This window comes from Micromonospora sp. ANENR4 (assembly GCF_015354395.1).
GTDB lineage: Bacteria > Actinomycetota > Actinomycetes > Mycobacteriales > Micromonosporaceae > Micromonospora > Micromonospora aurantiaca.
The window spans coordinates 1-113,011 of the sequence record NZ_JADKYQ010000006.1 but is presented as its reverse complement, the minus strand read 5'-3'; the positions used below and the strand labels follow the sequence as shown (position 1 = coordinate 113,011).

Here is a 113,011-nt window from a genome sequence, read left to right as displayed (position 1 = left end):
GGTCGCGGCGCTGCGCGAGCAGTCGGCCACCGTCGACACCGACCCGCACGGCGCGCTGCTGGTGACCGGCGTGGACGCGCCGACCGTGGGCCGGGTCGCGCTGGCCGCCAAGGTGGAGCTGCACGAGCTGACCACCGAGCGCCCCGACCTCGAAGGGGTCTTCCTGGAGCTGACGGCCGGAAAGGCGGAGATCCGATGACGCTGGTCCGATCCGAACTGCTCAAGATCCGTACCACCAGCACCTGGTGGATCTTCGGGCTGATCAGCCTGGCGCTGTGGGCGCTCACGCTGTTCTTCAACTGGTTGCAGACCGAGGCGCTGGCCGGCGGGGACTTCGGCGAGGTACCGGCCGAGCAGTCCGACCAGTTGCAGGCCATCTCGGCCGCCGACAACCTGGCGGCCAACCTCTACACCAACGGCCAGTTCTTCGGCCTGCTCATCGTGCTGCTGCTCGGCATCGTGGTGGTGACCAGCGAGTTCTTCCACCAGACGGTGACCACCACGTTCCTCACCGCACCGCACCGCACCGCGGTGATGCTGGCCAAGCTGGCCGCGGCCGGCGTGCTGGCGCTGCTGTTCTGGCTCGTCACCACTGTGCTGAACCTGATCATCTCGCCGCTGATCCTCAACTCGGTGGACGTCGGCTCGCAGCTCGGCAGCGGGGCGATCTGGCGGGCGATCGCGCTCAACGGCCTGGCCTACCTGCTCTGGTCGGTGCTCGGCGTCGGGCTCGGCGTGCTGATCCGCAGCCAGATCGGCGCCACCGTGACCGGCATCCTGTTCTACCTGGGTGGCGCGATCGGTGCGGCGATCGTGCTGAGCCTGCTCGCCTCGCGGTACGGCGACTGGATCAACAAGCTCCAGCTGCTGGTCCCGTCGCTGGCCTCCGGGCTCATGGTGGGCGGCGACACCGACATCCCGGGCAACCCGCCGCAGTGGGCGGGCGCGCTGGTGCTGATCGGGTACGCGGTGGTGGCCGGCGCGATCGGCGTGGCCACGATCCGCAAGCGCGACATCTCCTGACCTCGCGGTCAGGCCGGGCCCCGGCCGGTGACACCCGTCACCGGCCGGGGCCTTCGCCGTCTAGCAGGAGTCGGCGGATCACGCAGCGTTTGCCGAACTTCTGGCATCTTCTGTGAAACGGACCACCAGCCGGAGGCGAGAATGCCTGGGCGCAGCGCACGGCGTAGCCTTGGCATCGGTTTACCCAGTGTCGGCAACCGGGGGTCACCGGGGGCCACCGTGACATTCACAACCGCGTGAAAGAGGCGATTAGCGGCCGTGTCGACCCAGCAGACTTCGCAGGAGAACCCACTGGCGGGTTTCGGCCCGAACGAGTGGATCGTCGAGGAGATGTACCAGCGTTACCTCGCCGACCCCTCGAGCGTCGATTCGGCCTGGCACGACTTCTTCGCCGACTACCGGCCGGCCCCGGGCGCCGCCACGCCGCGCCCGGACGGGCAGGCCAAGCCGGCCGCGAAGCCGGAGCCGGCCGAGCAGCAGGAAGCAGTGGCCACGGTCAAGGAGCAGCCCGCCAAGGCGGAGCCGAAGGCCGCCCCCAAGGCCGCGGCCGCCCCGGCCAAGCCCGCCGCCAAGCCGGCGGCGAAGGCGCCTGAGCCGGCCAAGAAGTCCGCCCCGGCCAAGCCGGCCGCCAAGGCGCCGACCGCGAGCGCCGCGGGCACCACGCCGCTGCGCGGCGTCGCCGCCAAGATCGTGCAGAACATGGACGCGTCGCTGTCGGTCCCGACCGCCACGAGCGTGCGCGCCGTCCCGGCCAAGCTGCTCGTCGACAACCGCATCGTGATCAACAACCACCTGACCCGCGGTCGCGGTGGCAAGGTCAGCTTCACCCACCTGATCGGTTACGCGCTGGTCCGCGCGGTCGTCGAGCACCCGGAGATGAACAACTCCTTCGCCGAGGTCGACGGCAAGCCGGCGATGGTCCGCCCGGAGCACGTCAACCTGGGCATCGCGATCGACCTGGTCAAGCCGGACGGCTCGCGGAACCTGGTGGTGCCGTCCATCAAGGGCTGCGAGCAGATGGACTTCCGGCAGTTCTGGCAGGCGTACGAGGACGTGGTCCGGCGCGCCCGCCGCAACGAGCTGACCATGGAGGACTACTCCGGCACCACGATCTCGCTCACCAACCCGGGCGGCATCGGCACTGTGCACTCGATCCCGCGCCTGATGCAGGGGCAGAGCGCCATCATCGGCGTCGGCGCGATGGAATACCCGGCCCCCTACCAGGGCATGAGCGAGGCCACCCTGGCCGAGAACGCGGTCAGCAAGGTCATCACGCTGACCAGCACGTACGACCACCGGATCATCCAGGGCGCGCAGTCCGGCGAGTTCCTGAAGGTCATGCACGAGCTACTGCTCGGCGAGCGCGGCTTCTACGACGACATCTTCACCTCGCTGCGGATCCCGTACGAGCCGGTGCGCTGGATGCGCGACGTGGCAGTCGACAGCGAAGGTCAGATCAACAAGACCGCGCGGGTGCACGAGCTGATCCACGCGTACCGGGTCCGCGGCCACCTGATGGCCGACACCGACCCGCTGGAGTTCAAGATCCGCAAGCACCCGGACCTGGACGTCCTCCAGCACGGGCTCACGCTGTGGGACCTCGACCGCGTCTTCCCGGTCAACGGCTTCGCCGGCCAGCAGCGGATGAAGCTGCGCTCGATCCTCGGCGTGCTGCGCGACTCGTACTGCCGCCGCGTCGGCATCGAGTACATGCACATCCAGGACCCGGAGGAGCGCCGCTGGATCCAGGAGCGGGTCGAGCGCAAGTACGAGAAGCCCAGCTCCGACGAGCAGAAGCACGTGCTGAACCGGCTCAACGCCGCCGAGGCGTTCGAGACGTTCCTGCAGACCAAGTACGTCGGCCAGAAGCGCTTCTCGCTGGAGGGTGGCGAGTCGCTGATCCCGCTGCTCGGTGAGGTGCTGGAGTGCTCCGCCGAGGCCGGGCTGGACGAGGTCGTCATCGGCATGGCCCACCGCGGCCGGCTCAACGTGCTGGCGAACATCGTCGGCAAGCCGTACGAGAAGATCTTCTCCGAGTTCGAGGGGCACCTCGACCCGCGGTCCACGCAGGGCTCGGGCGACGTGAAGTACCACCTCGGCCAGAACGGCAAGTTCACCACCCCGGACGGCGAGCACGCGGTCAAGGTGTCGGTGGTGGCGAACCCGTCGCACCTGGAGGCCGTGGACCCGGTGCTGGAGGGCATCGTCCGGGCCAAGCAGGACCGGATCGACCTCAAGCTGGAGGGCTACACGGTGCTGCCGCTGGCGGTGCACGGTGACGCCGCCTTCGCCGGCCAGGGCGTGGTCGCCGAGACGCTCAACCTCTCCCAGCTGCGCGGCTACCGCACCGGCGGCACCGTGCACGTGGTCGTCAACAACCAGGTCGGCTTCACCACCGCACCGGAGTACAGCCGGTCCAGCCTCTACAGCACCGACGTGGCCCGGATGATCCAGGCGCCGATCTTCCACGTGAACGGCGACGACCCGGAGGCAGTGGTCCGGGTGGCCCGGCTCGCGTTCGAGTACCGGCAGGCGTTCAACAAGGACGTCGTGATCGACATGGTCTGCTACCGCCGGCGCGGGCACAACGAGGGTGACGACCCGTCGATGTCCAACCCGGAGATGTACAAGATCATCGACTCGAAGCGGTCCGTCCGGAAGCTCTACACCGAGGAGCTGATCGGGCGCGGCGACATCACCGTGGAGGACGCGGAGGAGCTTCTGCGTGACTACCAGGGGCAGCTGGAGCGGGTCTTCAAGGCCACCCGGGACGCCGCGACCACGCCGCGTCAGCTCAGCCGCCCGGCGCGGGAGGAGGAGCCGGAGCCGCAGGTCGACACCGCCACCGACGCCTCGGTGGTCAAGGCGATCGGCGAGGCGCACGTCAACCTGCCGGAGGGCTTCACCCCGCACAAGCGGATCCAGCAGCTGCTGGAGCGGCGCCGCAAGATGTCCGTCGAGGGCGGCATCGACTGGGGCTTCGCCGAGATCATCGCGTTCGGCACGCTGCTGCACGACGGCGTCACCGTCCGGCTCGCCGGGCAGGACTCGCGCCGCGGCACGTTCGTCCAGCGGCACGCCTCGGTGGTCGACGCCAAGACCGGCGAGGACTACCTGCCGCTGATGTCGCTCACCGCCGACGGCGAGCGGTCGCGCTTCTTCGTCCACGACTCGCTGCTCTCCGAGTACGCGGCCATGGGCTTCGAGTACGGCTACTCGGTGGAGAACATCAACGCGCTGGTGGCCTGGGAGGCCCAGTTCGGTGACTTCGTCAACGGCGCCCAGTCGGTGATCGACGAGTTCATCTCGTCCGGCGAGGTGAAGTGGGGCCAGCGCTCGGCGGTGACGCTGCTGCTGCCGCACGGCCACGAGGGCCAGGGCCCGGACCACACGTCCGGCCGCCCGGAGCGGTTCCTGCAGCTCTGCGCCGAGGACAACATGCGGGTGGCCATCCCGACCACCCCGGCGAACTACTTCCACCTGCTGCGCCGCCAGGCCCTGTCGCCCAAGCGCAAGCCGCTGGTGGTGTTCACGCCGAAGTCGCTGCTGCGGCACAAGCTGTGCGTGTCGCCGGTGGAGGACTTCACCACCGGGACGTTCCAGCCGGTGCTGGCCGACACCGCGGCTCCGGCGCCGGAGCAGGTGAAGCGGGTGCTGCTCTGCTCGGGCAAGGTCTACTACGACCTGTTCCAGGCCCGGCAGGAGCGGGGCGTGACCGACACCGCGATCATCCGGATGGAGCAGCTCTACCCGCTGCCCGTCGAGGAGGTCCGGGCCGCGCTCGCGCAGTACCCGAACGCCGAGGACTTCGCCTGGGTCCAGGAGGAGCCGGCCAACCAGGGCGCCTGGTCGTTCGTCGCGCTCAACCTGCTGGAGCACCTGCCCGAGGTCCGGCTGCGCCGCATCTCCCGGCCGGCCGCCGCCGCGCCGGCGGTGGGCTCGGCGAAGATGCACGAGGTCGAGCAGAACGCGCTGATCGAGGCGGCTCTCCCCCGCCCGTGACACCACCGGCAGCGGCCCGTCCCGACCCGGGGCGGGCCGCTGCCGTACGACGACGAGAGGAAAACCGTGTACTTCACCGACCGTGGCATCGAGGAACTGGTCGAGCGCCGGGGTGACGAGCAGGTCAGCCTGGAGTGGCTGGGCGAGCGGCTGCGCGACTTCGTCGACCTGAACCCGGAGTTCGAGACCCCGATCGAGCGGTTCGCCACCTGGCTGGCCCGTCTCGACGACCCGGACGAGGACTGACGGGCGTCAGCCGGTCGCGCCCCGCCCGGCGACCCGGAGGTCTCCGGTGCGCCGCAGCTTCTGCCAGCCCAGCCGGCCGCCGGTCAGCGCGGTGCCGACCGCCTGGAGCAGCACCAGGTACATCACCTGCCGGTAGACGAACTGCTGCAACGGCAGCACCCAGAGCACGCCGAGCTTCTCCCGGTCCAGCCGGAAGGCCAGTACCGCGGTGAGGAACTGGAGCGCGAGCATCGCCAGCCAGGCCACCACCGTGTCGCTGCGGTCCAGGAAGATCAGCCCGTAGATCGCGAGCAGGTCGATCACCGGGGCGGCCAGCGGCAGCAGCACGCCGAACAGCATCAGGAACGACAGGGACCGGCGGCCGAACCGGCCCGACGGGCCGCTCTCGATCACCGAGCGCCGGTGCTTCCACATCGCCTGCATGGTGCCGTAGCTCCACCGGTACCGCTGCTTCCACAACTGGCCGATGGTGGCCGGCGCCTCGGTCCAGGCGCGGGCGCTCTCCTCGTACACGATGTGCCAGCCGGCGCGGCCGATGGCGATGGTGACGTCGGTGTCCTCGGCCAGCGTGTCGTCGGTCAGGCCGCCCACCTGCTCCAGCGCCTGGCGCCGGAACGCGCCGATCGCGCCGGGGACGGTGGGCATGCAGCGCAGCGTCTCGTAGAGGCGGCGGTCGAGGTTGAAGCCGATGACGTACTCGATGTGCTGCCACTTGGCGATCAGGCCGCGCCGGTTGCCGACCTTGACGTTGCCGGCGACCACGCCGACGCGGGGGTCGGCGAACGGCTGGACCAGCCGGCGGACCGAGTCCGGCTCGAAGATCGTGTCGCCGTCGACCATGACGATCAGGTCGTGCCGGGCCAGCGCGACGCCGGTGTTGAGCGCGCTCGGCTTGCCGCCGTTGGGCTTGCGGACGACCCGGACGTTCGGCAGGCGCAGCGCCGCGACGATGTCGGCGGTGCCGTCGGTCGAGCCGTCGTCGACCACCACCACCTCGATGCCGCCGGGGTGGTCACCCAGGGCGAGCGAGCGGACCGCCGCGGCGATGCCCTCCCGCTCGTTGTAAGCGGGCACGATCACCGAGACCGGTCCGGTGACCGGCGGACCCCACGACCAGTCGCGGCGACGGCGGCGGCGGGCGTGCCGTGGGGCCAGGACGAACAGCAGCAGGGTCCGGCCGATCGTGAGCACCCCGACGAGCACGAAGAAGGCGCCGAGCACCCCGAACATGCCGTCGGCGACGCGGACCGCGCCGACCAGGACGTGGCCCCGCAACCGCTCGTCGAGCGTGGCCTGCGTGTGCCCGCCCACCGGGCCCGAGACGCCCGCAGCCGCGAACGTCTGGTTGAGTCCCTCGCTCACAGTGGTGAAGCGGTATCCGCGCTCGAGCAACGCCGGGATGTAGCGGTCCAGCGCGGCCACGGTGCCGGACCGGTCGCCGCCCGCGTCGTGCCAGAGCGCGATCGTGCCGGCCGTCCCGTCCGGCGTGGCGCTGGCGACCATCTCGTCGACCGGGGGCAGCTCCCAGTCCCGGCTGTCGACGTCGTTGACGACGGTGAGGTAGCCCAGCTCGCCGGCCTGCCGCAGCATCGGCCAGTCCCGGTCCGTGTAGGCGTCGGCGCGGGACGAGTACGGGAAGCGCAGCAGCGACGTCCGGACACCTGTGGTGCTGGCGATGGCGAGCTGCGTCTGTGCGTACTCCAGTTCGCGCCGCCACTCCGGCAGCGCGGCGAGGTCGGGATGGGTGAACGTGTGCACGCCCAGCTCGTGCCCCTCGGCCACCAGCCGGCGGGTCACCTCCGGGTTTCTGACGACCTGCGAGCCGATCACGAAGAAGGTGCCCTTCACCTGGTACTTGTCCAGGACGCGCAGCACCTCCGGCGTCCACCGCGGGTCGGGCCCGTCGTCGAAGGTGAGCGCGACGGTGCGCGGCGGCAGGTGGTGCGACTGGGTGCGGCCCTCCGCGCCGACGTTGACGATCGGGCCACCCCCGATCACCGAGCTGGGCACCTCCCGCTGGCTGCCGGGCGTCACCCGGTTGTCGGGTACGAACGCGGCGTTCGTGTACGCCTCGACGACCAGCAGGCCGCCCAGGACGACCACGACCATGATGACCAGGGCCCAGCTCGGCCGGGGCAGGAGACGCCGGCCCCGGAACCGGCGCCGGCCGGCGATGCGGCGGGCGTCCAGGACGACGGTGGGCTGATCACCTGTCGAGGGGCGGCCGGGCCCCTCGTCACTCATCGGTGGGCGCGGCGGGCGCGACAGGCTCGGCGGGCGGGTCGACGACGGACGGCGGGTCGACAGCGGGCGGCGGTGGCACCTCGGCGGTGGGAGCGGTGGGCGGCGCGGTGAGGGTCGGCGCCTGGGTGGCCGGCGGCGCGGTGGGGGCGGGCCGGGTCGGCCGTTGGTACCGAGGGCTCGGCGGGACCGTGGCGTCAGGGGTGACGGAGGTGGCCGGCACCCGCACCGGAGCGGTTCGGACGTCGGTGGGCGCGTCCGGCGTGGGCCCGGTCACCGCGGGCGCGGGCGACGCCGGCGCGTCCGGCGACGGCAGCCGCTGCTCGCTGGTCGGCTCGACGAACGGGATGACGCTGTCCGGGGTGATCGGCCCACCGGCGAAGCTGGCTCCGACCATGACCGTGTAGATCACGCCGGCCGCGCCGGCGCAGTAGGCGAGACGGCGAAGCCGCCGACGTCGCCGCCCGCTCGGATCGACGAAGACGGGGGGCGATTCCGGTACGACGGGAATCAGTGCGGTCGGGCCATCCACGCGGCCAAGTGTAGATGCGAAAAATCCCCACCTTCTCCACCGGGCAGCCGGTGTGACCAGGCAGAACAGGTAACACTGACCTCGATCTTGTAGGTTGGTGCCGTGGCGCGCAGCGTATACCTGACCGGCGTTGGTTCGGGCGGGGGAAAATCAACTGTGGCACTCGGGCTGGCCGAGCTGTTGTCCCGGCAGGTGGAACGGATAGGCGCGTTCCGGCCGCTCGTCGCCGGTGACGGCACCGACCCGATCCTCGCCCTGCTCACCGAGCGGTACCGGATGGATCTGCCGGTCGACGAGCTGTACGGCGCGACGTACGCCGAGGCGAGCGCGCTCGTCGCGGACGGCCGCCGGGAGGAGCTGATCTCCCGGATCGTCACCCGCTACCGGGAGGTCGAGCGCCGCTGCCCGGCGATAGTGGTGGTCGGCAGCGACTTCGCCTACGGCGACGGCACCGGCCCCCGTGAGCTGGCCTTCAACGCCCGGCTGGCGACCGAGTTCGGCAGCGTCGTGGTACCCGTGGTGGACGGGTTCGGGCAGGAGCCCGACGCGATCGCGGCGGCGCTGCGCGGCGCGTACCACGATCTGGTCGACCTCGGCGCGACGGTGATCGCGGCGCTGGCCAACCGCGTGCCGGAGCCGATGACGCTGCCCGAGCTGCCGGTGCCCGCGTACGCGATCCCAGAGGTGCCGACCGTGTCGGCGCCGACGGTGGCCGAGGTGGCGGCGGCGCTGCGCGGCACGGTGCTCACCGGCGACGAGACCGCGCTCGACCGCGACGTGCTCGACTACGTGGTGGGCGCGGCGCACGTGCCGACGCTGCTGGACCACCTCACCGACGGGGCGCTGGTGATCACCCCGGGCGACCGCGCGGACCTGCTGGTGGCGGCCGGCGCCGCGCACGTCGCCGGGCAGGTGTCGCTGGCCGGGCTGGTGCTCACCCTCGGCGAACAGCCCGACCCGCGCGCCATGCGCCTGGTCGAGCGGATGAACACCGGGCTGCCCGTGCTGTCGGTGCCCAGCGACAGCTACGACACGGTCTCCGCGTCCAGCCGCATCGAGGGCCGCCCCAGCACCGCCAACCCGCGCAAGGTCGAGGCCGCGCTCGGCGCGTTCGAACGCTGCGTGGACACCGACGACCTGGCCCGTCGGCTGCGGGTCAGCCGGTCCGCACGGGTCACCCCGCTGATGTTCGAGAACGACCTGATCGACAGGGCCCGCGCCCGGCGCCGCCGGCTGGTGCTGCCCGAGGGCGCGGACGAGCGGATCCTGCGCGCGACCGAGGTGCTGCTGCGCCGGGGCGTCGCGGAAATCACCCTGCTCGGCCGCCCGGACGAGATCGCCCGGCGGACCCGGGAACTGGGCGTCGACCTCGGGGACGCCCAGGTCGTCGACCCGGTGACCAGCCCGTGGCGGGACGAGTTCGCCGATGCGTACGCGCAGTTGCGCGCCCACCGCGGCGTCACCGTGGAGCTGGCGCACGACATCGTGGCGCAGCCCAACTACTTCGGCACGATGATGGTGCAGACCGGTCACGCCGACGGCATGGTCTCCGGCGCCACCCACACCACAGCCGCCACCATCCGCCCGGCCTTCGAGATCATCCGGACCGTGCCGGGCGTCTCCGTCGCCTCCAGCGTCTTCTTCATGCTGCTCGCCGACCGGGTGCTGGTGTACGGGGACTGCGCCGTCAACCCCGACCCGGACGCCGACCAGCTCGCCGACATCGCCATCTCGTCGGCCGACACGGCGGCCCGGTTCGGCATCGAGCCGCGGGTGGCGATGCTGTCGTACTCCACCGGCAGCTCCGGCGCGGGCGCCGACGTGGAGAAGGTCGCGGCGGCCACCAAGCTGGTCCGGGAACGCCGGCCCGACCTGCTCGTCGAGGGCCCGATCCAGTACGACGCGGCGATCGACCCGCAGGTGGCGGCCACCAAGCTGCCGGACAGCCCGGTCGCGGGGCGGGCCACGGTGTTCATCTTCCCGGACCTGAACACCGGCAACAACACGTACAAGGCGGTGCAGCGGTCCGCCGGGGCGGTGGCGGTCGGGCCGGTCATGCAGGGCCTGCGGCGGCCGGTAAACGACCTGTCCCGCGGCGCCACCGTGCCCGACATCGTCAACACGGTGGCGATCACCGCCATCCAGGCCGCCGCGGAGGCGTCGGAATGAGCCGCATCCTGGTCCTCAACAGCGGATCCTCGTCGGTCAAGTACCGGCTGTACGACGGCGACGACGTCCTGGACAAGGGCACCGTCGAGCGGATCGGCGAACCCGGCGGCGGGCCGGCCGACCACGAGAGCGCGGTCCGGGAGATCATCGGCCGGCTCGACCTGACCGGGCTGTCCGGCGTCGGCCACCGGGTGGTGCACGGCGGGCGGAAGTTCAGCGCGCCGGTACGCATCGACGACGCGGTCGTCACCGCGATCGAGGACCTGGTGCCGCTGGCGCCGCTGCACAACCCGGCCAACCTGGCCGGCATCCGGGTCGCGCTGGAGGCGCTGCCGGACACCCCACAGGTGGCGGTCTTCGACACCGCGTTCCACCACACGCTGCCCGAGGCCGCCGCCACGTACGCGATCGACAAGGCCACCGCCGAGCGGTACGGCGTCCGCCGGTACGGCTTCCACGGCACCTCGCACGCGTACGTCTCGCGTCGTGTCGCCGACCTGCTCGACCGCCCGTACGACGAGCTGAACACGATCACCCTGCACCTGGGCAACGGGGCGAGCGCGTGCGCCGTCCAGGGTGGGCGCAGCGTGGCCACCTCGATGGGCATGTCCCCGCTGGAAGGCCTGGTGATGGGCACCCGCAGCGGCGACCTCGACCCGACAGTCATCTTCCACCTGCGCCGCGAGGGCGGCATGGTGGTGGACGACATCGACGACCTGCTCAACCACCGCAGCGGCCTGCTCGGGCTGACCGGCGCCAACGACATGCGGGAGGTGCTGGCCCGCCGCGACGCCGGTGACCCGGACGCGACGCTGGCGTTCGACGTCTACTGCCGCCGGATCACCGGTTACGTGGGGGCGTACTACGCGCTGCTCGGCCGGGTCGACGCGATCGCGTTCACCGCCGGGGTCGGCGAGCACGCCGCTCCGGTGCGGGCGGCGTCGCTGGCCGGGTTGGAGCGGCTGGGCGTCACGGTCGACCCGGCGCGCAACGACGGCCACGGCGACCGGGTCGTCTCCCCGGACGGCGCGGAGGTCGCGGTGCTCGTGGTCGGCACCGACGAGGAGCGGGAGATCGCCCGCGAGACCCGTGAGGTGCTGGGCGTCTGACCGCGTGCGTCCCGGCCTCTTCGCGCGGACCGGGCCGGCCGGGAGCAACCCCGGTCAGCCCAGGGCGATCCAGGCGATCAGGGCGACCACCACGACGGCGGCGGCGACTGCCGCACCGGCGATCAGCGGCAGGCGCGACGGCGCCGACGCCGACGCGGCCGGCTCGGGAGAATCGACGAATGCGCGGAACTGCGCGGTGTTGCCACTCGGGTCGGTGTAGTTCTCAGCCATGCGGCTGACCCTAGCGAAGCCCACCGGACCGGTCCGCCCCGCCGGGCCGCCACCTGCGGATCCGGTCGGCGGGATCGGGCAAACCCGGCCACCCGGTGGAGGCGGTAGCCGCCCGGGTGGCGGCGCCGACCGGCCCGGACGGCGGGCGCGGACCGACCGCTCGGCTGCCTACCGTGCAGGTGTGAGGGGGCAGCGGCTGGTCGCCGCGCTGATGACGGCGCTGCTGGCCGGTTGCGGCCCGGCCGTGGCCACGTCCGACCCGGTCCCGGCAGGCGTCGGGCCTGCGCCGGAACGCTCGTACGCGGTGGGGATGCGGCAGTTCACGCTCGACCCGGACGGCAGGCGCCAACTGCCGGTCACCGTCTGGTACCCGGCCACCCCGTCTTCGCCCGGGCCGCCCACGTCTGCTTCCGCCACTGCCTCCGGCTCCCCCCGGGCCGTACCGGCGAGTCCCGGTCCGGCGCGCGGACCGCGCGTCCGGCCGGGAGCGCCGTTCGCCGCCGGACGGTTCCCGGTGGTCCTCTACAGCCACGGGCTGCGCAGCCTGCCCGCGTTGCACGCGGCGCTGACCAGCCGCTGGGCCGCCGCCGGGTTCGTGGTGGTCGCGCCCACCTACCCGCGGACGAACCAGCGCGCCCGCGCGTTCACCCGGGAGGACGTCCGCAACCAGCCCGCCGACGCCTGGCGGCTGATCCGTCACCTGGTCCGGCTGGGCGCCCGCCCCGGCGATCCGCTCGGGGCGCACCTGGCGGTGGACCGGTTCGCCGCCGCCGGGCACTCGGCAGGCGGGCACACCACGCTCGGCATGTTCGCCTCCGGGCAGTCGTCCCCGCTGCGGGCCGGAATCGTGATCGCCGGTGGCCGCATGGTCGCCGGCCTCTCCCGGCCGCTCGCACCGATGCTGTTCGTGCACGGGAGCGCCGACCGGATCGTGCCGGAGTCGATCGGCCGGGCCGCGTACGCCCGCTGTCTCGGGCCGGCCGCCTTCCTGAGCCTCACCGGTCAGGGCCACGGCGAGTACCTGACACCGGGGCGGCCCGGCTTCCCCCAGGTGCTCGACACCACCACCGACTTCCTGCGCTGGACGCTCTACGCCGACCGCGCCGCCCTGCACCGCCTCCCCACCGACGCCACAGCGCCGGCCACCACCACCTTCACCACCCGAGCCCTCCCCACCTGACGCCCCGCACTCCCGCCTCCCGCCCTGTCGTCCCGTCGATCATGAAGTTGACGGCGTTCGCTGTCCGGTTTGTCGCCGCCAACTTCATGATCGACGCTTCCCCCCGGGGCGGAGTGGGGTGGGTAGGGTGCCGGGGTGGACAGGCTGGAGGGGCGGCAGCTGGGGGCGATCCGGGAAGTGATCGACGTCGCCGGCGGGTGCGGGGTGAACGTGTGGCTGCGCGGGGGGTGGGCGATGGACTTCCACCTCGGCGAGGTGACCCGGCCGCACGTCGACGTCGACTGGTACTGCCGGCGGCGCGACGCCGACACGCTGGCCGACCGGCTCGGCGCGCTCGGCTGGCGCCCCGATCCCCGGATGCCCGCCGCGACGCAGCTCGACCTGCTGCGCGACGACGTCGAGCTGAGCTTCGCGTACCTCGACCTGGACGCGGACGGCCGGGTGGTCGTCGGCGCCGGACCGTGGGCGGGCACGCGCCTGCCGGACGGCATGCTGGCCGGGCCGCCCGGCCGAATCGGCACGCTCACGGCGCCGATCATCAGCGTCGCGGCGCAGATCGAGTTCAAGGAGATGTTCCCGGTCTGGATGCCGGAGCGCCCCCGCCGGGCCAAGGACGCCGCCGACCTGGCCCGACTCCGGGCGTCAGCGGGTGGTCACCCGGCGCGCTGACCGGGCCTGGCCGCCTCGATCGCGAGGCACAATCGAGTTCATGCGCCGTCGTCCCGTCGCCCTGCTCACCGCCGCCGTCCTCGGCGCCGCCCTCGCCGGCTGCTCGCAGCAGCCCACCGCCCCGGCCGGGCGGCCCGCCCCCGACATCCCACCGACCAGTGCCACACCGGCGCCGCGCGTACCCGCCGGCAAGGCTCCCACGGAGAGCTTCGCTGTCGGCGTACGCCAGGTGAAGCTGAACCGCGACGGCGACCGGCCGTTGCCGGTGACGCTCTGGTACCCGGCGGCCGGCGCGGCCGGTGGCGCGGTCGAGCGGTCCGCCCCGGCGGCGGACGGGCGGTTCCCGGTGGTGCTGTTCAGCCACGGGCTCACTGCCCGGCCGGAGGACTACCAGGCGCTGCTGACCCGCTGGGCGGCGGCCGGTTTCGTGGTCGCCGCGCCGCGTTTCCCGCACACCTCCCGGGGCACCGACGGCAACCCGCTGGACGTGCTCAACCAGCCGGCCGACGTGTCGTACGTGCTGACCCGGGTGCTCGCGCTGGGCGAGAAGGCCGGCGATCCGCTGCGCGGCCGGCTGGACCCGGAGCGGGTGGCCGCGACCGGGCACAGCGCCGGTGGCGTGACCACGATCGGGCTGTTCACCGCGGGCCGGGACGAGCGGCTGGACGCGGGCATCGTCTTCGCCGGCACCGCGCTCGGTGTGGGCACCGCGTTCGCCGGCGCCGCCGCGCCGCAGCTGTTCGTGCACGGCGAGGCCGACGAGGTGGTGTCGTACGCCGCGGGCAAGGCCGTCTTCGACGCGGTGCCGTGGCCGAAGGCGATGCTCAGCCTGCCCAAGGGCGACCACGGCCGGGCGCTGCTCGGCGACGGCAAGGCGCTGGGCGTGGTCGCCGACACCACAGTCGAGTTCCTCCGCTGGACGCTCTACGGCGACCCGGCGGCGAAGAAGCGCCTCCCGGCCGACGCCGCCCGGGGCGGCCTGGCCACCCTGGACGACCGGCTCTGAGACGTCAGGCGGTGTGGTCGACGACCACCTTGCCGAAGACGTCACCGGAGTGCAGCCGGGCGAACGCCTCGGAGATCTCGCTGAACGGCACCACCCGGTCGACCACCGGGCGCACCTCGTGCTCGGCGCAGAACGCGAGCAGCTCGGTCAGCTCGTCCGGGGTGCCCATCGAGGTGCCGAGGATCTCCAGCTGCATGGCGAAGACCCGCCGCAGGTTGACCTTGGGCTCGTGCCCGGCGGTGGCGCCGGAGACCACGATCCGGGCCAGCGGGGCGGCCGACTTCAGCGAGTGGTCGAAGGTGGCCGCGCCGACCGTCTCGATCACCACGTCGACCCGTTCCGGCAGCCGCGCGCCGGGTTCCAGCGCGGTCGCGCCCAGCTCGGCGATCCGCTCCCGCTTGCCGGCGTCGCGGCTGGTCGCGTACACCCGCTTGCCGAGCGCGACGCCGAGCGCGACGGCCGCGGTGGCCACGCCACCGCCGGCGCCCTGGACCAGCACCGACTCGCCGTCGGCGACCCGGCCCTTGGTGGTCAGCATCCGCCACGCGGTGAGCCAGGCCGTGGGCAGGCACGCCGCGTCGGTCGCCGACAGGCCGTCGGGCAGCGGCAGCAGGTTCATCCGGGGTACGGCGACACGCTCGGCGAACGTGCCCTGGTAGTGCTCGGAGAGGATGGAAACCCCGCGCGGGTCCCCGGGGGTGGGCACGACCGGGTAGATGACCACCTCGTTGCCGTCCGGGTCGGTGCCGACCGCGTCGCAGCCGAGGATCATCGGGAGCCGGCCGGCGGTCAGCCCCACGCCGCGCAGCGACCACAGGTCGTGGTGGTTGAGCGAGCTGGCCCGGACCTGCACGGTGACCCAGTCGTCCTGCGGGTGGGTCGGCTCGGGACGGTCGCCGACGGCGAGCGCGGCGAGCGGGTTGTCGGCGTCGAAGGCCGAGGCATAGGCAGCACGCATGATCGGCACGGTAACAAGCTGAGCAGCAGTTAAGAAGGGGCCCTTCCTCTACCGGAGGCGTCAGGAAGGGCCCCTTCCCTACATCTCAGCGGCGGGCGACGCCGTCGCGGCGGGCGGCCTCGGCGACCGCCTCGGCCACGGCCGGTGCGACGCGCGGGTCCAGCGGCGAGGGCACGATCGCGTCGGCGGTCAGCGACTCGGCCACCACCCCGGCGATGGCGTCGGCGGCGGCCACCTTCATCGAGTCGGTGATCCGGGTGGCCCCGGCGTCCAGCGCGCCCCGGAACACACCCGGGAACGCGAGCACGTTGTTGATCTGGTTCGGGTAGTCGCTGCGCCCGGTGGCGACCACCGCGACGTGCCGGGCGGCCACCTCGGGGTGCACCTCCGGGGTGGGGTTGGCGAGCGCGAACACGATGCCGCCGGGGGCCATGCCGGCCACCGCCGCCTCCGGGATCTGGCCGCCCGAGACGCCCACGAGCACGTCCGCGTCGCGCAGCGCCTCGGTGATGTCGCCCTGCCGGCCCTCGGCGTTGGTGATCTCGGCCAGCTCGGCCTTGGTGCCCGTCAGCTCGCGGTGCCGGCCGATGATGCCGCGCGAGTCGCACACCACCACCCGGTCCGGGTCGACGCCGCCGGCGATCAGCATCTTGGTGACCGCCACCCCGGCCGCGCCCGCGCCGCTGACCGCCACCCGCAGGTCGCCGAGCTTGCGGTTGAGCAGCGTCGCGGCGTTGCGCAGCGCGGCGAGCACCACGATCGCGGTGCCGTGCTGGTCGTCGTGGAAGACCGGGATGTCCAGCGCCTCGTCGAGCCGGCGCTCCACCTCGAAGCAGCGCGGGGCGCTGATGTCCTCCAGGTTGATCCCGCCGAACGAGGGCGCGAGCGCCTTGACCGTCGCGACGATCTCGTCCACGTCCTGGGTGTCCAGGCAGACCGGCACCGCGTCCACGCCGGCGAACTGCTTGAACAGCACCGCCTTGCCCTCCATCACGGGCAGCGCGGCGCGCGGGCCGATGTTGCCCAGACCGAGTACGGCGGAACCGTCGGTGACCACGGCGACGGTGTGCGACACCCAGGTGTAGGTGTCGGCGAGCGCGGGGTCGGCGGCGATCGCCTCACACACCCGGGCGACACCCGGGGTGTACGCGAGGGAGAGGTCCTCGCGGCTGGTCAGCGGCACGGTGGAGGCGACTGCCATCTTGCCGCCGACGTGCAGGCGGAAGACGGGATCGGCGGGGTCCGGGGTGGACGAAGACATGGTGACTCCAGGATCTGTCGAGCAGACGGACCGGCCGGCGTGGTCAGCGGTGGTCAGCGACCGGCGGCGCGGCGGTGCGGGGGTCACCCGGGCACTTTTCGAGCATAGTCACGCTTCGGCACCCAGTATGTGAGCGGGGTCATATCCGCTCCGGTCGTTACCTGCTCCTGACCCGTCCCGGACGCGGCCACCAGCGGGCCACCACCCGGCCCCGGACGTCGGCCACCCCGTACGCGCGGGAGTCGTCGGTGACGAACTCGTTGTCGCCGCGCAACCACCATCCGCCGTCGCGCGGTTCCACCGCCCGCTTGACGACGAGCAGATCGGGACGGCTGCGGAACACCGCGACGACCACGTCGCCGGGGCGTACCGGCCGGCCTTTCGTGCGGACCAGCACCGCGTCGCCGTGACGCAGCGTCGGGGCCATGGACGGGCCGGTCACCAGCACCGGCACCAGCGGGCCGCGCAGGGCCGGAGGTTCACCGGTGGGCGCCATGTCACCTCCCAGCCCCCGAGGGCGTCTCCAGGAGTAATGTCGTCTTGGATCATCGCAAACAACCCATGGAGGACCCTGATGCGCCTTCCCCGCATCCTCACGCCCCGGGTGACGGCCAGCGCTCACTGCGACCTGCCCTGCGGCGTATACGACCCGGCCCAGGCCCGGATCGAGGCCGAGTCGGTCAAAATGATCTGCGAGAAGTACCAGGCCAACACCGACCCGGAGTTCCGCACCCGCGCCATCCTGATCAAGGAGCAGCGGGCCGAGCTGGTCAAGCACCACCTGTGGGTGCTCTGGACCGACTACTTCAAGGCGCCGCACTTCGAGAAGTACCCGCACCTGCACCAGCTGTTCAACGAGGCCACCAAGCTGGCCGGCGCGGCCGGCGCCAAGGGCGGCACCGACCCGGCCAAGGCCGACGAGCTGCTGGCGAAGATCGACGAGATCTCGAAGATCTTCTGGGAGACCAAGCAGGCGTGACGTCGCCCGACGGCACTCCGACGATCCGGCCGGTACGTCCCGAGGACGTACCGGCCGTCGTCGCCATGGTGCACGAACTCGCCGAGTACGAGCGCGCGCCCGAGCAGTGCCACCTCACCACGGCACAGCTCGACGCGGCCCTGTTCGGCCCGTCCCCGGCGCTGTACGGCCACGTCGCCGTCGACGCGTCGGACCAGCCGGTCGGCTTCGCGCTCTGGTTCCTCAACTTCTCCACCTGGGCCGGCGTGCACGGCATCTACCTGGAGGACCTCTACGTCCGCCCGGCCGCCCGGGGCACCGGCGCGGGCCGGATGCTGCTCGCCACGCTCGCCGCGATCTGCGTCGAGCGCGGATACCAGCGCCTGGAGTGGTGGATGATCCACTGGAACCCGGCGGCCCGCTTCTACGCCGCGATCGGCGCCACGCCGATGGACGAGTGGACGCCGTACCGCCTGGCCGGGCCGGCGTTGCACGAGCTCGCCACGCACGCGAAGGCCGCGCCCACGCGCCCCGCCCGCTGACCGGGTAGAGTCCCGCACCGGGGGGAGGAGCCGTGACTCAACTGACCGGGCACCCGACGACCGATGACGACGTCGTCCACCTCACCGTGCCCGCCGACGGTGGTTACCTCGGCGTGCTCCGCACCGCCACGGCCGGCCTCGCGGCCCGGCTCCAGTTCGCCCTCGACGAGATCGAGGATCTGCGCATCGCCGTCGACGAGGCGTGCGCCATGCTGCTCGCCATCGCCACCCGCGACGCCGAGCTGGAGTGCCGGTTCGCGGTCACCGACGACGCCCTCACCGTCGAGGTGACGGTGCCCACGGTCCGGGGCGCCACGCTGCCGTCCGAGTCGTCGTTCGCCTGGAAGGTGCTGACCGCGCTGACCACCGGGGCGAACGCCCACGCGTCCGGCGGCCGGGCCACCATCTCGCTGCTGACCCGCCGCGCCGGCGGCTTCTGACCAACCAGCGGCCGGCGACACTCAGGCCGGGCGGCGCCCAGGCCCGGCGGGCTCTCAGCCGGCCGGCTCGCCGAAACCCAGCGCGCGGTTGGTCGGCCCGCTCACCAGCAGCCCGACCATGCCGATCCCGAGCGCGATCAGCGGCACTCCGAGCCAGCCCATGCCGCCCTCGATCATGAACCAGCCGACCGGCAGCAGCATGAGCTGAAGCACGATGGCCGGCGCGCGGGCACCGGCCCGGCGGCGGGACAGCGCGCCGCCGAGCGCCCAGAGCGCCACCGCGCCGCCGACGGCGAAGACGGTCACCAGCAGTGCCGAGGTCAGATCCGTCGTGTCGGCGGTGAGGTCGGACCAGATGAGCCACACCGCGATCAGCCCCAGCGCCACCGCCTGGGCACGTAGCAGGAGCACCGCGGCGCGCAGCGTGCCGGGGAGCGGGTCGGAGTCGATCGTCACGGGCGCCACGATACCGGTGGGTAGTCGCGGTACAGTGCCGCCCATGCGGGCCGTCCTGGTGGTCAATCCGAAGGCCACCACCACCAGCGAGCGCAGCCGGGACGTGCTGGTCCGGGCGTTGCGCAGTGAAGTCGACCTGTCGGTGCGCTACACCCGCCGACGGGGCCACGCCACGGACCTGGCCCGGGAGGCCGCCCAGGAGGGCGTGGACCTGGTCGTCACGCTCGGCGGTGACGGCACCGTCAACGAGGTGGTGAACGGCCTGATGGCGGCGGAGCCGCCGACGTTCCGTACCGGACAGACCTCGGCCGAGCGGCTGCCCGCGCTGGCCACCGTGCCGGGCGGTTCGACGAACGTGTTCGCCCGCGCGCTCGGGTTGCCCCGGGAGTGGCCGGACGGCACCAGCATGATCCTGGAGGGGCTGCGACTGGGCCGGTCCCGCACGATCGGGCTGGGCCGTGCGGACGACCGCTACTTCACGTTCTGCGCCGGCTTCGGGCTGGACGCGGCGGTGATCCGCCGGGTCGAGCAGGCCCGCAAGAAGGGGCGCGTCTCCACCCCGGCGCTCTACTTCCGTTCCACAGCGAGTCAGTACTTCGTCGGCTCGGACCGCCGCCACCCGTCGATCACGCTGGAGCGCCCGGGTGAGGCGCCCGAGGCGGAGCTGGCGACCGCGATCATCCAGAACACCGCGCCGTGGACGTACCTGGGCGATCGCGAGATCAACCCCAACCCGGAGGCGTCGTTCGATCTCGGGCTCGACGTGCTCGCGTTGCGGCGGCTGCGGGTCGCCAGCACCGCCCGTACGGCGGCGCAGTTCTTCTCGAAGCGACCGGATCCGCACGGCAAGCAGGTGCTGCGGCTGCACGACGTGGCCGAGTTCACGCTGGTCTCGGAGCGCCCGTTGCCGTTCCAGCTGGACGGGGACTACCTCGGCGAGCGGGAGAAAGTCCGATTCACATCCGTACCGGCCGCACTGAGAGTAATCTGCTAGGTCTCGGGTATCCCAGTCGGTTGACGCGGACCCCCCGCCGCGCGGGCGCGGTGGCCGCCACGCCGAGGAAGGGTGCCGGAAATGTCAGCAACGTCACGCAGACCGTACTACATTGATTATCGACTGTGGCACGCCGGGTAACCAGGGCTCTGGCAAACCCGGACAAATGGGTGGTGAGCCCGCTCACTGTTCGGAGTTTTTCCGAGCGTCACCCTTGACATCGCTGTAGTTCGTGAAAGTATTCACAAGCGAACTCGTGTTGCCGGGACATTGCCTGGATATGCTCGTTCGGTTGAGCTGTTCCAGCAGGTCCGGGCACCCCACAGCCTGCTCACGCTGCGCCGAATTGATGGATGCTGACCGTCACCATTCGGCAATGCGGACGCAAATAGAAATAGCAACGAAGCGTTATCTGGCCACCCACTAAGAATGAGGAGTGTTGCCGCCATGGACTGGCGCCACGATTCGGTCTGCCGCGACGAGGACCCGGAGCTGTTCTTCCCGATCGGGACGTCCGGCCCGGCCCTCCTTCAGGTGGAGCAGGCGAAGGCCGTCTGCCGGCGCTGCCCCGTGACCGACCAGTGCCTGCAGTGGGCGCTGGAGTCCGGTCAGGACGCCGGCGTCTGGGGTGGGATGAGCGAAGAGGAGCGTCGCGCGGTGAAGCGCCGCGGCGGCCTCCGGGTGCTGCGCGCTCACTCCGCCTGACCCGTACACGCTGATCGCCCCGGCCGGGATTCCGGCCGGGGCGTTCTGCTGTCCCGGACCGGGTCAGCCCGCCACCGCCGCCACCCGCCGCCGGACCAGGTCGGCCAACTCCGGCAGGTCGGTCAGGGGATCCGCCACGGCGACCGCGCCCGCCGACCGGGCCGACGCGCGTACCCCGTCGTGGAACCGGCCCGGGGCCAGGAAGTAGGCGGCCACCGCGACCCGGCGGGCACCCGCCGCGCGCAGTCGCGTCACCGCGCCGCCGACCTCCGGGGGCGCCGCCGAGGCGTACGAGACGCGGCAGGGCACTCCGAGGCCGGCGCCGAACGCCGCGGCGACCCGGCCCACCGAGGCCCGCGCCGCCGGATCCCGGGTACCGGCCGCCGCCAGCACCACCGCGTCCAGCCCGTCCGGCCCGTCACCGGTCGCCTCCGCCAGACGGCGGCGCAGCCCGTCCAGCAGCCCGCCGTCCACCCCGCCGCCGGTCGGCCCCAGCACGTCGGTCACCCGTACCTCGATGTCCGCGCCCGCCGCCGCGACCGCCGCCGGGATGTCCACCTTCCGGTGGTACGCGGCGGTCAGCAGTAGCGGAACCAGGACCGCCCGGGAATGACCGGCGTCGGCCAGCCCGCGCAGTACCTCGGCCGGCCCGGGATCGGTGTGGTCGAGCCAGCTCGGCAGCACCGGACGCCCGGGGCAGGTGTCCGCCACGGCCCGGGCCAGCGCCCGGGTCGCCTCCGCCGCACGCGGGTCACGGCTGCCGTGGGCCACCAGCACCACCGGTGGCCCGGCGCTCAGGTGTGCAGGCCGCACTCGGTCTTCTCGAACATCGCCCAGCGGCCGGACCGGGGGTCCTCCCCCGCCTTCGTCCGCCGGGTGCACGGCCAGCAGCCGATCGAGCCGTAGCCGCGGGCGAACAACTCGTTGACCGGGATGTCGTACCGGGCCACATAGGCGTCCACCTCCCGCTGCGTCCACGCCGCGATCGGGTTCACCTTGACCTTGCCGCGCCGCGCGTCGAAGCCCACCACCGGCGTGTTCGCCCGGGTCGGCGACTCGTCCCGGCGCAGCCCGGCGGCCCAGGCGTCGTACCCGGACAGCGCCCGCTCCAGCGGCTCCACCTTGCGCAGCTGGCAGCAGTCGTCCGGGGACCTGTTGAACAGGCGCGGACCGTACTGGCCGTCCTGCTGCCCCACGGTCATCCGTGGCCGGATCGACCGCACCCGCACCGGCATCCGCCGGGCCACCTCGTCGCGGACCCTCAGCGTCTCCGGGAAGTGCAGCCCGGTGTCCAGGAACACCACGTCGACGCCGGGCGCGACCCGGGAGACCAGGTGCGCCAGCACGCCGTCGGCCATCGAGCTGGTCACGCAGAACCGCTCGCCGAACGTCTCCACCGCCCACCGGGCGATCTCGATCGCCGGCGCGTCGGCCAGCTCCCGGCCGGCCTCCTCGGCCAGCGCCCGTAGCTCCTCCGGGTCGCGGCGGGCCGGCTCGGCCGCGCCGATCAGCCCGAGGCCGGCGGCGGAGACCAGGCCGCTCACCGGGTCACCGCCCGGCCCAGCAGGCCGGTGAACTTCACCGCGAAGACCCGCGCGCAGGCGTGGCACTCCCAGGCGCCGTGCCCGGCCTCGTGCGGCCGCAGGTCCTCCTCCCCGCAGTACGGGCAGTAGAGAGGCGCAGATCTGGCGTCGCTCATCGGAGCTCCTCCTCGTCGGCTCTGATCACCCAGTTGGCGAACGTCTCACCCTCGGTCCGGCCGGCCAGGTAGCGGCGGGCGAGCCGTTCCACGTACTCCGGAAGTTCCTCGGCGGTGGTCTTCAGACCGCGCAGCTTGCGGCCGAAGCCGGCGGTCTGCCCCTGCGCCATGCCCAGGCCGCCGCCGAGGTGCACCTGGAAGCCCTCGACCTGCCGGCCGTCCGGACCCACCACGAGCTGGCCCTTGAGCCCGATGTCGGCGACCTGGGTGCGGGCGCAGGCGTTCGGGCACCCGTTGAGGTGGATGGAGATGTCCGCGTCGAAGTCGCGCAGCTGCTCCTCCAGGCGCGCGACCAGTTCCTCGCCGCGCCGCTTGGTCTCGACGATCGCGAGCTTGCAGAACTCGATGCCGGTGCAGGCCATCGTGCCGCGCCGCCAGGCCGACGGCCGGGCCTCCAGGCCGATCCCGCGCAGCGCCGTGACCAGCTCCTCGGTCCGCTGCGGCGGCACGTCCAGCACGAGCAGCTTCTGGTACGGGGTGAGCCGCACCCGGCCGCTGCCGTGCGCCTCGACCACGTCGGCGAGCTGGGCCAGCTGGGTGCCGGAGACCCGGCCCACCACCGGGGCCGCACCCACGTAGTTCGCGCCGTCACTCTGCCGGTGCACACCGATGTGGTCGACCGGCTTCGCCGGCAGCTCCGCGGCCGGACCGTCGAGCAGCGTGCGGCCCAGGTACTCCTTCTCCAGCACCTCCCGGAAGCGCTCCACGCCCCAGTCGGCGACCAGGAACTTCAGCCTCGCCCGGTTGCGCAGCCGGCGGTAGCCGTAGTCGCGGAAGATGCCGACCACACCGGCCCACACGTCCGGCACCTCGTTCAGTGGCACCCAGACGCCGAGCCGCTTGGCCAGCATCGGGTTGGTGGACAGCCCGCCACCCACCCAGACGTCGAAGCCGGGCCCGTGCTCCGGGTGCTCCACGCCGAGGAACGAGATGTCGTTCGCCTCGTACGGCGTGTCGACCAGCCACGAGATCGAGGTCTTGAACTTGCGGGGCAGGTTGGAGTACGCCTTGTCGCCGACGTACCGGCGGACGATCTCGTCGATCGCCGGCGTCGGGTCGAGCACCTCGTCGCGGGCCACCCCGGCGACCGGGCTGCCGAGCACGATCCGGGGGCAGTCGCCGCACGCCTCCGTGGTCTGCAGGCCGACCGCCTCCAGCCGGCGCCAGATCTCCGGCATGTCCTCGACCCGGATCCAGTGGTACTGGATGTTCTGCCGGTCGGTGATGTCGGCGGTGTCCCGGGCGAACTCCCGGGAGATGTCCGCGATCACGCGGAGCTGGGCCAGGTTGAGCTGGCCGCCGTCCACCCGGACCCGGAGCATGAAGAACTCGTCCTCCAGCTCGTGCGGCTCCAGCACTGCGGTACGCCCGCCGTCGATGCCGGCCTTGCGCTGGGTGTAGAGGCCCCACCAGCGGAACCGGCCACGCAGGTCCTGCGGGTCGATCGAGGCGAAACCGCGGTGGGCATAGATGTTCTCGATCCGGTCCCGCACGTTCAGCGGGTCGTCGTCCTTCTTGATCCGCTCGTTGGGGTTGAGCGGCTCACGGTGTCCGAGCGCCCACTGCCCCTCGCCGCGTGGCCGGCGGGGCGCACGGGCGGCAGGCGCCGGGGTGTCGGGACGGGTCGGGGTGCTGCTGACCGCCATCGCGGCGTCCTCCATGGTCTGCTGCGGTGCCTGGAGCGCGGACGCGGCGGCCGGCCCTGAAGAGGGCCGTGGACGGCGATGTCGATGACGGCCGGCGCGAGTACGCGCCCGAGACGGAAAGGTCGGGCGTCGTCAGTGGGCCGGACAGATCGCGCTGCGCACGCGGCCGTAATCGACGTGGCGACGAGCCACGAAGCGGCGGACGACAGCGGCGGTCATGTGCCTCATGCTGCCACACCACGCCCCGCACGACCACAGCTCCGCACTGTGATCCCACATCACGGGCCCACCACCCCCACATCGACCCCTGCCCCTGCCCCTGCCTCGCCCTCCCGCCCCGCCCACCACACTGTTGATCATGAAGTTGGCGGGGACAAAAGGGACGGTGAGTGCCGCCAACTTCATGATCGACGGGGCAGGGGTGCGCCCGGGGCGAGGGCGGGGTGGGCCGGGTGGGTGGGAATCGGTGGAGCGGGCGGGCGGGAAGGGCTGAGCGTGTGAGGCTGCGGGGGTGAGGAGGTTCGCGCCCGCGTCCGTCCACGGCCGGCCGGGTCCGGTGGTGTGGGTGGTGCCCGGACTGCTCACGCTCGTGGTGACGCTGGCGGGCATCGGGCACGCCCAGCCGTGGCGGGACGAGCTGGCCACCTGGAGCGCCGCCTCCCGCCCGCTCCCCGACCTGGCCCGGATGACCCGCACGATCGACGCCGCCACCGGCCCTTACTACCTCCTCATGCACGGCTGGACGGCGCTGGCCGGTACGTCGCCGACGGCGCTGCGACTGCCCTCCGCGCTCGCGATGGCAGTGGCTGCCGCGCTCACCGCCCGCCTCGGCGCGATGCTCGTCGGCCGTCGCGCCGGGCTGCTGGCCGGACTGCTGTTCGCGGTCCTGCCGGTCACCTCGCGGTACGGCCAGGAGGCCCGCCCGTACGCCCTCGCGACGCTGCTCGCCGTGCTGGCCACGCTGCTGCTGGTCGAGGCGTTGCGCCGGCCGGGGCGGTGGCGCTGGGCGGGGTACGCCGCAGCGGTCGCCGCACTCGGCCTGCTTCACCTGATCGCGCTCACCCTGCTCGCGGCGCACGCCGTGGTGGTGCTGCTGACCGCCGCACATGGCCCCGCAGCGGTCGTCGATCCGCCCGGCCAGTCCCGAGCCGAGATGCCCGACGCGAGCCGGCCACGCGGCAGACACCCACGGCGTTCCACCCGGCCACGAGATCGAGCGCCGGTGGAACGCCACGGGTGTCACGATGCCCCGCAGACACCCACGGCGTTCCACCCAGCCACGAGATCGAATGCCGGTGGAACGCCACGGGTGTCACCGCATCCCGGGAGCAGGGAGCACGGCACGGACGCGCCGGAAGCGGAACCGCAAGACGTGACCGGCGAGGCTCGGGAGGCGTCGGCGCCCGGCCGACGGGTGCTGGTCGGGTGGCTGCTGGCGCTGGTGCCGGTCGTCGTGCTCGTCACCCCGCTGGCGCTGGTCGCCCGGGGGCAGCGCGGTCGACAGCTCGACTGGGTGGACCCGGCGCGGCTGCCCGACCTGGCGGCACTACCGGGCGCGCTGGCGCAGAGCGGCGTCGTCGGCGGGTTCGTGCTCGCGCTCGCGGCGCTCGGTGCGGCCCGGCTGGGTCGCCGGGCGCTGCTGCCGGTCGCCGCCGTAATGCTGCCGGTGCTGCTGGTCTTCGCCGCCGGAACGACGGTGCCGCTGTGGGTGACCCGCTACCTCGTCTTCACCGTGCCGTTCGCCTGCGTACTTGCCGGCGCCGCGCTGGCTGCCGCGCGGGTCACTCCCGCACCGGCCCGAGCGCCGGGAACAGCAACGTCCGCCGGACCAGAGCGCACGGCGACACCCGCCGCAGCAGGCCGCACTGCCGCGCCCGCGGAAGCAGAGCAAGAACCGACGTCGCCGCGCGGACGGGTCGCGGCGGGAATCGCGGTGGTGGTCCTGGCCGGGCTGCTCGGGCTGCCCGATCAGGCGGCCCTGCGCCGTACCCACGAGTGGCCGCGCAGCGCACCGGTCGACTATGCGGGCGCGGCCGGGATCATCGGCACCGAGCAGCAGCCCGGCGACGCGATCGTCTACTCGCCCCGGGACGGGTGGCTGTTCCCGGATCTCGGCATGGCGTACCACCTGGGGCCGAGGCTGCCGCGCGACGTGCTCGTGGTCCGCGACCAGCGTGAGGACGCGAGCCTCTGGGCCGTGGAGTGCGACGACCCGGCGCGGTGCCTGGCCGGGGTGGACCGGGTGTGGCTGGTGGTCACCGGCCGCCGCGCCGACCCACTGGCGGCGGTGCCGGGATCGAAGGGCGACGCGCTGCGCGCGGGCTACACGGTGCGGCGGGTGTGGCCGCGCCCGGGGATCACGGTGGCCCTGCTCGTCCGGTGAGGCGGTCGGTGGTGCCGCGGGCAAGCGGTACGACGATGGCCGCCTCGGTGCCACCGTCGGCGCCGTTGCGCAGCTCGATGGTGCCGCGCAGCTCGCCGGTGACCAACGCCCGGACGATCTGGAGGCCCAGGTTGCCACCGCGTTCGGCATCGAACTGCTCGGGCAGTCCCCGGCCGTTGTCGGTGACTGTGACGTGCAACTGCTTGCGGGCCCGGTGCGCGGTCACCACCACCTCGGGCCGGGACGCGGAAACCGCCCCCTCCACCGGAGAAGGGGCAGCGGTCTCCTCGTCGGCCGGCGGGAAGCCGTGTTCCACGGCGTTGAGCAGCAGTTCGTTGAGCACCATCACCAGCGAGGTGGCGATCTCGGCGGGCAGGATGCCGAACGTGCCGCGGCGGCGCATGCCCACGCTCACCTCGGTGGCGGCGACCTCGGTGGCGGCGCTGGCGACCCGGTCCACGATGCCGTCGAACTCGACCGCCTCGTCGCTGGACAGGGAGAGCGTCTCGTGGACGAGCGCGATCGAGGCGACCCGGCGTACCGATTCTTCGAGCGCCACCCGCGCCTCGGGCATGGCGACCCGCCGGGCCTGGAGGCGCAGCAGCGCGGCGACGGTCTGGAGGTTGTTCTTCACCCGGTGGTGGATCTCCCGGATGGTGGCGTCCTTGGTGATCAGGGCGCGGTCGCGGCGGCGTACCTCGGTGATGTCGCGGACCAGCACCAGCGCGCCGATCGGCACTCCGGCGGGCATCAGCGGCAGCGCCCGGGTGAGCATGGTGGCGCCGCGGGCGTCGATCTCCCGGCGTGGCGGCGCCTCGCCGCGCAGCGCGGCGAGCACGGCGTTGCCCGCGTCGGTGCCTTCGAGGGGGTCGCCGGCGAGCCGCCGGTGCAGCTTGGCCAGATCCTCGCCGACGAGGTGGGAGGCGTAGCCGAGGCGGCGGTACGCGGACTGCGCGTTCGGGCTGGCGTAGGTGACCTTGCCGTTGGCGTCGAGCCGCACCAGGCCGTCGCCGACCCGGGGTGCCGACGTGGTCTCGCCGGGGTGCCGGGGCGGCGGGAACGTGCCGTCGGCGATCATCTGGGCGAGGTCGTCGGCGGTGGTCAGGTAGTTCAGTTCGAGCTGGCTCGGGGTGCGCGCGGTGGACAGGTTGGTGTCCCGGCCCACCACGGCGATCACCTCGCCGGCTTCACCGTCGCCGGTGCGCAGCCGGACCGGGATCGCCTCGTGGCGGGCCGGGACGTCGCCGTACCAGACCGGGTCGCCCTCGCGCCAGATCCGTCCCTGCCGGTGGGCCACCTCCAGGTGGGCCACCTCGGCCCCGCCTACGATGCGCCCGACCTGGTCGTCCAGGTAGGCGGTCGGTGCGGTGGTGGGACGGACCTGGGCCACGCAGAGGAACGTGCCGTCACCGTCCACCGGCACCCAGAGCAGCAGGTCGGCGAAGGACAGGTCGGACAGCAGCTGCCAGTCGCCGGCGATCCGGTGCAGGTGGTCGATGTCGGCCGGGCGGAGCGCGGTGTGCTCCTCGGCGAGGTCACGGAGGGTGGACACGCCACACAGCGTGCCACGCCGGACCTCACATCGTCGCCGTGACCTTCTTCAAGCCGCGCGGCGCGTCCGGGTCCTCACCCCGGGCCAGGGCCAGGGCCAGCGCGAGCCGTTGCAGCGGCAGGATGTCGAGCAGCGGCGCGTACCGCTCGTCGACCTCGGGCACCGCCATCCGGGTCTCGCCGACCTCGGCGGAGCCGACCACGACCACGTCGGCGCGACGTTCGCCGAGGCGGGGCAGCACCTCACGCATCGACGTGCCGCCGGGACCGGAGCCGACCACGGCGAGCACCGGGACGTCCGGGTCGGTCATGGCGAGCGGGCCGTGCAGCAGGTCGGCGCCGGAGAAGGCGAGCGCCGGGAGGTACGAGGTCTCCATCAGCTTCAGCGCCGCCTCCCGGGCGGTCGGGTACGCGTACCCCCGGCCGGTGGTGACGAGCTGGGCGGCGAACCGGTAGCGCGGGGCGAGCCGGGCCGGGGTGTCGTCGGCGAGCGTCTGCGCGGCCAGCTCGGGCAGGCGGCTCAGGGCGGCGTGCTCCTCGGCGGGCAGCACGCCGTCGCCGGCGCGTACGCCCTCGATGAGCATGAGCAGCGCGAGCAGCTCGGCGGTGTAGGTCTTGGTGGCGGCGACCGCGCGTTCGTGGCCGGCGGCGATGTCCACGCTCAGCTCGGCGGTCTCCACCAGCGGCGAGCCGGGGTTGTTGGTGACCGCGAGGGTGAGCGCGCCGGAGGCACGGGCCACCCGCAGCACCTCGGCCAGGTCGGGCGAGCCGCCGCTCTGGCTGACGCCGACGACGAGCGCGTCGGAGAGGTCGGGCCGGGCGCCGAAGACGGTGATCGCGCTCGGGGAGGCCAGCCCGGCGGGCAGGCCGAGGCGGATCTCGGTCAGGTAGGCCGCGTAGAGCGCGGCGTGGTCGGAGGTGCCCCGGGCGGTGAAGACGACGTGCCGGGGGCGCCGTTGCGCGACGACGGCCGCCACCTCGGCGATGGCCGCCGCGTGCTCGGTGGAGAGCAGACGCTCGTAACCGGCCGGCTGCTCGTCGATGTCGGCGGCCATTCCGGCCCCTGCTCGCGTCACTCCAGAACCTCCTTCTGCGCGTTTCCCGCGCGTTCGATGCTCAGTCTTGCACGTTTGAGCAGCCTCAATCAACGCAACGAGCAGGAGTGCGCAGTGGATCACTAATTGACGGAAGATCCCCTAGGCTTGCCCGGCTGACGACCGACCCGACCGGCGAGAGGACGACGTGCCCGAGGACGACGCCGCGCTCTCCGCGGAGGAGGAACTCGCACTGGCCCGGCTGGCGCTGGGCGAGGGGGACCTGCGGCACGCCGCCGACCACGTGGCCGCCGCGCTGGTCCGCTCCCCCACGCTGCCCGAGGCGCACGAGACGCTCGCCCGGCTGAACGCGGCCAGCGGCGGCGACCTGGACCTCTTCCCGCTCGGTCAGCAGGCGTTCGTCGGCGCCGTGGTGGCCCGCGCGCACCTGCTCGCCGCCGCCGGCCGCCCCGCCGAAGGGCTCGACCTGCTGGCCGCCGCCACCGGTTACGCGCCCACCGCGCCCTGGGCCGCCGTGCCCTGGGTGACCGCCGCCGACCTGCCGGAACGCCTCGACCCCGAGCGCACCGCCCGGATCCTCATGCAGGTCTGCGCGGCGGCGCCGGACCCGGCGCCGCGCCGGCTGCGCGAGCCGCTCGCGCCGTACCTCACGCTGGCCCGCAACGCGATCACCGTCCATCCGGCCCATCCGCTGCTGCTGGGCGCGGCGTCCGCGCTGGCCCGGCGCCTCGGCGAGGTCACCCTCGCCGTCACCTGGGCCACCCGGGGGGTACGCGCACAGCCCACCAAACTCGGCGAGGTGTGGCTCGGGTACGCGTACCGCAGCGCCGGCCGGACCGCCGAGGCGCTCGCCGCACTGGAGCGCGCTGTCGCGCTCGACCCCGACGACCTCGCCGTCTACGCGGACATCGCCGGCACGCTGGCCGACAACGGCCGCCTCGACGCGGCACTGGGCTGGATCGACCGGGCACTGGCGAAGGACCCCACGTTCGACTGCGCGGTGCACACCGCGCACCGGCTGCGCTACCTGCGCGACGGCGACGTGGACCACCTGGTGGCGCTCGCCGACTTCGTCCGCGACCACCCGGACGACACGCACGAGCACGGTGACCTCGCCGAGTGCTGCCGGGGGCGCCCCTGGCTCGGGCAGGTGACCCCGGCGGGTGACGACACCCCGCCCCCCGACGGTCCCGCTCCCTCGGCGGCGGCGGTACGGCGGCTCCAGCAGCTCGCGCACCCGGCGTGGGCGCATCCGCCGGCCGCGTACGACGCCGCGGTCGGGCTGGCCACACTGGACCTCGCCGACCTGCTCGCTCTGGTGGCACACCCGCCGGAGGCGCCGCCCACAGCGCTGGGCCGGGTGCTCGGCGGGCAGGATCCGGCACTGTGGACACGCTGCGCGCAGGTCTGGGCCTGCCTCGGCCTGCTGCACCACCGCACCGACGAGCCGTGGGAGCTGTCGACCCGGCGTCGGGTGCTGGGGGAACTGGCCGCCGGCGATCCCGGACCGGCCGCCGAGGCGGCACTGTTCGCCCTGGTCACCGCCGCCTGGGTGCACCCGGACACGCGCGCCGACGTGGCCGCGCTGGTGGCCGGGCGGATCGTCGAGGTGGCCGCCGGGCCGATCCGGCGTACCCCGGTGGCGGTGTCGCTGGCGTACCTGGCGCGGGCCACCCCGGCCCTCGACCCGGCGGCACGCGCCACCGCCGGGCGGCTGATCGCCGACGCCGAGGGAGGTCCGCTGCGGCGTCTCTGGCGACGCCTCACCGCCCTGTTCCGCAGAGGCTGAGCGCCGGGGCCCATTTCCTGCCCGATCCCCGGCCCCCACCACCCAGCCGAGCGCCGCCACTTCGCCGAAGTGGCGCGATCAACTCACCCCCGCCCCAGCCACTTCCCCGACCTGGCGGCAGCGATCGGCAAGCACGACCCACCCCGCCCCGCGCACCGGTTCCCGGGGTCGGGCCTTGGTGCACCAGGCACCCGTAGGCCGCCACCTCGCCGAAGTGGCGCCATCAACTCGCCTTCGACCCAGCCACCTCCCCGAACTGGCGGCCGCCCCGCGCCGACCACGGGCCCAGGGCCAGCGCGCACCGGCCCCCAGGACCGGGGTGCCCCGCCAGCTCGGGGAAGTGGCGCGATCTACTCGCCCCGGACCCCGCCACCTCCCCGAACTGGCGGGCAGCGGGGCGGAAGCACCGGGCACCGGGGCACCGGGGCGCCTCACTGGAGTGGGTACGCGGCGGCCCCGCGTCCCCCTGGGGTGGGGTGGCGGGGCCGCGACGGTGGGTCAGGCGACGGGGGCCTTGCCGAGCGCGGCCTCGGCCTCGTCCTCCGGGGTGGTGCCGGCCGGCGGTACGTCGTTCGTCGCGCGCAGCGGCACCTCCTTGATGAACCAGGCGAGCACCGGTACGGCCACCGTGAAGACGACGGCCCAGAAGAAGACGTGCGAGATGGCGTCGGAGAGGCCGCCGAGCACCGCCTCCCGCATCGGGCCGGTGAGCTTCTTGAGCGCCTCCAGGTCCATCGCGCCGCCCTCGCCGCCGGAGCCCGCGAACGCGGCACCGGCGGCCGAGTCGGCCAGGCGGTTGGCGAAGATCGCGCCGAAGAGGGAGACGCCGAACGAGCCGCCGATGGACCGGAAGAAGGTGGCCGCGCCGCTGGCCGCGCCGAGGTCCTTCTGTTCCACGCTGTTCTGCGCGATCAGCATCGAGGTCTGCATGAGGAAGCCCATGCCGACGCCGAGCACGACCATGTAGAGGGAGGACTGCGCCTTGCCGGTGTCCACGTCCAGCAGGCTGAGCAGCCCCATCCCGGCGACCATCACCACGCCGCCGACGATCGGGAAGGCGCGGTAGCGGCCGGTCTTGGTGATGGTCCGGCCGACCACGAGCGACACCACGAGCATGCCGAACATCAGCGGGAGCAGCAGCAGGCCGCTGTTCGTGGCCGACGCCCCCTGCACGGTCTGCTGGTAGAGCGGCAGGAAGTTCATCGCGCCGAACATGGCGAAGCCGAGCAGGAACCCGATCACCGAGATCAGCGCGAAGTTGCGGTTGGCGAACAGACTCAGCGGCAGGATCGGCTCCGGCACGCGCCGCTCCACCACCGCGAACGCGGCGAGGGCGAGCGCCGCCAGCACGGCGAGGCCGAGGATCTGCGGCGAGATCCAGTCGTACTCGTTGCCGCCCCACGTGGTCACCAGCACGATCGCGGTGATGCCGACGGACAGCAGCGCCGCGCCCAACCAGTCGATCTTGTGCTCGGTGCGGTACTTCGGCAGGTGCATGGTGGTGGCGAGGACCAGCAGCGCTGCGCCGCCCAGCGGCAGGTTGACGTAGAACGCCCAGCGCCAGGAGAGGTTGTCGGTGATGAAACCGCCGACCAGCGGGCCGGCGACCATCGCGATGGCCATGATGCCGGCGATCATGCCCTGGTAGCGGCCCCGCTCGCGGGGCGGGACCAGGTCACCGATGATCGCCATGACGCCGACCATCAGGCCGCCCGCGCCGAGGCCCTGGACGGCCCGGAACGCGATCAGCTCGGTCATGCCGGTGTCGGCGCCGCCGAAGACGCCGGAGCCGGACATGCCGCAGAGCGCGGAGCCGACCAGGAACACCACCACAGCGGTGAGGAAGACCGTCTTGCGGCCGTAGAGGTCGCCGAGCTTTCCCCAGATCGGGGTCGAGACGGTGGTGCCCAGCACGTACGCGGTGACCACCCAGGTGAAGTGGTCGGCGCCGCCGAACTCGAAGACGATCCGCGGCAACGCGGTGCTGACGATCATGTTGTCGAGCATCGCGAGCATCATCGCGATCATCAGACCGAACAGGACGACCCGGACATTGGGTCTCGTGGTCACCTGGGCTGGTTGACTCATCGGTAGGCTCCCCCGCAGATCGGATGATCGACTTACTTGCCGCCCGGCTAGTTTGCTTACTAGCCGGACGGTAAGCTGGTGGCGGGCGCACGTCAAGCGGATCGGAAGGATGTCGGCCGGTGAGGGAGACCACAGGTGGCACGCGGGAGCGGATCCAGGCCGTCGCCTTGGAACTCTTCACCGAACAGGGCTACGAGAAGACGTCGCTGCGGGAGATCGCCGAGCGGCTCGGCGTGACCAAGGCGGCGCTCTACTACCACTTCAAGAGCAAGGACGAGATCGTCACCAGCCTGGTCGACGACCGGCTGCGCCGGATGGACGAGCTGATCGCCTGGGCCGCCGACCAGCCGCCCACCCTGGCGACCCGGCGCGCCCTGATCGGCCGGTACGCCGACAGCATGTTCGCCGGCGACCTGCCCCAGGTGATGCGCTTCTTCGAGCAGAACCAGACGGTGCTCAAGAGCCTGGTCGCCGGCCAGCAGATGCGGGACCGGATGATGCGGCTGGCGCACGAGCTGTGCCGGGGCGACGACTCACCCGCCGCCCAGCTCCGCGCCGCGCTCACGCTGTTCGCGGTGCACAGCAGCTGGTTCGCGGTACGCGCGCCGGGCATCACCGACGACGAGCGCAAGCGGATCGCGCTCCAGGTGGCCGACGAGCTGCTCGCCAAGATCGGCGAGACCGGCGAGACCGGCCAGGGCTGAGCCGGTTCAGCCCGCCGCGGTCAGGTCCAGACGCAGGCCGCGCAGGTCGATGCCGGGCAGCGGCGTCCAGTCCTTCTCCGGGTACCTGACGAAGCCGAGCCGCTCGTAGAGGCGGTGTGCGCTCACCGCCATCCCGGCGCGGACACAGATCACCACGGCGGTGCAGCCCAGCTCCGTGGCGCGCGCCACGCACGCCGCCGCGAGCGCGGCGCCCGCGCCCCGGCCCTGCGCCGCCGGATCCACAGCGAGCATCCGGAACTCGGCCTCGCCCGGGCCGGCCAGTTCGGCGTACGGGGTGCCGGGCAGCACGAACGTCACCGCGCCGAGCACCTGGCCGGTGGCGTCGTCGACGGCCACCAGCACCTCGCCGGTCTCGGCGCGGCCGGCCACGTCGGCGAGCACCGGCGCGTACCCGCTCTCGTCCTTGAGCTGGCCGTCCGCCTCGTACGCGGCGACGGTCAGCCGCGCCACGACGGGGAAGTCCGCCGGCTCGGCCCGGCGCACCCGCAGGCCGGTCAACCGATCTCCGCGATCAGGTCGCCGTCCTGCACCACGTCACCCTCGTTGACGGCGAGCTTCTGCACCACGCCGTCGGACTCGGCGACCACCGGGATCTCCATCTTCATCGACTCCAGGATGACGAGGGTGTCGCCCTCGGACACCGTGTCGCCGGCCGCCACGACGACCTTCCAGACGTTCGCCACCATCTCGGCGCGGATCTCCTCGGCCATCTCGCGGCCCTCCCTCTCCCCGACAGCTCCCCGACAATCCTGCGAACGGTATCCAATCATGACGCCGGTCACGCCGGGCCGCGCACCACCGGGCCGCGATCCGCCCCGCCGCGCCCCGGCGGGCGGTGACGGCACTAGCATCGTGCGGGTCGGCCACCGGCGAGCCCGGAGGGCCACACCGCGACCTCCGCCGCGCTCCGCCGCGGACGGAACCGTGACCAGCACAAGGAGGCAGAGCATGGCGAAGAAGGCCCGCAAGAAGAAGGCCCGTAAGAAGAGCAGCGCCAACCACGGCAAGCGCCCCAACTCCTGATCATCCGATCAGGCGGCGCAGTCGCCGGACAGCGCGACGGCCCGGGTCCGTGATCGGACCCGGGCCGTCTCGCGTCGTCCGTCAGTCGGCCAGTTCGCGGGACTCGGTGGTCTCGAAGACCACCAGCTCGGTCAGCCGCAGGCGCAGCCGCTCCCGCAGCTTCTCCGGCGCCGCCTCGTTGCCGCAGCACCGGGCGACGAGCGCCTTGACCTCCTGCTCGATGCCGTACTCGCGCAGGCACGGCCCGCACTCGTCCAGGTGGTGCCGGATCAGCACCCGGCGCTCCTCGGCGCACTCCAGGTCGAGGTAGAGGTAGACCTCGGCGAGGACCTCGTGGCAGTCCGTCTCGTGCGGTTGTCCACAGCTCACGGTCACACCTCCCGGCCGGCGGCGGCGGTCGAACCCTTCTTCGACGAGGCGGCGCTGAAACCCCGCTCCGCCGCGTACTGCTCAAGCAGCTTCCGCAGATTACGTCGGCCACGGTGCAGACGGGACATCACGGTGCCGATCGGCGTGCCCATGATGTCGGCGACCTCCTTGTAGGAGAAGCCCTCGACGTCGGTCAGGTAGACGGCCAGGCGGAACTCCTCCGGCAACTGCTGGAGGGCCTCCTTGACGTCGCTGTCCGGCAGCCGGTCGAGCGCCTCCGTCTCGGCCGAGCGCAGGCCGCTGGACGTGTGCGACTCCGCTTCGGCGAGCTGCCAGTCGGTGATCTCCTCGGTCGGCGCCTGGATGGGCTGGCGCTGCCGCTTGCGGTAGGTGTTGATGTAGGTGTTGGTCAGGATCCGGTAGAGCCAGGCCTTCAGGTTCGTGCCCTGCTCGAACTGGTGGAAGGCGGCGTACGCCTTCAGGTACGTCTCCTGAACCAGGTCCTCCGCGTCCGCCGGGTTGCGGGTCATCCGCAGCCCGGCAGCGTAGAGCTGATCGACGAAGGGCATCGCGTCCCGCTCGAAGCGGGCCCTGCGCTCGTCCGTCTTCTCGGTGGTCAACCGCACATCCCCTCGCGTCGGATGCTTTCCCGCCGAGGATACGCGTACCCACTTACCGGCAGATTCACTTCCGGACTGTGTGCCGGTGCTCACGACCGACGCCGCCGCGGGCCACTCCGGCGCGTCGAGCAGCCGCCGGAGCTGGCGCTCGTCCCGTTCGTCCCGTTCCCGGCTCCGTGTCTCGATCGGCACCGGTCACCCCCCTCGCGATGGCTCTGTCGTCGTCCAAGGGAAGTAACGCGAGTTGTGGGGCGTGGCATTCCTCCGGTCCCACCCGATCCTGGTCCCGGCCTCGGCCGCGACCGACGCTGGGACCAGGAAGGGCCTGGGAGGGTGGCCCCGGCGCGCCCGAACCGGGCGGCCGGCACCAACCGGTGCAACGACCCGCCGTGGCGGACGGTCACGGCGCGCGCCGCCCGGTCAGGACGACCACCCGTGTACGCGCAGCCAGTCCCGCACCACGGCGGCCGTACCGGCCGGATCGCGGCGCAGGTCGTGGCGCTCCCCCGGCCGGACCACCACCTCGATCCCGGGGCCGGGCTCGGGCACGCCGAACGGGTCCCGGTCGCCGTTGACGACGAGCGTGGGCAGCCCGGTGAGCAGTTCCCCGGCCCGGGAGCGCTCCGGCCGGCCCGGCGGGTGCAGCGGGAACGCCAGCGCCACCACGCCGGCCGCCCCGACGGCGGCGGCGGTACGGCAGGCCACCCGGGCGCCGCTGGACCGGCCGCCGACCACCCAGTGGCGCACCAGCGGGGCACGGCGGCGCAGGTCGGCCAGCACCGCCGTCCACGCCTCGTCGAGGTGCCCGGCGGGGGCGGGCGCGCGTCGCCCGGCGACCCGGTACGGCTGGGTCACAAGGGCCACCCCGGCCCCGGCGGCGAGCACCGCGTCCCGCACCGCGGTCAGGTCGGGCGCGTCCACGTCGCCGCCGGCGCCGTGCCCGAGCACCAGCACAGTGGTGGCGTCGGCGGGTGTGTCGAAGCGGAGCCGGGCGGATCCGCGTGGGGTGTCGATCTCGTCGTCGTGCCGCACCGGCCCATTCTGCGCGGACCGGCGCGCCCGCCGGTGGTCCGGCGCGGAAACGCCGACGTCGCCCGCGGCCTGCCGGAGCGGGCCACGGGCGACGTCGGGATCAGCTCAGCGGAACCAGCGTGAGCAGGCGGTCGCGCACCGGCGGACCGGCGTCGTCGAGTGCGTCCGGATCCGGCTGCACCTCGCTGCGCCAGGCCACCAGCATGGCGCGCCGCTCACGCGGCGTGGTGCCGCCCCAGACGCCGTGGCAGTCGCCCACCTCGAGCGCCCAGGCCAGGCAGGAGCCCTGGACGTCGCAGGTGCGGCAGAGCGCCACCGCCGCGTCGGCCGGTTCGTTCGGTGCCGGAAAGAACGTCTCCGGATCGACGTTCTGACAGGTGCCCCTGGTGCGCCACGCGTCGTCCTGGCGTCGTTCGCTCAGCGCCCGCAGCAGTCGCGGATCGCGCCGTGCGGCGGCTACCTCGTGCGGACGCGGCATACGTGCCCGTGTCAATACACCCACCTCCCCCGTGGGAACCGGCGTAGATCTCTCCACAAGATCGATGGGTGTCATCCGCCCCGTGCGAACAGACGCCCATCACCGGCGCTGTGTTCTATCGCATTCGAATACGTAAGGACAAGGGTCTTCAATGAAACTGACTGAACGTCCGGGCGACTTTTCCGGCCCAACCCCGGCAAACGGGGCGCGCAAATGTGGCGGAGCGTGATCAGAACAGTGTCGGTCCGGCGGCCGTCCCGACGCCCGCCGGAGCCACCGCGGCGACCAGCTCCGGACCGTCGTTGCGGACGTCGCCGACGGCCCGGGACACGGGCCGGATCTCCAGCCCGGCGAGCAGGCCGGCGTCCGGCGGCGCGAGCAGTTCCGCCGGCTCCTCGGCCGGGCCGAGCCACTCCGCCCAGCGCTCCGGCGACAGCAGCAGCGGCATCCGGTCGTGCACCTCGGCCAGCTCGCCGACCGCAGCGGTGGTGAGCACGCTGAACGTGAGCCGGGCCGCACCGGCCGACTCCCAGACCGACCAGATGCCGGCGAAGGCCAGGATCGAGCCGTCCCGCGGGGTCATGAAGTAGGGCTGGCGCCCGCCGTCGGCGAGGCGGACCCACTCGTACCACCCGTCGGCGGGGACCAGGCAGCGACGGCGGGCGAAGGACGGCGCGTACGCCCGGCTGGTGGCGACCGTCTCGGCCCGCGCGTTGATCATGCGGGCGGCCCCGGCGGCGCTGCGCGACCACTGCGGGAGCAGGCCCCAGCGGCCGAGGGAGAGCAGCCGGTGCCCCTCCGGGGCGAGCCGGACCAGCGGCACCGGGTCGGTCGGCGCGACGTTGTAGTCCGGCGTCACCCCGCCGGTCTCGTCGGCCGACTCGAACAGCGCGCTCAGGTCGGCGGCGCTCCGGGTCGTGGCGTACCTCCCGCACATGGCGCCCACGCTAGCCGCATCCGGACGTTCCGGCTGTCCCGCCCAACGGGAGCAGCGGCGCCGGACGGTTCCACCAGGCCGTGAGCTTGGCAGAATGTAACGGTGAGCAATCCGACCGCGACGCGTCCGCCGCAGCAGTGGACCGCGCCGACCGCGAGCGACCCGGTCGCCGCGACGCTGCGCCTGCCCGGCTCCAAGTCGATGACCGCCCGGGCCCTGGTGCTCGCCGCGCTCGCCGGCGGGCCGTCGACACTCGCCCGGCCGCTGCGCGCCCGGGACACCGAACTGATGGCCGGTGGCCTGCGCGCACTCGGCGCCCACATGTCGATCTCGGACGACGACCGCTGGCTGGTCCGCCCCTACCCGCTGGCCGGCCCGGCGCACGTCGACGTCGGCCTGGCCGGCACCGTGATGCGCTTCCTGCCCCCGGTGGCCGGGCTGGCCGCCGGGCGGGTCACGTTCGACGGCGACCCGCACGCCCGGACCCGGCCGCTCGGGCCGCTGATCGGCGCGCTGCGCACGCTCGGCGTCCGCATCGACGCGCCACCGGCCGGCAGCCTGCCGCTCGTCGTCCTCGGTGCGGGCCGGGTTACCGGCGGCGACGTGGTGATCGACGCCTCCGCGTCCAGCCAGCTCGTCTCCGGGCTGCTGCTCGCCGCGCCCCGCTTCGACAGGGGCGTCGTGGTCCGGCACGAGGGGCCGCCGGTGCCGTCCGCGCCGCACGTGCGGATGACGGTGCAGATGCTGCGCGCGGCCGGCGCCGCCGTGGACGACACCACGCCCGACGTGTGGACGGTCGAGCCGGGCCCGCTGTCCGGGCGCGGCTGGGAGATCGAGCCGGACCTGTCCGGCGCGGCGCCGTTCTTCGCCGCCGCCCTGGTCACCGGCGGCGAGGTGACGCTGCAGGGCTGGCCGCGCAGCAGCCTCCAGCCGGTCGAGCGGCTCCGGGAGCTGCTGCACCGGATGGGCGGCGAGGTGAGCCTCGGCACCGACGGCCTGACCGTGCGGGGCACCGGCACGGTGCGCGGGATCGACGCCGACCTCTCCGACGTCGGCGAGCTGACCCCGGTGCTGGCCGCGCTCACGCTGCTCGCCGACGGTCCGTCCCGGCTCACCGGCATCGGCCACATCCGGGGCCACGAGACCGACCGGGTCACCGCGCTCGCGAAGGAGTTCACCGCGCTCGGCGCGGACATCACCGAGACCCGCGACGGGCTGGACATCCGGCCCCGACCGCTGCGCGGCGGGACGTTCCGCACGTACGCCGACCACCGGATGGCGCACGCGGCGGCGGTGGCCGGGCTGGCCGTCCCCGGCATCGAGGTCGACGACGTGGCGTGCACCTCCAAGACCATGCCGGAGTTCCCGGCACTATGGTCGGGGATGGTGACCGGCAAGAACTGACAGCGGGGGGACGTCCTGGCGACGAAGCGGCGCGAGTACGACGAGGACGACGTCCGGGTCCGGCCGGGCCGGTCGTCGCGCCCGCGAACGCGCACCCGGCCCCGGCACGCCGACGCCGTCGACGGGTTCGTCATCGCCGTCGACCGGGGCCGCTACACCTGCGTGCTCCCCGGAGCCGGGCCGGACGCGCCGCTCGTGACCGCCATGCGCGCCCGTGAGCTGGGACGCAAGTCGGTTGTGGTGGGCGACCGGGTGGGTCTGGTCGGGGACACCTCCGGTGCGCCGGGCGCGCTGGCCCGGATCGTGCGCATCGCCGAGCGGACCTCGGTGCTGCGGCGTACCGCCGACGACGACGAGACCACCGCCGAGGGGCGGCTGGAACGGGTGGTGGTCGCCAACGCCGACCAGCTGGTGATCGTCAGCGCGCTCGCCGACCCGCCGCCGCGTACCGGGTTCATCGACCGCTGCCTGGTGGCCGCGTACGACGCCGACATCGAGCCGCTGCTCTGCCTCACCAAGGCCGACCTGGCCGGTCCGGAGGCGGTGCTCGGCTACTACACCGAGCTGGAACTGCCGTACGTGCTGATCCGCCCGGACTCCGACCTGGCCGCGCTGCGGGCGCTGCTCGCCGGCCGGGTCTCGGTGATGGTGGGTCACTCCGGCGTGGGCAAGTCGACGCTCGTCAACCGCCTCGTCCCGGACGCCGAGCGGGCGGTGGGCACGGTCAGTGCGATCGGCCGGGGCCGGCACACCTCGACCAGCGCGGTGGCGTTGCGGCTGCCCGCCGAGCCCGGCGCCGACGGCGACACCGGCTGGATCGTCGACACCCCGGGGGTACGCAGCTTCGGGCTGGCCCACGTGTCCGCCGAGAGCCTGCTGCACGGCTTCCCGGATCTGGTCGAGGCGACGGTGGACTGCCCGGCCAACTGCCCGCACACCGCCGACGAGGCGGACTGCGCGCTCGACGCCTGGGTGGCCGCCGGGAAGGCGGACGCGCGCCGGCTCGCCTCGTACCGCCGGTTGCTGGCCTCCCGCAGCGGCGAGGGCGACCCGCGCGAGCCGGAGCGCAACCCCGGCGATCCGCTCGCCGGGTCCTGACCGGGCCGGCGGCGACCCGCCGTCGCCGGCCGGGCCGCCGCCACTAGCGTGTCCGTCATGACCGGGTACGCCGACGACCTCGCCCTCGCCCACCTGCTCGCCGACGCCGCGGACGCCGTCTCCTCGGCCCGGTTCCGCGCGCTCGACCTGCGCGTCGAGTCCAAGCCGGACCTGACCCCGGTCTCCGACGCGGACACCGCCGTGGAGCGGGAGATCCGCGCGCTGCTGGCCGCCCACCGTCCCGGTGACGGCCTGCTCGGTGAGGAGTACGGCGAGCAGCCGCCGGCCGGTCCCGACGGGCGGCGCTGGGTGATCGACCCGATCGACGGCACGAAGAACTTCGTCCGGGGCGTACCGGTCTGGGCCACGCTGATCGCGCTGCTGGAGCACGACCGGCCGGTGCTCGGCCTGGTCTCCGCCCCGGCGCTGGGCCGCCGCTGGTGGGGCGCGCTCGGTGCGGGCGCGTTCGCCGGCACCGGCCCGGCGGACGGCACGCCGATCCGGGTCTCCGGCGTGACGGCGCTCGGTGACGCGAGCTTCTGCTACTCGTCGCTGACCGGGTGGGAGCAGGCCGGGCGGCTGGACGCGGTGCTCCAGCTCATGCGCGACACCTGGCGCAGCCGCGCGTACGGCGACTTCTACGGCTACATGCTGCTGGCCGAGGGTGCACTGGACGTGATGGTGGAGCCGGAGCTGTCGCTGTGGGACATCGCCGCGCTGGTCCCGATCGTCACCGAGGCGGGCGGAGTCGTCACGGATCTGGCCGGGCGGCCCGCGCCGGCCGGCGCCGACTCCGCCGACATCAGCGCCGTGGCCAGCAACGGCGCGCTGCACGACGACATCCTGGCCCGGCTCGGCCGTCCAGCCGAGCGCTGACCCCGGGGGAGCCTCTATCCTCGCCAGGTGGTTTCCTCCGGTTGGTGCTTCCTGGCGGCGATGATCATCGCGTACGGCTTCGCCAACCTCCTCCAGTCGGTCGCGGCCGCGCGGACCACCGTGCACCACACGTTCGACCCCGGGCTGCTGCTGCGCCTGGCCGGGCACCGGACGTACCTGATCGGCCTGACCTGCCAGGTCGTCGGCTTCGTGCTGGCCTTCCTGGCCCGCCGTGACCTGCCGTTGTTCCTGGTCCAGGCCAGCGTGGCGGCCGGGCTCGGGGTGACCGCCGTCCTCGGCGTGCTGGTGCTCAAGTGGCGGCTGCCGGCGGCCGAGGTGGTGCTGCTGGTGCTGCTGTTCGCCGGCATCACCGCGCTCGTGCTCTCCGCCCAGCCGGCGCCGTCACGGCAGCTCGGCACCGCCGGGCTGGTCGGCCTGGCGGTGGCGGTGCTGGCGATCGCCGCCTCCGGCTTCTTCGCCGCCCGGCTGCACGGCGCGCTCGGGTCGGTGGTGCTCGGCTCGCTGGCCGGGATGGCGTTCTCCGCCGCGGCGGTCGCGGCCCGCCCGCTCGCCTCGGCCGGATCGGTGGAGGCATTCGTCCGCGACCCGCTGCTCTACCTGCTGATCGTCCACTCGCTGATCGGCCAGCTGCTGCTCGGGCTGGCCATGCAGCGCGGTTCGACCACGGCGGCGGTCGCGGCGATGGACGCCGCCGGCGCGGTACCCGCCGCGATCGTCGGTCTGCTGCTGCTCAACGACAAGATCTGGCCCGGCCGGGAGTGGCTGGCCGGACTCGGCTTCCTGGTGACGCTCGCGGCGGTGGTCGGCCTGACCCGGTATGCCGAACCGCAGCACCACCACGCCGGCGCCCGCCAGAAGGCGATGGTGGGCGCCGCGATGGTGCCGGTTCAGGCGGCCTCGACCGGCCCGCGTTCGGAGACGACCACCTCGACCGGCGGCGTCGCCTCGACCGGCGTCGGCTCGATCGGCGTGGCCGGGCGGCGCCGTCCGATCACCCGCTCGTAGAGGCGCTCCAGCGCGGCGGCGGTCCGTTCCCAGGTGTAGCTGCACCGGACCCGGTCCACCGCGGCGTGCCCGTACGCGAACCGTCCGGCGTTGTCGGACAGCAGTCGGCGCAGCGTGACCCCGAGCGTGCGGACGTCACCCGGCGGCACCAGCTTGCCGGTCACCTCGTCCACCACCGCGTCGGCGATGCCGCCCATGGCGTAGCCGACCACCGGCACGCCGCAGGCCATCGCCTCCAGCGACACCCGCCCGGCCGACGCGTAGTGCGGGGTGCAGGCCACCACGTCGGCGGAGCGGTACCAGGTGGCCATCTGGTCGTGCGGCACCGCGCCGACCAGCTTCACCTGCTCCGCCACGCCCGCCCGCTCGGCCAGCTCGCGCAGCCGGCGCGCCTCGGCGTGCCCGTCCAGCCGCTCGGGCGGCGGGCCGCCGGCGATCACCAGTTCCGCGTCACCGACCAGCCGCATCGCCCGGATCAGGTCGTCCTGGCCGTGTCCGGGCGCGAGCCCGCCGACGGAGAGGATCCGGGCCCGCTGGTCGCGGGGCGCCGCCTCGCCGTCCGGGTGGAACTGGCCGGTGTCCACGCCGGTCGGCACCATCGCCACCGACGTACGTTGCAGGCCCATCCGGGTCAGCTCGTCGACCTCGTCGTTGCACTGGGCCACCGCCACGTCCACGGCCCGGGTCAGCGCCCGCTCCAGCGGGATGCGCTCCCCCGGCCCGGTGTACTCGCGGCCGAGATGCCGCAGCTGCTCCACGCCGAGCGAGTGGAACGTCTGCACCACCGGGATGTCCGTGGCACGGACCGCGTGCGCGGCGGCCAGCCCGCCGACCCAGTAGTGCCCGTGCACCACGTCGGGGGTCCAGTCCCCGGCCCACTGCCCGGCCAGCCAGCGGCCGTACTCGGCGACGAACGGGACCAGCTCGGCGGTGGAGAGCATGTCGGGCGGCCCGACCGGGACACGTTCCACCCGGTAGCCGTCGAGTTCGGTCAGGGCGGGCTGGGCGGACGCGGCACGGCGCTCGTAGACGCGGACGTCATGGCCCCGGGCGGCGAGCTCCGCCGCCACGCGCGCAATGTGCTCCTGCGTCCCGACGGTGGGACCGTCGGTGGACGAGCCGGCGTGCGCGCATACAAGGCCGACGCGCATGGTGCACCTCCATGCGTTTCTCGCGAGCGGGGTCTCCGGTCAGAGCGTCCCATTAACCCAGGTCCGGTGCGCCCAAACCTGACAGATCGGGGTCACCCGGCCAGTGCGTCCCGTGGGCGGGACAGCCGACCGATGCCGATCACCGGCGAAAACGGTCGGCATGACCGCCCCGGCCCGGGGTACCGACGGGGAATGCCGCTGACCCGCAGCCTCTCCGACGCCACAGTCGTCATCACCGGCGCCTCCAGCGGGATCGGCGCGGCCACCGCGTACGCGCTGGCCCGCCGGGGCGCCGACGTGGTGCTGGCCGCCCGGACCGAGTCCGCGCTGCGCCGGGTCGAGTCGTTCTGCCGGGAACTGGGCGGACGGGCCCTGGTGGTGCCCACCGACGTGACCGACCCGGAGGCGGTGGAGCGGCTGGCGACGCGGGCGGTGGCCGAGTTCGGCCGGATCGACGCCTGGATCAACAATGCGGCGGTGGGCACCGTGGGGCTGTTCGACGAGATCCCGGTGGCCGAGTTCCGCCGGGTGGTGGACGTGAACCTGCTCGGCACCGTGTACGGGACGCGGGCCGCGCTGCCCTGGCTCGACGCGGCCGGCGGCGGGGTGCTCGTCAACAACGCCTCGGTGCTGGCCGAGGTGGCGATGCCGTACCAGTCGGCGTACAACGCGACGAAGCACGCGATCCGAGGACTCGCCGACACCGTGCGGCAGGAGCTGCGGGTGACCGGCCGGGGGAACATCTCGATCTGCACCGTGCTGCCCGCCACCATCGACACGCCGTTCTTCCGGCACGCCGCCAACCACTCCGGCCGGGAGCTGACCCCGCCGCCGCCGGTGTACCCGCCGGAGATGGTCGCCGAGACGATCGTCAAGTTGCTGCGCCGGCCTCGGCGCGAGGCGTACGCGGGCGGCGCGGCCCGGCTGATCGGGCTCCAGTGGCGGCTCGCCCCGGCGCTGGCCGAACGCGTGCTGGGCTGGTACACCGCGCGCACCCAGTTCGGCCCCGGCGTACGCGCCGACTCGACCGGCGCGGTCTTCACGCCGGACGCGGCGGCGGAGCGGACCGACGGGTGGTCCGGCCGGCGCGGTCAGGTGCTCCGGCTGAGCGCGGCCGTCGGGCTGGCCGCCGGCACCGCTGTCGGCACGGTGGCGGCGCTCAGCCGCCGGTCGCGGGCCGGCCGGCCGTGAGTCCCGCCGACCGGACCGGTGCGCGGGCTCGGACCGAGGTGCACAATGGGGCGATCATGCCGACGGATGCACGTTGCCTGGTGGAGACCGACGACTCCTCGCCGACGGTCCGGCTGACCGGGGTGCTCGACCGGTCCGAGGTGGAGGCCGTCCGGGACGCGCTGCTCGCCCGGCTGTGGCGGCAGCCCGGGGTGCTGCTCGTGGACCTGTCCGGGGTGCGGATCCCCGATCCGATGGCACGCACCGCCCTGGACGAGATCTGCCGGGCGGTGGACGACTGGCCCGCCGCGCGGCTGCTGCTCGACCCGGACGGGCCGCCACCGGACGCCGCGCCCGAGCCGCTCGACGCCGAGCTGCCCCCGGTGGTCGAGGCCGCCCGGGAGGCGCGCGTGCTGGTGGCCGGCGGCTGCGCCAGGTGGGGACTGCCGGAGCTGACCGAGCCGGCCTGCATCGCGGTCACCGAGATGGTCAACAACGTGGTGGCGCACGCGGTCACGCCGATGACGCTCCGGCTGGCCCCGCGCGGCGGCGCGCTGCACGTCGCGGTCCGGGACCACTCGACCGGGCGGCCCGCGTACGGCGGTCCGGCGCCGGTTGACTCGGTGGGCGGGCGGGGGCTGCTGCTCATCGACACGGTGGCCCGGCGCTGGGGCAGCACGGCACTGCCCGACGGCAAGGTGGTGTGGTGTGTGCTGTACGCCGAGGACGAGGCGGCGTACCGCAACTGAGGTGCTTTTCGCACCGTTTCTCCTGATCCACCCGGCCGGTCGCGGTTAGGGCGGGGAGCGCAGTGGGTAGTTCCCGGGCATGCGCGACGACGAGTACCCCACCCCCGTGTCCGATCCCGAGGCGGCGGGCCTGCCCGACACCGCCGACGACGACTCCACCGCGAACGACGATGTGCTGACCGGACGCGAGGCGGACGGCCCCGAGCCGGCCCAGCTCCCCGGTGACCGCACGCCGGTCGCCGTGGACCAGTTCGGCACCACGGCGGAGGAGCAGCTCGACGGCGAGTCGCTGGACTACAAGCTCCAGCGCGAGCAGTACGAGCGCCCCGCCGACGACCCGCTCGCCGGCCCGGTCGACCCGGACATCGCCGCCGAGGCGGACAGCGAGGAGGCCGCCGCGCAGGCCCAGCTCGACGCCGACGTGATCGACCCGGGCCCGGTCTCGGACCCGCACTCCCCGGTCTCCGTGTATGACCACGGCCAGCTCGGCACCGTCGCCGACCACCAGGTGGGCCGGTTGGTCGAGCCGGACGAGGGCGCACACACCGACCAGGAGACCGACAACGTCGCCTACGACGCCGGCGCGGCCGGTGGCGGGGCCAGCGCGGAGGAGCTGGCGGTGCACGAGACCCGGCCGCCGGAGGCGCACTGACAGCTCAGTCGTCCAGGCCCCGCTCGATGGCGTACCGGGTCAGCTCGACCCGGTTGTGCAACTGGAGCTTGCCCAGGGTGTTCTGCACGTGGTTCTGCACGGTCCGGTGGGACAGGCCCAGCCGGTCGGCGATCTGCTTGTAGGACAGCCCCTTGGCGACCAGACGCAGCACCTCGGTCTCCCGTTCGGTGAGTCGGGGTGCCTCGTCGTGCGGGGCGGCCGGCGCCGCGGCCAGCCGCCGGTACTCCCCCAGCACCAGCCCGGCCAGGCCGGGCGTGAACACCGGCTCACCGGCCGCCGTGCGGCGCACCGCGTCCAGGAACTCCGCCGGCGCGGCCGACTTGATCAGGTAGCCGGTGGCGCCGGCCTTGACCGCGTCCAGCACGCCCTGCGGCTCGCCGCTGGCCGACAGCATGAGCACCCGCACGTCGGGCAGCGCGGCGCGCAGGCCCCGGATCACCTCGACGCCGGAGATGTCCGGCAGCTGGAGGTCGAGCACGACCAGGTCGGGACGGGCCGCCGCGGCCACCCGTACCGCCTGCCGGCCCTCGCCGCTGGTCGCCACCACCTGGTGGCCCGCCTCGGTGAGGTCCCGGGCCACGCCCTCGCGCCACATCGGGTGGTCGTCGACCACCATCACCCGGATGCTCACCCGCGGCTCCTCGGCACGACCAGCTCGATCTCGGTGCCCGCGCCGGGCGCCGACACGATCCGCACCTCACCGCCCAGGTCGGCCACCCGGCCCCGGATGGACTGCGCCACCCCGAGCCGCCCCTGCGCGGCGGCCTCCGCCAGCCGGCCCTCCGGGATGCCCGGCCCCTCGTCGCGTACCGAGACGGTCACCGTCTCCTCCTCGTCCTCGATCAGCACCCAGGCCCGCCCGCCGGCGTGCCGGGCCACGTTGTCCAGCGCCGCGCCGACCGCGGCGCCCAGCTCACCGGCGGCCCGCGCCGGCAGCGGCACCGGTGTGGCGGGCGCGGACACCACGACGGTGGCCGAGGCGTACCTGTCGATCAGGTCGCGCAGGTCCTGCTCGTCCCCGCCCGGGTCCGGCGGCGCGCCCGCCCGGCCGATCAACGCCCGCAGCGCCGCCTCCTGCTCGCCGGCCAGCCGGGCCAGCTCGGCCGCCTCGCCGTCCAGGTCCGCGCCGCGCCGCCGGACCAGCGCGAGCACCTGGAGCACCGAGTCGTGGATGTCGCGGGCCAGCCGTTCCCGCTCGCGGGTGGCCGCCTCCAGCTCCACCGCCCGCTGCAACCGCTCCTCCGCCTGCACCGCCAGCCGCGCCACGTGCCCGACCACCACGCCGGCGAGCAGCATGAGGATCGCGCCGGTCAGCGCGGACGGGCTGATCCGGTCCCGGGTGGCGAGGTCGGCGCCGCCGAGGACGATCGCCGCCACCGCGCCACGTCGCCGCCCGCCGGAGACCGCCCAGGCCAGCACCGGCCCGGCCAGCCAGGCGGCGGTCAGCATCGGCACCCCGGCGGCGAGCGCCGCTCGGCCCACCACCCAGGGCGTGACCAGGATGATCGCCAGCACCACGCCGAGGTCGGCCAGGAGCAGCGGCCAGCGCCGCCCGGCCGGACGGCCGTAGCCGGCCGCCGTCACGCCGCTCCACGCGAGCATCGCCAGCAGGACACCGCCCGCGGCGACCGGGTGCGCGTAGCTGCCCGCGTCGCGCAGCACGACCAGTCCGACGTACGCGAGCGCGGCGAAGCGGAACACCGCTATCGATCGCCAGAAGGGGCCCTCGAGGCCGGAGGACGACGGCATGTGCGCCACCCTGTCACAGCCGGTCCGGGGCACCCCGGGCGGTGCGGGCCGAGAAACCCTGACGTACGGTGGAAATGCCGCGAAAGTCGTCGAGAACCATCGTCGGGACGGGGTCATGACAGACGCAGAACTCCCCGCACCGCGTACGGTTGTGCCCATCGAACCTTCCCTGCTTCTCGCCACCGCCTTCGACCAGGCGCAGGTGACCGGGCTGCGGCACTCGGTCACCTCCTGCGCGCACGGTTCCGGCCTGTCCGGCCAACGGCTGGACGACTTCGTGCTGGCGGTCAACGAGCTGATCACCAATGCGGTCCGCCACGGCGGCGGGCAGGGCTGGCTACGGCTCTGGGAGCGGAACGGCGAACTGGTCTGCGAGGTCGCCGACCACGGGCCCGGGATCAGCGAACGGCGGCTGCGCGACCGCGAGCGGCCCGCGCCGGACACCGCCGGCGGCTGGGGCCTCTGGCTGGCCCGGGAGCTGAGCGACACGATGGAGGTGGAGAGCGGCGAGGCCGGCACGGTCGTCCGGATCACCGCCGCGCTCGCCACCCGCCAGCCCGTCACCGGCCCGCCGGACGGCTGACCCCGCCGCCGGCGTCAGGCGAACAGGGCGCTCACCGACTCCCCGTTGTGGATCCGCCGCATCGCCTCGGCCAGCGCCGGCGCCACCGACAGCACCTCCAGCTTCGGCACCCGCTTCTGGGCCGGGATCGGCACCGTGTTGGTGCAGACGATCTCCAGGACGCCCTCCTGCGCGCTCAGCCGCTCCAGCGCCCCGCTGGAGAACAGGCCGTGCGTACAGGCCAGCCGGATCGAGCGGACCCGCCGCTCGCGCAGGTGCGAGATCAGCTCGATCACCGTGCTGCCCTTGGCGATCTCGTCGTCCAGCACGATCACGTCCCGGTCCGCCACGTCACCGATGATCGTGCTGATCTGCACCCGGTCGTCGCTGAAACGCTGCTTCGCGCCGGCCGCCACCGGAGTGCCGAGCATCCGGGCGAACGCGGCGGCCTCCTTGGCGTTGCCCAGGTCCGGCGAGACCACCACCGCGTTGCTCAGGTCGTACCCCTTGAAGTGGGCGGCCAGCTCGCGCAGCGCGTGCAGGTGGTCCACCGGGACGCTGAAGAAGCCGTGCACCTGCGGCGAGTGCAGCGTCATGGCCAGCACCCGGTCCGCGCCCGCGGAGGTGAGCAGGTCGGCGACGAGCCGGCCACCGATGGAGATGCGCGGCGCGTCCTTCTTGTCCGACCGGGCGTACGCGTAGTGCGGCAGCACCACGGTGATCCGCGCGGCCGACGCACCCCGGGCCGCGTCGATCATGAGCAGCAGTTCGACCAGGTGCTCCTGCACCGGCGGCACCAGCGGCTGGATGAGGAAGACGTCGCGCTCCCGGCAGTTCGCCTGCAACTGCACCTCAAGGCAGTCGTTGGCGAACCGGGACACCCGCACCGGGTGCAGCGGGACGTGGAGGTGGGCGCAGATCTCGGCGGCGAGGTCGGGATGGGCCGACCCGCTGAACACGGCAATGTCACGCACGTCTGATGATCGTACGGGCCGCCGGAGGGAGACGGTGGACGCTCGCGGCGGGTACGGTGCTGCCGTGACCGCAGAGTTCGTCGCCGCGATCGACCAGGGCACCACGTCCTCGCGCTGCATCGTCTTCGACCGGGCCGGTGAGATCGTCGCCGTGGCCCAGCGCGAGCACCGGCAGATCTTCCCCCGGCCCGGCTGGGTGGAGCACGACGCCGAGGAGATCTGGACGAACGTCGAGCACGTGGTGCGCGAGGCGCTGGCGAGCGCCGACATCGGCACCGAGTCGCTGGCCGCGGTGGGCATCACCAACCAGCGCGAGACCACGGTGGTGTGGGACCGGGAGACCGGCCGCCCGGTGGCGAACGCGATCGTCTGGCAGGACACCCGCACCGGCCCGCTGCTGCGCGAGCTGACCGAGACGTACGACGAGGAGCGGCTGCGGGCCCGCACCGGCCTGACCCCGGCCACCTACTTCGCCGGGCCGAAGCTGCGCTGGCTGCTCGACCACGTCGACGGGCTGCGCGAGCGGGCCGAGCGCGGCGAGGTGCTGTTCGGCACCATGGACAGCTGGCTGATCTGGAAGCTGACCGGCCGGCACGTCACCGACGTGACGAACGCCAGCCGCACCATGCTGATGGACCTGGCGACGCTCGACTGGGCCCCGGAGCTGCTCGACGCGCTGCGCGTCCCGGCCGCCGTGCTGCCGGAGATCCGCAGCTCGGCCGAGGTGTACGGCACCGCCCGGGGGGTGCTGGCCGGGGTGCCGGTGGCGAGTGCGCTCGGCGACCAGCAGGCGGCGTTGTTCGGGCAGACCTGCTTCCAGCCCGGCGAGGCCAAGTGCACGTACGGCACCGGCAGCTTCCTGCTGCTGAACACCGGTGCCAGCCCGGTGCCGTCGCGGCACGGCCTGCTCACCACTGTGGCGTACCGGATCGAGGGCCAGCCCGCCGTGTACGCGCTGGAGGGCGCCATCGCGGTCACCGGCTCGCTGGTGCAGTGGCTGCGCGACAACCTCGGCCTGATCTCCTCCGCCCCGGAGGTCGAGGAGCTGGCCCGCACCGTCGACGACAACGGCGGCTGCTACGTGGTGCCGGCCTTCTCCGGCCTGTTCGCCCCGCACTGGCGCAGCGACGCCCGGGGCGTGATCGCCGGGCTGACCGGCTACATCACCAAGGGCCACCTGGCCCGCGCGGTGCTGGAGGCGTCCGCGTTCCAGACCCGCGAGGTGGTGGACGCGATGAACGCCGACTCCGACGTGGCGCTGCGCCGGCTGCGGGTCGACGGCGGGATGACCGGCAACGAGCTGCTGATGCAGTTCCTCGCCGACGTGCTGGACGTGCCGGTCGTCCGGTCCCGGATCACCGAGACCACGTGCCTCGGCGCCGCGTACGCCGCCGGCCTCGCGGTCGGGTTCTGGCCCGACCTGGCCACGCTGCGGGAGAAGTGGCGCTCGGACGCGCAGTGGGAGTCGACGATGGACCCGGCGCACCGGGAGCACGAGCTGCGCCAGTGGCACAAGGCGGTCCGGCGCACACTCGACTGGGTCGACTGAGCGTCAGGCCCAGGTGTTGCCGGTGAGCTTCTCGTACACCTCGACGTAGCGGGCCCGGGTCGCCTCGATCACCTCGGCCGGGACCTCCGGCGCGGGCGGCTGCTTGTCCCAGCCGCTCGACGTGGCCCAGTCCCGCACGTACTGCTTGTCGTAGGAGAACTGGGCGCGGCCCGGCTGGTACGACTCGGCCGGCCAGAACCGGGACGAGTCCGAGGTGAGCACCTCGTCGCCGAGCACGAGCGTGCCGTCCGCCGCCCAGCCCAGCTCCAGCTTCGTGTCGGCGATCAGGATGCCCCGCTCGGCGGCGATCTCCGCGCCGCGCCGGTAGACGTCGATGGTGATCTGCCGCAGCCGCTCCGCGACCTCCGGCCCGACCTTGTCCACCACCTGCTCGTACGTGATCGGCTCGTCGTGCTCGCCCTTGGGCGCCTTGGTCGACGGCGTGAAGATCGGCTCGGGCAGGATCGACGCCTCGACCAGGCCGCGGGGCAGCGGCACCCCGGATACCGAGCCGGTGCGCTGGTATTCGGCGAAGCCGCCACCGGTCAGGTAGCCCCGGGCCACGCACTCGACCGGCACCATCTCCAGCCGCCGGCAGCGGATCGCCCGGCCGGCGAACTCCGCCGGTACGTCCGTCGCGGAGATCACATGGTTCGGCACCAGGTCGGACAGCTGCTCGAACCACCACAGCGACAGCGCGGTGAGCAGGCGGCCCTTGTCCGGGATCGGGGTCGGCAGCACCACGTCGTAGATGGAGACGCGGTCGGAGGCGACCAGAATCAGGTCCTCGCCGTCGGCGTAGACGTCCCGGACCTTGCCCGAGTGCAGAAGTTCCACGGCGCTAGTACACCATGACCGGCGCGGACCGCCCGGCGCGCCCACCGCCGTCCCGCCCGGCGTTGACACCCGGCCGGGGGCCGGTGAAATGATCCGTCCACCCCACCTTCGGAGAGAGACGCGTGCGCGCTGTGCAGTCCGTACCCCGTCCCGGGATCGACCGGCGACGGTTCCTGGGCGCGCTCACCGGGCTGCCGCTCGCCGCCGGCGGGCTGCCGCTGCTCACCGGGTGCAGCCCGGAGGAGGTGGCCGCCGACGAGGGCCCGATCGAGCTGTCCGTGTTCTGGTGGGGCGGCGCCCGCCGGGCCGCGGCCACCGAACAGGCGCTGCGGCTGTACTCGCAGCAGAACCCGCGGGTCAGCTTCCGGGTCACCTGGCAAGGGCTCAGCGGCTACTACGACCGGCTCGCCACGCAGGCCACCGGCGGGAACGCGCCGGACCTGTTCCAGATCGACGACACCCTGCTCGCCGAGTACGCGGGCCGGGACATCCTGCTCGACCTGACCCGGTACGTCGCCGACGAGCGGCTCGACCTGCGCGAGGTGCCGGAGCAACTGGCCCGCTACGGCCGGGTGGACGAGCGCACGGTGGGCGTGCCGGCCGCGCAGACGAGCGCGGCGCTGGTGTTCAACCGCCGGCTGCTGCGCCGGCTGGGCCAGCCCGAGCCGCGTACCGGGATGTCCTGGAAGGAGTACGCGAACTGGGCCGCCCGCTTCACCCGCGCCTCCGGCAACCGGGTGGCCGGCACCATGGACGCCTCCGGCGACTACCGGGCGTTCTGGCTCTGGCTACGCGGCCAGGGCAGCGAGCTGTACCAGGGGCGGCAGCTCGGCTTCAGCTCCGCCGAACTGCTCGCCTGGTTCGAGTTCTGGGAGGTGGCACGCTTCGACCGGGCCACACCGAGCGCCGCCCTGGTCGAGCAGGCCGACAGCGGCGAGCTGGCCCGCCAGCTCGTGGTCACCGGGCACACGGCGGCCTCCTTCGCCTGGTCGCACCAGCTGCCCGAGTTGCAGAGCCTGACCGACGACGAGCTGGGCGCGGTGGCCTTCCCGGGTACGCCGGCCGCCCAGTGGCCCCGGGCGTCGATGTACTGGGCCGGTTTCCGGGGCACCCGCCACCCGGAAACCGTGGTGGACGTGCTCGACTTCCTGACCACGAACGTGGCGGCCGGCCGGCTCCTCGGCGTCGAGCGCGGCCTGAACGCCAGCAAGCAGGTGCGCTCGTTCGTCGCCGCGGAGGTGACCGGCCGGGCCGAGAAGCGCATGGCCGCGCTCGGCGCCGAGCTGGACGACCTGGCCGGCCCGTCGCCCGCGCCGCCGCCCAAGGGGCACGCCGCGGTACGCACGCTGCTGATCGAGGCGGCCGAGAGCATCCGCGGCAAGCGGGCCGGAGCCCGTACCGCCACCTCCCGATTCATGGCCCAGGCGAACGCCGCCCTCGCCGGCTGACCCACCCCTCCCCCCACCCCGCCCGGCGTGGGCGGGGTGGGCCGGGGATCAGCGCGGGGGGCGGTTGCGGCGGTTGCGCGTCAGCAGCACCACCAGCAGCACGATGCCGCCGACCACCACGAGGCAGCAGAGCAGGCCGAGGAAGCCGAAGCCGCCCCGGGAACGCCGGCGCGCCGCCTCCACCACGATCTCGCCGGTGCCCGACGACGCCCAGGCCGCGACCGGCACGAAGACCGACAGCACGACCGTACCGAGGACCGCGCCCAGGCGGCCCCACCACTTGTTCCATGCAGACATGACCCCATCCTCGCCGAAGCCCGCAACCGGGGCACGGCGGACAGTGCGGATGTCGCCGGACACGGCGAAAGGCCCCGGAGAGAACTCCGGGGCCTTTCGTGACGAGTAGCGGGGACAGGATTTGAACCTGCGACCTCTGGGTTATGAGCCCAGCGAGCTACCGAGCTGCTCCACCCCGCGTCGGCTCGTAAAGCTTATCGCACTCCGTTCCTGGAGATCAGCCGGGGCCCCGGAATCCCCTCCTCGGGCGCCGCACGACGATCCGACGTCTCGCCGGGCGAGGTCGAGCCCGAGACTCTCTGGCCGAAAACGATATGCCTGAGAGTCATAACTATGACTCTCAGGCATACGCGTCTCGGGACTTCTCTTCCGCCGGGCCGGTCGCGGAACGTGACCAAGGCGTGCGAACCCGCACATGGGTGCGCAGGGCACCGGCGAGAACGGCGAAGGCCCCGGAGAGAACTCCGGGGCCTTCGTCACGAGTAGCGGGGACAGGATTTGAACCTGCGACCTCTGGGTTATGAGCCCAGCGAGCTACCGAGCTGCTCCACCCCGCGTCGGCTCGACAACCGTAGCGCACCGACCCGGGGAGGCGCAAAACGGGTACTCAGTCAGGGCGAAGAACGCCCGGTCCGGGATCGTGGTCGGGGTCGCGGCCGGGAGTCCGTCTGACGACACGAGCCCGTGGTCCGGATGACCGTTGCGGTCCCGGACCACGGGCTCGTGGTGTCAGTTCGGCGTCAGCCGCCCGGTGACGGCGCGGGTGACGTCGGCGCCGGTGGCGAGACGCTGCCCGACGGCGCCGGGTTGCCCGAGCCGTTCGCCGCGGCCTGGGCCTGCTGGAACGCGCTCATCGCCTCGTCCAGCGCCTTCAGCGCACGCCCGTACCGCTCGAAGTCGCCGGACGCCTGCGCGGCCTTGACCTCGCCGATCGCGGTCTGCACCCGGGCGGCCGCCTGGGCCAGCTCCCCGCTCATCGGCGGCGTGTTGTTGTCACCCCCGGTCGGCGACGGCGTCGGCGTCGGCGTGGGGTTGTCGTCGGTGCTGGGTGGCGGGTTGGTGTTCGGCGCCCGCTTGCCCTGCTCGACGAGCTGCTTGATGCCGTCGCCGAGGTTGTTGGCGAGCACCACGTACGAGCCGCCGTCACCGTAGGAGAGCAGCACCTTCTGCAACAGCGGGTACGCGTCCTGGCTGCTGCTCTTCACGTACACCGGTTCGACGTAGAGCATGCCGTCGGCGAACGGCAGCGACAGCAGGTTGCCGTACTGCACCTGCGCCTGGTTGGAGGAGAGCAGGTTCAGCTGCTGCCGGATGTCGCCGTTGTTCGTCATCTGCTGGTGCACCTGCGTCGGACCGGAGATCCGGGTCTGGTCCGGCAGCTCCAGCACCTCCAGCTTCGGCTGCCCGTCGACGTACGACCCGGAGACCAGCGCCGCGAGGTTCTGCCGGCCGTTCGGGGTCACCGCCGAGGTCAGCTGGAAGCGTGGCCCGTCCTGCCCGGGGAACTGGGTGAACAGGTAGTACGGCGGCTGCTTCTGCCCGCTGTCCGGCGCGTCCGGCACATTCGGCACCTGCCAGAAGTCCTGGCCGGAATAGAAGTCGCCGGGGTCGGTGACGTGGAACTTGGTCAGCAGGTTGCGCTGCACCTTGAACAGGTCGGCCGGGTAGCGGAAGTGCTCGGCCAGCTCGGCCGGAATGTCGCCCTTGGGCAGCACCAGGTCCCCGCCGAACGCCTTGTTCCACGCCTTGAGCACCGGGTCGGTGTCGTCGTACGAGTAGAGCTTGACCGTGCCGTCGTACGCGTCGACAGTCGCCTTCACCGAGTTGCGGATGTAGTTGACGTTCTCCCGGGCGAGCTGGAACGTGCCCCGGCCGGTCAGCTCGTCGGTCGTCTCGGCCTGGAGGTTGACCCGCTCGGCGTACGGGTAGGTCGCCGCCGTGGTGTAGCCGTCGATGATCCACAGCACGCGCCCGTTCACCACCGCCGGGTACGGGTCGCCGTCGAGCGTGAGGAACGGCGCGACCTTCTCCACCCGGTCGCGCGGGTTGCGCACGTACAGCAGCTTCGAGTTCTCGTTGACCGCCTCGGAGAGCAGGAAGTTCGACTCCTGCTCCTTGATCGCGTAGAGCAGCCGGCGCGGGAACGAGCCGATCTTGACGCCACCCTCGCCGGTGTAGGTGTAGTACTGCTCACCGCCGGTGGAGGTGGGCCGGTCGAACTCGACGTTGCGGTCGCCGTTCTGCCCGACGATCGCGTAGTCGCTCGCCTCCATCCGCTCGCCGTAGTAGATCCGCGGCTGCTGGGCCGGGATCTCCTCGGTCGGCGAGGAGCACGCCTCCTGCGCCTTCTCGCCGAGGTAGCCGGAGACGAAGTACGGCTGGCCGCCGCAGACCACCTGGTTCGCCGGGGCGGCGACCAGGCCGTATCCGTGGGTGTAGACGGTGTGCCGGTTGATCCAGTTGCTCTGCTGGTCGGTCAGCTCGCCGTAGTTGATCTCACGGACGCCGACCACGTAGTCGGAGGTCTTGTCCTTGACCGAGTACCTGTCGATGTCCAGCTTCGAACCGAAGTCGTAGAAGCCGCGGACCTGCTGCAGCTGCGTGTACGTCTCGGAGACGAGCTGCGGGTCGAGCAGCCGGATGTTCGACACCACCGAGGTGTCGGTGGCGAGGCTGGCGGGTGGAACGAGGTTGCTGGCCGCGTACGGTGTGGTCTTCGTGCCGTCGAGACCGAACGCGGACCGGGTGGCCTTGATGCTGCGTTCGATGTACGGCGCCTCCTTGTCCCGGGCGCTCGGCTTCACCTCGAACGTCTGCACGGCCCACGGGTAGATGCCGCCGATCGCCACCGCGGAGACGCCCAGCAGCGCCAGCGAGATGCCCGGCCAGACCAGGTTCCGCATCACCGCGTTGGAGAACACGATGATCGCCAGCGCCACCACGATCGAGATCCAGGCGAGGATCTCCTTCGCCGGGAGCAGCGCGTTCACGTCGGCGTAGCCGGCGCCGTAGAGCTTGGCGCCCTCGTTGTACTCCAGCAGCATGGCCCGCCGGTCCAGCACGTAGGCGACGGCCTTGAGCAGCACGAACACGGCGACCAGCGAGCTGAGGTGGGCGCGGGCGGCGTTCGTCATCCGGTCGCCGACGCCCTGGAGGCGCACGCCGCCGAAGATGTAGTGCACGGCGAGCGCGCCGAGCAGCGACAGCACCACCGCGGTGAAGCCGACGCCGAGCACGTAGCGCCAGAACGGCAGCTGGAAGACGTAGAAGCCGACGTCGACGCCGAACTCCGGGTCCTTCACGCCGAAGTCGCCGCCGTTGCGGAACAGCAGCCACTGGCCCCAGCGGCTCTGCGCGGAGAGGCCGGCGAACAGCCCGACGACGGCGGCGGCCAGCGCGATCCAGGTGCCGAGCCGAGGGCTCAGCAGCATCCGGTAGCGCTCCAGGGTGGCCTGCTCGGCCGAGTTCGGGCGCATCTTGGGCCGCAGCCGGTGGGCCAGCCAGAGATTGCCGCCGACGAGCAGCGCCATGCCGGCGCCGACCACCAGGAACAGCAGCAGGCGGGTGGCGAGCACGCCGGTGAAGACCTGGGTGTAGCGGACCTCGTCGAACCACAGCCAGTCGGTCCAGGCGTTCACGCCCCACCCGAGGAGGGTGAACAAGATGAACACCCCGATCAGGACACCGATGGTGACGCGTCCGCGCCGGCTCATCCTCGGTAAGGGACTGCTACGCATGACCACTGTTGGCTCCGCACGCTCGATGTGATCGGCTCCGACCAGGCACCAAGAGTACGGGGTGTTCCTGAGCACGTCGGGTCAAGGTCACGTCACGATCCGCGCCGTGACCGCCGCCCGGCCCGCGTCAGCAGCGCGTCGGCTGTCCCCCGGCCCGCAGCGTCTCGAGTGCCGTCAATGCCTCACTCAGCGTGGCGACCTTCAGCAGCGGCAGGCCCGGCTGCGGGTTGCGGACCGCCTCGGCGCAGTTGTCGGCGGGCACCAGGAACGCCTTCGCGCCCGCGTCCTTGGCGCCGACCAGCTTCTGCGCGATACCGCCGATCGGGCCGACGCGACCCTCGTCGTCGATGGTGCCGGTACCGGCGATGATCTTCCCGCCGGTGAGGTCGGCCGGCTCCAGCTTGTCGATGATGCCGAGCGAGAACATCAGCCCGGCGCTCGGCCCGCCGATGTCACCGAGGTCGATCTTCAGGGTGAACGGGTGCGGCTGCTGCTGGTCGATCTCCACGCCGATGCGCGGCCGGCCGTCCTGCTCACGGCTGGTCACCGTGGCCGTACCCGGGGTGCCGCCACGGGTGTAGCCGATCGTCAGCGCGGTGCCCGCCGGCTTCGCCCGGATCAGCTCGGTGAGCTTCGCCGCGCTCGTCACCGGCACCCCGTCGACCGAGGTGACCACGTCGTCGGGGCGCAGCACGTCGACCGACGGGCCGCCCGGCGTGACCGCCTTGACCAGCACCTTGATCGGGTAGCCCAGCTCGCGCAGCGCCGCCGTCTCGGCGCTGGTCTGCGAGTTCTGGAAGTCCTCCGCGTTTCGCTTCTCGACCTCCTCCTGCGACTCCCCCGGCGGGTAGACCAGTTCCCGCGGCACCACCGCCTCGTCCGAGGAGAACCATCCGGCAAGCGCCGACCGCAGCCGCACCGTCGGCTGCACACCGACTGTGGTGAGCCGGAGCTGACCGGCGGAGGTGGACGTCGCGCGGCCGGTCACCTGGATGACCTCCTTGCCGTCCTCGCTGCCCAGCGTGTTCACGGTCGGACCCGGGCCGAGCACCACGTACGGCAGCGGCACACTCAGCACGCCGATGCTGAGCAGGGCGGTGAGCAGGGCACCGAGGAGGACGGTCACGCCGCGACGTCTCATGGGCCAGAGCGTACCGATCCGTCCCCTGCCATCCGGCGCGGTGACCGGCGGACTTCGCCCTCAGCGCAACGCCGAGTGGCACGACCTGCGGCGGGGCCCGCGTACCGTAGACGTCGTGCCTGATATTCCGTTCGGCTTCGCGCTCCCGGGTGGTCAACCACCGGACCCCAACGATCCCGCGGCGATGCAGCAGTTCATGTCGCAGTTGCAGCACCTGCTCTCGGCGCCGGGCAGCGGGCCGGTCAACTGGGACCTGGCCCGGCAGGTAGCCGCCAGCCAGCTCGCCGCCGCCGGCGACCCGGCGGTGTCGCCGTTCGAACGCAACGCGGTCGAGGAGGCGCTGCGCATCGCCGACCTGTGGCTGGAGCCGGCGACCTCGTGGCCCTCCGGCATCCGCACCTCGGTCGCCTGGAACCGCAACGAGTGGATCTTCAAGACGCTCGACGTGTGGCGCAAGCTCTGCGACCCGGTGGCCAGCCGGATGGTCGGCGCGATGGGCGACCTGGTGCCGCCGGAGGCCCGCGCCCAGCTCGGCCCGATGCAGTCGATGGTCGCCACGCTCGGCGGCGCCCTCTTCGGCGGCCAGCTCGGCCAGGCGCTCGGCTCGCTCGCCGCCGAGGTGCTCTCCGCCGGTGACATCGGCCTGCCGCTCGGCCCCGCCGGCACCGCCGCGCTCGTTCCCGCCAACATCAAGGTGTACGGCGAGGGCCTGGAGCTGCCCGAGGACGAGGTACGCCTCTACGTGGCCCTGCGCGAGGCCGCCCACCAGCGGTTGTTCCAGCACGTGCCGTGGCTGCGCGGGCACGTGCTGACCGCGGTGGAGAACTACGCCGCGGGCATCCGGGTCAACCGGGAGGCGATCGAGGAGGCGATGGGCCGGGTCGACCCGACCGACCCGGAGTCGATGCAGGCGATCGCGCTGGAGGGCATCTTCACGCCCGAGGACACGCCCGCCCAGAAGGCGTCGCTGGCCCGGCTGGAGACCGTACTCGCCCTGGTCGAGGGCTGGGTCTGCCACGTCGTCGACAGCGCCGCCGGTGACCGCCTCCCCAACGTCGTACGCCTCGGCGAGGCGTTCCGCCGCCGCCGCGCCGCGGGTGGCCCGGCCGAGCAGACGTTCGCCGCGCTCGTCGGCCTCGAACTGCGGCCCCGCCGCCTGCGTGAGGCGACGGTGCTGTGGGCGGCGCTGACCGAGCACCGCGGCATCGCCGGCCGGGACGCGGTCTGGGGTCACCCGGACCTGCTGCCCTCCGACGACGACTTCGCCGCCCCGGAGGCGTTCGCCACGACGAGCACCGATCTCGACGACGAGCTGGCGAACTTCGACTTCTCCGCCCCCGGTGCCCCGGAGGAGAAGTCCCCCGGCGAGGACGACGACAAGCGCTGACGCGTACGCCGGACGGGCCCGCACGGTTCCCCGTGCGGGCCCGTCCGCCTCCCCACCCCGCCCGCCCCGCTCCGTCGATCTTGGACTTGTGGCGCCCAGGATGTCCTGAATGAGGCTTCTGCCAGGTGCCACAACTCCAAGATCGGCGAAGTCGGCGGGGCAGCGGGGGCGGTGGGGGCGATGGGTCAGACGGGGCGGCCGGACAGCAGGGCACGGGTGGCCTCCCAGCCCTCGACGGCCGAATCGAGGGCGGCCAGGTCGGCCGGGCCGCGCATCCGGTGCCATCCGGCGGTGACCGCCACGTCCCCGGGGCTCGGCGCCGCCCGCCGCACCTCGGCCGGCGCGGTCGTGTCCAGGTCCAGCGCCGGCAGCCACGCCGGTACGGGCAGTCGCGCCGCCACCCCCAGCAGCCCGGTTCCGCTCCCCTCGACCGGAGCCAGCGCCACCGGCCGGGTGGTGAGCGGGCGCAGCAGCTTGCCGAGCGTCAGCCCCGGCACGTCCGGCGCGTCCGCCGCCACCACCGCCACCTGGTCGTAGCCGCCCGCCCCGTCATCGCGGGCCGCCCGGTCGCCGATGATCGCCGCGAACACCGCGTTCGGGGTGGGCTCGGGCACCTCGTACACACCGGTGCCGGGCCAGACCACCGCGTCGGCCAGCCATCGGTCGCGGGCGGTGACCGCGACGGCGGTCTCGACCTCGTTCAGCGTCGCGAGCAGGTCGACCACGTCCTCGGCGAGCGCAGTACGCCATCGCGCCGGATCGACTCCGGGCGGCGTCCACGTCACCGGGCCGAGCAGCGCCACCACCACACGTCGCGACATTCGCCGACCTTAACCCCACCCCACGGGCGATCATGAAGTTGGCGGTGACGAAGCGGACGAAACGCCGGGCCAACTTCATGATCGACCGCGATGGCGGCGGTGGTCAGGGGATGGCGGCGGTGGCTGCCACGCCCTCCAGGTAGCCGCGGGCGCGCTCCGACCTCGGGTAGCGGGCGACCAGCGCCCAGAACTGGGCGTTGTGGCTGGGCACGATGAGATGCGCCAGCTCGTGCAGCAGCACGTAGTCGATCACCCAGTCGGGCATGTCCTGAACCCGGTGCGAGATCCGGATGGTGCGGTCGGCGGGCGTGCAGGAGCCCCAGCGGCCGTTCTGGTTGGTCACCCAGCGGACGCTCGCAGGCGCGGCGGCCGACCCGTGTTCGGTCAGGTAGAGGTCGATCAGGCGAGCGGCGCGGGCGAGCAGTTCGGCGTCCGAGCGGGCCAGCCGGCCCTCGCGGGCGGCGAGCCGGGCGAGCATCCGGTCGACCCACTCGCTCTCCTCGGCCCGGGAGAACTGGTCGGGGATCAGCACGACGACGCGCTCACCGTCCCGGTACGCGGACACCGTGCGCCGCCGACGCTGGCTGCGCCGCACCTCGACGACGGGCTTCCGCGTCACGGCCATTACCGGTCCGCGCAGCCTCGGTTGACTGTCACGATGGAAAGCTAATGCGTACTGACCAGGGCTCCGCAAGAGTCAACACGACGACACGCGCCCGGAAAGTGGCGGTTGATTGTCAGGAGTCCGGAAAAAATTCTTTGCGACGGTAGCTGACCATCACCTGACCGGCCCTGTTCACGTTAAGTGATCTACGACGAGTGACAGTCGGCGGGGCCACGCGAAGCGGATCTGGGTGCATTCATCCGGCGTGTCCGCGCGAAACTGACTTATCCGACGTTACTCGGCATGCACACTCTCGACGTCGACTTGCTCACAGAGTCGGCGCACAGCTGACATGGAACTGCCCGTACCTGGGTAGGGTCCGCCAACCACGGTCAGGTGACTGACCGCGGAGAACCCCCGGCGCCGGTGCCACGCGTGGGCCGCCGCAGGGAGACCGCCGGGACACCTCCGGCGGACGAGACGAGGAGGCTACCGTGGCCGACCAGGCCCAGACCTACAACGGTTACTGCGTGAAGTGCAAGGAGAAGCGGGACTTCGAGGGGCACGTGGAGGTCTCGAAGACCGGCATGAACATGGCCAAGGGCAAGTGCCCGGTGTGCGGCACAACAGTGAACCGCATCCTGGGCAAGGCCAAGGTCTGACCCGTACGACACACACCGGGAGGGCGGCCGTCGGCCGTCCTCCCCGGTCGTGTCGCCGACAGAGTTACCGGCTAGTTGTGGAAAACCGGCGAGAACCTGTGGACAACGCTGGCCACGGCTCGCCGCACCTGTGGACAACGAGCGACGGAGCGCGCGGAGACGGTCACGATCAGTGGCGTGACCGACCCGACACCGCTCGTCCGTCCCGTCCTGCTCCCCGGCCTGACCCGACTCTGGCGCGACCGGCACACGCTCCAGCTCGGCGAGCCGCCCGGCCGCGCAGTGCTGCTGGAGATGTCCTCGCCGGGCACGGCCCGCCTGCTCGACCTGCTCGACGGCACCCGCAGCGAACGCGCCGTGCTGGCCGAGGCGCGCGCCGCCCGGGTCCCGCCCGACGAGGCACGCGCCCTGTTCGACACGCTCCGGGACGCCGGGCTGGTGGTACCGGCGCAAGCACTGCTCCCCCGTGATCTCGCCGGAACGACACGGGCCCGCCTGACCGCCGAGGCCACCGCGCTGGCGCTCGCGTCGCCCGACCTGCCCGGCACACCGGCCCGGCTACTGCGCCGCCGCCGCGACGCCCGGGTGCTGGTCACCGGCACCGGACGACTCGGCGCCGTGGTCACCGTCGCGCTGGCGCAGGCCGGCGTCGGGCACGTCGTACCCGACCTGGCCGGCCCGGTCGGCGCCGGTGACCTGGTCGGGACCGGCCTGACCGCCGCGGAGCTGGGCCGGCCGCTGGCCCTCGCGCTACGCGCGGCGCTGGAGCGGTGCGCGCCCGGAACGGTCACCGTCCCGTCGCGGGCGACCCGGCCGGACCTGGTGGTGCAGCTCGGCGTCGACCGTCCGGCCGAGCTGCTCGCCACCGGGTACGCCCGCCGGAATCAGCCCCACCTGCTGGTCGACCTGCGTGGCGGCGTACCGGTGATCGGCCCGCTGGTCTGCCCGCCCGTCGGTCCCTGCCTGCGCTGCCTGGACCTGCACCGAGGCGACCGGGATCCGGACTGGCCCGCGCTCGCCGCCCAGCTCGCCGCCGACCGGGGAGAGCGGGCCTGCACCGCCGCCACCGGGCTCGCCGGGGCGGCCTTCGCGACGGCCGAGGTGCTGGCCCAGCTCGACGGCGCCCGGCCGGAGACGCTCGGCGGCGCGGTGGAGATCCGCGGGCCGGGCCGGGTCCGCTACCGACGGTGGCCGCCGCACCCCTCCTGCGGCTGCTGCCGGCGTCGCCCGATCCGGTCGGCCCCGGCCGCTACCCGCCGCACGGCAGCAGCGGAGGCCCCGCGTCGGTAACAATGGCCGGGTGACCGACATCCCGCGCCGGGCCGTGTCCCGCACCGCCAAACTCGCCGCTCTGCCGCTCGGGTTCGCCGGTCGAACCGTCCTCGGCATGGGCAAGCGGGTGACCGGCCTCGCGTCCGACGTCATCTCCGCCGAGATCCAGCAGCGCACCGCCGAGCAGTTGTTCAGCGTGCTCGGGCAGCTCAAGGGCGGGGCGATGAAGTTCGGCCAGGCCCTGTCGGTGTTCGAGGCGGCGTTGCCCGAGGAGGTCGCCGCGCCCTACCGGCAGGCGCTCACCAAGCTCCAGGAGGCCGCGCCACCGCTGCCGGCGGCGACAGTGCACAAGGTGCTCGCCGAGCAGCTCGGCCCGGACTGGCGCGACCGGTTCATCGAGTTCGACGACACCCCGGCCGCCGCGGCCAGCATCGGCCAGGTGCACCGGGCGGTCTGGCGCGACCCGGGGTACGAAGCGGGGGGCGGCCCCCGGCACCGCGACGTGGCCGTGAAGATCCAGTACCCGGGCGCCGGTGACGCGCTGCTCGCCGACCTCAAGCAGCTCTCCCGGCTCGGCGGCATGTTCCGGGCCATCCAGCCGGGGCTGGACGTGAAGCCGCTGCTGGCCGAGCTGCGTGAGCGCATCACCGAGGAACTGGACTACGAGCTGGAGGCGGAGTCGCAGCGGGCTTTCGCCGCCGCGTACGCCGACGACCCGGACATCTTCATCCCGGAGGTGCTCGACGCCGCGCCGCGGGTGCTGATCACCGAGTGGGTGGAGGGCATCCCGCTGTCCCAGATCATCCGGGAGGGCACCGAGGAGCAGCGGAACGAGGCCGGTCGGCTGATGGCCGAGCTGCACCTGTCCGCGCCGGAGCGGGCCGGGCTGCTGCACGCCGACCCGCACCCGGGCAACTTCCGGCTGCTCCCGGACGGCCGGCTCGGTGTGATCGACTTCGGGGCGGTGGCCCGGATGCCGCAGGGCACGCCCGAACCGATCGGCCGGATCGCGGCGCTGGCGCTGCGCGAGGACGCCGACGCGGTGGTGGAGGGGCTGCGCGCCGAGGGCTTCGTCAGCCGTACCGAGTCGATCGACGCCCCGGCGGTGCTCGACTTCCTGCGTCCGATGCTGGAGCCGATCGCCGCCGACGAGTTCCGTTTCACCCGGGCGTGGCTGCGCGCCGAGGCGACCCGGCTGGCCAGCCCGCGCTCCCCCGCCTACCAGCTCAGCCGGCAGCTCAACCTGCCGCCGTCGTACCTGATGATCCACCGGGTCACGCTGGGCTCGATCGGGGTGCTCTGCCAGTTGGAGGCGAAGGCGTCCTACCGGTCGATCCTGGAACGCTGGCTGCCGGGCTTCGCGCCGGTGGCCTGAGCGCAAGCCGGCGCCGGAAGACCACGAAGGGGCGGTGACCTGGTCGGTCACCGCCCCTTCCTCACGATCGTTCTACAGAACGCCCAGGTCGCGGGCCGACTGGCTGCGACCCCGCATGGCGACGGTACGGGCGGAACGGGTTGCCTCAGTGCTCGTGGTGGTGCGACCGGCCTGAGGCCGGCGCATTCGAGCCCTGGACAACGCTTCGTGGAGTAGTTGCATCTCGAATCCGTTCGGCAGGTTCAGCATCAGGGTTTCTCTTTCAGGTCGGCCGGTGGAGGGACACCGGCATCGGTCGGTTTCGGAACGTAGGTGTGTCAGGCTGCCAGCCGGACGGAGTTCCGCGACTCGGACAGCCCGCTGGCCGCCAGTCGCGCCTCCGCCTCGACCCGAAGCTGCGCGTCACGGGCGAGGTCCTCCTTGCGCGGACGGCCACGGGGCCGCTTGCGCGGGACGACCGCGCCACGCTCGAAGATCTCGCCGCCCCAGACGCCCCAGGGCTCGGCTCGCTCCACCGCACCGGCCAGGCACTCGACGCGCAGCGGGCAGTCCCCGCAGAGCGACTTGGCCAGCTCGAGCTCGGCGGGCGAGTCGGAGAACCACAGGTCGGGGTCGAACTTCCGGCAGGGCAGGTTCGCCTCCACGTCGACGCTCACGTCGAGGGGGGCCAACGCCAGACTCATCCTCCGGTCACCTCTCTCTCACTTCGATCTCGTGGATCGCATTCCGACGTACTTCGGCGGGACAAAAAAACTGAGGCCGCGGATCCCGGTATGCGGGTTCCGCGGCCTCGAGGTGAGCCGGTGGTCTGATGGATCAGACCGGTCTACCTCGAGGTGGAACGCCGCGGACATCCGTGCGCTTCTTGGCGCCATCGATGCCCTTGCCCGCGAAGCCACTGGTCCCCTCGACTCCGGCGATCGGCGCAACGGTCAGGTTCAGCTCGGCCTGAACCTGGACCTGGTGCACCTGCGGAGCCGACGGTCGAGCGGCGAGGGCCACCCGGACAGCCGACAGCGGAGCGACGGCAGACGGCATCGCCGCGAGACGCTCATAGTTGAAGATCTTCACTGGTGCCACCTCCCTACTCTCCTCGTGCCGACCGTGGACTCATCCCTCTTGAGCAGCCAGAACGGCGCCGCTCGCGAGGTGTGTCATGAGGCTATTCCTCGCCCTCGGGGGAGGGCAAACGATTTACGGCTAGTTTTCAGAAGTTTTCTGTGGGCAGACGTCGTCCACCGTTGCACCGGCCACCAGGGCGAGCACCGTATCCCCGTAAAGCCCGACTTTTCGGGGCCCGATCCCGGCGATCGCCACCAGTTCCTCGGTGCGGCCGGGCTTCCGCTCGGCCAGCGCGGTGAGCGTGGCGTCGGTGAAGACCACGTACGCCGGCACCTTCTGCGCTCCCGCGACCCGCTGCCGCCACTCGCGCAGCCGTTCGTACAGCTCCTCGTCGATGTCGGACGGACAGGTCGGGCAGCGGCCCAGTTTGCGGTCCGCGCCGGCGAGCAGCGTGGCGCCGCAGATCCGGCAGGAGACCACCTGCGGCCGGCGCCGCTCGGCCCGCCGCGCCGGGCCGGCGCCGCCGGCCCGCTCACCGCCGCCGGACCGGTCGAGCTGCGGCAGGAACCGCGAGGGCCGCCGGGCCCGGCCACCCGGCGAGCGGGCCGTGGCGTACGACAGCCAGAGCCACTCCCGGGCCCGGGTGATCCCGACGTAGAGCAGCCGCCGTTCCTCCTCGACCTGCTCCATCGTCTTCGCGTACGTGGTGGGCAGCGTGCCCTCGGCCAGCCCGACCAGGAACACCGCGTCCCACTCCAGCCCCTTCGCCGAGTGCAGCGACGCGAGCGTCACCCCCTCGACTGTGGGCACGTGCTGCTGGGCGGCCCGCCGGGCGAGTTCCTCGGTGAACCCGGTCAGGTCCGGCTCCTCCTCGGCCTGCGCCGCGTACTCCTCGGCGAGTTGGACCAGCGCGGCGAGCGCCTCCCACCGCTCGCGGGCGGCGCCGCCGGGCGGGGGCGCGTCGGGCGCCCAGCCGACGGCGGTGAGCGCCTCGACCACGGCGGCCCGCAGCGCGGTCCCGGCGTCGGCCGACCGGGTGGCGGCGCGCAACGCGATCATCGCCTGCCGCACCTCGGGCCGTTCGAAGAACCGCTCCGCGCCCTGGAGCACGTACGGCACCCCGGCCTCGGAGAGCGCCTTCTCGTACGCCTCGGACTGCGCGTTGGTGCGGAACAGCACCGCGATCTCCCGGGCCGGGGTGCCACCCGCGACGAGCGTCCGGCAGCGGGCGGCGACCGCGTTCGCCTCGGCCGGCTCGTCGGTGAAGATCCGCAGGTCCGGTTCCGGGCCGGGCCGGCGCTGGCCGTGCAGCTCCAGCCGCAGCCGCGCCTCGGTGCCCCGGGCCTGCGAGATCACCGCGTTTGCCAGACCGACGACCTGCGGGGTGGAGCGGTAGTCGCGGACCAGCCGGACCACTGTCGCGCCGCGGTGCAGCCGGGGGAAGTCGACCAGGTACGACGAGGTGGCACCGGTGAACGAGTAGATCGTCTGGCTGGCGTCGCCGACCACTGTGAGGTCGTCCCGGCCGCCCAGCCACGCCTCCAGCAGCCGCTGCTGGAGCGGGTTGACGTCCTGGTACTCGTCGACCACGAAGTGCCGGTACTGGTTGCGCACCTGCTCGGCCACGTCCGGGTGCTCCTCGATGCCCCAGACCGCGGCGCGCAGCATGTCCTCGAAGTCGATCACCCCGTTGCCGCGCTTGAGCCGCTCGTACGCGTCGAACACGTCCGCCACCCGGGCCGGCTCGTACGGCGTCTCGCGCAGCGCCTTGGCCGCGGCGACCACGTATTCCCCGGGCTCGACAAGCGACGACTTGGCCCACTCGATCTCGGCGGACAGGTCCCGCGCGGCGGCCCGGTCGGCGCGCAGGCCGACCTTGGCGGCGGCCAGCGTGACCACCCGCACCTTGCTGTCCAGCAGCTCCGGCATGGCCCGCCCGGCCAGCAGCCGGGGCGCGAAGTAGCGGACCTGCCGCAGCGCCGCCGCGTGGAACGTGCGCGCCTGCACCCCCTGCACCCCGAGCACGCCGAGCCGGCTGCGCATCTCGGCGGCGGCGCGGGCGGTGAACGTGACCGCCAGCACATGCCGGCCGGCGATGTCGCCGGTCAGCGCCCGGTACGCGATCCGCGAGGTCACCGCCCGGGTCTTGCCGGTGCCGGCGCCGGCCAGGATGCAGACCGGTCCGGCCGGGGCGGTCACCGCGGACCGCTGCTCCGGATCCAGCCCGGCCAGCACCTGTTCCGCCGCTGAGTGAACGCCCACAGCAGGGAATCATCCCAGCATCGTGTGACGTTGCAGCGGTTAGCCTGGCCTGATCGGACCGGGCGCGAGTCACCCCTTGGAGGATCAGACCATGCTGACGATGTATTCCACCCCGTGGTGCGGCTACTGCCACCGGCTGAAGTCGCAGCTCGACCGGGAGGGCATCGCGTACGAGGTGGTCGACATCGAGCAGGACCCGACGGCTGCGGACTTCGTGATGAGCGTCAACGGCGGCAACCAGACCGTCCCGACGCTGCGCTTCGCCGACGGCAGCGCCCTGACCAACCCCTCGATCACCCAGGTCAAGCAGCACCTCGCGGCGCTGCCCGGCTGATCTCCCGCGACACCACGAGCGGCCGTACCCGATCCGGGTGCGGCCGTTCGCCGTCGGTCAGGAGCCTCCGCGGCTGAGCACCCCGTCATCGGCCGGCCGGCGTGGTGACGGGATCCGTACCGGCACGGCGACCGGCGCGGTCAGTCCGCGGCCCCGCCACAGGTAGAGGCCGGCCGCCGTGGTGACGGCACCGACGAGAGCGAACAGCAGCCGGTAGTCGAACACGCCGACGAGCAGCGCGCCGGTGCCGATGGAAAGCGCCTGCGGCCCGCTGACCAGGGCCTCGGACGCGGCAGTGACCCGGCCGAGCAGCCGCGGTGGCGTCCGCCGCTGGATCAGCGTGTTCAACCCCACCATGGTCAGCGGCAGCGACAGGCCGGCCAGCAGCAGCGCCACCACCCCGAGCCACAACCGGGGGTACGCCAGCGCCAGCGCTGCTGGTCCGAAGAACGTCACGCCCGCCGCGAGCGCGCCGACCTCGCCGAACCGGCGGACCACGGCGGCCGAGAACAGGCCGCCGACCAGCCCGCCGACGCCCTGCACCATGACCAGCACGCCGACGAACGCGGCGTCGCGGTGCAGGCCCAGATCGACGTACGCGAAGATCAGCGACTCGGTGAAGCCCATCACCAGCGAGCCGAGCCCGTACCCGAGCAGCGCCCGGCGCAGCGCCGGCTCGCCGGTCAGGTGGCGCAGTCCCGCGCCCAGTTCGGACGGCCCGCGCCGATCCGGCCGTGCCGGCGTGCTCTCCTCCACGCGCAGCCGCGCGACCACCGCCGCCGCGGTGACGAAGCCGGTCATGGCGAGCAGGACCAGCAGCCAGCCGCCCACGGCGGCGTACACACCCGCCCCGGCCAGCGGCCCGATCAGCCGCAGGCCCTGCCGGACGGTCTGGAGCAGCCCGTTCGCGTCGGCGAGCAGGTCGGCCGGAACCAGGTGCCGGATCAGTCCGTTGAGCACGGCGGTGAGCGTGATGTACGACAGCCCGTAGAGCGCGGCGACCACGTAGATCACCCAGACGTCGGACCGGTCCCGGACCGTGAGCAGCGGGCCGAGCAGCACTGCCGCGACCAGGTTGGCGGCGATGAAGAACTGCCGCCTGCGGTAGCGGTCGACCACCCAGCCGACCAGCGGGGCGAGCGCCATCGGCGCGATGACCGCGAAGATGGTCGCCCCGGCCATGCTGTCCGAGCCGGTCAGGTCCTTGACCCAGACGGCCAGGGCGAGCAGCAGGACCGACTCCGCCGCCATGCTCGCGACGAGCGCGGCGAACAGGAGACGGAAGTCGGGGCGGCGCAGGACGGTGCGCATCGGGGTCCCTCCACGGTCCTCTTTTTGTCTCGTGACACGCCCGTGCCGGAGCCTCCGACGCCGGTCGCGCCGTCCATACTGACCGTGGGGGGCGAATTTCATACAGTTACCGTCGCGTCAAGCGACGGTCGACGGGAAAGAGGACGCCGTGCCTCCTGCCGCACCAGGCCCGATTCTGCGCCGTCGTCGCCTCGGCATCGAGCTGCGTCGGCTCCGCGAACAGGCCGGTCTGACCGGTGACCAGGTCATCGAGCGGATCGGCTGGGCCTCCGCATCCAAGTTGTCCCGTCTGGAGAACGGCCGCAGCCGTCCCGACCCGGACGACGTGGACGTGTTGCTGACGCTCTACGGCGCCGACGAGGAGCAGCGCGCGGAACTGACCGGGATCACCCACGAGGCCGGCGACATGCGCGGTTGGCTGCGCAACTTCCCGGTGATGACCCAGCAGCAGCGCGCCTTCGCCGAACTGGAGGCGGGTTGCGCGGAGATCTCCGAGTACAACCCGGTGCTGGTGCCGGGGCTGCTGCAGACGCCCGGGTACGCCCGGCACCGGATCCTGTCCGCCGCGCAGGTCGCCGCCGAGGCCGGCGACCCGGAGACAGAGGATCCCGAGACCGAGGTACGCGCGCGGCAGGCCCGCCAGTCGCTGCTGACCCGCTCCCCCGACGTGCCCCGCTACACGGCGGTGCTGGAGGAGGCGGCGCTCGGCCGCCGGGCCGGGCCGCCGGAGGTGCTGCACGAGCAACTCGTCCACCTGTGCGAGATGGCGCTGCTGCCGAACGTGACGCTGCGTCTGCTGCTGCGGGACACCCGGGTCGGTGACTGGTACCTTCCGCCGACCGCGTTCTCGGTCTACCGGTTCGCCGATCCCCTCGATCCGGAGACACTCGCCATCGAAGGTGGGTTCACCGACGTCATGTCGACCGAGGTAAACACCCTAAATCGCTATAAAGTGGTGTTCGAGTGGCTATGCTCGTCGGCACTCTCCGCATCGGACACCCTCTCCTGGTTGATCGAGGCGACGGGGCGGCTGACCGGCACGGCAGTCGAGTCCACGGTGGCGTACGGGCCGGCAACGGCGCCGGCCCAGCGTCGCCGGGACTCGGGGCGCCTCACCACGGAACGGTGATCCGGCACGGACACCGCCCGCGCTCCGGCGTCGCTCGGTCCCATCGGAGCACCTCACCAGGAGCAAGCACCATGAACGAGATCCACACCAGCACGACCGCCCGCTCGGGGCGGCTCGCCGGCGCCGCTTGGCGCAAGAGCACCCGCAGCCAGACCTCCAACTGCGTGGAGGTCGCACCGCTCGGCTCCGGGCCGGGCACCGTGGCCCTGCGGGACAGCAAGGACCCGAGCGGACCGGTCCTGCTGTTCGACCGGGCCGGTTGGCTCGGCTTCCTCGCCGGCACGAAGAGCGGTCAGTTCGATCTGGACTGATCCGGCGAACCACGGGGGGCCGTCGGCGCGAGCCGGCGGCCCCTTGCGCGTCCACCCCCGACGACGGTGCTGACCTGGGATCCCCCGATCGGTCGAGCTGGCGCGTTCCCCTTGCCGGGCGGACACATCGGCGTAACATGACGCGCGAGTGACGTGGAAGTTCCAGCGTGTAACCGCCGATTGTCCGGGGGACACCATGCGGTTCCTGATCGTCCGCACCGAGATCCGCACCGCCGCCGACGCCGACATCGCCGCCGCCTGGGCCGGCGGAGGCCGCCTGCGGGACGAGACGTGCACGCCCGAACCCCGCCGCCAGGTCGTCCACGCCGAGGACCGGGACGCCGCACTCCTGCTCGCCCGCGCACTGTCCGCCGTCGGTGCGGTACGCGCGGGCCGGCACCGGGTCAAGGTGCTGCCGATCGAGGAACACACACCCGGGCACCCGTACTGCTGGGACGGTGGATGACCGGACGCTGACGTCCGTCGTGGCCGGACCGGCCTCCCCCGCCGTTTTCCCGCCTCACCCGGCCTCGACGGCACGTGTTCCCGGCCCGCGACCGTCGCGGCAACGACGGTCCGGGTCGGGGCCGCGTCCCCACCCCCGTTCCACCCGCCCCGGGTCCGCCCGGCCCGGGTCCGCCCCGGCCCGAGTCCGCCCGGCCTCGCCAGGTCGGGGAGGTGGCTGCATCCCACCGCCCTCGACCACGCCACTTCCCCGAACTGGCGCCGCCGCACCAACCGAGACACGGCAACCCGACGAGGTCGGCCGGGGTCAGCAGTGGCCGTCGAGCCAGCGGTGCACCAGGAACAACGCGATCGACGACGGGGGCGGCAGGACCAGCCGGTCTCCCCCGCCCACCGGCACCGGCTCGCCCGCCAGCGCCGCGCCGATCTCCCGGCGGGTGAACCAGCGCGCGTGCGCGATCTCGGCCAGGTCGACCCGGATCGGCGCGTCCGCGTCGGCGCGGGCCAGGAAGCCGAGCATCAGCGAGCCGGGGAACGGCCAGGACTGGCTGCCCACGTACGCGATCTCCTCGACCGGGACGCCCACCTCCTCGCGGACCTCGCGCAGCACGGCGGCCTCGGCCGACTCGCCGGGCTCGACGTATCCGGCCAGGCAGGAGTAGCGGCGCTGTCCCGGGGTGCGCGGCCAGGCCGCGTTGTTGCCGAGCAGGCAGCGGCCGTCCGGGCCGTCCACCCCGTCGTGCACCAGCACGATCATGGCCGGATCGGTACGCGGCCAGACCCGGCCGCCGTCCGGGTCGATCCGCGACCAGCCGGCCTCGTCGGCGCTCGTCGCCTTGCCGGTCGTCGACGAGTAGCCGTGCCGCAGGTGCCAGTTGAGCAGCGCCAGCGCGGTGGTGAACAGGCCCGCGTCCCGGTCGGTCATCAGGTGGCCGACCTCGCGCAGGTGGGCCGGACGGGTGTCCGGCAGCGCCGGCAGCGGCCCGTCCACCGCGAACACGGGCACGCCGTCCGGCTCGACGCCGAGGAACATCGGCACCGACCGGGGCACCTCGGGCAGCTCACCGGGGCCGACCAGGACCAGCTCCGGCGGGGTCGACGCGCCCCGGACCAGCGCCCGCCCCTCGGCGGCGGAGTCCAGCACCAGCACCCTTGCCCGTTCCCACGCCTCGGTCAGCCAGGCCGGATCGGTACGCCGGTGCGCGGCCCGGTCGAGCGTCGACCGGGCCAGCGGCGGAGCGGGTTCGCCGCTCATGCCGATTCCGTACGCACCGGTGTCAGCGCGGCGAGCGAGTCGGCCACCCGAGCCGCGTCGCCGAGCACGACCGTGACCGCGCGTGCCGGGGCCAGGTAGCGGGCGGCCACCTCGGCCACGTCGTCCACCGTCGTGGCGGCCAGCCGGGCGGCGTACTCGGCGAGGAAGTCCAGCCGCAGCCCGTTGCCGGCGTACGCGCTGGTCAGCGACGCGAGACCGGCCTGGGTGGACATGCCGAGCTGAAGGGTGCCGAGCGCGTACTGACGGGCCTGCTCCAGCTCGTCGGTCTTCGGCGGCACCGTCGCCAGGCGGCCCAGCTCGTAGGTGGTCTCCACCAGCGCCGCCGCTGTCACCTCGGTGGCCACCTCGGCGCCGGCGACGAGCAGCGAACCGGCCACCGAGTGCTCGACGAGCGAGTGCGGCCCGTACGTGTAGCCCTTGTCCTCGCGGATGTTCTCCACCCAGCGGGAGGAGAAGTAGCCGCCGAAGATCAGGTTGGCGAGCTGCAACGCGGCGTGGTCCGGGTGGGTACGGGGCACCGCGGGCAGCGCGAGGCGTACCGAGGACTGCACCGAGCCGGGCCGGTCGACCAGCAGCAACGGCCCGGGTTCCAGCGGCGGCGCCGGGGGCAGCTCGGCGACGTGTCCGTCACCGCGCCACCCGGCGAGCGCCTTCTCGGCCGCGTCCAGCGCCCGTTCCGGGGCCACGTCGCCGACGAGCACCAGCACCGCGCCGGCCGGATGCACCCGCTCGGCGTGCAGCCGGCGCAACGCGGCCGGGCGGACCGCCCGGACCTGGTCCGGGTCGGGGGTCTGCTCCGCGTACGGGTGCCGGCCGTACACCCGCTTGAGCAGCGCGGTACGGGCCAGGTGCGACGGCTGGCTCTGGGCGACCTGGATGCGGTCGACCAGGCGGTCCCGCTCGGTCTCCACCCAGTCGGCCGGGTAGGTGGCGCCGGTGAGCACCTCGGCGAGCAGCTCCAGCATCCGGTCCAGGCCGGTGACCAGGCCCGCACCGGAGAGCATCAGCCGGTCCGGGTCGAGGCCGGCGGTCAGCCCGCCGCCGACCTTCTGCAACTCGGCCGCCAGCTCGGTGGCGCTGTGCGCCTCGGTGCCGGAGAGCATGGTCTGCGCCAGCATCGCGCCGCGGGCCAGGTGGGTGCGCCCGAACGGCATCCACAGTCGCAGCTCGACCAGCGGTACGGAGGAGCGGCGTACCGCGATCACGGTGAGGCCGTTGGCAAGCGTGCGCTCGGCCTGCTTGGGCACCTTGAGGCGGCGGTTCGGACCGAGTGCCGGCAGTGGCCGGACGGTGGTGGCGGTGGTCGTACTCGTGCTCATCGGGCTCCTCCGGCGACGACCTCGACTGCCGCGCGGCGCTCGGGCCGCAGGGTGGCGGCGGCGGCGCGGACCTGTTCCTCGGTCACCTCGCCGACCAGCCGGGGCAGGTCGTTGAGCAGGCCGGGTTCGCCCCGTTGCTGTTCCAGCACCGCCATCCGCAACGCGCGGCCGAGCACCGCGTCCGTGTCGCGCAGCAGGTGGGTGGCCATCCGGGCCTGGGTACGCGCCAGCTCCCCCTCGGTCAGCCCGCCGGTCGCCAGCCGGTCCAACTCCTCGTCGATGGTGCGCAGCACCTTGTCCACGTCGCCGCCGGGCGGCAGGTGCGCCTGGAGCAGCAGCGCGGTGGGGTCGCGGACGTCGAACGGGTCGCCCATGAAGCCGAGATATCCGCCGAGGCTGGTGACCGACCGGTCGCGCTGCACCAGCCGCTCGACCAGCCGGGAGGCGTCGCCGTCGGTGAGCACCTCGGCCAGCACCACGTACGGCAGGTAGCCGGCGAAGTCGCTGACCGGGTCGGGCACCCGCCACGCGCCGGCCACCGCCGGGAGCGGGGCCAGCGCGTCGGTGTACGTGCTGCGCCGTTCGGTGATCAGGTCGGGCTCGGCGAAGTCGGGCCGCTGCGGGGCGGGCCGGGCCGGCACGTCCCCGAAGTGCCGCTCGATCAGCGTGGTCGCCTCGGCCACGTCGATGTCGCCGCTGACCGCGAGTACGGCGTTGCCGCTGGCGTAGTAGCGGCGGAAGAAGTCGGCGGCGTCGGCCACTGTCGCCGACTCCAGGTCGACGAAGGAGCCGTAGCCGTCGTGCGCGTTGGGGAAGGTGTCGAACATCACCGGGGGCAGCGTCAGCCAGGGGAACCCGCCGTACGGCCGGTTCAGCACGTTGACCCGGATCTCCTCCTTGACCACGTCGACCTGGTTGCGCAGGTTCTCCTCGGTCAGCCGGGGGCCGCGCATCCGGTCGGCCTCCAGGAACAACGCCCGTTCCAGGGCGTTCGCGGGAAGCGTCTCGAAGTAGTCGGTGTAGTCCAGGTGGGTGGAGCCGTTGAACGTCCCGCCGGCGCCCTGGACGTGGCGGAAGTGGGCCAGCTTCTCCAGGTTCTCCGAGCCCTGGAACATCAGGTGCTCGAAGAGGTGGGCGAACCCGGTGCGTCCCTCGGGCTCGGAGCGGATGCCGACGTCGTAGACCACCGCCACCCCGATGACCGGGGCGCTGCGGTCCGGCGTGAGCACCACGCGCAGGCCGTTGTCGAGGGTGAACCGTTCGACCGGGTACTTCGTCGCTGGGATCTTCGCTCTCCGCGTCGGCACGAGATCGACACTAGCGCCTCGGCACCGGCTCTATCGCCGGTGTGCCCTGGCCGAACGGTGGACTGTTGCGGGACGGGTCTTGACGCCGACGGCCGCTTGCCCCACTCTTCCTACCAACTAAATAGGAATACTGCGGATTGGACATTCGATGAGAGGGCTTCCCCTGCGCCGCCTGGTCACCCTGGCGACCCTGGCCGCGGTCGGCGCGGCCACACTCGGCACCACCGCCGCCTGCGGCGAGGACAGCGACGCCGCCGCCGGGTCCGGCCCGGTGACGCTGCGCCTGGGCTACTTCCCCAACATCACGCACGCCCCGGCAGTGGTCGGCGTGGAGAAGGGGATCTTCGCCGAGAAGCTCGGCAGCGACGTCGAGCTGGACACCAAGACGTTCAACGCCGGCCCGGCCGCCATCGAGGCCGTCTTCTCCGGCGCGCTCGACGCCACGTACATCGGCCCGAACCCGACGGTGAACGCCTTCTCCAAGTCCAAGGGCGAGGCGGTCCGGGTCGTCTCCGGCGCCGCGTCCGGCGGCGTCGCGCTCGTGGTCAAGCCCGGCATCACCTCGGTGGAGCAGCTGCGCGGCAAGAAGATCGCCACCCCGCAGCTCGGCAACACCCAGGACGTGGCGCTGCGCTTCTGGCTCAAGGAGAAGGGCCTGGAGACCACCAAGGAGGGCGGCGGCGACGTCAAGATCGTGCCGCAGGAGAACGCGCAGACGATCGAGACGTTCGGCAGCGGTGCCATCGACGGTGCCTGGGTGCCCGAGCCGTTCGTCTCCCGGCTGGTAAACGCCGGCGGCAAGGTGCTCGTCGACGAGCGCGACCTGTGGCCGGACAAGAAGTTCGTCATCACCAACCTGCTGGTCAGCACCAAGTTCCTCAAGGCGCACCCGGACGTGGTGAAGAAGCTGGTCGAGGGCCAGGTCGCGGCGAACGAGTTCGTCAACACCAAGCCGGACGAGGCGCAGCAGGCCATCTCCGACCACATCGGCAAGATCACCGGCAAGCCGCTGGACCTCAAGCTGATCAAGCAGGCCTGGCCGACGCTGGAGTTCACGAACGACCCGATCCCGTCGTCGCTGAAGACCGGTCTGGACCACGCGGTCGCGGTCGGGCTGACCCAGCCCGTCGACCTGAACGGCCTCTACGACCTGACGTACCTCAACGAGGTGCTCAAGACGCAGGGCAAGGCCGAGGTCAGCCAGCCGTGACGACGACCGGCACGACCCCGCGCAGCGCGACCGGCTCGGTCGCGCTGCGCGGCGTGACGAAGGTGTACGGCCAGGGCGAGCAGGCGGTCCTGGCGCTGGACGGGCTGTCGCTCGATGTCGCCCCGGGTGAGTTCGTCTGCATGGTCGGCGCGTCCGGCTGCGGCAAGAGCACGCTGCTCAACCTGGTCGCCGGGCTGGACCGGGCCAGCGGCGGCACGATCGAATTGGGCGAGGGCGTCAACCCGGGACTCATGTTCCAGGAGCCGGCGCTGTTCCCCTGGCTCACCGTCGAGGGCAACGTCGAGGTGCCGCTGAAGCTGCGCGGGCTCCCCCGTGACCAGCGCAAGGAGCGGGTGGCCGAGCTGCTGCGCACGGTCCACCTGTCCGAGTTCGGCCGTAAGCGGCCGCACCAGCTCTCCGGCGGCATGCGGCAGCGGGTCGCGCTGGCCCGCACGCTCGCGCTGGAGACGCCGGTGCTGCTGATGGACGAGCCGTTCGGCGCGCTGGACGCGATGACCCGCGACATCCTGCACGACGAACTGGAGCGGATCTGGGCCGAGCGCAAGCTCACCGTCCTGTTCGTCACGCACAACGTCCGGGAGGCGGCCCGGCTCGCCGACCGCATCGTGCTGCTCTCCAGCCGGCCCGGCCGGATCATCTACTCCACCGAGGTCGCCGTGCCGCGCCCCCGGCGGATCGACTCGCCGGAGGTCTCGGCCATCGCCGCCGAGGTCACCGACCGGCTGCGCAAGGAGGTGGGCCGGCATGGCCAGTGACACCCTCGCCGGGTCGGCGCGTACCGACGCGGAGATCTCCGGACTCGACGCCCTGGAGATCGCCGGCCGGGAGAAGGGCCCGTCCCGGGTAGGCCGCCTGTGGTCGGCCACCTGGCCCAAGTTCGCCGCGCTCGCGCTGGCCGTCGCCATCTGGCAGGCGGTGGTCTGGTCCGGGTGGAAGGAGCCGTGGGCGCTGCCCGGCCCGGCGGTGGTCTTCGGCGACCTCGGGGAGTACCTGCTCAGCTCGGCGCTCTGGGAGGGCCTTGCGACCACCGCCCGGCGCGCGGCGGTCGGGTTCGCCGCCGCGGTCGCGGTCGGTCTGCTGCTCGGCCTGGGCGTGGCCCGGGTCAAGGTGCTCCGGGCCGCGCTCGGCTCGATGATCACCGCGTTGCAGACCATGCCGTCGATCGCCTGGTTCCCGCTGGCCATCCTGCTGTTCCAGCTCAGCGAGCAGGCGATCTTCTTCGTGGTGGTGCTCGGCGCCGCGCCGTCGGTCGCCAACGGCGTCATCCACGGCGTGGACTACGTGCCGCCGCTGCTGGTCCGCGCCGGCCGCAACCTCGGTGCCCGGGGGCTCAACCTCTACCGGTACGTGATCGCGCCGGCCGCGCTGCCGGCCATCGTGGCCGGGCTCAAGCAGGGCTGGGCGTTCGCCTGGCGCAGCCTGATGGCCGGTGAGCTGCTGGTGGTCATCGCCACCCGCACCTCGATCGGTGCTCAGCTCACGTACGCACGCGAGCTGAGCGAGGCGCCACGCCTGATGGCCATCATGATCGTCATCCTGGTGGTGGGCCTGCTCGTGGACACCGCGTTCGGGGCCGCCGACAAGGCGATCCGCCGCCGCTGGGGCGTGCTGGACCAGGCCGGCAACTGACGTCGTGTACATCTCCGCGCGCGCCGACTACGCGCTCCGGGCCATGCTCGCCGTCGCCGACGCCGCCGTCACCAGCGGCGACCCGGCGGTCGGCGGCGGCGAGCTGGTCAAGGCGGCGAGCCTGGCCGAGAGCCAGGACATCCCGCTCAGCTTCCTCCAGGGAATCCTGCTCGACCTGCGGCGGGCCGGGCTGCTGCACAGCCACCGCGGCACCGAGGGCGGGTACGCGCTGACCCGCCCACCGGACGAGATCAGTGTGGGCGACGTGCTGCGCGCTGTCGGTGGCGCGATCACCAGCGTCCGGGGCATCCCCGCCGACCGGGCCGGCTACCACGGCGTCGCCACCGGCCTGCGGGACGTGTGGCTGGCGGTGGACGGCGCGATCGCCCTGGTCGTGGACCGGACCACGCTCGCCGACCTGCTGAGCGACCGGGCCACGGCGCCCTGACGCGCGTCCGGTCACGACGTCGGCGGCCGTACCTGCCCGTCGCGGACCATGCGGATCTCGCGTACGCCGTCCTGGACCTGCGTCGTCCCGTCGGCTTCGAAGCCGTGCCGGCGGTAGAACGCCTGGGCACGAGGGTTGGGGTCGGCGACCCACAGCGCCGCCGGCTCCGCCGGGTCGAGGACGGCCCGCAACAACGCCGGCCCGGCGCCGGTGCCGTGATCGGCCGCGTGCACGTAGAGGACGTACAACTGCCGCGCCCACGCCGCCTCGGCATCGAGCGGCGGGCCCGACATCGCGATCCCCACCAGCTCGCCTCGCCGCTCGGCCACCGCCGCCCGGTTCTCGCGGTAGCGCTCGTCGGTCAACGCGGCGATCCAGAACCGCTCCCGGAAGGCCGGGAGGCCCGGATCGTCGAGCACCGCGTCCGGCATGAGCCCGCGGTACGTCTCCTGCCAGCACCGGACATGCACGCGTGCCATCCGGGCGGCGTCCTCGGCCCGGGCCTTGCGAACGGTCACCGACGGGTCCACCGCCGCATCGTAGGCGCCCGGCCGTTCCGGCATCGCCCCTTTTCGGGGCGTCTACTGAGTCTGCGGGGCGCTCATCCCGGGCGTGAAGCTGCGGGCGGCGCCGCGATCCGGCGAGCCGCCGTCGGACGGCTGCCACGGCCCGAACGCGGCCACCGCGGCGAGCGCCAGGCCGGCCCCCGCCACCGCGAGAACCAGCAGCACTTCCCGCGCTCCGCCCGATCCGGCTTCCCCCGCCATGAACCGCTCCCTCCGCGTCCGGCCGACCCCCCGACCGGTACCCCGCGCAGCAGCATCACCGTCGGGTTCCGGTCGCACAGTCGGGCAGCCGACCGAACATCGACTGATTCCCGACTCAGGAGCGACCGCTCTGCCCGACCGGAGAACCGCCGGTCAGGTGCGGGCCGCGGTCAGCGGCGGCGCGGGCGCCGACGAGGACGGGTCGCCGGGGCGGGGTGCGCGGCGGCGGGCGCGGTGATGGTCACCGGCACGCCGGAGGGCTCCCGGGCGCCGGTGAGCCGGGTCAGCTCGCCGTCGCCGGGGCGTACCCGCGTGGTCTTGGGGTTGATGCCCGCGGTGCTCATCAGCCGGGCGACGTCGCGGCGCTGGTCCGGCAGGACGAGCGTCACCACCGTGCCCGACTCGCCGGCCCGCGCGGTCCGGCCGCCCCGGTGCAGGTAGTCCTTGGCCTCGGTGGGCGGGTCGGCGTTGACGACCAGGTCCAGCCCGTCGACGTGGATGCCCCGGGCCGCCACGTCGGTCGCCACCAACGCGGTGACCTGGCCGGTGCGGAACTGCTCCAGGATGCGGGTGCGCTGCGGCTGCGACTTGCCGCCGTGCAGCGCCGCCGCGCGTACGCCCTTGGCGAGCAACTGCCGGGCCACCCGATCGGCGCGGTGCTTGGTGGCGATGAACACGATGGTGCGGCCCTCGCGGGCGGCGATGTGCGCCAGCGCGGCCGGCTTGTCCTCCGCGTCCAGGTGCAGTACGTGGTGTGTCATCGCGGTGACGGTGGCGGTGCCCGGGTCGACGGAGTGCGTCACCGGGTCGGTCAGGAAGCGGCGGACCAGCCGGTCCACGCCGCGGTCCAGGGTGGCCGAGAACAGCATCCGCTGCCCGCCCGGCGCGACCTGCTCCAGCAGCTTCGTCACCTGCGGCAGGAAGCCCATGTCGGCCATCTGGTCGGCCTCGTCCAGCACGGTGATGGCCACCTGGTCCAGCCGGGCGTCCCCCCTGTCGATCAGGTCGTGCAGCCGGCCCGGCGTGGCCACCAGCACCTCGGCGCCGGCGCGCAGCGCGGCCGCCTGGCGGCCCAGCGAGAGCCCGCCGACCACAGTGGCGCAGCGCAGGCCGAGCGTGGCGGCGTACGGGGCGAGCGCGTCGGTCACCTGCGCGGCCAGTTCCCGGGTGGGTACGAGCACCAGCGCGAGCGGGCGGCCCGGGCGGGCCCGGCGACCGGCCGTACGGTGCAGCAGCGGCAGCCCGAACGCGAGCGTCTTGCCGGAGCCGGTCCGGCCCCGGCCGAGCACGTCCCGGCCGGCCAGCGAGTCCGGGATCGTGGCCGCCTGGATCGGGAACGGCGCGGAGATGCCCTGCGCGGCCAGCTCGGAGACGAGCGCCGGAGCCAGGCCGGTGGCGGCGAACGTGGGCAGGGTCGTGGTCATGCGGAAAGCCTTCCTCGACGCGGCACGTGTCGAGGAAGGGCGCCGGACAGCGGCGCGTCACCGGCGTCACCGGTGGTCACAAGCACGAACCGAAAGGGACGGGCCGGCCCGGCAGAGGCGGGCCGGCCCGTGCACCACGCCCGAAGGGGCGCGATGGTGGTGCCGGTTGATCCGAAGATCAGAGCGGGCGGATGTTCTCCGCCTGCGGGCCCTTCTGGCCCTGGGTCACCTCGAACTCGACCCGCTGGTTCTCGTCCAGGCTCCGGTAGCCGGAGGTCTGGATCGCCGAGAAGTGGGCGAAGACGTCGGCGCCGCCGTCGTCCGGGGTGATGAAGCCGAAGCCCTTGTCAGCGTTGAACCACTTGACGGTGCCAATTGCCATGTGTTTCGTCTCCTTGACGGAACGGTCGGCCCGCACGTGTTGCGGGCCGGAGAGGAGCACACCGCGCGTGGAATACGCGGCGTGCCTGTCGCTGCTGGTCGCCCCGCCCGGAGAACTCCGGACACAACAAAGAGCGCCTGGGGCCACAATCCGCCAGGCGCACACAGAGTCTCTGGAAACCAAAACTGCAACCCGGCCAACGTATCACGGATTCGCGCGCTCCGGGAGATCCCCCGGGATTTCCGGCACGGCGGCGACCAACGCGGTCAGCCCCTCGGCGTCGAGCAGGTCGGCCGGACGGACCGTCGCGGAGTCCCGCACGTAGTGGAACGCGGCGCCGACCCGGTCCACCGGCACCCCGGCCAGCTCCGCCCAGGCCAGCCGGTAGACCGCCAGCTGCACCGCCGCCGCGTCGGCCTCCCGGCCGGCCGGCTGCCGCCCGGTCTTCCAGTCGACCACGTCGTAGCGCCCGCCCGGCCGGGCGAACACGGCGTCCATCCGCCCCCTGATCACGACGCCGGCGATGACGGTGGCGAACGGCACCTCCACCTCCACCGGCACCCGGTCGGCCCACTCGCCGGCCAGGAAGCGCTCCTGCAACTCGACGAGCGCCTCGTCCGGGGCCGCGTCCTCGTCCGCCGCGCCGGGCAGCTCGTCCACGTCGAGCAGCCGGTCCGCGCCGAAGCGCTGCTCCAGCCAGGCGTGGAACGCGGTGCCGCGCCGGGCGTACGGGTTCGGCTCGGTCGGCATCGGGCGGCGCAGCGTCCGGGCCAGCGCCTCCGGGTCGCGGCGCAACGCCACGAGCTGGGTCACCGACATCTGGCCGGGTAGAGCGACCTCGACCGCCTCGGCCTGCCGGGCCAGCTCCGCCCGCTCGGCGAGCAGGAGATCGGCCTCGCGCCGCCAGCGGGCCACCTCGGCGTCCTCCGCCGCTCCCGTGGTGGCGAGCACTGCCGCCTCGCGGCGGGCCGTCTCCGGGTCGGCCAGGTGCCGGCGGACCAGCGCCGCCGCTTCGGTCAGCGCGGGCCGGCGGGTGCCGAGCGGGTCGGCCGGCCACTCGGCCCGCAACACCGTCTCGGTGGTCGGGTTCACCGCGTCCCCGGCCGGCTCGGGCGTCCAGGCGTCCACCACGTGCCCGTCCGCACCGGCCAGGCAGGCGTCGTGCACCTCCCGCAGGAACACCGACGGGCCGCGGAACCGTTTGGTCCCCTCCCCCCACCAGTAGCCGGAGCAGAGCAGCAGCCGTCGGGGGCGGGTCACCGCCACGTACGCCAGCCGGCGCTCCTCCCGCTCGTCGTGCGCCCGCCAGGCGTCGGTGAAGTCGGTCAACGCCCGGGCCACGCCACGCTGGTCCTCCGCCTCCGGCAGGCCCAGCTCCGGCAGCCCGTCCGCGTCGCCGCGCAAGGGGAACGGCAGCACGCCCAGCCCGCCCAGCCAGTGGTCGGAGTTGCGGACCGGCCCCGGCCAGGCGCCCCGGGTCATCCCGGCCACCGCCACCACGTCCCACTCCAGGCCCTTCGCGGCGTGCGCGGTGAGCACCTGCACCGCGCCGGCCACCACCTCCACCTCGCCGGGCGCCAGCCCGCGCTCCTCGTCCTCGGCGGCGGCCAGGTAGGCGAGGAAACCGGCGAGCGTCGCGCCGGGCGTCTCGCCGCTGAACCGGGCCGCCACGTCGCCGAGCGCGTCCAGGTGGGCGCGGGCCAGCCCGGCGTCGCCCGCGCCGTCCCGGCCGGCCCGGACCGCCACCTCGACGTCGAGCCCGATGGTCCGCTCGATGTCCGCGATCAGCTCCGGCAGCGACTGGTCCAGCCGGTAGCGCAGCAGCGCCAGCTCCATCCCGTACGAGCGCAGCCGCGCGTAGCCCTCGGCCGAGTACGCCTGCGCCGGCCCCAGATCCGCAAGCGCCTCCACGAGCGTGGCCTCGTCCAGCGCGTCCACGGTGATCTCCGGGCCCTCGTCGCCGGTCAGCTCCCGGCGGCTGCGGGCGATCGCGCGGGCGCGGCGGTGCAGGGCGACCAGGTCACGCGGGCCGATCCGCCAGCGCGCGCCGGTGAGCAGCCGCAGCAGCGCCGCCCCGTCGGTCGGGTCGGCGAGCACGCGCAGCGTGCACACCACGTCCCGTACCTCGGGGGTGTCCAGCAGCCCACCCAGGCCGACCACGTCGACAGGCAGCCCGCGGGCACGCAACGCCGCCTCGATCGCCGGGATCTGGCTGCGCAGCCGCACCAGCACCGCAGTGGTCGGGCGACGGTCGGCGGGGATGTGCTCGGGCAGCGCGCCGGGCATGCCGGCCGCGCCCCGCCAGGCCGCCAGCACGCTGTCCGCGATCCAGTCGGCCTCGTCGGCGTACGTCTCCAGCAGCGCGCAGTGCACGGTGCCGCCCGCCTGCCCGCCCGGCGTGCGGTGCGGGATCGGATCGCGGACGCTGAGCGCGGCGTGCAGTTCCGGCACCCGCGCGCCGGCCGCCCGCAGCGGCACCGACAGCGTGTTGGCGACACCGAGGATCTCCGGCCGGTTGCGCCAGCTCGTCGTCAGGCTGAGCACGTCGGCGGGGCTGCCGTCGGTGCGGGCGAACTCGGCCGGGAACCGGTCGAGCGTGCCGGCGCTGGCCCCCCGCCAGCCGTAGATGGACTGGCACGGGTCGCCGACGGCGGTGACCGGGTGGCCGCCGCCGAACAGCGCGTTGAGCAGCACCACCTGGGCGTGACTGGTGTCCTGGTACTCGTCCAGCAGCACCACCCGGAACCGGTCCCGCTCGATCACCCCGACGCCGGGATGGTCGCGGGCCACCCGGGCCGCGCGGGCGAGCTGGTCGGCGAAGTCCATCGCCTCGAAGTCGTCCTTGCGCCGGGCGTACGCGCGCACCAGCGGCAGCAGCTTCAGCCGGGTCCGCTGGAGCTGGAGCGCCTTGCGCACGTCGGCGTAGACCCGGCCGGGCCGGGACTGCACGTCGGCGAAGAACCGGCCGGTCCAGGCGGCCAGCTCGTCCGGGTCGACCAGGTGCTCGTCCAGCTCACCGGCGAGCGCCAGCACGGCGTCGGTGATGGTCGACGGCATCCGGTCCACCTCGGACATGTCGCCGTCGTAGTTGCGCACCAGCAGGTCGACGAGCTGCCAGCGGGACGCCTCGGTGAGCAGCCGGGTGGTCGGCTCGTATCCGGCGCGCAGCCCGTGCTCGGTGACGATCCGCCCGGCGTACGAGTGGTACGTGGACACGGTCGGCTCGCCCGCCAGCGGGTCGTCGTGCGGATCCCGCCCCGGCCGGCCGAGCCGCCGGATGAGCTGGTCGAGCCGGGTGCGGACCCGGTGTGCCAGCTCACCTGCCGCCTTGCGGGTGAAGGTGAGGCCGAGGATGTGCTCGGGGCGTACGTAGGAGTTGGCGACCAGCCACATCACCCGCGCGGCCATCGTCTCGGTCTTGCCCGAGCCGGCGCCCGCGACCACCAGCAGCGGCTCCACCGGCGCGGCGATGATCGCGGCCTGTTCCCGGGTGGGCGCCGGCAGCCGCAGCAGCCGGGCCAGCTCGACGGGCGTGTAGCGGGGTCCGGCGTCGGCGGTACGCGGCGCGGGCGTGGCGGAGGCGCCGAACAGCGCCGGCTGAACGCTCATGGTCCGGTCCTTGTTCGCGACTGCGGGGCTCGCAAAACCGGCTCACTCCTCGCGCTCACGGCTGACTCTCCGGGGGCGGCTCGACCACCTGGCGGCCCTGGCCGGAGACCGGGCAGCTGGTGCGTACCGGGCAGACCCGGCACTTGGAGTTGGCCACGGCGGCGAACGTCGAGGCGGCCATCGTGTCCGCGGTACGGCGCACCAGCGCGGTGGCCCACCCGGCCTCCGGCCCCTCCCCGGCCGCGGCCTGGGTCTGCTCCTTGGCGTCCCGCGCACCGGTGCCGAGCTGCACCAGCGCGGCCCCGCCCGGTTCCTCGCCGAACTCGGCGAACCCGCCCGCCTCCACGGCCGCCTGGTACGCGCCGAGCTGCGGATGCTCGGCCACCTCCCGCTCGGTGACAGCAGTCGACTTGCCGGTCTTCAGGTCGATCACCACGAGCCGCCCCTCGTCGTCGACCTCCAGCCGGTCGACCCGGCCGGTCAGCTCGATCGGGCGGGCCGGGTCGTCGAGGCGGACCGCGAACTCGTGCTCGATCGCGAGCAGCCGGCGCGGGTTGCCGGCCAGCCAGCGCAGCAGCTTGTCCACCATCGCCTCGGCGCGCTGCCGCTCCGGACCGGCCATCCACCGGGCGGCCAGCTCGATCGCGTCGAACCGGGCGGCCACGTACTCCAGCAACGCCTCCCGGTCGACGCTGGCGTCCTCCGCGAGCATCGCGGCGGCGTGCACCAGGTTGCCGACGCCCTGCGCGGCGCTGGCCGGCCCGCTGCCGCCGTGCCGTTCCAGCAGCCAGCGCAGGCTGCACCGCAACGCGCTCTCCATCGCCGACGGGGTGACCCGCACCGGCTCGCCCTCGTCGACCAGCGGCCGGTCGTCGGAGAGGCCGCGCAACCCCCACCAGTCCTCCGGGTGCGCGCCGGGCACCCCGGCGGCGGCCAGCCGCGCCAGCTCACCCGCCGCCGCGTGCCGCCGGGTGATCGGCGTCGCCGGGTCGGTGACGGCGGTACGCAGCTCCGCCACCAGCGCTGACAGCGTGAGCCCTCGCGGCGGCAGGGTGACCGGGAGCGCGGCGGACGGCCCGTCCTGCGGATGCTCGTCCCCGTGCGGCACCGGCCCGTCCGCAGATCGCCCGCGCGTGGCCGTACCTGTCGGGCCGTTCCCGGCCGGGCCGGGGCCGTTCGGGGCCGGACCGGTCGGGTCCGGGCCGCCACCGCCGGTGGCGGGTGGGTCGGCGGCGGCCAGCTCGTGCAGGAAGCGGCTCGGCTGCTCCTCGTGGTCGTCCCCGCCGACGGCGGCGGACGCGACAGCGGTGACCAGCAGGCGCCGCCGGGCCCGGCTGATCGCCACGTGGAACAGTCGTCGCTCCTCGTCCAGCAGCGCGGACGTCTGCCCGACCAGGCTGGCCCGCAGTCCGGCACCGTCGGCGCGGCCGGCGAGCACGTCGACGAGCCGCTCCGAGCCGAGCAGGCTGCCGCGCAGGCGCAGGTCCGGCCAGACGCCCTCCTGCACCCCGGCCACCGCGACCAGATCCCACTCGAGCCCCTTGGCGGCGTGCGCGGTGAGCAGGCGTACCGCGTCGCCCCGGTCGGCGGCGGCGGCGAGTGTGTCGGCGGGCAGTTCCTGCCCGAGGACGTGGTCGAGGAACACCTCGGTACGCGCGCCCGGCAGCCGGTCGGTGAACCGGGCCGCCGCGTCGAAGAGGACGAGCACCGCGTCCAGGTCACGGTCGGCGGCCTCGGCCCGCCAGCGCTGGGCGGTCTCGTGCTCGCCGGTGGCCGCCCGCCCCCTGGTGATCGCCCCGGCCCAGCTTTCGGCCAGCCCGCTCTCCCGCCACACCGCCCAGAGCACGTCCTCGACCGTGGCGCCGGGCCGGCCGGCCGTCTCCCGGGCGGTCGCGAGCAGGTGCGCCACGGCTTGCGCGGGCGCCGCCCAGCGGCGCTCGATGGTGGCCAGTTCCGCCGGGTCGCGCAGCGCCTCCACCAGCAGCTCCCCGGACGGACGGCGGTCGCCGCCGGCCAGCGCCAGCGCCCGCAGCCCCTGACGCAGCCGCCGCTCGGCCAGCGGGTCGGCCCCGCCCAGCGGCGAGTGCAGCAGCGCGACCGCCGCCTCCTCGTCCAGCCGGCCGGGTTCGAGCGCGCAGCGCAGCAGGAGCAGCAGCGGGGCGACCGCCGGCTGGAGGTGCAGCGGCAGGTCCTCGCCGTGCACGACGGTCGGTACGCCTGCCGTGTGCAGCGCGCGCCGCAGCGACGGCAGTTGCCGGCCGGTGGAGCGGACCAGCACCGCCATCCGGGACCACGGCACGCCGTCGAGCAGGTGCGCCTCGCGCAACGCGTGCGCCAGCCAGGCCGACTCGCTGGTGGCGGACCGGAACGTCCGTACCTCCACCGTTCCGGCCGGCGCGCCGGGAAGCGGGCGCAGCCGCCGGTGCGCCGCCGGACCGCGCAGCCGGCGGGCCAGCCGAGCGGTGGCCGCCAGCAGTTCCGGCCCGGCCCGGTACGAGGTGGTGAGCGTGACCTGGGCTGCCGGCGCACCGGAGGCGGTGCGGAAGCGGTGCGGGAACGTGGTGACGCCCGCCGGGTCGGCGCCGCGGAACGCGTACGTGGACGAGTCCGGGTCGGCGAACGCGACGAGGGACCGGCCGCCGCCGGCCACCACGGCGAGCAGGTCGAGCTGGGCCGGGTCGGTGTCGGCCAACTCGTCGACGTACACGTGGGTCAGTCGACGGCGCTCGGCGGCGAGCAGCTCGGGGTCGTCGAGCAGCATGCCGGTGGCGGCGCGCACCAGCTCCGCCGGGTCGTACGCGACCGAACCCCGGTTGCTCACGTCGCGCAGGGCGAGCACGGCGACGTACTCCCGCAGGAAGCGCGCTGCGGCCGGCCAGTCGGCGCGGCCCAGCTTCTCCCCCAGCCGGGCCAGCTCGACCGGGCCGACGCCGCGCTCCGCGGCACGCATCAGCAGGTCGCGGAGCTGCTGGGCGAACGCCCGGGTACGCAGCGCGGGGCGCAGGTCCTCCGGCCAGCCGACCGGGTCGTCGCCGGGCTCCTCCCCCACCACGTCGAGCAGCTCGCGGATGATCAGATCCTGCTCGGGGCCGGTGAGCAGCCGGGGCGAGGGCTCGCCGCGTTCGGCCGCCGCGCGGCGCAGCAGCCCGAAGGCGTACGCCGGGAACGTACGCACCAGCGGCTCGCGGACCACGCGGTGTCCGTTCCCGGCGATCCGCGCCTCGATCCGGTGGCGCAGTTCGGTGGCGCCCCGCCGGCCGAAGGTGAGCACGAGGATCCGCTCCGGGTCGACGCCCTCGGCCACGCGGGCCGCGACCGCCTCGACGAGCGTCGTCGTCTTGCCGGTGCCGGGACCGCCCACGACGAGCATCGGCCCGTCGGTGTGCGCGACCACCTCGGCCTGCACCGGATCGACCCGGCACGAAACGTTCGTGCCGGCCCCGGCCCCGATCCCCGCGGAAGCAGCCGACGGTGGCGACGCGCCGGTCTCGTTCTGCGGCGAAGCGCCTTCGGGCGGCGCGGCAGTCTGCGGGTGCGCGGCGGTCTGCGGGTGCGCGGCGGTCTGCGGGTGCACGGTGGTCTGCGGGTGCGCGGCATCGCCCGCCGACCCCCCGGATCGCGGCTCCGCATCGGCCGATCCACCGGACCGACCCACCCCCTGCCCCGCCCCGGCGTCGTGGGTGACCCCCGCCCCCGCGCCGCCGGGCCGGCGCACCAACCGGTACGCCTGCATCACAGACATCCCACCACGCCGGTACGACACCCGGAAACCGACCGCCGACCCGCCGTCACCAGCTCACCTGACCGCGGCGTGCACCACTGCCCGGCTCTGCCACACACCCGTCTCTCAGGCGTTCACGCCCACCTCGGCGAAGTGGGGGCATCCCACCCCTAGATCAACACCATTACGGCGAGGTGGCCACATCGCACCGGCCCGGACACCACCACCTCCCCGAAATGGCGTCGATCAAGCCCCAAGCGGTGTCGATCAAGCCCGCCCCGCGACGGTGTTCAACAAGCCCGACCGGCCGAGCACACACACACCGAACCGCGCCACTCCAACAAACGACACTCCCCCACGCCCGACCCCAGGCGTCCGCGCCACCTCGGCGAAGTGGGGGCATCCCACCCCTAGATCAACACCATTACGGCGAGGTGGCCACATCGCACCGGCCCGGACACCACCACCTCCCCGAAATGGTGTCGATCAAGCTCTCCGGGAAGTGGTGTCGATCAAGCCCCCAAGCGGTGTCGATCAAGCCCGCCGAGACGGTGGTGAACAAGGACGGGCCGACCCGGGCGCGCGTCAGGTGAGGCGGGCGTCGATCAGGTCGAGCGCGGCGGGGACGCTGTCGGCCACCATCAACAGGTCCAGCGCTGCCGGCTTGAGGAACCGCTGTTCGCCGAGCCCGCGGATCCAGTCGAGCAGCGGCCGGTAGAAGCCGTCCACGTCGACGATCACCATCGGCTTGGCGTGCAGGGCCAGGGTGGCGGTGGTCCAGACCTCGAACAGCTCGTCGAGCGTGCCGAGGCCGCCGGGCAGCGCCACGAACGCGTCGGACTTCTCGTCCATCAGCGTCTTGCGGCTGGCCAGGCTGTCGGTCACCAGCAGCTCGTCGGAGTCCAGGTCGGCGACCTCCAGGTCGACCAGGGACTGCGGGATGACGCCGATGGTGCGACCGCCGGCCGCCCGCGCGCCCTGCACCACGGCGCCCATCATCCCGACGCAGCCGCCGCCGCTGACCAGCGTGTGGCCGCGCCGGGCCAGTTCCTCACCGGTCTCGGTGGCGAGCGCCAGCCAGCGGGCGTCGAGAATGCGGGAGGACGCGCAGAAGACACAGACGTTGGCCACGGGTCAGCTCCGTCCCGCCGGGCCCTCGGGGGCGGCCTCGGCGGCGGCTCGCTGGTCGGCGGCCACCCGGGCGACCGCCTCCTCGCGGACCGCCTCCTGCTCGGCGGAGAGCACCGCCTCGGCCTCGACGATGTGCCGGACCGCCTCGTTGACGTCGTCGGTGAGGCGGATCAGGTCGAGGTCGGACGGGCCGATCTTGCCCTCGGTGGCCATGGTGGCGAGCAGCCAGTCGAGCAGCCCGCGCCAGTAGTCGGTGCCCATCAGCACGACCGGGAAGCGGGTCACCTTGCCGGTCTGCACCAGCGTGAGCGCCTCGAACAGCTCGTCCAGGGTGCCGAAGCCGCCGGGGAGCACCACGAACGCCTGGGCGTACTTGACGAACATCGTCTTGCGGGCGAAGAAGTAGCGGAAGTCGATGGCCAGGTCGACCCAGTCGTTGAGGCCCTGCTCGAACGGCAGCTCGATGCCGAGCCCGACGGAGAGGCCGCCGGCCTCACCGGCACCCCGGTTGGCGGCCTCCATCACGCCGGGACCGCCGCCGGTGATCACCGCGTACCCGGCCCGGGCGAGTGCGCCGCCCAGTTCCTCGGCCATCCGGCACTCCGGGCTGTCCGGCTTGCTGCGGGCGGAGCCGAAGACGCTCACCGCCGGGGGCAGGTCGGCGAGGGTGTCGAAGCCCTCGACGAACTCGGAGAGGATCCGCAGCGCGCGCCAGGCGTCCTTGGTCTTCCAGTCGCTGCGTCCCCGGGAGTCGAGCAGCCGCTGATCGGCCGTACTCGTCGGAATCGCCCGGTTGCGCAGCGTAACCGCACCGCGGTGCCGTTCTCCCCGGTTCCGCTCCTCCCGTCGGCCGTCCCCGGCCGACATTCCCCTGCTCTCGCCCATGGGGTCACCGTAGTGGAGCGGCTCCGGCCCGGCGCGCAGGCCCGGGAGCCGGAGAAATCTTTGGGATCCGGGCAACTAATTCGGTCGCACGTACGTCTTACTATTCACATACCCGGTATACCCCGGGCGACGCGCCTTCGGGGGAGGAGCCAGCGTTGATCAGTAACAGCGAGATGATCCGGATCCGCCGTCAGATGCAGCGGCGGATCCGTGACGTGGTGGCCGAGCGCCGCCGCGCCCGGATGATGGAGACCCACCGGTCCGACCTGACCGGCGAGACCGGCGAGGCGGAAGCACCCCTGACGACGACCGTCTGACGATCACCGGGGCCCGCGCGGCGGGCGCGGGCCCCGGTGACCGCCGCGCGTCAGGCCGGGGCCAGCCAGCGGTGCAGCGTCGCCGCGCCGTCCCGGATCTTGGTCAGTTCGACGTGCTCGTCCTTGTGGTGCGCCAGGTTCGGGTCGCCGGGGCCGAAGTTCAGCGCCGGGATGCCCATGGCCGCGAACCGCGCCACGTCCGTCCAGCCCAGCTTTCCGATCGGCGCGGCACCGACGGCCGCCAGGAACTCCTGCGCCGCCGGGCTCTCCAGCCCGGGCGGGGCGCCGGCCGCCGCGTCGGTGACCTCCAGCTCGAAGCCGGCGAAGACCTCGCGCAGGTGCGCCTCGGCGCCCGCCGGGTCGCGGTCCGGGGCGTACCGGTAGTTGATCTCGATCTCGCAGCGGTCGGGGATGACGTTGCCGGCCACCCCGCCGGTGATCCGTACCGCGTTGAGGCCCTCGCGGTAGTCGCAGCCCTCGATCGTCACCCGGCGGGCCTCGTACGTGGTCAGCCGCCGCAGCACCTCGCTCGCGCCGTGAATGGCGTTCACCCCGTGCCAGGAGCGCGCCGCGTGGGCCCGCTCGCCGTGCGTGGTGACCACCGCCCGCATGGTGCCCTGGCAGCCCGCCTCGACGATCCCGTACGTCGGCTCCAGCAGCACCGCGAAGTCGGCCTCCAGCCAGTCGGGGTGGCTCTGCGCGACCAGGGTCAGGCCGTTGTACTTCGACTCGATCTCCTCGGCCTCGTAGAAGAAGTACGTGACGTCGTAGCGCGGGTCGGGCAGCGTCACCGCCAGGTGCAGCGCGAACGCCACCCCGGACTTCATGTCGGAGGTGCCGCAGCCGTACATCAGGTCGCCGCGCATGGTCGAGGGGAAGTTGCCGTTGAGCGGAACGGTGTCCAGGTGGCCGGCGAGCACCACGCGCTGCGCCCGGCCCAGGTCGGTACGGGCCATCACGGTGTTCGAGTGCCGGTAGGTGGTCAGGTGCGGCACACCGCGCAGCACCTCCTCCACGCAGTCGGCGACGGCCTTCTCGTTGAGGGATACCGACTCGATGTCGACCAGGGCGCGGGTCAGCGCCACCGGATCGGCCAGGACCTCGGGGGTCAACGGGTTCTGCATGTCTCGCACGGTACCGTCATCCTCGGTGGGCGCGAGGGACACGTGCCGCGTCCCCGGCCGCGAGCAGCGGCGGACGCCGCCGCCGGAGCAGAGAGGTGTCACCGTGACGTCCGCACCATCCGCCTGGGGTATCGGCCTGGCCACCGTCACCGCGCAGGACCAGGTGCTCGACACCTGGTACCCGACCGGCAAGCTGGGCCTGGGCGAGCTGCCGCTGGTGCCCGGCGAGGACCGGGCCGACGTGCTCGACCTGCCGCCGGGCGCGATCGGCGAGCGGGCGCTGCCCGGGTTGCGCACTGTCGAGGTGACCACGCTGATCGGCTCGCTGGACGACCCGATCAAGGACGCCGCCGACGCGTACCTTCGGTTGCACCTGCTCTCCCACCGCCTGGTACGGCCGAACGAGCTGAACCTCGACGGCATCTTCGGCAAGCTGGCGAACGTGGCCTGGACGTCGGCCGGGCCGTGCCCGCCGGAGCGGGTGGACGAGCTGCGCGTCATCGAGCGGGCCGCCGGCCGCCACCTGTCCGTGTACGGGGTGGACAAGTTCCCCCGGATGACCGACTACGTGGTGCCGTCCGGGGTGCGGATCGCGGACGCGGACCGGGTCCGGCTGGGCGCGTACCTGTCCTCCGGCACCACTGTGATGCACGAGGGCTTCGTCAACTTCAACGCGGGCACGCTGGGCACCTCGATGGTCGAGGGCCGGATCGTGCAGGGCGTGGTGGTCGGCGACGGCTCCGACATCGGCGGTGGCGCCTCGATCATGGGCACGCTCTCCGGCGGCGGCACGGAGAAGGTGCGCATCGGTGAGCGGAGCCTGGTCGGCGCGAACGCCGGTGTCGGCATCACGCTCGGCGACGACTGCGTGGTGGAGGCCGGCTGCTACATCACCGCCGCCTCGAAGATCACCCTGCCGGACGGCCGGACGGTCAAGGCCCGCGAGCTGTCCGGCGTCGACGGGCTGCTGTTCTGGCGCAACTCGGTGACCGGCGCGCTGGAGGCGAAGCCCCGCACCGGCCAGGGCATCACGCTCAACGCGGCGCTGCACGCCAACGACTGAGCCGTACCCCCGTCCGGGTCCGCGCGGCGCGCGCGGACCCGGACGGCCGGCTCACCGCAGGCGGTACGCCTGGATGATCCGCTGGGTCACGGTGTTGCCGGCGTCGTCACGGGCGGTGGCCCGCAGCGACGCGTACCCGGGGCCGGCCGGGTGCCGGACGGTGGCCGTCCACGCCCCGCCCTGCTTCTTCAGTGCCGCCTTCTGCCAGGTCTTCCCACCGTCGTAGGAGACGTCGACGGTGAGCGCCACGACCCGGCCGGACGGCGCGCCGGGCTGACGCTGCACGGTCACCGGCACGGTGAACGTCCGGCCCGCCGGGGCGGAGCTGTCCACCGCCAGCGGCGGGGTGAACCGGACCGCCGTGGCCGGCAGCCGGGCCGGCACGTCACCCGGTACCCGCTTGGAGCGGAACGTCCAGCTCGCCGAGACCTCGGTGCTCAGGTCGGTGAAGCCGCGCGTCGCGGTGGTCTCCACCCGGTAGTTCGCCGTTCCCGGCGGCACTGTGAACTCGCCGTACCCCGGGTAGGGCGACTCGTCGACCAGCTCGCCGTTGCGGTAGAGCCGGGTGTGCTCGGTGTCGTTCAGCGAACCGCCCGGGTGCCCGGCCGCGTCGCTGTGCACCGGCAGCGAGACGACGAGGGTGTCGCCGGTCCGCGTGATGCCCTGCTCCGGCCACTGCGGCTGCGGGAACGACGGGCCGAACGGGGCCTTGTTCCACTCGTCCCGGTAGGTGTGCCCGGCCCGGTAGCGGGTCGGCACTCGTTCCAGCGCCGCCCGCGGCTCCAGCCAGCCCTCCTCGGAGCGCTCACCGAAGGCCAGCTCGGCGCTCCAGCGGGTCCGGGTGACGCTGAGGTGGTCGATCCGCTTGCCCGGCACCTGGACCGGCAGGACGATCGCCGAGCCGCCCATGTTGTAGTCGCGCTCCGCGTAGACGACCAGTTCGTTCTCCATCCCGGCGTAGCCGGCGGCGAACCGGTTCGTGACGGCGGCCAGGTCGGCCGGCCGGTAGTGCCGGACGAAGCCGGTCGGGAACCGGCCCGGGAACAGGTCGTTCAGGCCGTAGAAGTACGGACTGCGCTCCGGCGCGGTCGGCTCGGCCCACTGGCTGGCGAGCGCGCCGACGAAGACCTTGTCGGAGACGGTGCGGCCGATCTGGGCCGAGTAGAGGCCCTCGAACCGGTCGGTCCACAGCCCGAAGCTGTTGTAGTAGTCGCCGAATCCCCAGGCCGCGGTGAGGTCGATCAGCAGTGGTGCCGCGCCGCGCTGCGGCACCGTGGTGCGGATCGGCTTCGCCCGCCGGGCGTCCAGCGTGAGCCGCTGGTTCCCGGCCACCACCAGTTCCGGCTGGGCCAGGAAGGAGACCTCCGACCAGCCCTGGTCACCGTCGACGAAGATCAGGCTGTGCGCGCCGTACCGGCCCTTCGGCACCCGGATCCGGGTCTCGCCGCCGGCGCCGTAGACGTCCCGGTAGCTGCCGTCGTCGAGCCCGAGCAGAACGGTGTAGTAGCCGTCGGTCAGGGCGCCGGAGCGGTTGCGGTGGGTCACGGTCAGGTCGTAGCTCTCCACCTCGCGGTCGACCGCGAGCGGGGTCACCGCCACCGTGTCGCCGGCGCGGGCGAGCAGGCGGCCGGTCCAGTAGCCGTCGGCGCCGCCGAGCCGGGTGTCGATCACCACTGTCGCCTGGGCGCTGCCGCCCGCGGGAACGGTGAGCCGGGAGGTGCTGAGGGTCAGCATGCCGGCCGGCGCGGTCCGCCCGCCCGGCCCGGTGAACCGGGTGCTCAGGTCGAGCGTGAGCGGGGCGGTCCCGCCGTTGCGGTAGGTGACCGTCCGGCTGATCGGCTTGTCGTCGGTGTGCGGCCAGGCCGCCACACCGAACGAGACGGAGGCCGGTTCGCTCGTCACCTGCTGGGTCATCGCCCGGGCGACGTCGACCCGGCCCGCGCCCTGCTGGAACGCGGTCTGCTCCGGGTGCGGCTTCGCCGAGGCCATCAGCGTCGCCTTGTAGCGCTCGGGCGTCCAGCCGGGGTGCTGCTGGGCGAGCAGCGCGACCGCGCCGGCCACGTGCGGGGCGGCCATCGACGTGCCGGACAGCGAGGCGTACCGGTCCCCCACCGGGTCGCCGATCTGGCCGTTCGCGGCCCGCGCGGCCACGATCTCCACACCCGGCGCGGTGATGTCCGGCTTGATCGCCCCGTCGCCCACCCGGGGACCACGGCTGGAGAAGTCGGCGAGCGCGTCGTCCCGGTCCACCGCGCCGACCGCGAGCGCGGCGTCGGCGGTGGCCGGCGAGCCGACCGAACCGTCGACGCCGTCGTTGCCGGCCGAGATCACGAACAGCGTCCCGTGCTGCTCGGTCAGCGTCCCGACCGCCTCCTCCAGCGGGTCCACGTCCGGGGTGTCGCCGCCGCTGAGGCTCATGTTGACCACTGTGGCGTGCTGCTCGGCCGCGGCCCACTGCATGCCGGCCAGGATGGCCGACTCGGTGCAGCCGTAGACCTCGCAGACCTTGCCGGACAGCAGCGTGGCGTCGGGCGCCACGCCCCGGTACTTCCCGCCCGAGGCGGCGCCGCTGCCGGCGATGGTGGAGGCCACGTGCGTGCCGTGCCCGACGATGTCGTCCGGGTCCGCCTCCTCGGTGAAGTTGCGCGACTCGGCGACCTTGCCGGCCAGGTCCGGGTGGCTGAGGTCGACGCCGGTGTCGAGCACCGCCACACGCACGCCCTTACCGGTCCAGCCGGCCGCCCACGCGGTCGGCGCGCCGATCTGCGGCACGCTGTGGTCGAGTGTCAGCCGCCGCCGGCCGTCCAGCCAGATCCGGTCGACACCCCCCGCCGCGTCGAGCCGGGCACCGGAGCGGTCGGCGCTCACCTCCTTCCAGAGCGCGCCGGTGTCACCCTTGTCGGCGACGACGGCCGCGCCGGCGATCGCCGGCAGGTCGCGGGTCACCCGCGCGCCGGCGAGCGGGGCCGCCGTCCGCCGGGCCGTCCCCGGCCGGTACGTCACGAGCAGCGGTACGCTGCCGCGCCGCGCGTCGTCGTACCCGGCCTCGATCAGCCCGCTCACGTCGAACAGGCGCCGGTCGAGCTTGCCCGCGCGGACCAGCGGGAGCGCGTCCTGCGGCATCACGGTGAGCCGGTCGCGCTCCCGTCCGACCAGGAACTGGATGCCGGCGCGGCCGGCGCCGGGGCGTACCGCGGCACGGCCGCCGGAGGCGACGGTGACCCGGTCGCCGGTGATCAGGGTGACGGTGACCGGTTGGACGCCGGCCGGGGCGGACGGCCCGGTCCGGGCGGACGGGCCGGTCGGCGCGGTGGGCGCGGCGGCCAGCGCGGGCACCGGCAGGCCGAGCGCCAGCGTCAGGCCGAGGCCGAACGCCGTCAGCTTTCTGCGGTTCCGGAGCAACCTTCCTCCTTCGTCGAACGTTTCATCGATGGGAGACACATCGATGCGGGTATCAGAATTACATACCGCGTATGTATCGGGAAGTCGCCGATCCGACGGAACCGCCACCACCCACCGGAGCGGGCCGGGACGATCGGGCGATGACCTCCATGAAGGACCGGATGCTGGCCGGCGAGCAGTACATCGCCGACGATCCCGCGATCATCGCCGATCTGGAGCGGGCGGCCCGGCTCGGCGAACGCTTCAACCGCAGCTCCGCCGACGATCCGGCGGGACGCCTCGCCGCGCTGCGCGAACTGCTCGGCTCGCTGGGCGAGGACGCCTGGGTCCGGCCGCCGCTGTACTGCGACTACGGACACCAGACGCACATCGGCGCGCGGACGTTCGTCAACTTCAACGCGGTGTTCCTCGACGTCGCCCGCATCACCATCGGTGCGGACGTCCAGATCGGACCGAACGTGCAACTGCTCACCGCCACCCACCCGGTGGAACCGGAGGCGCGCCGGGCCAAGTGGGAGTCCGCAAAACCGATCACCATCGGTGACAACGTCTGGCTCGGCGGCGGGGTGATCGTGCTGGCCGGAGTGACCATCGGCGAGAACACGGTGGTCGGCGCCGGCGCGGTGGTGACGCGCGACCTACCGGCGAACGTGGTGGCGGTGGGTAACCCTGCTCGCCCGATCAGGAGCCTGAGCAAGCCGTCCTGAGCTGGGGAAACAACCGTTCCAGCGGATGCGGATTCCCGTCCTCTCACGCACTCTGGGTAGTAGTGCGTTTACCGGGAGGCACGATGGAACGGGTCCTCGAACTGCGGGTGCACGGGGTCTCCAACACCCCGCCGGATCAGCTGCTCGGCCTGACCGCGGGCGCCAACGGTGACGGTGCGCAACCAATGCTTGTCGCCGGCGGTCAGACCACCGGCTTCTACCGGTCCAGCGCGGCGGGCCGGGACGACCCGATCACCGTCGAGGCGTACAGCTGGGGCCAGTTGACCTCCGGCGCGCGGACCCGGCGGGACGTGGAACGGGCGCTGTGGACACTGATGCTCCCGTTCGCGCTGGCGAACGTCGCGCTGCACGCCCGCGCCGGCATCCCGCCCGACCCGGACCAGGAACGCTGGGCCAGCCGGTCCGGCATCACCGCCTGGCTCATCCGCCTGTTCTGTCTGAGCCTGACCTGCACGCTCGTCGTCACGGTGACCGGTGTGGGCGTGGACCTCATCGCCTGGCAGTGCGTCGAGGCGGACTGCCTCGGCAAGATACCCGGGCCGTGGGAGTTCCTCGGCGCCCCCTGGTGGCGCGAGGGCACCCGGACGCTCGCGCTCGGGCTGCTGCTGCCACTGCTCGTGCTGGCCGGGATCGGGCTCGTCGCCTTCCGCACCTACCAGTACGAGGCGCAGATGCCCGCGGACCCGCACCACCACGGGGCGGCCCGGGAGGACGGCGAACCGGACAGCCGGCCGGACCCGCGTGAACCGCCACGGAACCCGCTCCAGGACCCGACGTTCTGGAACGGGGAGGGGCAACTGCGCCGGGCCGCCGTGCTGCACCTGTGCACCGGGGCGGTCAGCGCCGCCGCCGTACCGGTCGCCGCAGTGATGATCATGGACCCGCCGCGAGGCGTACGGGCCGCCGTCGCCTGGCCCACAGTGGCGCTGCTCGCCGCCGTGGTGATGATCGCCGTGGTAGCTGTCGCCCGGCCGTGGCTGAGCCGGCGGCAGGGCGCCACCCCGCTCGGCCGGTGGAGCGCGGCGGTCGTGGCGCTCACCGCGCTCGGACTGATCGGGGCGTTCACCCTGCTGCTGCTCCCCGACGGGGCGGCCGGGCAGCCGTTGTCGGCGTACCGGCCGCCGGACGGGTGCACGGCGCAGCCGGTCACCGCCGGCTGCCGCACCGACAGGTCACTGCCCGGGTACGACACGGCAGTCGCGTGGCTGCTCGCGTACCAGGTGCTGTTGCTGCTCGCCATCGCCGCAGCGAACCGCTCCGGCCGACGGGCGCTGATCGGCCCCGTCGCCGGGATGGTGCTGCTGCCGGTCGGCGCGACCTGGATCGAACGCGGGCTGCCCGTGCTGCCCGCCGCACCGGGCGAGTTGCGCACCTGGATGCTCGTCGGTCCGGCCGTCGCGCTGGCCGCCGCCGGACTGTTCCTGCCCCGCCTGCGACCGCCGGTGCCGACCCAGCCACTCGGCGCGTACACCGATCTCGCCTGGCGCGGCTGCGCCCCGGCGGTCATCGCCGGGTTCGGCTGGATGATGGCGGTGGCGTACTGCGCCGGGCTGCTCTACTGGGTCAGCGACCGGCTCGACGCGTCGGCCGAGCCGAGCGGCCCGAGCCGGGTCGTGCCGCCGCTGGCCGTCTTCTGGGCCGGGCTGGCCTGCGCGATCGGCCTGGCCGCGCTGATCGGACTGCTGATCCGGGCCGTCGTCATGCTGCACCGGCTGCGCCGGGTCGAGTACGCGCGGCTGGCCGCCACCCCCGGCCTGTCCGCACACGACCTGCGGCGCTGCCGCGACGTCAGCACCTACCGGGCGCTGCACCGCCTGATCGGCGAGCACGCGGTACGGCTGCTGGGCTGTTACGCCGCGTTCTGCGCCGCCCTGGTCACCCTCTGCTGCGCCGCCGCGCTGTCCGGCGAGCGGCCCAGCCCGCTGTCCCCGTCCGGCTGGCAGACCGCCATCCACTGGACCGCCGAGCGCGGCGACGCCCTCCTCGGCTGGCTGCCGGTGGTGATGGCGGCGCTCGGGCTGCTCGTCTACCGCACCGACTCGGTACGCCGCTCGGTCGGCGTGATCTGGGACGTGTGCACGTTCTGGCCCCGGGCCGCGCATCCGCTCGCACCCCCCAGCTACGCCGAACGCGCCGTACCGGAACTCCAGACCCGGGTGGCGGGCCTGCTGGCGCTACCGCCGCACCACGCCGACCGGATGGACGGCGTCGTCCTCTCCGGGCACAGCCAGGGCACCGTCATCTGCGCCGCGGTGCTGCTGCAACTGCCCCGGCGGTGGCGGCTACGGACCTGGTTCTTCTCCTACGGCTGCCAGCTCACCCGGCTCTACGGGCGGGTCTTCCCGTCCTACTTCGGGCCGGAACGGCTGCGGGCGCTGGCCGGCGCGCTCACCTGGCCCGGCGGGCACGTGGCCTGGACGAACTTCTGGCGGGACACCGACCCGCTGGGCTGGCAGGTCAGCGCCGGTCAGCGAGACGTGCCGGTGGCCGACCCGGAGGCGCTGCACCCGTCCGGCGGCGAGGTGGCCGACCCGCCCATCCGTAGCCACAGCGGTTATCCGGAGTCGGTGGAGTTCACCCGCGAGCGGGCGGTGGTGGCGCGGCTGCTGCGCCGCACCGTGCCGTCGCCACGCCAGCGGACCGGCTGACCGTGCACCACTGCGGCGGCGGGCCGGCCGACGTCACGCCTGCGGCGGTTCGGCCAGGCGTACCACCAGGTCGGCGTGCCCGGCCGTGCCGGCGACCCGCCGGGCGTTCTCCTCGTCGCTGCCGAGCGCCCAGGCGCGGGCCTGCTCCGGCGACTTCCCGTACGCCTCATGGCGCGCGGTGAGCCGGCGCAGCCGCAACTCCGCGTCCAGATCCAGGAACCAGATCTGGTGTACGAGGGTGCGTACCTCCTCCCACGGGTCGTCCCGCAGCAGCAGGTAGTTGCCCTCGGTGACCACCAGGCGCACCTCGGGCGGCACCTCGATCGCCCCGGCGACCGGCTCCTCCAGGTCCCGGCGGAACTCCGGCGCCCACACCGACGTCGGTTCCAGCCGGCGCAACCGGCGCAGCACGGACACGAAGCCGTTGACGTCGAACGTGTCCGGCGCGCCCTTGCGCCCCGCCCGCCCCAGCCGAGCCAGCGCGGACCCGGCCAGGTGGAAGCCGTCCATCGGGACCAGCCGGGCGACCGGGCCGAGCGCGGCCACGATCCCTTCCGCCAGGGTGGACTTGCCCGCCCCGGGTGCCCCGGCGATGCCGAGCAGCTGACGTGGGCCGGTCTCGGCCAGCGCCCGCGCTCGGGCGACCAGCTCGTCGAGCGGCAGCACCTCCGCCGGTGGCATCAGCCCAGCACCGGCTCGCTGATGGTGAACCGCGCCTCGACCGCCGCCTGCACCGGCTGCGGCGCCGGGTCCAGTTCCAGTTCGCGCTCCGGCTCGCCGGAGCGCGAGTAGGCCGCCCCGACCATCATCATCGGCGGCCCGGCGCTCATCCCGGTGTCGGACAGCTCGCGCAACGCGATCACCCGGGCGCCGAGCGCCTCAGCGTACTCCCGGGCCCGGACCAGCGCGTCGGCGATCGCGGCCTGCCGCGCCTCCCGGTAGGCCGGGCTGTCCGGCCGCAGCGACCACACCGGCCCGGCCACCTCCACCTGCTCCTGGTCGGCCAGGCGGAGCATCAGCTCGCCGAGCGCAGTGAAGTCGGTGGTCGTCACTGTGGTGCTCACGTTGCCCTGGTAGGCCACCACCCGGTCGCCGGAGCGCTTCGTCACCGGCCGGACGTGGACCTGGCCGGTCTCCCGGCGCTCCACAGCCGGCTCGGCCGCGTCGAGCAGCGCGCGCACCGCGGCGGCCCGTTCGGCCAGCCGGGTCAGCGTGGTCTCCCGGTCCCGGTCCCGCGCCGTCGCCGTCACGGTGAACCGGGCCAGCTCGGGAGCCACCTCCCGGTACGCCTCACCGCGTACCGCCACGACCGGTGCGTCAGCCATGCCCTCAGCCTAACGGCGGGGTGGCCGGCAGGTGCCCCGTGTAGGTGACCGAGCCGGCCGTCTCCCGTACCCCGCTCAGGTGACCGCCCGCCGCGCCCAGCTCCCGCAGGTACGCCAGCTCGCCCGCGTGGTCGGCGGCGGCCGGGAACTCCCGCCGGTGCGTGCTGAACGTACGCGCCCGCAGGGTCGCGCGGACGTCTCGCCCCTCGGCGAACCGGTCCGCCAGCGCACCCGCGTCGCCACCGCGCAGCGCCTCGGTCAGCTCGCTCAGGAACGCGCCGAGCGCGTCCAGTTCGGCGAGGACGCGGTCCCGGTTGCCGAGCAGCATGTTCGCGGTCCGTTCGGGTGGCCCGCCGGCGACCCGGGTGCCGTCGGAGAAGCTGCCGGCGGCGAGCGTCAGCACCGCGTCCCGCAACGCCGACCGGTGCACGGTGCCGGCCAGCGCTCCCGCCAGCACGTGCGGTACGTGCGAGGCGAGCGCGGCGGCGCCGTCGTGTTCCGGGGCGGACATCGGCACCACCCGGGCGTGGAAGACGTCCACCAGCAGCACCGCCAGCCGCCGGAACGCGCCCAGGCCGGCCGGCCCCGGGCAGAGCACCCAGGCTGCGCCGTCGAGCAGGTCCGGGCCGGCGGCGCCCGCTCCGGCCCGGTCCGCGCCGGCCATCGGGTGCCCCGGCACGACCCGGTGCCCGAGCCCTTGCACGGTGGCGGCGGTGCTCACCTCGGCCTTGACGCTGCCCACGTCCGTAAGCACGCAGTCGTCGTCGGTCACGGCCGCGACCCGGGCCAGTGTCGCCGGCAGCGTGGGCAGCGGGCCGCAGAGGAACACCACGTCCCGGCCGGTGACCGCCTCTTCGACCGTGTCGGGCGCGTCGATGCCCCGGTCGCGTACCAGCCGGCGGGCCGCCGGATCGGGATCCCAACCGGCGACGTCCAGCCCGGCGGCGTGCAGCCGCAGCAGCACCGAACCGCCGATCAGCCCGGTACCGACCACCGCCGCCCGCGCCAGCCCGCCGGCCACGTCAGGCCTCGGCGAGCCGCCCGGCCACCGCGTCCACGTGCTCGTCGGACTCGGTGAGGGCCACCCGGACGTGCCGGGCACCGGCCGGGCCGTAGAAGACACCGGCGGCCACCAGGATGCCCCGGCGGGCCAGCCAGTCCACTGTCTCCCAGCAGTCCTCGTCCCGGGTGAGCCAGAGGTAGAGCCCGGCCTCCGAGTGCTCGACGGTGAAGCCGGCGGCGGTGAACGCCGCACGCAGCTTCTCCCGCCGGACGCGGTAGCGCTCCCGCTGGGCGTCGGCGTGCTCCTGGTCGCCGAGCGCGGCCACCATCGCGGCCTGCACCGGCGCCGGTACGATCAGACCCGCGTGCTTGCGGATCTTGAGCAGCTCAGCCACCAGCGCCGGGTCACCGGCGACGAACCCGGCCCGGTAGCCGGCCAGGTTGGAGCGCTTGGACAGCGAGTGCACCGCCAGCACGCCGTCGTACGAGCCGCCGCACACCTGCGGCGAGAGCACCGAGACGGGCTCGGCGTCCCAGCCCAGCGGCAGGTAGCACTCGTCGCTGGCGACCACCGCGCCGCGCTCTCGCGCCCACTCGACCACCTTGCGCAGGTGGGCGGCGGGCAGCACCCGGCCGGTCGGGTTACCGGGCGAGTTGACCCAGACCAGGCGGACCCGGGGATCCGGGCCCAGCGCGGTCAGCGAGTCGGTGCGTACCGTCGTCGCGCCGGCCAGGCGGGCCCCGTCCTCGTAGGTCGGGTAGGCCACCGACGGCACCACCACCACGTCACCGGGGCCGAGCCCGAGCAGCGTGGGCAGCCAGGCCACCAGCTCCTTGGAGCCGATCGTCGGCAGCACACCCAGGCCGTCGACGCCCGCGCCGCAGGCCCGCGCGACCCACGCCGCGATCGCGTCCCGCAGGGCGGGCGTACCGGCGGTCAGCGGGTAGCCCGGCGCGTTCGACGCGTCGGCCAGGGCCTGGCGGATCAGCTCCGGCACCGGGTCGACCGGCGTGCCCATCGACAGGTTGATGAGACCGCCCGGGTGCGCCGCGGCCGTGGCGGCCGCGGCGTCCAGGGTGTCCCAGGTGAAGTCGGGCAGCCGTGCCGAGACCGGCGAGCGCCGGTTCAGTGGCCCTCGCCGCGCGGCGGCTGCGCGGCGACGAAGGTGGCGTCCTTCTCCACCTTGCCGATCTTCGAGGCGCCACCGGGCGAGCCCAGGTCCTCGAAGAACTCGTAGTTGGCCCCGGTGTAGTCCTTCCACTGCTCCGGGACGTCGTCCTCGTAGAAGATCGCTTCCACCGGGCAGACCGGCTCACAGGCACCACAGTCGACGCACTCGTCGGGGTGGATGTAGAGCATCCGGTTGCCCTCGTAGATGCAGTCGACCGGGCACTCCTCGATGCATGCCTTGTCGAGCACATCCACGCACGGCTCGGCGATGATGTAGGTCACCGGTCTTCTCCTCCGCAAGACTCGTCGCGATCAACCGCAACGGTAAGAGCCTAGTATCTCGCCGGGGAGGGGGTCGATCGTGCTCCGACAGCAGGACGTGGGACACCGGATCGTGGTCCGCCGGATTGTGGGGATTCGCGAGGGCCGCACGCTGTTCTCCGACGCGCTCGGCGAGCTCGTGGAGCTGAGCGAGACCCACATCACTCTGTCCACCGACGCCGGGCCACTGCGCGTACCGGTGGCCGAGGTGCACCGGGCCAAGCGGGTGCCGCCGGCCCGGCGGCCCACCGCCGCCGCCGTGGTCGCGCTGGAACTGGCCGCCGACGAGGCGTGGCCCGCGCCGGTACGCGGACGGCTCGGCGACTGGCGGCTGCGCTGGGCCGACGGCTGGACCGGCCGGGCCAACAGCGCGCTGCCGGTGGGCGACCCGGACCGGCCGCTGCCCGCCGCGCTGGACGCGGTGCAGCGCTGGTACGCCGAGCGCGGCGGGCCCGCCCTGGTGAACACTCCGCTGCCGCTCGCCGCCCCGGTCGGGGCGGAGCTGGACGCGCGCGGCTGGACGTCCCGGCCGCCGGTGCTGGTGCAGACCGTCCCGCTGCGCACCCTGACCGCTGCCCCGCTGCCGGGCGACGCCTCGGCCGGCGCGCCGCCGGTGACGCTGGCGGACGCGCCCGCCGACGACTGGCTGGCGATCGCCGCCGGCCGCAAGGGCGGGCTGCCGGACGCCGCCCGGCAGGTGCTCACCGGGACGCCCCGGGTCCGCTTCGCCGAACTGCGCGAGGACGGCCGACTGCTCGCGGTCGGGCGGGGCACGGTGACCGGCGAGGGCCGCTGGCTCGGCGTCAGCCTGCTGGAGACGGTGCCGCAGGCGCGCCGCCGAGGGCTCGCCGCCGCTGTCGTACGGGCCCTGGCCGGGTGGGGCGCCGCCGAGGGCGCCACCCACGCGTTCCTCCAGGTCGAGCAGAGCAACACCGGCGCCGTGGCGCTCTACCGGGGGCTCGGCTTCACCACCCACCACACCTACCTGACCCGGATCGCCCCGGCGGCCTGACCGGCGGAGCGGTCAGCGCCGGACGATCTTGCGAGGCCGGGTGCGCTTCATCTCGGCGTACCGCTTGAGCTGGCGGGACCGGTAGTCCCGGCCCAGCGCGGTCAGGATCAGGTAGCCGACGAGCACGCCCGCCGCGGTCGCAGCGAGATAGAGCCAGATCTGCGCGAAGAACAGGCCCGCGCCGCCGCCGAACGGGTTCTCCCCGACCAGCAGCGGACCGACGAACACGGTGAGCGCCAGCGCGACCGCGACCGCGGCGGCCAGGTCACCGGCCCAGCGGCTCAGCGGCCGGTCGGCGCCCCACCGGAACGCGGTGCCGGCCAGGATCAGCCCGATGACCAGGAACATGGCGAGCGAGACGCGGCCGGACGCGGTGTCGTCGTCCGGGAACGCGAATCTGATGACCAGCCGGGCCACCACGTTCACCCCGAACAACGCGGCCGCCAGCACGCCTACCGCACGCCACCGCTGACCCATCGCACGCCTCCCGCCGTACCGCCCGCTCCCTCGGCGGGCCTCTTGGCTGGAATGTCTACCACCGCGAGCTGTGCGGCGTCAGCACCTCACCGTGCGTCGGGCGGCGTCACCAGGTGCCGGAAGCCCAGCACCGCGAACGTGACCGCGCCGGCCACGATCAGCGCGAGCCCGAGCACGTTGTCACCGGCGAGCGCCAGATCGCCCTCGACGGTCCGGAAACCCCCCACCACGATCACCAGGAACCACGGCAGCGCGCCGAGCGCCACCGCCCAGCGCGTACCCGTCGACAGGTGGGCGAACCGGCCCAGCAGCACCGTCGTCGCCACCACGGCGACGACGCCGGCGGTCACCAGGCCGATACCGAGAAGCGCCCGCAGCCCGCCGGAGCGGCCCTGCACGGTCTCCCAGGCCCACGTCGCGAAGATCAGGTCGAGCAGCGCCAGCAGGACGCCGGCCCAGACCGTCACGACGCCGCCGGCCACCCGCAGCGCGCGGTCGAGCACCCGCTCCGCCGGGCTCGGCGTCGCGGCCGTCGGCGGCTGCTCGGGGAGTGTCGACACGGGTACGGCCGGCAGCGTCACCGGAGACCGGCCGCCGCGACCGGGGACCGCCGCGGGTCGTCCAGGGCGATCCCGGCGAAGAGGTCGTCCTCCCAGCCGTACGGGCCGGTGCCCGGCCCCTTCTCACCGACCGCGAGCGTGAAGTACTCGACGCCCATGAACTCGCCGCCGAAGTTGCCGGCGATCGAGTAGAGCCACGAGTTCGCCGGAATCTGGGTGGCGTGGGCGCGCATCGCCGCCTCCTTGGCGGCGTGCTGGTCGGTGCCGTCGATCCGGGCGGCGATCTCCGCATCAGGCGTGCCGAACGGAAGCTCGTCGGCGCTCTCGATGCCCGCGAACGGGTTGTCCGAGGACTCGGTGAACGTCTCCAGGCCCGCGTCGAGCACGCTGCGCGGCATCGCCGTCCAGTAGACCTTCGCCGGGGCGATCCCCTCGGCCGCGGCCAGTTCCACCGCCCGCATCGCCACCCGGTGCGCCTGGATGTGGTCCGGGTGGCCGTAGAAGCCGTCCGGGTCGTACGTGACGAGCACCTGGGGGCGGACCTCGCGGATGACCTCCACCAGGTATCCGGCGGCGACGTCCAGGTCGGCCTGCCAGAACGCCCGCGGGTGCTCGTTCGTGGCCAGGCCCATCATGCCGGAGTCGCGGTAGCGGCCCGCGCCGCCGAGGAACCGGTGGTCGGTCACGCCGAGCGCGGCGCAGGCGGCCGCCAGCTCGCCGATCCGGTAGCCGCCGAGCTGGTCCGCCTCGGCCGCGCAGAGCTGCGCCAACGCCGGGACGTGAATCTCGCCCTCCTCACCGAGCGTGCAGGTCACGAGCGTGACGTGGGCGCCGGTGGCGGCGTAGTGCGCCATCGTCGCGCCGGTCCCGATCGACTCGTCGTCCGGATGCGCGTGGACCAGCAGAAGGCGTCGGTCGGGCAGCGTCGTCACGCCCGTCACTCTAACCGGCGGTCCTGCCCGCTCGACGGTGATGCGTCCGCCCAGGTCGGCCACATCACCTCCGGCGCCCGCCTACGCTGCAGGCGTGGACTTTCCCGAGCTGGCCGCCCGTACCCGTCGGTTCAGCCACGGGGCGCCGCGTGCCGTCACCGTCGCGGGCGACGGCGCCCGGGTGATCTTCCTGCGTTCCGCGGGACCGGAGGACCCGGCCGACGCGCTCTGGCTGCTCGACGTCGACAGCGGCGAGGAACGACTGGTGGCGGACCCGGCGGTGCTGCTGGGCACCGACGCCGAGCCGGCCCGCCTCGCCCCCGGCGAACGGGCGCTGCGCGAACGGTTGCGGCTCAGCTCCGGCGGCATCGGCTCGTACGCGCTGGACTCGGCCGGCCGGGTCGCCGCGTTCGCGCTGGCCGGGCGGCTGTTCCGGGCCGACCTGGTGCACGGCGACGTGATCGAGGTGGCGGCGATCGGGCCGGTGATCGACCCGCGCCCCGACCCGGCCGGTGAGCGGCTCGCGTACGTCACCGACGCCACCGAGGGGGTGCGCCGGGGCCAGTTGCGGGTGGTCGAGCCGGACGGCACGGACAACCTGCTCGCCGGCGAGGACCACGGCGTCACCTGGGGGCTGGCCGAACACATCGCGGCCGAGGAGTTCCACCGCTACCGGGGCTACTGGTGGGCGCCGGACGGGCGCAGCGTGCTGGCCGCCCGGGTCGACGAGTCCCGCCTGGAACGCTGGTACCTGCACGACCCGGCCGACCCGGCGACCCCGCCGACGTCGCTCGCGTACCCGGTGGCGGGTGGGCCGAACGCGGAGGTGAGCCTGCACCTGCTCGACCTCGACGGCGGCTGGGTCGACGTGCACTGGGACCGCGAGACCTATCCGTACCTGAGTTCGGTGGACTGGACCGAGGGCGGCCCGCTGATCACCGTGCTGCGGCGCTCGCAGCAGCACGGCCTGGTGCTCGCGGTGGACCCGCGCACCGGGGAGACGCAGGTGCACGCCGAACTGGCCGACCCGCGCTGGGTGGAGCCGATCCCCGGCACCCCGGCGCACCTGCCCGACGGACGGGTGCTGGTCGGCGGCGAGCTGGCCCACGACGGGTACGACGCCCGCTGCCTGTTCGCCGACGGCACCCTGCTCACCCCGCCGTCGCTGTACGTGCGGCGGGTGGTCGGACGGCTGCCGAACGGCCCGAACGCGGCGGCGGACCTGCTGGTGGAGGCGAGCGAGGGCGAACCGAGCCAGCGCCACCTCTACCGGGTGCGGACCACCATCGGCGGCGGCATGGACGCCCGCCGGATGGGCAGCGACCCCGGCTGGCACACCGCCTCGATCGGCGGGTCCACGCTGGCGGTGGGCATCGCGTCGCTGGAGCACGCCGGGGTCCGCTGGCGGGTATGGCACGGCGACCGCGAGGTGGGCGAGTTGCGCTCGTTCGCCGCCACCTGCTCGTACGCGCCGCGGCCGACGATGGTCCGGGTGACCGACAGGCGGCTGCCCAGCGCGGTGCTCTACCCGGCCGAGCACGTCAAGGGCACCCGGCTGCCGGTGCTGCTGGACATCTACGGCGGGCCCGGCCACCAGGAGGTGGTGGCGGCGCGCGGTGTCTGGCTGGAGCGGCAGTGGTGGGCCGAGCAGGGTTTCGCGGTGGTCACCATCGACAACCGGGGTACGCCGGGCATCGCGCCGTCGTTCGAGAAGGCGATCCACAGGCGGGTCGCCGACGTGACACTCACCGACCAGGTGGACGCGCTCACCGCGCTCGCCGACAAGCACCCGGATCTGGACCTGGAACGCGTGGCGGTGCGCGGCTGGTCGTTCGGCGGCTGGCTGGCCGGGCTCGCGGTGCTGCGGCACCCGGAGCTGTTCAAGTGCGCGATCGTCGGCGCGCCGGTCACCGACTGGGCGCTGTACGACACCGCGTACAGCGAGCGCTACCTGGGCATGCCGGACGACGGGATGGACGTGTACGCCCACCACTCGCTGGTCGAGCTGGCCGCCGAGCCGCTCGGCGACCCGGCGCAAGCCCGGCCGATGCTGCTGGTGCACGGCCTGGCCGATGACAACGTGCTCGCCGCGCACACGCTGCGGTTGTCGGCGGCGCTGCTGGCGACGGGCCGCCCGCACGCGGTGCTGCCGCTCACCGGCGCGAGTCACCTGGCCGCCGGCGGCGTGTCCGAGCGCCTGCTCCGGCTGGAGCTGGACTTCCTCCGCCGCTACCTGTGAGGAAGGGCCCCTCGACGAGGGGCCCTTCCGCCGACCACAGGTGTGGCTACTGCTTGACGTACGCGTTGACGAAGTTCGGGTAGCCGAACACGGAGGAGATGAACACCCCGCCCGCCTTCGACCCGTGCACGTTGTACGCCACGTCCACGTAGAGCGGCACCACCGGCGCGTGCTCCTTCATGATCCGCTCGTCGAGCTTGCCCCACTCCGGGCCCTGCTCGGACGGCGGCAGCGCCAGGATCCGGTCCATCTCGGCGTTGATCGCGTCGTCGTTGAAGTACGACTGGTTGCTGTTGCCCTCGGCCTTGATGGTCCGGCCGTCGTAGAGCACCGGCAGGATCGACGCGCCGCTGGGCCAGTCCGCCGCCCAGTTGCCGATGTACAGGTCCCAGGGGTTGTTCTTCTTCTTGACCTCGTCCAGCTTCGCGTCGTCCGGGATGTTCCGGACGGTGATCTTGAAGCCGGCGCGCTCCAGGTTGCCCTTGAGCTGGACCGCCTCCGCCTGCTCGGTGGTGTTGTCGGCAACGCCGAGGACCAGCTCCGGCGTCTGGCCGCCGAGCAGCTCCTTGGCCTTCTCCACGTTGCCGTTGGCGCCGGCCGGGTACGCGTCGTACGCCTTGTAGCCGATTGTCGACGGCGGCATCAGCGTGGTGATCGGCTGCGCGACGGTCTGGCCGCCGAGCGCCTTGACCAGGCCCTCGCGGTCGATCGCGTAGTTGAGCGCCTGGCGGATCTTCAGGTCCTTGACCCGCTGGGTGTTGATCACGAGCTGGTTGGCGCTCGGGGTCGGGGACAGCAGCGTGCGGGACTTCAGCGCCGGGTCACCGGCCACCTTCGCCACGAGCGAGGCCGGCACCGAGTTGAACGCCAGCGCGCTCTGGTCGGCGCCGTTGTCCGCGATCACCCGGTTGTTGGCGGCGTCGGCGGTCGGTCCGAAGCTCCACACGAACTGGTCCGGGTACTGGTGCCGCACCGGGTCGGTCTTGGCGTCCCAGTTCGGGTTGCGGTCGAGCGTGAGCTGGACGCCGACCTGGTTCTTGGCGATCTTGTACGGGCCGGACGAGAACGGCTTCTGATCGAGGTTGACCCCGGTGTCCTTCTCCGGCTTGAGCGGCGCCGTGGTGGGCAGCGAGACCGCGAACGGCAGGTCGCAGCGCGGCTTGGCGAACTCGAAGCGCAGCGTCTTGTCGTCCGGCGTGGTCAGGCCCGGCGGCAGCGACGTCTTGTTCTTCTTGAAGTCCCACTTGGTGTCGTACTGCGCGGTGTCGGCCAGCCACTCCTGGATGTAGGTGGGGCCGCCGGTGAGGTCCGGGTCGAAGGAGCGGGCGATGCCGTACGCGATCTCCTTCGAGGTGATCGGGCTGCCGTCCTCGAACTTCACCCCGTCCTTGATGGTGAATTCCCAGACCTTGCAGTCGTTGTTGACGTTCTTGCCCGGCGTCTCGGCCAGGTCACCCACGAGGACCAGGCCACCCTTGCCGTCGTCCTTCCAGGTGGTCAGGTAGCGGGCGAAGAGCGGGTTGGCCATCAGACCGGCGAACGAGTACGTCCGCTGCGGGTCCAGGTGGGAGATGGGGGTCTCCCGGATGATGGTGAACGTCCCGCCCTTGGCCGCGCCGTCGATCTCGGCGGCCGGGCCCTGCGAGTCCTTCGGGTCGGTCGCGATGACCCCGGTCTGCTGCCGGTTGCCGTCCACAGTGGTGCCTTCGCCCGTGTTCTCCGAGCAGGCACCGAGTGCCACAACCAGTGCGATGGCGCCGCCAGCGGCGGCCGCTGCGCGTGGTCGCATGTCCTACCTCCTCCACCCGTGCGCCGAGCGCATCCGCCGACGTCCCGAGGATCGTAAAGAAGAAAAGCTACGAGTTGGATAACAGTTGTCGATAAATTTCGTCGCGGTTCAGCCGAGCCGTACCCGCGGGTCGATCACCGCGTAGAGCAGGTCCACCACCACGTTCGCCAGCACCACGAAGACCGCCGCGATCAGCACCGTCGCCATGATCGTCGGCAGGTCGCCCGAGCGGACCGCGTCGACAGCGGTACGCCCCATCCCGTTCAGACCGAATGTCGTCTCGGTGATCACCGTGCCGCCCAGCGCCCCGCCCACGTCCAGACCGGCGATCGTCACCACGGGTGTGATCGCGGCGCGCAGCGCGTGCCGGCCGTACACCTTGCGTTTGGCCAGGCCCTTCGCCCGCGCGGTCCGGACGAAGTCCTCCGACAGTGTCTCCAGCATCTGCGCCCGGGACAGTCGCGCGTAGATCGCGGAGAAGAGGAACGCCAGCGCCACCCAGGCCAGCACCAGCCCGCTCGTCCACTTCAACGGGTTGTCGAACAACGAGGTGTAGCTCGGCACCGGCAGCAGGCGCAGGTTGTAGACGAAGACGATGAGCAGCACCGCGCCGACGAAGTAGAGCTGCAACGAGGCGCCGGTGAGCGAGAAGCCGATCGCCGCCCGGTCCAGCCAGCTGCCCCGGCGCAGCGCCGAGAGCATGCCCAGGCCGACGCCGAGCAGCAGCCACAGGATGGCGGCCGGGATGACGATGCTCAGCGTCACCGGCAGCACCCGGGCGATGGTGTCCGAGACCGCCTCGTTCGACACGTACGACCAGCCGAGGCAGGGGGCGTCGCACCGACCGCCCTGGGCGCTGCCCAGGTCCCGGCCGGTGAAGATGCCCTTCATGTAGCCGGCGTACTGGCTGATCAGCGGATCGCGCAGGCCCAGCTCCTGGCGGACCCGCTCCAGTCGCTCCGGGTTGCAGTTCTTCGGGCACATGCCGGTGACCGGATCGCGGGGCAGCGCGAAGAACATCAGGAAGCTGAGCACGCTCACCGCGAACAGCGTGAGCGCGGCGGACAGCAGCCGGCGGATGAGGAATCGCGTCATGGACCGGCCTCCTACCGGGACGACTTCGGGTCGAGCGCGTCGCGCAGCGCGTCACCGAAGAGGTTGAAGGCGAACACGAGCGCGAAGATGGTGATGCCCGGGAAGAAGACGTACGCCGGGTCGGTCTGCAGGTAGTCGAGGCTGCGGTAGATCATGCGGCCGAAGCTCGGCGTCTCGTCGGTGAGGCCGACGCCGATGAACGACAACGCGGCCTCGCTGGTGATGTACTGCGGTACCGCCAGCGAGAAGGCGACCAGGATCGGTGCCCAGGCGTTCGGCAGCAACTGGCGGAACAGCATGTGCCCGAGACCCGCGCCGCTGGCCCGCGCCGCCTCCACGAACTCGCGCTCCCGTAGCGCGATGATCTGACCCCGGACCAGCCGGGCAGTACCGGTCCAGCCGAACAGGGCGAAGATCGCGATGAGCACACCGATCTGGAAGTACGCCGGCACGGCCTCGCGCTGCCCGTAGAAGCGCAGCGCGACGGTCGGCATCAGGGCCAGCGCGATGATCAGGAACGGCATGGCCAGGGTCAGGTCGGTGATCCAGTTGATCACGGTGTCCAGCCAGCCGCCCAGGTAGCCGGCGAGCGTTCCGAGCGTCACGCCGATCACCGCGGTCAGCACGGCGGCGGCGAAGGCGATGAACAGCGATGTCCGCAGCCCGTGCACCATCCGGATGAAGATGTCCCGGCCGAGGCCGGGCTCCAGCCCGAACCAGTGCTCCCCGGTCACCCCACCGGCGTAGCCCAGCGGCATGCCGTAGCCGTCGAGGCGGTTCTGGAACTGCTCCTTCGGTCCCACCCCGTACAGCGCCTCGATGAGCGGCACCGCGAGCGCGACGAGGACGAAGAACACCAGCAGACCGCCGCTGATCAGCGCGGTGCGGTCCCGCTTGAGCCGCGCGAGGGCGAGCTGGCCGGGTGACCGGCCGACGAACTCCTTCTTACCGTCCTCGTCACCCTCGCCGGGCGACTCGATCTCGGCGAGCGCGACGCCCTCGACCGGCGACAGGCTCATTGGGACACCTCCACGGGTTCGCCGGTCGGCACGCCGACCGGTCCG

At 73.3% G+C, this 113,011-nt stretch carries 105 protein-coding genes and 2 tRNA genes (1 of these 107 cut by a window edge); 46 read left to right on the top strand and 61 right to left on the bottom strand.

What is annotated here, in order from left to right; genetic code table 11:
• From IRY44_RS12230 to IRY44_RS12215, 4 genes are all read left to right on the top strand, one after another.
• Nucleotides 1–199 carry the 3' portion of an ABC transporter ATP-binding protein gene (locus tag IRY44_RS12230; protein ID WP_370584921.1) on the top strand. Its footprint begins 743 nt before the window's first position, so 199 of the gene's 942 nt are visible here — the last part of the coding sequence; the start codon falls outside the window, past its left edge; it ends in the stop codon at nt 197–199.
• Nucleotides 196–1,023 carry an ABC transporter permease gene (locus IRY44_RS12225; RefSeq protein WP_194800520.1) on the top strand — a complete coding sequence of 276 codons (828 nt, stop codon included), beginning with the start codon at nt 196–198 and terminating at the stop codon, nt 1,021–1,023. The genes IRY44_RS12230 and IRY44_RS12225 overlap by 4 nt, the downstream gene beginning before the upstream one ends.
• Nucleotides 1,024–1,281: 258 nt before the next feature.
• Complete coding sequence (locus IRY44_RS12220) at nt 1,282–5,025, top strand: multifunctional oxoglutarate decarboxylase/oxoglutarate dehydrogenase thiamine pyrophosphate-binding subunit/dihydrolipoyllysine-residue succinyltransferase subunit (RefSeq protein WP_194800519.1); 3,744 nt, start codon at nt 1,282–1,284, stop codon at nt 5,023–5,025.
• Nucleotides 5,026–5,091: 66 nt separating this feature from the next.
• Nucleotides 5,092–5,271: a DUF6104 family protein gene (locus IRY44_RS12215; protein ID WP_194800518.1), complete on the top strand. Its 180-nt coding sequence runs from the start codon at nt 5,092–5,094 to the stop codon at nt 5,269–5,271.
• 6 nt (nt 5,272–5,277) lie between these two features.
• On the opposite strand, the gene IRY44_RS12210 is transcribed toward IRY44_RS12215, so the two are convergent.
• Nucleotides 5,278–7,515, bottom strand: a complete 2,238-nt coding sequence (locus IRY44_RS12210) for a bifunctional polysaccharide deacetylase/glycosyltransferase family 2 protein (protein ID WP_194800517.1) — start codon at nt 7,513–7,515, stop codon at nt 5,278–5,280.
• A complete protein-coding gene (locus IRY44_RS12205) occupies nt 7,508–8,044 on the bottom strand; it encodes a hypothetical protein (protein ID WP_194800516.1) in 537 nt (178 codons plus the stop codon). Before IRY44_RS12205 ends, IRY44_RS12210 begins: the two co-directional genes overlap by 8 nt.
• 102 nt (nt 8,045–8,146) lie before the next feature.
• Here IRY44_RS12205 and pta point away from each other — a divergent pair, with 102 nt between their 5' ends.
• Together pta and IRY44_RS12195 are read left to right on the top strand one after the other, a co-directional pair.
• Nucleotides 8,147–10,213: a phosphate acetyltransferase gene (pta, locus tag IRY44_RS12200; protein WP_194800515.1), complete on the top strand. Its 2,067-nt coding sequence runs from the start codon at nt 8,147–8,149 to the stop codon at nt 10,211–10,213.
• Nucleotides 10,210–11,322: an acetate/propionate family kinase gene (locus IRY44_RS12195; protein ID WP_194800514.1), complete on the top strand. Its 1,113-nt coding sequence runs from the start codon at nt 10,210–10,212 to the stop codon at nt 11,320–11,322. Before pta ends, IRY44_RS12195 begins: the two co-directional genes overlap by 4 nt.
• Before the next feature lie 54 nt (nt 11,323–11,376).
• Here IRY44_RS12195 and IRY44_RS12190 read toward each other — a convergent pair whose 3' ends face one another.
• A complete protein-coding gene (locus IRY44_RS12190) occupies nt 11,377–11,553 on the bottom strand; it encodes a hypothetical protein (RefSeq protein WP_194800513.1) in 177 nt (58 codons plus the stop codon).
• A 181-nt stretch (nt 11,554–11,734) separates the two neighbouring features.
• Between IRY44_RS12190 and IRY44_RS12185 the strand changes: the two genes are divergently transcribed.
• The 3 genes from IRY44_RS12185 to IRY44_RS12175 all read left to right on the top strand — a co-directional run bounded on the left by IRY44_RS12185 (nt 11,735) and on the right by IRY44_RS12175 (nt 14,408).
• Entirely contained in the window at nt 11,735–12,733 is a 999-nt protein-coding gene (locus IRY44_RS12185; RefSeq protein WP_194800512.1) for an alpha/beta hydrolase, read from the top strand.
• 135 nt (nt 12,734–12,868) lie between these two features.
• The gene (locus IRY44_RS12180) at nt 12,869–13,402 is read left to right on the top strand and encodes a nucleotidyltransferase domain-containing protein (RefSeq protein WP_194800511.1); all 534 of its coding nucleotides are present in this window, start codon (nt 12,869–12,871) and stop codon (nt 13,400–13,402) included.
• A 40-nt stretch (nt 13,403–13,442) separates the two neighbouring features.
• Complete coding sequence (locus IRY44_RS12175) at nt 13,443–14,408, top strand: chlorophyllase (protein WP_194800510.1); 966 nt, start codon at nt 13,443–13,445, stop codon at nt 14,406–14,408.
• A 4-nt stretch (nt 14,409–14,412) separates the two neighbouring features.
• Here IRY44_RS12175 and IRY44_RS12170 read toward each other — a convergent pair whose 3' ends face one another.
• The 3 genes from IRY44_RS12170 to IRY44_RS12160 form a co-directional block, all read right to left on the bottom strand.
• Entirely contained in the window at nt 14,413–15,375 is a 963-nt protein-coding gene (locus tag IRY44_RS12170; protein ID WP_194800509.1) for a zinc-binding dehydrogenase, read from the bottom strand.
• 76 nt (nt 15,376–15,451) lie between these two features.
• Nucleotides 15,452–16,627, bottom strand: coding sequence for an NADP-dependent malic enzyme (locus IRY44_RS12165; RefSeq protein WP_120573292.1), 1,176 nt, complete (start codon nt 16,625–16,627; stop codon nt 15,452–15,454).
• Nucleotides 16,628–16,784: 157 nt separating this feature from the next.
• On the bottom strand, nt 16,785–17,123 hold the full coding sequence (locus tag IRY44_RS12160; protein ID WP_194800508.1) for a S24 family peptidase: 339 nt from the start codon (nt 17,121–17,123) through the stop codon (nt 16,785–16,787).
• Nucleotides 17,124–17,201: 78 nt separating this feature from the next.
• Here IRY44_RS12160 and sodN point away from each other — a divergent pair, with 78 nt between their 5' ends.
• Genes sodN through IRY44_RS12145 form a run of 3 tightly spaced genes read left to right on the top strand, consistent with a single transcriptional unit; the run spans nt 17,202 to nt 18,567 of the window.
• On the top strand, nt 17,202–17,606 hold the full coding sequence (gene sodN, locus IRY44_RS12155; protein WP_013288353.1) for a superoxide dismutase, Ni: 405 nt from the start codon (nt 17,202–17,204) through the stop codon (nt 17,604–17,606).
• Nucleotides 17,603–18,127: a GNAT family N-acetyltransferase gene (locus IRY44_RS12150; RefSeq protein ID WP_194800507.1), complete on the top strand. Its 525-nt coding sequence runs from the start codon at nt 17,603–17,605 to the stop codon at nt 18,125–18,127. Before sodN ends, IRY44_RS12150 begins: the two co-directional genes overlap by 4 nt.
• Nucleotides 18,128–18,159: 32 nt before the next feature.
• Nucleotides 18,160–18,567, top strand: a complete 408-nt coding sequence (locus tag IRY44_RS12145; protein WP_013288355.1) for an ATP-binding protein — start codon at nt 18,160–18,162, stop codon at nt 18,565–18,567.
• Nucleotides 18,568–18,621: 54 nt separating this feature from the next.
• On the opposite strand, the gene IRY44_RS12140 is transcribed toward IRY44_RS12145, so the two are convergent.
• Nucleotides 18,622–19,023, bottom strand: coding sequence for a hypothetical protein (locus IRY44_RS12140; protein WP_194800506.1), 402 nt, complete (start codon nt 19,021–19,023; stop codon nt 18,622–18,624).
• 43 nt (nt 19,024–19,066) lie between these two features.
• Between IRY44_RS12140 and IRY44_RS12135 the strand changes: the two genes are divergently transcribed.
• Nucleotides 19,067–20,017, top strand: a complete 951-nt coding sequence (locus IRY44_RS12135; RefSeq protein ID WP_194800505.1) for a diacylglycerol kinase family protein — start codon at nt 19,067–19,069, stop codon at nt 20,015–20,017.
• Between the two features lie 447 nt (nt 20,018–20,464).
• Nucleotides 20,465–20,722 (top strand): WhiB family transcriptional regulator, encoded by a 258-nt coding sequence (locus IRY44_RS12130; protein ID WP_013288358.1) that lies wholly within the window; start codon nt 20,465–20,467, stop codon nt 20,720–20,722.
• 63 nt (nt 20,723–20,785) lie between these two features.
• Here IRY44_RS12130 and IRY44_RS12125 read toward each other — a convergent pair whose 3' ends face one another.
• From IRY44_RS12125 to IRY44_RS12110, 4 genes are read right to left on the bottom strand one after another with little or no spacing between them, the layout of a single operon-like run.
• Nucleotides 20,786–21,535, bottom strand: coding sequence for a sirohydrochlorin chelatase (locus IRY44_RS12125; protein WP_194800504.1), 750 nt, complete (start codon nt 21,533–21,535; stop codon nt 20,786–20,788).
• The gene (locus IRY44_RS12120; protein ID WP_194800503.1) at nt 21,517–22,266 is read right to left on the bottom strand and encodes a phosphoadenylyl-sulfate reductase; all 750 of its coding nucleotides are present in this window, start codon (nt 22,264–22,266) and stop codon (nt 21,517–21,519) included. The genes IRY44_RS12125 and IRY44_RS12120 overlap by 19 nt, the downstream gene beginning before the upstream one ends.
• Nucleotides 22,263–22,421 carry a hypothetical protein gene (locus IRY44_RS12115; RefSeq protein ID WP_194800502.1) on the bottom strand — a complete coding sequence of 53 codons (159 nt, stop codon included), beginning with the start codon at nt 22,419–22,421 and terminating at the stop codon, nt 22,263–22,265. The genes IRY44_RS12120 and IRY44_RS12115 overlap by 4 nt, the downstream gene beginning before the upstream one ends.
• Nucleotides 22,418–24,127, bottom strand: coding sequence for a nitrite/sulfite reductase (locus IRY44_RS12110; RefSeq protein WP_194800501.1), 1,710 nt, complete (start codon nt 24,125–24,127; stop codon nt 22,418–22,420). The genes IRY44_RS12115 and IRY44_RS12110 overlap by 4 nt, the downstream gene beginning before the upstream one ends.
• A 511-nt stretch (nt 24,128–24,638) precedes the next feature.
• Between IRY44_RS12110 and IRY44_RS12105 the strand changes: the two genes are divergently transcribed.
• Complete coding sequence (locus tag IRY44_RS12105) at nt 24,639–26,510, top strand: glycosyltransferase family 39 protein (RefSeq protein WP_269697609.1); 1,872 nt, start codon at nt 24,639–24,641, stop codon at nt 26,508–26,510.
• On the opposite strand, the gene IRY44_RS12100 is transcribed toward IRY44_RS12105, so the two are convergent.
• Together IRY44_RS12100 and IRY44_RS12095 are read right to left on the bottom strand one after the other, a co-directional pair.
• A complete protein-coding gene (locus IRY44_RS12100; protein ID WP_194800500.1) occupies nt 26,485–28,062 on the bottom strand; it encodes a PAS domain-containing sensor histidine kinase in 1,578 nt (525 codons plus the stop codon). The genes IRY44_RS12105 and IRY44_RS12100 overlap by 26 nt on opposite strands.
• Nucleotides 28,063–28,087: 25 nt before the next feature.
• Nucleotides 28,088–29,116, bottom strand: coding sequence for an SIS domain-containing protein (locus IRY44_RS12095; protein WP_194800719.1), 1,029 nt, complete (start codon nt 29,114–29,116; stop codon nt 28,088–28,090).
• A gap of 187 nt (nt 29,117–29,303) precedes the next feature.
• Between IRY44_RS12095 and IRY44_RS12090 the strand changes: the two genes are divergently transcribed.
• The gene (locus IRY44_RS12090; protein WP_194800499.1) at nt 29,304–30,905 is read left to right on the top strand and encodes a tetratricopeptide repeat protein; all 1,602 of its coding nucleotides are present in this window, start codon (nt 29,304–29,306) and stop codon (nt 30,903–30,905) included.
• A 498-nt stretch (nt 30,906–31,403) separates the two neighbouring features.
• Here the strand turns inward: IRY44_RS12090 and IRY44_RS12085 are convergent, their stop codons facing one another.
• Nucleotides 31,404–32,993 carry an MDR family MFS transporter gene (locus tag IRY44_RS12085; RefSeq protein WP_194800498.1) on the bottom strand — a complete coding sequence of 530 codons (1,590 nt, stop codon included), beginning with the start codon at nt 32,991–32,993 and terminating at the stop codon, nt 31,404–31,406.
• Between the two features lie 119 nt (nt 32,994–33,112).
• Here IRY44_RS12085 and IRY44_RS12080 point away from each other — a divergent pair, with 119 nt between their 5' ends.
• Nucleotides 33,113–33,697, top strand: a complete 585-nt coding sequence (locus IRY44_RS12080) for a TetR/AcrR family transcriptional regulator (RefSeq protein ID WP_194800497.1) — start codon at nt 33,113–33,115, stop codon at nt 33,695–33,697.
• A 6-nt stretch (nt 33,698–33,703) separates the two neighbouring features.
• On the opposite strand, the gene IRY44_RS12075 is transcribed toward IRY44_RS12080, so the two are convergent.
• The gene (locus tag IRY44_RS12075; protein ID WP_194800496.1) at nt 33,704–34,216 is read right to left on the bottom strand and encodes a GNAT family N-acetyltransferase; all 513 of its coding nucleotides are present in this window, start codon (nt 34,214–34,216) and stop codon (nt 33,704–33,706) included.
• Nucleotides 34,213–34,428, bottom strand: a complete 216-nt coding sequence (locus IRY44_RS12070) for a biotin/lipoyl-binding carrier protein (protein WP_135241895.1) — start codon at nt 34,426–34,428, stop codon at nt 34,213–34,215. The genes IRY44_RS12075 and IRY44_RS12070 overlap by 4 nt, the downstream gene beginning before the upstream one ends.
• A 238-nt stretch (nt 34,429–34,666) precedes the next feature.
• Here IRY44_RS12070 and IRY44_RS31260 point away from each other — a divergent pair, with 238 nt between their 5' ends.
• Entirely contained in the window at nt 34,667–34,741 is a 75-nt protein-coding gene (locus IRY44_RS31260; protein WP_369752275.1) for a 50S ribosomal protein bL37, read from the top strand.
• An 81-nt stretch (nt 34,742–34,822) separates the two neighbouring features.
• Here IRY44_RS31260 and rsrA read toward each other — a convergent pair whose 3' ends face one another.
• From rsrA to IRY44_RS12045, 5 genes are all read right to left on the bottom strand, one after another.
• On the bottom strand, nt 34,823–35,110 hold the full coding sequence (gene rsrA, locus IRY44_RS12065; protein ID WP_135241896.1) for a mycothiol system anti-sigma-R factor: 288 nt from the start codon (nt 35,108–35,110) through the stop codon (nt 34,823–34,825).
• A 2-nt stretch (nt 35,111–35,112) separates the two neighbouring features.
• Complete coding sequence (locus tag IRY44_RS12060; RefSeq protein ID WP_194800495.1) at nt 35,113–35,922, bottom strand: sigma-70 family RNA polymerase sigma factor; 810 nt, start codon at nt 35,920–35,922, stop codon at nt 35,113–35,115.
• 228 nt (nt 35,923–36,150) lie between these two features.
• A complete protein-coding gene (locus tag IRY44_RS12055) occupies nt 36,151–36,762 on the bottom strand; it encodes an alpha/beta family hydrolase (RefSeq protein ID WP_194800494.1) in 612 nt (203 codons plus the stop codon).
• Nucleotides 36,763–36,862: 100 nt separating this feature from the next.
• Nucleotides 36,863–37,255 carry a WhiB family transcriptional regulator gene (locus IRY44_RS12050; protein ID WP_013288375.1) on the bottom strand — a complete coding sequence of 131 codons (393 nt, stop codon included), beginning with the start codon at nt 37,253–37,255 and terminating at the stop codon, nt 36,863–36,865.
• 214 nt (nt 37,256–37,469) lie between these two features.
• Nucleotides 37,470–38,177 carry an SOS response-associated peptidase gene (locus IRY44_RS12045; protein WP_194800493.1) on the bottom strand — a complete coding sequence of 236 codons (708 nt, stop codon included), beginning with the start codon at nt 38,175–38,177 and terminating at the stop codon, nt 37,470–37,472.
• Nucleotides 38,178–38,279: 102 nt separating this feature from the next.
• On the opposite strand from IRY44_RS12045, the gene aroA reads away from it, so the two are divergent.
• The 4 genes from aroA (at nt 38,280) to IRY44_RS12025 (ending at nt 42,581) form a co-directional block, all read left to right on the top strand.
• Nucleotides 38,280–39,581, top strand: a complete 1,302-nt coding sequence (gene aroA, locus IRY44_RS12040; RefSeq protein ID WP_194800492.1) for a 3-phosphoshikimate 1-carboxyvinyltransferase — start codon at nt 38,280–38,282, stop codon at nt 39,579–39,581.
• A 162-nt stretch (nt 39,582–39,743) separates the two neighbouring features.
• Entirely contained in the window at nt 39,744–40,679 is a 936-nt protein-coding gene (gene rsgA, locus IRY44_RS12035) for a ribosome small subunit-dependent GTPase A (RefSeq protein WP_269697612.1), read from the top strand.
• Between the two features lie 57 nt (nt 40,680–40,736).
• A complete protein-coding gene (hisN, locus tag IRY44_RS12030) occupies nt 40,737–41,555 on the top strand; it encodes a histidinol-phosphatase (RefSeq protein WP_194800491.1) in 819 nt (272 codons plus the stop codon).
• 60 nt (nt 41,556–41,615) lie between these two features.
• Nucleotides 41,616–42,581: a hypothetical protein gene (locus IRY44_RS12025; protein ID WP_194800718.1), complete on the top strand. Its 966-nt coding sequence runs from the start codon at nt 41,616–41,618 to the stop codon at nt 42,579–42,581.
• On the opposite strand, the gene IRY44_RS12020 is transcribed toward IRY44_RS12025, so the two are convergent.
• Nucleotides 42,464–43,732, bottom strand: a complete 1,269-nt coding sequence (locus tag IRY44_RS12020) for a glycosyltransferase (protein WP_194800490.1) — start codon at nt 43,730–43,732, stop codon at nt 42,464–42,466. The two genes, IRY44_RS12025 and IRY44_RS12020, sit on opposite strands and share 118 nt — an antisense overlap.
• A 192-nt stretch (nt 43,733–43,924) precedes the next feature.
• On the opposite strand from IRY44_RS12020, the gene IRY44_RS12015 reads away from it, so the two are divergent.
• From IRY44_RS12015 to IRY44_RS12005, 3 genes are all read left to right on the top strand, one after another.
• Nucleotides 43,925–44,923: an SDR family oxidoreductase gene (locus IRY44_RS12015; RefSeq protein ID WP_194800489.1), complete on the top strand. Its 999-nt coding sequence runs from the start codon at nt 43,925–43,927 to the stop codon at nt 44,921–44,923.
• Nucleotides 44,924–44,979: 56 nt separating this feature from the next.
• Complete coding sequence (locus IRY44_RS12010) at nt 44,980–45,651, top strand: ATP-binding protein (protein WP_194800488.1); 672 nt, start codon at nt 44,980–44,982, stop codon at nt 45,649–45,651.
• A gap of 79 nt (nt 45,652–45,730) precedes the next feature.
• Nucleotides 45,731–46,303, top strand: a complete 573-nt coding sequence (locus tag IRY44_RS12005) for a DUF5709 domain-containing protein (RefSeq protein WP_194800487.1) — start codon at nt 45,731–45,733, stop codon at nt 46,301–46,303.
• 4 nt (nt 46,304–46,307) lie between these two features.
• Here the strand turns inward: IRY44_RS12005 and IRY44_RS12000 are convergent, their stop codons facing one another.
• On the bottom strand, nt 46,308–46,940 hold the full coding sequence (locus tag IRY44_RS12000; RefSeq protein WP_194800717.1) for a response regulator transcription factor: 633 nt from the start codon (nt 46,938–46,940) through the stop codon (nt 46,308–46,310).
• A gap of 11 nt (nt 46,941–46,951) precedes the next feature.
• On the bottom strand, nt 46,952–48,073 hold the full coding sequence (macS, locus tag IRY44_RS11995; RefSeq protein ID WP_194800486.1) for a MacS family sensor histidine kinase: 1,122 nt from the start codon (nt 48,071–48,073) through the stop codon (nt 46,952–46,954).
• Between the two features lie 115 nt (nt 48,074–48,188).
• On the opposite strand from macS, the gene IRY44_RS11990 reads away from it, so the two are divergent.
• Complete coding sequence (locus IRY44_RS11990; RefSeq protein ID WP_194800485.1) at nt 48,189–48,656, top strand: ATP-binding protein; 468 nt, start codon at nt 48,189–48,191, stop codon at nt 48,654–48,656.
• A gap of 14 nt (nt 48,657–48,670) precedes the next feature.
• Here the strand turns inward: IRY44_RS11990 and IRY44_RS11985 are convergent, their stop codons facing one another.
• Entirely contained in the window at nt 48,671–49,609 is a 939-nt protein-coding gene (locus IRY44_RS11985) for a ribose-phosphate pyrophosphokinase (RefSeq protein WP_194800484.1), read from the bottom strand.
• Nucleotides 49,610–49,673: 64 nt separating this feature from the next.
• Between IRY44_RS11985 and glpK the strand changes: the two genes are divergently transcribed.
• Nucleotides 49,674–51,158 (top strand): glycerol kinase GlpK, encoded by a 1,485-nt coding sequence (gene glpK / locus IRY44_RS11980; RefSeq protein WP_269697615.1) that lies wholly within the window; start codon nt 49,674–49,676, stop codon nt 51,156–51,158.
• 3 nt (nt 51,159–51,161) lie between these two features.
• On the opposite strand, the gene IRY44_RS11975 is transcribed toward glpK, so the two are convergent.
• Nucleotides 51,162–51,995, bottom strand: a complete 834-nt coding sequence (locus IRY44_RS11975; protein ID WP_194800482.1) for a phosphoribosylaminoimidazolesuccinocarboxamide synthase — start codon at nt 51,993–51,995, stop codon at nt 51,162–51,164.
• 122 nt (nt 51,996–52,117) lie between these two features.
• Between IRY44_RS11975 and IRY44_RS11970 the strand changes: the two genes are divergently transcribed.
• Nucleotides 52,118–53,443 carry an ABC transporter substrate-binding protein gene (locus tag IRY44_RS11970; RefSeq protein WP_194800481.1) on the top strand — a complete coding sequence of 442 codons (1,326 nt, stop codon included), beginning with the start codon at nt 52,118–52,120 and terminating at the stop codon, nt 53,441–53,443.
• A 48-nt stretch (nt 53,444–53,491) separates the two neighbouring features.
• On the opposite strand, the gene IRY44_RS11965 is transcribed toward IRY44_RS11970, so the two are convergent.
• The 5 genes from IRY44_RS11965 to IRY44_RS11945 all read right to left on the bottom strand — a co-directional run bounded on the left by IRY44_RS11965 (nt 53,492) and on the right by IRY44_RS11945 (nt 58,618).
• A complete protein-coding gene (locus IRY44_RS11965) occupies nt 53,492–53,740 on the bottom strand; it encodes a hypothetical protein (RefSeq protein WP_091422247.1) in 249 nt (82 codons plus the stop codon).
• A 106-nt stretch (nt 53,741–53,846) separates the two neighbouring features.
• Nucleotides 53,847–53,920: transfer RNA gene (locus IRY44_RS11960), tRNA-Met, on the bottom strand.
• A gap of 303 nt (nt 53,921–54,223) precedes the next feature.
• A tRNA-Met gene (locus IRY44_RS11955) sits at nt 54,224–54,297 on the bottom strand.
• Nucleotides 54,298–54,480: 183 nt separating this feature from the next.
• Entirely contained in the window at nt 54,481–57,477 is a 2,997-nt protein-coding gene (locus IRY44_RS11950) for a UPF0182 family protein (RefSeq protein ID WP_228531953.1), read from the bottom strand.
• Nucleotides 57,478–57,604: 127 nt separating this feature from the next.
• Nucleotides 57,605–58,618 (bottom strand): PDZ domain-containing protein, encoded by a 1,014-nt coding sequence (locus IRY44_RS11945; RefSeq protein ID WP_194800479.1) that lies wholly within the window; start codon nt 58,616–58,618, stop codon nt 57,605–57,607.
• A 115-nt stretch (nt 58,619–58,733) separates the two neighbouring features.
• Between IRY44_RS11945 and IRY44_RS11940 the strand changes: the two genes are divergently transcribed.
• Nucleotides 58,734–60,005: a zinc-dependent metalloprotease gene (locus IRY44_RS11940; protein WP_091423230.1), complete on the top strand. Its 1,272-nt coding sequence runs from the start codon at nt 58,734–58,736 to the stop codon at nt 60,003–60,005.
• Nucleotides 60,006–60,190: 185 nt separating this feature from the next.
• On the opposite strand, the gene IRY44_RS11935 is transcribed toward IRY44_RS11940, so the two are convergent.
• Nucleotides 60,191–60,826 (bottom strand): hypothetical protein, encoded by a 636-nt coding sequence (locus IRY44_RS11935; RefSeq protein WP_194800478.1) that lies wholly within the window; start codon nt 60,824–60,826, stop codon nt 60,191–60,193.
• Nucleotides 60,827–60,929: 103 nt separating this feature from the next.
• Nucleotides 60,930–61,451 carry a M48 family metallopeptidase gene (locus IRY44_RS11930; protein WP_194800477.1) on the bottom strand — a complete coding sequence of 174 codons (522 nt, stop codon included), beginning with the start codon at nt 61,449–61,451 and terminating at the stop codon, nt 60,930–60,932.
• 473 nt (nt 61,452–61,924) lie between these two features.
• On the opposite strand from IRY44_RS11930, the gene IRY44_RS11925 reads away from it, so the two are divergent.
• The 3 genes from IRY44_RS11925 (at nt 61,925) to IRY44_RS11915 (ending at nt 64,739) form a co-directional block, all read left to right on the top strand.
• Nucleotides 61,925–62,092, top strand: a complete 168-nt coding sequence (locus tag IRY44_RS11925; protein WP_007464795.1) for a DUF5679 domain-containing protein — start codon at nt 61,925–61,927, stop codon at nt 62,090–62,092.
• 177 nt (nt 62,093–62,269) lie between these two features.
• Nucleotides 62,270–63,382: a hypothetical protein gene (locus IRY44_RS11920; protein WP_194800476.1), complete on the top strand. Its 1,113-nt coding sequence runs from the start codon at nt 62,270–62,272 to the stop codon at nt 63,380–63,382.
• A 10-nt stretch (nt 63,383–63,392) separates the two neighbouring features.
• Nucleotides 63,393–64,739, top strand: coding sequence for an AarF/ABC1/UbiB kinase family protein (locus IRY44_RS11915; protein ID WP_194800475.1), 1,347 nt, complete (start codon nt 63,393–63,395; stop codon nt 64,737–64,739).
• Between the two features lie 317 nt (nt 64,740–65,056).
• Here IRY44_RS11915 and IRY44_RS11910 read toward each other — a convergent pair whose 3' ends face one another.
• From IRY44_RS11910 to IRY44_RS11900, 3 genes are all read right to left on the bottom strand, one after another.
• On the bottom strand, nt 65,057–65,422 hold the full coding sequence (locus tag IRY44_RS11910) for a WhiB family transcriptional regulator (protein WP_194800474.1): 366 nt from the start codon (nt 65,420–65,422) through the stop codon (nt 65,057–65,059).
• A gap of 133 nt (nt 65,423–65,555) precedes the next feature.
• The gene (locus tag IRY44_RS11905; RefSeq protein WP_082931090.1) at nt 65,556–65,810 is read right to left on the bottom strand and encodes a hypothetical protein; all 255 of its coding nucleotides are present in this window, start codon (nt 65,808–65,810) and stop codon (nt 65,556–65,558) included.
• A gap of 129 nt (nt 65,811–65,939) precedes the next feature.
• Entirely contained in the window at nt 65,940–68,063 is a 2,124-nt protein-coding gene (locus IRY44_RS11900) for an ATP-dependent DNA helicase UvrD2 (RefSeq protein ID WP_194800473.1), read from the bottom strand.
• Between the two features lie 91 nt (nt 68,064–68,154).
• On the opposite strand from IRY44_RS11900, the gene IRY44_RS11895 reads away from it, so the two are divergent.
• Complete coding sequence (locus tag IRY44_RS11895) at nt 68,155–68,397, top strand: mycoredoxin (RefSeq protein WP_018784736.1); 243 nt, start codon at nt 68,155–68,157, stop codon at nt 68,395–68,397.
• Nucleotides 68,398–68,454: 57 nt separating this feature from the next.
• Here the strand turns inward: IRY44_RS11895 and IRY44_RS11890 are convergent, their stop codons facing one another.
• Complete coding sequence (locus IRY44_RS11890) at nt 68,455–69,708, bottom strand: MFS transporter (RefSeq protein WP_194800472.1); 1,254 nt, start codon at nt 69,706–69,708, stop codon at nt 68,455–68,457.
• Between the two features lie 148 nt (nt 69,709–69,856).
• Between IRY44_RS11890 and IRY44_RS11885 the strand changes: the two genes are divergently transcribed.
• From IRY44_RS11885 to IRY44_RS11875, 3 genes are all read left to right on the top strand, one after another.
• Complete coding sequence (locus IRY44_RS11885) at nt 69,857–70,837, top strand: helix-turn-helix transcriptional regulator (RefSeq protein ID WP_194800471.1); 981 nt, start codon at nt 69,857–69,859, stop codon at nt 70,835–70,837.
• Nucleotides 70,838–70,908: 71 nt separating this feature from the next.
• Nucleotides 70,909–71,148 (top strand): DUF397 domain-containing protein, encoded by a 240-nt coding sequence (locus IRY44_RS11880; protein WP_194800470.1) that lies wholly within the window; start codon nt 70,909–70,911, stop codon nt 71,146–71,148.
• 196 nt (nt 71,149–71,344) lie between these two features.
• Nucleotides 71,345–71,614: a hypothetical protein gene (locus IRY44_RS11875; RefSeq protein ID WP_194800469.1), complete on the top strand. Its 270-nt coding sequence runs from the start codon at nt 71,345–71,347 to the stop codon at nt 71,612–71,614.
• A gap of 306 nt (nt 71,615–71,920) precedes the next feature.
• Here IRY44_RS11875 and nudC read toward each other — a convergent pair whose 3' ends face one another.
• Genes nudC through IRY44_RS11860 form a run of 3 tightly spaced genes read right to left on the bottom strand, consistent with a single transcriptional unit; the run spans nt 71,921 to nt 75,515 of the window.
• Nucleotides 71,921–72,868, bottom strand: a complete 948-nt coding sequence (gene nudC / locus IRY44_RS11870) for an NAD(+) diphosphatase (RefSeq protein ID WP_194800468.1) — start codon at nt 72,866–72,868, stop codon at nt 71,921–71,923.
• A complete protein-coding gene (locus IRY44_RS11865) occupies nt 72,865–74,208 on the bottom strand; it encodes a pitrilysin family protein (protein ID WP_194800467.1) in 1,344 nt (447 codons plus the stop codon). The genes nudC and IRY44_RS11865 overlap by 4 nt, the downstream gene beginning before the upstream one ends.
• Nucleotides 74,205–75,515 carry a pitrilysin family protein gene (locus tag IRY44_RS11860; RefSeq protein WP_194800466.1) on the bottom strand — a complete coding sequence of 437 codons (1,311 nt, stop codon included), beginning with the start codon at nt 75,513–75,515 and terminating at the stop codon, nt 74,205–74,207. Before IRY44_RS11860 ends, IRY44_RS11865 begins: the two co-directional genes overlap by 4 nt.
• Before the next feature lie 148 nt (nt 75,516–75,663).
• On the opposite strand from IRY44_RS11860, the gene IRY44_RS11855 reads away from it, so the two are divergent.
• The 4 genes from IRY44_RS11855 to IRY44_RS11840 are packed head-to-tail and all read left to right on the top strand — an operon-like array spanning nt 75,664 to nt 78,823.
• Nucleotides 75,664–76,725 carry an ABC transporter substrate-binding protein gene (locus IRY44_RS11855; protein ID WP_194800465.1) on the top strand — a complete coding sequence of 354 codons (1,062 nt, stop codon included), beginning with the start codon at nt 75,664–75,666 and terminating at the stop codon, nt 76,723–76,725.
• Complete coding sequence (locus tag IRY44_RS11850) at nt 76,722–77,501, top strand: ABC transporter ATP-binding protein (RefSeq protein WP_194800464.1); 780 nt, start codon at nt 76,722–76,724, stop codon at nt 77,499–77,501. The genes IRY44_RS11855 and IRY44_RS11850 overlap by 4 nt, the downstream gene beginning before the upstream one ends.
• A complete protein-coding gene (locus IRY44_RS11845) occupies nt 77,491–78,375 on the top strand; it encodes an ABC transporter permease (protein WP_194800463.1) in 885 nt (294 codons plus the stop codon). The genes IRY44_RS11850 and IRY44_RS11845 overlap by 11 nt, the downstream gene beginning before the upstream one ends.
• Nucleotides 78,376–78,379: 4 nt before the next feature.
• Nucleotides 78,380–78,823 carry an Rrf2 family transcriptional regulator gene (locus IRY44_RS11840; RefSeq protein ID WP_194800462.1) on the top strand — a complete coding sequence of 148 codons (444 nt, stop codon included), beginning with the start codon at nt 78,380–78,382 and terminating at the stop codon, nt 78,821–78,823.
• 11 nt (nt 78,824–78,834) lie between these two features.
• On the opposite strand, the gene IRY44_RS11835 is transcribed toward IRY44_RS11840, so the two are convergent.
• The 8 genes from IRY44_RS11835 to IRY44_RS11800 all read right to left on the bottom strand — a co-directional run bounded on the left by IRY44_RS11835 (nt 78,835) and on the right by IRY44_RS11800 (nt 90,724).
• Nucleotides 78,835–79,353, bottom strand: a complete 519-nt coding sequence (locus IRY44_RS11835) for a GNAT family N-acetyltransferase (RefSeq protein WP_269697619.1) — start codon at nt 79,351–79,353, stop codon at nt 78,835–78,837.
• 51 nt (nt 79,354–79,404) lie between these two features.
• Nucleotides 79,405–79,554: a hypothetical protein gene (locus IRY44_RS11830; RefSeq protein WP_281600072.1), complete on the bottom strand. Its 150-nt coding sequence runs from the start codon at nt 79,552–79,554 to the stop codon at nt 79,405–79,407.
• A gap of 206 nt (nt 79,555–79,760) precedes the next feature.
• Nucleotides 79,761–81,014 (bottom strand): DEAD/DEAH box helicase, encoded by a 1,254-nt coding sequence (locus IRY44_RS11825; RefSeq protein WP_194800460.1) that lies wholly within the window; start codon nt 81,012–81,014, stop codon nt 79,761–79,763.
• A gap of 178 nt (nt 81,015–81,192) precedes the next feature.
• Nucleotides 81,193–81,396 (bottom strand): cold-shock protein, encoded by a 204-nt coding sequence (locus IRY44_RS11820; protein WP_013288421.1) that lies wholly within the window; start codon nt 81,394–81,396, stop codon nt 81,193–81,195.
• A gap of 204 nt (nt 81,397–81,600) precedes the next feature.
• Nucleotides 81,601–85,005 carry an ATP-dependent helicase gene (locus tag IRY44_RS11815; RefSeq protein ID WP_194800459.1) on the bottom strand — a complete coding sequence of 1,135 codons (3,405 nt, stop codon included), beginning with the start codon at nt 85,003–85,005 and terminating at the stop codon, nt 81,601–81,603.
• A gap of 55 nt (nt 85,006–85,060) precedes the next feature.
• Nucleotides 85,061–88,375, bottom strand: coding sequence for an ATP-dependent helicase (locus IRY44_RS11810; RefSeq protein ID WP_370584929.1), 3,315 nt, complete (start codon nt 88,373–88,375; stop codon nt 85,061–85,063).
• A 936-nt stretch (nt 88,376–89,311) separates the two neighbouring features.
• Entirely contained in the window at nt 89,312–89,857 is a 546-nt protein-coding gene (locus tag IRY44_RS11805; RefSeq protein ID WP_194800458.1) for a TIGR00730 family Rossman fold protein, read from the bottom strand.
• 3 nt (nt 89,858–89,860) lie between these two features.
• The gene (locus IRY44_RS11800; protein WP_370584928.1) at nt 89,861–90,724 is read right to left on the bottom strand and encodes a TIGR00730 family Rossman fold protein; all 864 of its coding nucleotides are present in this window, start codon (nt 90,722–90,724) and stop codon (nt 89,861–89,863) included.
• A gap of 173 nt (nt 90,725–90,897) precedes the next feature.
• Between IRY44_RS11800 and IRY44_RS11795 the strand changes: the two genes are divergently transcribed.
• Nucleotides 90,898–91,059 carry a hypothetical protein gene (locus IRY44_RS11795; RefSeq protein WP_013288426.1) on the top strand — a complete coding sequence of 54 codons (162 nt, stop codon included), beginning with the start codon at nt 90,898–90,900 and terminating at the stop codon, nt 91,057–91,059.
• Between the two features lie 50 nt (nt 91,060–91,109).
• Here IRY44_RS11795 and dapE read toward each other — a convergent pair whose 3' ends face one another.
• Nucleotides 91,110–92,183, bottom strand: a complete 1,074-nt coding sequence (gene dapE, locus IRY44_RS11790; protein ID WP_194800456.1) for a succinyl-diaminopimelate desuccinylase — start codon at nt 92,181–92,183, stop codon at nt 91,110–91,112.
• A gap of 103 nt (nt 92,184–92,286) precedes the next feature.
• Between dapE and dapD the strand changes: the two genes are divergently transcribed.
• Entirely contained in the window at nt 92,287–93,246 is a 960-nt protein-coding gene (gene dapD, locus IRY44_RS11785; RefSeq protein WP_194800455.1) for a 2,3,4,5-tetrahydropyridine-2,6-dicarboxylate N-succinyltransferase, read from the top strand.
• A 51-nt stretch (nt 93,247–93,297) separates the two neighbouring features.
• Here the strand turns inward: dapD and IRY44_RS11780 are convergent, their stop codons facing one another.
• Entirely contained in the window at nt 93,298–96,648 is a 3,351-nt protein-coding gene (locus IRY44_RS11780) for a S8 family serine peptidase (RefSeq protein WP_194800454.1), read from the bottom strand.
• Nucleotides 96,649–96,788: 140 nt separating this feature from the next.
• On the opposite strand from IRY44_RS11780, the gene IRY44_RS11775 reads away from it, so the two are divergent.
• Both IRY44_RS11775 and IRY44_RS11770 read left to right on the top strand, forming a co-directional pair.
• Entirely contained in the window at nt 96,789–97,355 is a 567-nt protein-coding gene (locus IRY44_RS11775; protein ID WP_194800453.1) for a sugar O-acetyltransferase, read from the top strand.
• An 83-nt stretch (nt 97,356–97,438) separates the two neighbouring features.
• Nucleotides 97,439–100,024, top strand: a complete 2,586-nt coding sequence (locus IRY44_RS11770; protein WP_194800452.1) for a hypothetical protein — start codon at nt 97,439–97,441, stop codon at nt 100,022–100,024.
• 33 nt (nt 100,025–100,057) lie between these two features.
• Here the strand turns inward: IRY44_RS11770 and IRY44_RS11765 are convergent, their stop codons facing one another.
• From IRY44_RS11765 to fdxA, 5 genes are read right to left on the bottom strand one after another with little or no spacing between them, the layout of a single operon-like run.
• Nucleotides 100,058–100,705, bottom strand: a complete 648-nt coding sequence (locus IRY44_RS11765) for a nucleoside/nucleotide kinase family protein (protein WP_194800451.1) — start codon at nt 100,703–100,705, stop codon at nt 100,058–100,060.
• Nucleotides 100,705–101,349 carry an SIMPL domain-containing protein gene (locus IRY44_RS11760; protein WP_194800450.1) on the bottom strand — a complete coding sequence of 215 codons (645 nt, stop codon included), beginning with the start codon at nt 101,347–101,349 and terminating at the stop codon, nt 100,705–100,707. Before IRY44_RS11760 ends, IRY44_RS11765 begins: the two co-directional genes overlap by 1 nt.
• Nucleotides 101,350–101,353: 4 nt before the next feature.
• Complete coding sequence (locus IRY44_RS11755; RefSeq protein ID WP_194800449.1) at nt 101,354–102,370, bottom strand: prephenate dehydrogenase/arogenate dehydrogenase family protein; 1,017 nt, start codon at nt 102,368–102,370, stop codon at nt 101,354–101,356.
• Nucleotide 102,371: 1 nt separating this feature from the next.
• Nucleotides 102,372–103,481, bottom strand: a complete 1,110-nt coding sequence (dapC, locus tag IRY44_RS11750) for a succinyldiaminopimelate transaminase (protein ID WP_269698159.1) — start codon at nt 103,479–103,481, stop codon at nt 102,372–102,374.
• The gene (gene fdxA, locus IRY44_RS11745; protein ID WP_007464872.1) at nt 103,478–103,804 is read right to left on the bottom strand and encodes a ferredoxin; all 327 of its coding nucleotides are present in this window, start codon (nt 103,802–103,804) and stop codon (nt 103,478–103,480) included. The genes dapC and fdxA overlap by 4 nt, the downstream gene beginning before the upstream one ends.
• A gap of 79 nt (nt 103,805–103,883) precedes the next feature.
• On the opposite strand from fdxA, the gene IRY44_RS11740 reads away from it, so the two are divergent.
• Entirely contained in the window at nt 103,884–104,855 is a 972-nt protein-coding gene (locus IRY44_RS11740; RefSeq protein ID WP_194800448.1) for a GNAT family N-acetyltransferase, read from the top strand.
• 12 nt (nt 104,856–104,867) lie between these two features.
• On the opposite strand, the gene IRY44_RS11735 is transcribed toward IRY44_RS11740, so the two are convergent.
• From IRY44_RS11735 to mshB, 3 genes are all read right to left on the bottom strand, one after another.
• On the bottom strand, nt 104,868–105,332 hold the full coding sequence (locus tag IRY44_RS11735; RefSeq protein ID WP_194800447.1) for a hypothetical protein: 465 nt from the start codon (nt 105,330–105,332) through the stop codon (nt 104,868–104,870).
• Nucleotides 105,333–105,418: 86 nt separating this feature from the next.
• Nucleotides 105,419–105,913, bottom strand: a complete 495-nt coding sequence (locus IRY44_RS11730) for a hypothetical protein (protein ID WP_194800446.1) — start codon at nt 105,911–105,913, stop codon at nt 105,419–105,421.
• Nucleotides 105,910–106,833 (bottom strand): N-acetyl-1-D-myo-inositol-2-amino-2-deoxy-alpha-D-glucopyranoside deacetylase, encoded by a 924-nt coding sequence (gene mshB / locus IRY44_RS11725; RefSeq protein ID WP_194800445.1) that lies wholly within the window; start codon nt 106,831–106,833, stop codon nt 105,910–105,912. The genes IRY44_RS11730 and mshB overlap by 4 nt, the downstream gene beginning before the upstream one ends.
• A gap of 85 nt (nt 106,834–106,918) precedes the next feature.
• Between mshB and IRY44_RS11720 the strand changes: the two genes are divergently transcribed.
• Entirely contained in the window at nt 106,919–109,063 is a 2,145-nt protein-coding gene (locus tag IRY44_RS11720; RefSeq protein ID WP_194800444.1) for a prolyl oligopeptidase family serine peptidase, read from the top strand.
• A gap of 46 nt (nt 109,064–109,109) precedes the next feature.
• Here the strand turns inward: IRY44_RS11720 and IRY44_RS11715 are convergent, their stop codons facing one another.
• The 3 genes from IRY44_RS11715 to IRY44_RS11705 form a co-directional block, all read right to left on the bottom strand.
• Nucleotides 109,110–110,852, bottom strand: a complete 1,743-nt coding sequence (locus tag IRY44_RS11715; RefSeq protein ID WP_194800443.1) for an ABC transporter substrate-binding protein — start codon at nt 110,850–110,852, stop codon at nt 109,110–109,112.
• Between the two features lie 108 nt (nt 110,853–110,960).
• The gene (locus IRY44_RS11710; RefSeq protein WP_013288442.1) at nt 110,961–111,947 is read right to left on the bottom strand and encodes an ABC transporter permease; all 987 of its coding nucleotides are present in this window, start codon (nt 111,945–111,947) and stop codon (nt 110,961–110,963) included.
• 11 nt (nt 111,948–111,958) lie between these two features.
• Nucleotides 111,959–112,966 (bottom strand): ABC transporter permease, encoded by a 1,008-nt coding sequence (locus IRY44_RS11705; protein WP_194800442.1) that lies wholly within the window; start codon nt 112,964–112,966, stop codon nt 111,959–111,961.
• Nucleotides 112,967–113,011 lie beyond the last annotated feature (45 nt).

Coding starts and splice junctions, on each gene's coding strand:
- IRY44_RS11800 (WP_370584928.1), bottom strand. CDS start 90,724: ATGTCGGCCGGGGACGGCCGACGGGAGGAGCGGAACCGGGGAGAACGG.
- IRY44_RS12000 (WP_194800717.1), bottom strand. CDS start 46,940: ATGGTGGTCGACGACCACCCGATGTGGCGCGAGGGCGTGGCCCGGGAC.
- IRY44_RS12210 (WP_194800517.1), bottom strand. CDS start 7,515: ATGAGTGACGAGGGGCCCGGCCGCCCCTCGACAGGTGATCAGCCCACC.
- sodN (WP_013288353.1), top strand. CDS start 17,202: ATGCGCCTTCCCCGCATCCTCACGCCCCGGGTGACGGCCAGCGCTCAC.
- IRY44_RS12135 (WP_194800505.1), top strand. CDS start 19,067: ATGCGGGCCGTCCTGGTGGTCAATCCGAAGGCCACCACCACCAGCGAG.
- IRY44_RS12225 (WP_194800520.1), top strand. CDS start 196: ATGACGCTGGTCCGATCCGAACTGCTCAAGATCCGTACCACCAGCACC.
- IRY44_RS11950 (WP_228531953.1), bottom strand. CDS start 57,477: ATGCGTAGCAGTCCCTTACCGAGGATGAGCCGGCGCGGACGCGTCACC.
- macS (WP_194800486.1), bottom strand. CDS start 48,073: ATGCCGTCGTCCTCCGGCCTCGAGGGCCCCTTCTGGCGATCGATAGCG.
- IRY44_RS12130 (WP_013288358.1), top strand. CDS start 20,465: ATGGACTGGCGCCACGATTCGGTCTGCCGCGACGAGGACCCGGAGCTG.
- IRY44_RS11990 (WP_194800485.1), top strand. CDS start 48,189: ATGACAGACGCAGAACTCCCCGCACCGCGTACGGTTGTGCCCATCGAA.
- IRY44_RS11880 (WP_194800470.1), top strand. CDS start 70,909: ATGAACGAGATCCACACCAGCACGACCGCCCGCTCGGGGCGGCTCGCC.
- IRY44_RS12005 (WP_194800487.1), top strand. CDS start 45,731: ATGCGCGACGACGAGTACCCCACCCCCGTGTCCGATCCCGAGGCGGCG.
- IRY44_RS11845 (WP_194800463.1), top strand. CDS start 77,491: ATGGCCAGTGACACCCTCGCCGGGTCGGCGCGTACCGACGCGGAGATC.
- IRY44_RS11775 (WP_194800453.1), top strand. CDS start 96,789: ATGACCTCCATGAAGGACCGGATGCTGGCCGGCGAGCAGTACATCGCC.
- IRY44_RS12165 (WP_120573292.1), bottom strand. CDS start 16,627: ATGTCTTCGTCCACCCCGGACCCCGCCGATCCCGTCTTCCGCCTGCAC.
- IRY44_RS12110 (WP_194800501.1), bottom strand. CDS start 24,127: ATGGCGGTCAGCAGCACCCCGACCCGTCCCGACACCCCGGCGCCTGCC.
- IRY44_RS11810 (WP_370584929.1), bottom strand. CDS start 88,375: ATGCTCGTCGTGGGCGGTCCCGGCACCGGCAAGACGACGACGCTCGTC.
- IRY44_RS11705 (WP_194800442.1), bottom strand. CDS start 112,966: ATGAGCCTGTCGCCGGTCGAGGGCGTCGCGCTCGCCGAGATCGAGTCG.
- IRY44_RS12160 (WP_194800508.1), bottom strand. CDS start 17,123: ATGGCGCCCACCGGTGAACCTCCGGCCCTGCGCGGCCCGCTGGTGCCG.
- IRY44_RS12115 (WP_194800502.1), bottom strand. CDS start 22,421: ATGAGCGACGCCAGATCTGCGCCTCTCTACTGCCCGTACTGCGGGGAG.
- hisN (WP_194800491.1), top strand. CDS start 40,737: ATGACCGGGTACGCCGACGACCTCGCCCTCGCCCACCTGCTCGCCGAC.
- IRY44_RS11715 (WP_194800443.1), bottom strand. CDS start 110,852: ATGCGACCACGCGCAGCGGCCGCCGCTGGCGGCGCCATCGCACTGGTT.
- IRY44_RS11710 (WP_013288442.1), bottom strand. CDS start 111,947: ATGACGCGATTCCTCATCCGCCGGCTGCTGTCCGCCGCGCTCACGCTG.
- IRY44_RS12015 (WP_194800489.1), top strand. CDS start 43,925: ATGCCGCTGACCCGCAGCCTCTCCGACGCCACAGTCGTCATCACCGGC.
- IRY44_RS11770 (WP_194800452.1), top strand. CDS start 97,439: ATGGAACGGGTCCTCGAACTGCGGGTGCACGGGGTCTCCAACACCCCG.
- IRY44_RS11825 (WP_194800460.1), bottom strand. CDS start 81,014: ATGACCACGACCCTGCCCACGTTCGCCGCCACCGGCCTGGCTCCGGCG.
- dapE (WP_194800456.1), bottom strand. CDS start 92,183: ATGCAGAACCCGTTGACCCCCGAGGTCCTGGCCGATCCGGTGGCGCTG.
- IRY44_RS11820 (WP_013288421.1), bottom strand. CDS start 81,396: ATGGCAATTGGCACCGTCAAGTGGTTCAACGCTGACAAGGGCTTCGGC.
- IRY44_RS11875 (WP_194800469.1), top strand. CDS start 71,345: ATGCGGTTCCTGATCGTCCGCACCGAGATCCGCACCGCCGCCGACGCC.
- nudC (WP_194800468.1), bottom strand. CDS start 72,868: ATGAGCGGCGAACCCGCTCCGCCGCTGGCCCGGTCGACGCTCGACCGG.
- IRY44_RS12070 (WP_135241895.1), bottom strand. CDS start 34,428: ATGGCCGAGGAGATCCGCGCCGAGATGGTGGCGAACGTCTGGAAGGTC.
- IRY44_RS11910 (WP_194800474.1), bottom strand. CDS start 65,422: ATGAGTCTGGCGTTGGCCCCCCTCGACGTGAGCGTCGACGTGGAGGCG.
- IRY44_RS12195 (WP_194800514.1), top strand. CDS start 10,210: ATGAGCCGCATCCTGGTCCTCAACAGCGGATCCTCGTCGGTCAAGTAC.
- IRY44_RS11865 (WP_194800467.1), bottom strand. CDS start 74,208: ATGAGCACGAGTACGACCACCGCCACCACCGTCCGGCCACTGCCGGCA.
- IRY44_RS11760 (WP_194800450.1), bottom strand. CDS start 101,349: ATGGCTGACGCACCGGTCGTGGCGGTACGCGGTGAGGCGTACCGGGAG.
- IRY44_RS11935 (WP_194800478.1), bottom strand. CDS start 60,826: ATGTCGCGACGTGTGGTGGTGGCGCTGCTCGGCCCGGTGACGTGGACG.
- IRY44_RS11930 (WP_194800477.1), bottom strand. CDS start 61,451: ATGGCCGTGACGCGGAAGCCCGTCGTCGAGGTGCGGCGCAGCCAGCGT.
- IRY44_RS11855 (WP_194800465.1), top strand. CDS start 75,664: ATGAGAGGGCTTCCCCTGCGCCGCCTGGTCACCCTGGCGACCCTGGCC.
- IRY44_RS12190 (WP_194800513.1), bottom strand. CDS start 11,553: ATGGCTGAGAACTACACCGACCCGAGTGGCAACACCGCGCAGTTCCGC.
- IRY44_RS12020 (WP_194800490.1), bottom strand. CDS start 43,732: ATGCGCGTCGGCCTTGTATGCGCGCACGCCGGCTCGTCCACCGACGGT.
- IRY44_RS11965 (WP_091422247.1), bottom strand. CDS start 53,740: ATGTCTGCATGGAACAAGTGGTGGGGCCGCCTGGGCGCGGTCCTCGGT.
- IRY44_RS11765 (WP_194800451.1), bottom strand. CDS start 100,705: ATGCCACCGGCGGAGGTGCTGCCGCTCGACGAGCTGGTCGCCCGAGCG.
- IRY44_RS11815 (WP_194800459.1), bottom strand. CDS start 85,005: ATGAGCGTTCAGCCGGCGCTGTTCGGCGCCTCCGCCACGCCCGCGCCG.
- IRY44_RS12045 (WP_194800493.1), bottom strand. CDS start 38,177: ATGTGCGGGAGGTACGCCACGACCCGGAGCGCCGCCGACCTGAGCGCG.
- IRY44_RS12085 (WP_194800498.1), bottom strand. CDS start 32,993: ATGAGTCAACCAGCCCAGGTGACCACGAGACCCAATGTCCGGGTCGTC.
- IRY44_RS11890 (WP_194800472.1), bottom strand. CDS start 69,708: ATGCGCACCGTCCTGCGCCGCCCCGACTTCCGTCTCCTGTTCGCCGCG.
- IRY44_RS12010 (WP_194800488.1), top strand. CDS start 44,980: ATGCCGACGGATGCACGTTGCCTGGTGGAGACCGACGACTCCTCGCCG.
- IRY44_RS12175 (WP_194800510.1), top strand. CDS start 13,443: ATGCGCCGTCGTCCCGTCGCCCTGCTCACCGCCGCCGTCCTCGGCGCC.
- IRY44_RS11945 (WP_194800479.1), bottom strand. CDS start 58,618: ATGAGACGTCGCGGCGTGACCGTCCTCCTCGGTGCCCTGCTCACCGCC.
- IRY44_RS11735 (WP_194800447.1), bottom strand. CDS start 105,332: ATGGGTCAGCGGTGGCGTGCGGTAGGCGTGCTGGCGGCCGCGTTGTTC.
- IRY44_RS12095 (WP_194800719.1), bottom strand. CDS start 29,116: ATGGCCGCCGACATCGACGAGCAGCCGGCCGGTTACGAGCGTCTGCTC.
- IRY44_RS11895 (WP_018784736.1), top strand. CDS start 68,155: ATGCTGACGATGTATTCCACCCCGTGGTGCGGCTACTGCCACCGGCTG.
- IRY44_RS12025 (WP_194800718.1), top strand. CDS start 41,616: ATGATCATCGCGTACGGCTTCGCCAACCTCCTCCAGTCGGTCGCGGCC.